The organism is Chitinivorax tropicus (genome assembly GCF_014202905.1).
GTDB lineage: Bacteria > Pseudomonadota > Gammaproteobacteria > Burkholderiales > SCOH01 > Chitinivorax > Chitinivorax tropicus.
Window position 1 is genome coordinate 1 of record NZ_JACHHY010000014.1, and the last position, 115,343, is coordinate 115,343.

General features: G+C 57.4%; 96 protein-coding genes and 1 pseudogene (1 of these 97 running past the window's edge). 54 read left to right on the top strand and 43 right to left on the bottom strand.

Translation table 11 applies throughout. The features are described 5' to 3' along the window. The 3 genes and pseudogenes from HNQ59_RS11685 to HNQ59_RS11695 all read left to right on the top strand — a co-directional run. A pseudogene (locus HNQ59_RS11685) lies at positions 1 to 435 on the top strand (type VI secretion system tip protein VgrG); the annotation flags it as partial. Beyond that, a complete protein-coding gene (locus HNQ59_RS11690; protein WP_184039396.1) occupies positions 432 to 1,958 on the top strand; it encodes a hypothetical protein in 1,527 nt (508 codons plus the stop codon). The pseudogene HNQ59_RS11685 and the gene HNQ59_RS11690, both read left to right, overlap by 4 nt. A 5-nt stretch (positions 1,959 to 1,963) precedes the next feature. Next, positions 1,964 to 3,151, top strand: coding sequence for an Imm72 family immunity protein (locus tag HNQ59_RS11695; protein WP_184039400.1), 1,188 nt, complete (start codon positions 1,964 to 1,966; stop codon positions 3,149 to 3,151). Positions 3,152 to 3,385: 234 nt separating this feature from the next. Here HNQ59_RS11695 and HNQ59_RS11700 read toward each other — a convergent pair whose 3' ends face one another. From HNQ59_RS11700 to HNQ59_RS11720, 5 genes are all read right to left on the bottom strand, one after another. Next, positions 3,386 to 4,024, bottom strand: a complete 639-nt coding sequence (locus HNQ59_RS11700; RefSeq protein ID WP_184039403.1) for a hypothetical protein — start codon at positions 4,022 to 4,024, stop codon at positions 3,386 to 3,388. Between the two features lie 600 nt (positions 4,025 to 4,624). Then, positions 4,625 to 6,391: a type IV pilus assembly ATPase TfpB gene (tfpB, locus tag HNQ59_RS11705; RefSeq protein WP_184039405.1), complete on the bottom strand. Its 1,767-nt coding sequence runs from the start codon at positions 6,389 to 6,391 to the stop codon at positions 4,625 to 4,627. Positions 6,392 to 6,453: 62 nt separating this feature from the next. After that, positions 6,454 to 7,353: an HDOD domain-containing protein gene (locus HNQ59_RS11710; RefSeq protein WP_184039408.1), complete on the bottom strand. Its 900-nt coding sequence runs from the start codon at positions 7,351 to 7,353 to the stop codon at positions 6,454 to 6,456. Positions 7,354 to 7,443: 90 nt separating this feature from the next. Then, positions 7,444 to 8,448, bottom strand: a complete 1,005-nt coding sequence (locus HNQ59_RS11715; protein WP_184039670.1) for an NAD(P)H-quinone oxidoreductase — start codon at positions 8,446 to 8,448, stop codon at positions 7,444 to 7,446. 211 nt (positions 8,449 to 8,659) lie between these two features. Further along, the gene (locus HNQ59_RS11720) at positions 8,660 to 9,439 is read right to left on the bottom strand and encodes a class I SAM-dependent methyltransferase (RefSeq protein WP_184039411.1); all 780 of its coding nucleotides are present in this window, start codon (positions 9,437 to 9,439) and stop codon (positions 8,660 to 8,662) included. Between the two features lie 681 nt (positions 9,440 to 10,120). Between HNQ59_RS11720 and HNQ59_RS11725 the strand changes: the two genes are divergently transcribed. Then, positions 10,121 to 11,266, top strand: a complete 1,146-nt coding sequence (locus HNQ59_RS11725; protein ID WP_184039413.1) for a lytic polysaccharide monooxygenase — start codon at positions 10,121 to 10,123, stop codon at positions 11,264 to 11,266. A 218-nt stretch (positions 11,267 to 11,484) separates the two neighbouring features. Here HNQ59_RS11725 and HNQ59_RS11730 read toward each other — a convergent pair whose 3' ends face one another. Both HNQ59_RS11730 and HNQ59_RS11735 read right to left on the bottom strand, forming a co-directional pair. Continuing rightward, on the bottom strand, positions 11,485 to 12,822 hold the full coding sequence (locus HNQ59_RS11730) for a lytic polysaccharide monooxygenase (RefSeq protein WP_281397214.1): 1,338 nt from the start codon (positions 12,820 to 12,822) through the stop codon (positions 11,485 to 11,487). A gap of 576 nt (positions 12,823 to 13,398) precedes the next feature. After that, entirely contained in the window at positions 13,399 to 15,348 is a 1,950-nt protein-coding gene (locus HNQ59_RS11735; protein ID WP_184039415.1) for a PhoX family protein, read from the bottom strand. A gap of 378 nt (positions 15,349 to 15,726) precedes the next feature. Here HNQ59_RS11735 and HNQ59_RS11740 point away from each other — a divergent pair, with 378 nt between their 5' ends. The 4 genes from HNQ59_RS11740 to HNQ59_RS11755 all read left to right on the top strand — a co-directional run bounded on the left by HNQ59_RS11740 (position 15,727) and on the right by HNQ59_RS11755 (position 20,201). Then, positions 15,727 to 17,175 carry an alkaline phosphatase gene (locus HNQ59_RS11740; protein ID WP_184039417.1) on the top strand — a complete coding sequence of 483 codons (1,449 nt, stop codon included), beginning with the start codon at positions 15,727 to 15,729 and terminating at the stop codon, positions 17,173 to 17,175. Between the two features lie 20 nt (positions 17,176 to 17,195). Continuing rightward, positions 17,196 to 18,599, top strand: a complete 1,404-nt coding sequence (locus tag HNQ59_RS11745; protein WP_184039419.1) for an alkaline phosphatase — start codon at positions 17,196 to 17,198, stop codon at positions 18,597 to 18,599. 123 nt (positions 18,600 to 18,722) lie between these two features. Next, positions 18,723 to 19,403 (top strand): hypothetical protein, encoded by a 681-nt coding sequence (locus HNQ59_RS11750; protein WP_184039421.1) that lies wholly within the window; start codon positions 18,723 to 18,725, stop codon positions 19,401 to 19,403. Positions 19,404 to 19,607: 204 nt separating this feature from the next. Further along, a complete protein-coding gene (locus tag HNQ59_RS11755; protein WP_184039424.1) occupies positions 19,608 to 20,201 on the top strand; it encodes a Shedu immune nuclease family protein in 594 nt (197 codons plus the stop codon). 153 nt (positions 20,202 to 20,354) lie between these two features. On the opposite strand, the gene HNQ59_RS11760 is transcribed toward HNQ59_RS11755, so the two are convergent. The 4 genes from HNQ59_RS11760 to coaBC form a co-directional block, all read right to left on the bottom strand. Further along, positions 20,355 to 20,957 (bottom strand): 2-hydroxychromene-2-carboxylate isomerase, encoded by a 603-nt coding sequence (locus tag HNQ59_RS11760; protein ID WP_184039427.1) that lies wholly within the window; start codon positions 20,955 to 20,957, stop codon positions 20,355 to 20,357. A gap of 334 nt (positions 20,958 to 21,291) precedes the next feature. After that, positions 21,292 to 22,755: a 4-hydroxy-3-polyprenylbenzoate decarboxylase gene (ubiD, locus tag HNQ59_RS11765; protein ID WP_184039430.1), complete on the bottom strand. Its 1,464-nt coding sequence runs from the start codon at positions 22,753 to 22,755 to the stop codon at positions 21,292 to 21,294. 7 nt (positions 22,756 to 22,762) lie between these two features. Further along, on the bottom strand, positions 22,763 to 23,212 hold the full coding sequence (gene dut, locus HNQ59_RS11770) for a dUTP diphosphatase (protein WP_184039433.1): 450 nt from the start codon (positions 23,210 to 23,212) through the stop codon (positions 22,763 to 22,765). Continuing rightward, a complete protein-coding gene (gene coaBC / locus HNQ59_RS11775) occupies positions 23,205 to 24,386 on the bottom strand; it encodes a bifunctional phosphopantothenoylcysteine decarboxylase/phosphopantothenate--cysteine ligase CoaBC (RefSeq protein ID WP_184039436.1) in 1,182 nt (393 codons plus the stop codon). The genes dut and coaBC overlap by 8 nt, the downstream gene beginning before the upstream one ends. 101 nt (positions 24,387 to 24,487) lie before the next feature. Between coaBC and radC the strand changes: the two genes are divergently transcribed. From radC to HNQ59_RS11800, 5 genes are all read left to right on the top strand, one after another. Beyond that, positions 24,488 to 25,162 carry a RadC family protein gene (radC, locus tag HNQ59_RS11780; protein WP_184039438.1) on the top strand — a complete coding sequence of 225 codons (675 nt, stop codon included), beginning with the start codon at positions 24,488 to 24,490 and terminating at the stop codon, positions 25,160 to 25,162. 190 nt (positions 25,163 to 25,352) lie between these two features. Then, the gene (rpmB, locus tag HNQ59_RS11785; RefSeq protein ID WP_184039441.1) at positions 25,353 to 25,586 is read left to right on the top strand and encodes a 50S ribosomal protein L28; all 234 of its coding nucleotides are present in this window, start codon (positions 25,353 to 25,355) and stop codon (positions 25,584 to 25,586) included. A gap of 34 nt (positions 25,587 to 25,620) precedes the next feature. Beyond that, the gene (gene rpmG / locus HNQ59_RS11790) at positions 25,621 to 25,776 is read left to right on the top strand and encodes a 50S ribosomal protein L33 (protein ID WP_072427662.1); all 156 of its coding nucleotides are present in this window, start codon (positions 25,621 to 25,623) and stop codon (positions 25,774 to 25,776) included. Between the two features lie 309 nt (positions 25,777 to 26,085). Then, positions 26,086 to 27,081: a carbon-nitrogen hydrolase family protein gene (locus HNQ59_RS11795; RefSeq protein ID WP_184039444.1), complete on the top strand. Its 996-nt coding sequence runs from the start codon at positions 26,086 to 26,088 to the stop codon at positions 27,079 to 27,081. A gap of 366 nt (positions 27,082 to 27,447) precedes the next feature. Further along, the gene (locus HNQ59_RS11800) at positions 27,448 to 28,878 is read left to right on the top strand and encodes a sigma 54-interacting transcriptional regulator (RefSeq protein ID WP_184039447.1); all 1,431 of its coding nucleotides are present in this window, start codon (positions 27,448 to 27,450) and stop codon (positions 28,876 to 28,878) included. Positions 28,879 to 28,954: 76 nt separating this feature from the next. On the opposite strand, the gene HNQ59_RS11805 is transcribed toward HNQ59_RS11800, so the two are convergent. Continuing rightward, on the bottom strand, positions 28,955 to 30,193 hold the full coding sequence (locus HNQ59_RS11805) for a putative Na+/H+ antiporter (RefSeq protein WP_184039672.1): 1,239 nt from the start codon (positions 30,191 to 30,193) through the stop codon (positions 28,955 to 28,957). Between the two features lie 574 nt (positions 30,194 to 30,767). Here HNQ59_RS11805 and HNQ59_RS11810 point away from each other — a divergent pair. The 24 genes from HNQ59_RS11810 to HNQ59_RS19660 all read left to right on the top strand — a co-directional run bounded on the left by HNQ59_RS11810 (position 30,768) and on the right by HNQ59_RS19660 (position 63,895). Continuing rightward, on the top strand, positions 30,768 to 31,037 hold the full coding sequence (locus HNQ59_RS11810; protein WP_184039450.1) for a DUF3467 domain-containing protein: 270 nt from the start codon (positions 30,768 to 30,770) through the stop codon (positions 31,035 to 31,037). Between the two features lie 15 nt (positions 31,038 to 31,052). Further along, positions 31,053 to 31,670 (top strand): Pvc16 family protein, encoded by a 618-nt coding sequence (locus HNQ59_RS11815; protein ID WP_184039453.1) that lies wholly within the window; start codon positions 31,053 to 31,055, stop codon positions 31,668 to 31,670. Continuing rightward, the gene (locus HNQ59_RS11820; RefSeq protein ID WP_184039456.1) at positions 31,667 to 32,545 is read left to right on the top strand and encodes a hypothetical protein; all 879 of its coding nucleotides are present in this window, start codon (positions 31,667 to 31,669) and stop codon (positions 32,543 to 32,545) included. The genes HNQ59_RS11815 and HNQ59_RS11820 overlap by 4 nt, the downstream gene beginning before the upstream one ends. Before the next feature lie 188 nt (positions 32,546 to 32,733). After that, on the top strand, positions 32,734 to 34,587 hold the full coding sequence (locus HNQ59_RS11825; RefSeq protein ID WP_184039457.1) for a phage tail sheath subtilisin-like domain-containing protein: 1,854 nt from the start codon (positions 32,734 to 32,736) through the stop codon (positions 34,585 to 34,587). A 58-nt stretch (positions 34,588 to 34,645) separates the two neighbouring features. Beyond that, positions 34,646 to 35,095, top strand: coding sequence for a phage tail protein (locus HNQ59_RS11830; protein ID WP_184039459.1), 450 nt, complete (start codon positions 34,646 to 34,648; stop codon positions 35,093 to 35,095). A 162-nt stretch (positions 35,096 to 35,257) separates the two neighbouring features. Further along, a complete protein-coding gene (locus HNQ59_RS11835; protein ID WP_184039461.1) occupies positions 35,258 to 36,166 on the top strand; it encodes a C1 family peptidase in 909 nt (302 codons plus the stop codon). A gap of 6 nt (positions 36,167 to 36,172) precedes the next feature. Beyond that, entirely contained in the window at positions 36,173 to 38,170 is a 1,998-nt protein-coding gene (locus tag HNQ59_RS11840; RefSeq protein WP_184039463.1) for a phage tail sheath C-terminal domain-containing protein, read from the top strand. Next, complete coding sequence (locus HNQ59_RS11845; RefSeq protein ID WP_184039465.1) at positions 38,170 to 38,715, top strand: phage tail protein; 546 nt, start codon at positions 38,170 to 38,172, stop codon at positions 38,713 to 38,715. The genes HNQ59_RS11840 and HNQ59_RS11845 overlap by 1 nt, the downstream gene beginning before the upstream one ends. 56 nt (positions 38,716 to 38,771) lie before the next feature. After that, positions 38,772 to 39,314 carry an N-acetylmuramoyl-L-alanine amidase gene (locus HNQ59_RS11850; protein ID WP_184039467.1) on the top strand — a complete coding sequence of 181 codons (543 nt, stop codon included), beginning with the start codon at positions 38,772 to 38,774 and terminating at the stop codon, positions 39,312 to 39,314. A gap of 19 nt (positions 39,315 to 39,333) precedes the next feature. Then, positions 39,334 to 40,623, top strand: coding sequence for a CIS tube protein (locus HNQ59_RS11855; protein WP_184039469.1), 1,290 nt, complete (start codon positions 39,334 to 39,336; stop codon positions 40,621 to 40,623). Positions 40,624 to 40,636: 13 nt separating this feature from the next. Next, entirely contained in the window at positions 40,637 to 41,281 is a 645-nt protein-coding gene (locus HNQ59_RS11860) for a hypothetical protein (RefSeq protein WP_184039472.1), read from the top strand. Positions 41,282 to 41,283: 2 nt separating this feature from the next. After that, positions 41,284 to 41,460 carry a hypothetical protein gene (locus HNQ59_RS11865; protein WP_184039475.1) on the top strand — a complete coding sequence of 59 codons (177 nt, stop codon included), beginning with the start codon at positions 41,284 to 41,286 and terminating at the stop codon, positions 41,458 to 41,460. Positions 41,461 to 41,465: 5 nt separating this feature from the next. Next, entirely contained in the window at positions 41,466 to 42,551 is a 1,086-nt protein-coding gene (locus HNQ59_RS11870; protein ID WP_184039478.1) for a phage late control D family protein, read from the top strand. Continuing rightward, the gene (locus tag HNQ59_RS11875) at positions 42,548 to 43,216 is read left to right on the top strand and encodes a phage baseplate assembly protein V (protein ID WP_184039481.1); all 669 of its coding nucleotides are present in this window, start codon (positions 42,548 to 42,550) and stop codon (positions 43,214 to 43,216) included. The genes HNQ59_RS11870 and HNQ59_RS11875 overlap by 4 nt, the downstream gene beginning before the upstream one ends. Before the next feature lie 31 nt (positions 43,217 to 43,247). After that, positions 43,248 to 45,062: a hypothetical protein gene (locus tag HNQ59_RS11880; protein WP_184039483.1), complete on the top strand. Its 1,815-nt coding sequence runs from the start codon at positions 43,248 to 43,250 to the stop codon at positions 45,060 to 45,062. Further along, on the top strand, positions 45,059 to 45,454 hold the full coding sequence (locus HNQ59_RS11885; protein ID WP_184039486.1) for a GPW/gp25 family protein: 396 nt from the start codon (positions 45,059 to 45,061) through the stop codon (positions 45,452 to 45,454). Before HNQ59_RS11880 ends, HNQ59_RS11885 begins: the two co-directional genes overlap by 4 nt. 42 nt (positions 45,455 to 45,496) lie before the next feature. Continuing rightward, positions 45,497 to 47,680: a putative baseplate assembly protein gene (locus tag HNQ59_RS11890; RefSeq protein ID WP_184039489.1), complete on the top strand. Its 2,184-nt coding sequence runs from the start codon at positions 45,497 to 45,499 to the stop codon at positions 47,678 to 47,680. Between the two features lies 1 nt (position 47,681). Next, positions 47,682 to 49,913, top strand: coding sequence for a phage tail protein (locus tag HNQ59_RS11895; protein ID WP_184039492.1), 2,232 nt, complete (start codon positions 47,682 to 47,684; stop codon positions 49,911 to 49,913). Further along, entirely contained in the window at positions 49,910 to 51,409 is a 1,500-nt protein-coding gene (locus HNQ59_RS11900; RefSeq protein WP_184039495.1) for a hypothetical protein, read from the top strand. The genes HNQ59_RS11895 and HNQ59_RS11900 overlap by 4 nt, the downstream gene beginning before the upstream one ends. After that, the gene (locus tag HNQ59_RS11905) at positions 51,402 to 53,345 is read left to right on the top strand and encodes an ATP-binding protein (RefSeq protein WP_184039498.1); all 1,944 of its coding nucleotides are present in this window, start codon (positions 51,402 to 51,404) and stop codon (positions 53,343 to 53,345) included. Before HNQ59_RS11900 ends, HNQ59_RS11905 begins: the two co-directional genes overlap by 8 nt. 88 nt (positions 53,346 to 53,433) lie before the next feature. Then, positions 53,434 to 54,828, top strand: a complete 1,395-nt coding sequence (locus tag HNQ59_RS11910) for a coiled-coil domain-containing protein (protein WP_184039501.1) — start codon at positions 53,434 to 53,436, stop codon at positions 54,826 to 54,828. 75 nt (positions 54,829 to 54,903) lie between these two features. Continuing rightward, positions 54,904 to 56,235, top strand: a complete 1,332-nt coding sequence (locus HNQ59_RS11915) for a hypothetical protein (protein ID WP_184039504.1) — start codon at positions 54,904 to 54,906, stop codon at positions 56,233 to 56,235. Positions 56,236 to 56,238: 3 nt separating this feature from the next. After that, positions 56,239 to 60,081 (top strand): hypothetical protein, encoded by a 3,843-nt coding sequence (locus HNQ59_RS11920; RefSeq protein WP_184039507.1) that lies wholly within the window; start codon positions 56,239 to 56,241, stop codon positions 60,079 to 60,081. 4 nt (positions 60,082 to 60,085) lie between these two features. Beyond that, positions 60,086 to 63,895, top strand: coding sequence for an eCIS core domain-containing protein (locus tag HNQ59_RS19660; protein ID WP_246490972.1), 3,810 nt, complete (start codon positions 60,086 to 60,088; stop codon positions 63,893 to 63,895). A 123-nt stretch (positions 63,896 to 64,018) separates the two neighbouring features. Here the strand turns inward: HNQ59_RS19660 and HNQ59_RS11930 are convergent, their stop codons facing one another. Next, positions 64,019 to 64,915: a 2OG-Fe(II) oxygenase gene (locus HNQ59_RS11930; protein WP_184039510.1), complete on the bottom strand. Its 897-nt coding sequence runs from the start codon at positions 64,913 to 64,915 to the stop codon at positions 64,019 to 64,021. Between the two features lie 449 nt (positions 64,916 to 65,364). Between HNQ59_RS11930 and HNQ59_RS11935 the strand changes: the two genes are divergently transcribed. Next, a complete protein-coding gene (locus HNQ59_RS11935) occupies positions 65,365 to 65,967 on the top strand; it encodes a trimeric intracellular cation channel family protein (RefSeq protein ID WP_184039513.1) in 603 nt (200 codons plus the stop codon). A gap of 163 nt (positions 65,968 to 66,130) precedes the next feature. On the opposite strand, the gene rimO is transcribed toward HNQ59_RS11935, so the two are convergent. After that, the gene (gene rimO, locus HNQ59_RS11940; RefSeq protein WP_184039516.1) at positions 66,131 to 67,447 is read right to left on the bottom strand and encodes a 30S ribosomal protein S12 methylthiotransferase RimO; all 1,317 of its coding nucleotides are present in this window, start codon (positions 67,445 to 67,447) and stop codon (positions 66,131 to 66,133) included. A gap of 254 nt (positions 67,448 to 67,701) precedes the next feature. Between rimO and HNQ59_RS11945 the strand changes: the two genes are divergently transcribed. Beyond that, a complete protein-coding gene (locus HNQ59_RS11945) occupies positions 67,702 to 68,196 on the top strand; it encodes a GNAT family N-acetyltransferase (RefSeq protein WP_184039519.1) in 495 nt (164 codons plus the stop codon). A 50-nt stretch (positions 68,197 to 68,246) separates the two neighbouring features. Here the strand turns inward: HNQ59_RS11945 and phaR are convergent, their stop codons facing one another. After that, a complete protein-coding gene (gene phaR / locus HNQ59_RS11950) occupies positions 68,247 to 68,834 on the bottom strand; it encodes a polyhydroxyalkanoate synthesis repressor PhaR (RefSeq protein WP_184039522.1) in 588 nt (195 codons plus the stop codon). A gap of 368 nt (positions 68,835 to 69,202) precedes the next feature. On the opposite strand from phaR, the gene HNQ59_RS11955 reads away from it, so the two are divergent. Both HNQ59_RS11955 and HNQ59_RS11960 read left to right on the top strand, forming a co-directional pair. After that, complete coding sequence (locus HNQ59_RS11955) at positions 69,203 to 69,757, top strand: phasin family protein (protein ID WP_184039525.1); 555 nt, start codon at positions 69,203 to 69,205, stop codon at positions 69,755 to 69,757. Between the two features lie 144 nt (positions 69,758 to 69,901). After that, positions 69,902 to 70,990, top strand: coding sequence for a PLP-dependent cysteine synthase family protein (locus tag HNQ59_RS11960; RefSeq protein WP_184039528.1), 1,089 nt, complete (start codon positions 69,902 to 69,904; stop codon positions 70,988 to 70,990). Between the two features lie 1,816 nt (positions 70,991 to 72,806). Here the strand turns inward: HNQ59_RS11960 and HNQ59_RS11965 are convergent. Both HNQ59_RS11965 and HNQ59_RS11970 read right to left on the bottom strand, forming a co-directional pair. Further along, a complete protein-coding gene (locus tag HNQ59_RS11965; protein ID WP_184039531.1) occupies positions 72,807 to 73,988 on the bottom strand; it encodes an acetyl-CoA C-acetyltransferase in 1,182 nt (393 codons plus the stop codon). 81 nt (positions 73,989 to 74,069) lie between these two features. Then, positions 74,070 to 75,821, bottom strand: a complete 1,752-nt coding sequence (locus HNQ59_RS11970; protein WP_343074252.1) for a PHA/PHB synthase family protein — start codon at positions 75,819 to 75,821, stop codon at positions 74,070 to 74,072. A gap of 689 nt (positions 75,822 to 76,510) precedes the next feature. Here HNQ59_RS11970 and HNQ59_RS11975 point away from each other — a divergent pair. The 4 genes from HNQ59_RS11975 to HNQ59_RS11990 all read left to right on the top strand — a co-directional run bounded on the left by HNQ59_RS11975 (position 76,511) and on the right by HNQ59_RS11990 (position 82,688). Beyond that, a complete protein-coding gene (locus HNQ59_RS11975; protein ID WP_184039537.1) occupies positions 76,511 to 77,788 on the top strand; it encodes an HAD family hydrolase in 1,278 nt (425 codons plus the stop codon). 502 nt (positions 77,789 to 78,290) lie between these two features. After that, positions 78,291 to 79,271, top strand: coding sequence for a phosphate/phosphite/phosphonate ABC transporter substrate-binding protein (phnD, locus tag HNQ59_RS11980; protein ID WP_184039540.1), 981 nt, complete (start codon positions 78,291 to 78,293; stop codon positions 79,269 to 79,271). A gap of 38 nt (positions 79,272 to 79,309) precedes the next feature. Then, positions 79,310 to 79,504 carry a hypothetical protein gene (locus tag HNQ59_RS11985; RefSeq protein ID WP_184039543.1) on the top strand — a complete coding sequence of 65 codons (195 nt, stop codon included), beginning with the start codon at positions 79,310 to 79,312 and terminating at the stop codon, positions 79,502 to 79,504. 370 nt (positions 79,505 to 79,874) lie between these two features. Continuing rightward, positions 79,875 to 82,688, top strand: a complete 2,814-nt coding sequence (locus HNQ59_RS11990; protein WP_184039546.1) for a TonB-dependent receptor domain-containing protein — start codon at positions 79,875 to 79,877, stop codon at positions 82,686 to 82,688. A 79-nt stretch (positions 82,689 to 82,767) separates the two neighbouring features. On the opposite strand, the gene pgeF is transcribed toward HNQ59_RS11990, so the two are convergent. Continuing rightward, positions 82,768 to 83,514 carry a peptidoglycan editing factor PgeF gene (gene pgeF, locus HNQ59_RS11995; protein WP_184039549.1) on the bottom strand — a complete coding sequence of 249 codons (747 nt, stop codon included), beginning with the start codon at positions 83,512 to 83,514 and terminating at the stop codon, positions 82,768 to 82,770. After that, the gene (gene rluD, locus HNQ59_RS12000) at positions 83,489 to 84,538 is read right to left on the bottom strand and encodes a 23S rRNA pseudouridine(1911/1915/1917) synthase RluD (protein WP_184039552.1); all 1,050 of its coding nucleotides are present in this window, start codon (positions 84,536 to 84,538) and stop codon (positions 83,489 to 83,491) included. Before rluD ends, pgeF begins: the two co-directional genes overlap by 26 nt. Here rluD and HNQ59_RS12005 point away from each other — a divergent pair. The 6 genes from HNQ59_RS12005 (at position 84,537) to HNQ59_RS12030 (ending at position 89,638) form a co-directional block, all read left to right on the top strand. Then, positions 84,537 to 85,334 carry an outer membrane protein assembly factor BamD gene (locus HNQ59_RS12005; RefSeq protein WP_184039555.1) on the top strand — a complete coding sequence of 266 codons (798 nt, stop codon included), beginning with the start codon at positions 84,537 to 84,539 and terminating at the stop codon, positions 85,332 to 85,334. The two genes, rluD and HNQ59_RS12005, sit on opposite strands and share 2 nt — an antisense overlap. A gap of 453 nt (positions 85,335 to 85,787) precedes the next feature. Next, positions 85,788 to 86,408, top strand: coding sequence for a DUF938 domain-containing protein (locus HNQ59_RS12010; protein WP_184039557.1), 621 nt, complete (start codon positions 85,788 to 85,790; stop codon positions 86,406 to 86,408). Positions 86,409 to 86,694: 286 nt separating this feature from the next. Further along, a complete protein-coding gene (gene minC / locus HNQ59_RS12015) occupies positions 86,695 to 87,417 on the top strand; it encodes a septum site-determining protein MinC (RefSeq protein ID WP_184039560.1) in 723 nt (240 codons plus the stop codon). Between the two features lie 46 nt (positions 87,418 to 87,463). Continuing rightward, positions 87,464 to 88,276 (top strand): septum site-determining protein MinD, encoded by an 813-nt coding sequence (gene minD, locus HNQ59_RS12020; protein ID WP_184039563.1) that lies wholly within the window; start codon positions 87,464 to 87,466, stop codon positions 88,274 to 88,276. Between the two features lie 2 nt (positions 88,277 to 88,278). Further along, complete coding sequence (gene minE / locus HNQ59_RS12025; protein WP_184039566.1) at positions 88,279 to 88,542, top strand: cell division topological specificity factor MinE; 264 nt, start codon at positions 88,279 to 88,281, stop codon at positions 88,540 to 88,542. Between the two features lie 622 nt (positions 88,543 to 89,164). After that, on the top strand, positions 89,165 to 89,638 hold the full coding sequence (locus tag HNQ59_RS12030; RefSeq protein WP_184039570.1) for an aminoacyl-tRNA deacylase: 474 nt from the start codon (positions 89,165 to 89,167) through the stop codon (positions 89,636 to 89,638). Between the two features lie 68 nt (positions 89,639 to 89,706). On the opposite strand, the gene HNQ59_RS12035 is transcribed toward HNQ59_RS12030, so the two are convergent. From HNQ59_RS12035 to HNQ59_RS12075, 9 genes are all read right to left on the bottom strand, one after another. After that, positions 89,707 to 90,111 carry a cytidine deaminase gene (locus tag HNQ59_RS12035; protein ID WP_184039573.1) on the bottom strand — a complete coding sequence of 135 codons (405 nt, stop codon included), beginning with the start codon at positions 90,109 to 90,111 and terminating at the stop codon, positions 89,707 to 89,709. A gap of 33 nt (positions 90,112 to 90,144) precedes the next feature. After that, positions 90,145 to 91,389 carry a phosphopentomutase gene (locus tag HNQ59_RS12040; protein WP_184039576.1) on the bottom strand — a complete coding sequence of 415 codons (1,245 nt, stop codon included), beginning with the start codon at positions 91,387 to 91,389 and terminating at the stop codon, positions 90,145 to 90,147. A 69-nt stretch (positions 91,390 to 91,458) separates the two neighbouring features. Next, entirely contained in the window at positions 91,459 to 92,778 is a 1,320-nt protein-coding gene (gene deoA / locus HNQ59_RS12045) for a thymidine phosphorylase (RefSeq protein WP_184039579.1), read from the bottom strand. A gap of 70 nt (positions 92,779 to 92,848) precedes the next feature. Continuing rightward, entirely contained in the window at positions 92,849 to 93,631 is a 783-nt protein-coding gene (gene deoC / locus HNQ59_RS12050) for a deoxyribose-phosphate aldolase (protein ID WP_184039582.1), read from the bottom strand. A gap of 14 nt (positions 93,632 to 93,645) precedes the next feature. After that, positions 93,646 to 94,920: a NupC/NupG family nucleoside CNT transporter gene (locus HNQ59_RS12055; protein WP_184039585.1), complete on the bottom strand. Its 1,275-nt coding sequence runs from the start codon at positions 94,918 to 94,920 to the stop codon at positions 93,646 to 93,648. 413 nt (positions 94,921 to 95,333) lie between these two features. After that, positions 95,334 to 96,470 carry a tryptophan 7-halogenase gene (locus HNQ59_RS12060; RefSeq protein ID WP_184039587.1) on the bottom strand — a complete coding sequence of 379 codons (1,137 nt, stop codon included), beginning with the start codon at positions 96,468 to 96,470 and terminating at the stop codon, positions 95,334 to 95,336. A 653-nt stretch (positions 96,471 to 97,123) separates the two neighbouring features. Next, complete coding sequence (locus tag HNQ59_RS12065; RefSeq protein ID WP_184039589.1) at positions 97,124 to 99,058, bottom strand: S8 family peptidase; 1,935 nt, start codon at positions 99,056 to 99,058, stop codon at positions 97,124 to 97,126. 448 nt (positions 99,059 to 99,506) lie between these two features. Next, a complete protein-coding gene (locus HNQ59_RS12070) occupies positions 99,507 to 100,325 on the bottom strand; it encodes a DUF6502 family protein (protein WP_184039591.1) in 819 nt (272 codons plus the stop codon). A 342-nt stretch (positions 100,326 to 100,667) separates the two neighbouring features. Further along, positions 100,668 to 101,672, bottom strand: a complete 1,005-nt coding sequence (locus HNQ59_RS12075) for a sodium-dependent bicarbonate transport family permease (RefSeq protein ID WP_184039593.1) — start codon at positions 101,670 to 101,672, stop codon at positions 100,668 to 100,670. A gap of 87 nt (positions 101,673 to 101,759) precedes the next feature. Between HNQ59_RS12075 and HNQ59_RS12080 the strand changes: the two genes are divergently transcribed. After that, positions 101,760 to 102,668 carry a LysR family transcriptional regulator gene (locus HNQ59_RS12080; protein ID WP_184039595.1) on the top strand — a complete coding sequence of 303 codons (909 nt, stop codon included), beginning with the start codon at positions 101,760 to 101,762 and terminating at the stop codon, positions 102,666 to 102,668. Between the two features lie 9 nt (positions 102,669 to 102,677). On the opposite strand, the gene nth is transcribed toward HNQ59_RS12080, so the two are convergent. The 15 genes from nth to fur all read right to left on the bottom strand — a co-directional run bounded on the left by nth (position 102,678) and on the right by fur (position 114,640). Then, entirely contained in the window at positions 102,678 to 103,310 is a 633-nt protein-coding gene (gene nth, locus HNQ59_RS12085; RefSeq protein WP_184039597.1) for an endonuclease III, read from the bottom strand. 5 nt (positions 103,311 to 103,315) lie between these two features. Continuing rightward, positions 103,316 to 104,011 (bottom strand): electron transport complex subunit RsxE, encoded by a 696-nt coding sequence (gene rsxE, locus HNQ59_RS12090; RefSeq protein WP_184039599.1) that lies wholly within the window; start codon positions 104,009 to 104,011, stop codon positions 103,316 to 103,318. Between the two features lie 77 nt (positions 104,012 to 104,088). Then, a complete protein-coding gene (locus HNQ59_RS12095; RefSeq protein ID WP_184039600.1) occupies positions 104,089 to 104,877 on the bottom strand; it encodes a transporter substrate-binding domain-containing protein in 789 nt (262 codons plus the stop codon). A gap of 195 nt (positions 104,878 to 105,072) precedes the next feature. Continuing rightward, on the bottom strand, positions 105,073 to 105,723 hold the full coding sequence (rsxG, locus tag HNQ59_RS12100) for an electron transport complex subunit RsxG (RefSeq protein ID WP_343074253.1): 651 nt from the start codon (positions 105,721 to 105,723) through the stop codon (positions 105,073 to 105,075). After that, complete coding sequence (locus HNQ59_RS12105) at positions 105,720 to 106,709, bottom strand: RnfABCDGE type electron transport complex subunit D (RefSeq protein WP_343074254.1); 990 nt, start codon at positions 106,707 to 106,709, stop codon at positions 105,720 to 105,722. Before HNQ59_RS12105 ends, rsxG begins: the two co-directional genes overlap by 4 nt. Positions 106,710 to 106,746: 37 nt before the next feature. Continuing rightward, positions 106,747 to 107,208, bottom strand: coding sequence for a hypothetical protein (locus tag HNQ59_RS12110; protein ID WP_184039602.1), 462 nt, complete (start codon positions 107,206 to 107,208; stop codon positions 106,747 to 106,749). A 27-nt stretch (positions 107,209 to 107,235) separates the two neighbouring features. Continuing rightward, complete coding sequence (rsxC, locus tag HNQ59_RS12115; protein ID WP_184039604.1) at positions 107,236 to 108,930, bottom strand: electron transport complex subunit RsxC; 1,695 nt, start codon at positions 108,928 to 108,930, stop codon at positions 107,236 to 107,238. Next, positions 108,927 to 109,502, bottom strand: coding sequence for an electron transport complex subunit RsxB (rsxB, locus tag HNQ59_RS12120; RefSeq protein WP_184039606.1), 576 nt, complete (start codon positions 109,500 to 109,502; stop codon positions 108,927 to 108,929). Before rsxB ends, rsxC begins: the two co-directional genes overlap by 4 nt. A gap of 1 nt (position 109,503) precedes the next feature. Continuing rightward, positions 109,504 to 110,091 carry an electron transport complex subunit RsxA gene (rsxA, locus tag HNQ59_RS12125; protein WP_184039608.1) on the bottom strand — a complete coding sequence of 196 codons (588 nt, stop codon included), beginning with the start codon at positions 110,089 to 110,091 and terminating at the stop codon, positions 109,504 to 109,506. Positions 110,092 to 110,187: 96 nt separating this feature from the next. Next, on the bottom strand, positions 110,188 to 110,763 hold the full coding sequence (locus HNQ59_RS12130) for a HutD/Ves family protein (RefSeq protein WP_184039610.1): 576 nt from the start codon (positions 110,761 to 110,763) through the stop codon (positions 110,188 to 110,190). Between the two features lie 62 nt (positions 110,764 to 110,825). Next, a complete protein-coding gene (locus HNQ59_RS12135; RefSeq protein WP_184039613.1) occupies positions 110,826 to 111,596 on the bottom strand; it encodes a class I SAM-dependent methyltransferase in 771 nt (256 codons plus the stop codon). Positions 111,597 to 111,621: 25 nt separating this feature from the next. Then, positions 111,622 to 112,644 (bottom strand): quinone-dependent dihydroorotate dehydrogenase, encoded by a 1,023-nt coding sequence (locus HNQ59_RS12140; protein WP_246490973.1) that lies wholly within the window; start codon positions 112,642 to 112,644, stop codon positions 111,622 to 111,624. A 99-nt stretch (positions 112,645 to 112,743) separates the two neighbouring features. After that, positions 112,744 to 113,472: an arginyltransferase gene (locus HNQ59_RS12145; RefSeq protein WP_184039616.1), complete on the bottom strand. Its 729-nt coding sequence runs from the start codon at positions 113,470 to 113,472 to the stop codon at positions 112,744 to 112,746. Between the two features lie 2 nt (positions 113,473 to 113,474). After that, positions 113,475 to 114,188 (bottom strand): leucyl/phenylalanyl-tRNA--protein transferase, encoded by a 714-nt coding sequence (gene aat, locus HNQ59_RS12150; protein ID WP_184039619.1) that lies wholly within the window; start codon positions 114,186 to 114,188, stop codon positions 113,475 to 113,477. A 14-nt stretch (positions 114,189 to 114,202) separates the two neighbouring features. Further along, entirely contained in the window at positions 114,203 to 114,640 is a 438-nt protein-coding gene (gene fur / locus HNQ59_RS12155) for a ferric iron uptake transcriptional regulator (protein ID WP_184039621.1), read from the bottom strand. 170 nt (positions 114,641 to 114,810) lie between these two features. Between fur and HNQ59_RS12160 the strand changes: the two genes are divergently transcribed. Both HNQ59_RS12160 and dapB read left to right on the top strand, forming a co-directional pair. Then, a complete protein-coding gene (locus HNQ59_RS12160) occupies positions 114,811 to 115,242 on the top strand; it encodes an outer membrane protein assembly factor BamE (RefSeq protein WP_184039623.1) in 432 nt (143 codons plus the stop codon). A 15-nt stretch (positions 115,243 to 115,257) separates the two neighbouring features. Continuing rightward, positions 115,258 to 115,343: the beginning of a 4-hydroxy-tetrahydrodipicolinate reductase gene (gene dapB / locus HNQ59_RS12165; protein ID WP_184039625.1), read on the top strand. The gene runs 718 nt beyond the window's last position; 86 of the gene's 804 nt are visible here — the first part of the coding sequence; the start codon lies at positions 115,258 to 115,260; its stop codon lies beyond the right edge, outside the window.

Sequence of the window (115,343 nt, forward strand, 5' to 3'; positions counted from 1 at the left end):
GAGATCGAGCTGAAAGGCGGCAACATCACCTTCAAGGCCCGAGGCAAATTCGAGGTCAAGGCCGCGTCGATCGAGTGGGATGGGCCGGGGCGGGAGCCAGCCGCCCCATTGAAGCTACCAGTGGGCCAAGCTCCCAAGACCGAGATGCGACTTGATCATCGCTACCATGATGATGCGCCGGTGTCGGGCGCTGAGTATGAAGTCGAGCTCGCGGATGGCTCCAAGCGCACTGGGACGTTGGATTCAAAGGGGCAGGCAATCCTGCGCGACGTGCCGATGGGCCCGGCCACTGTTCACTATGGTCCATCCAGTAAACCTTATGTGGTGAAAGATAAGCGCCCGATGCCCAAATACAATGCCAAGCCATCACCTGATGATCTGGATAAATTAACCGACCAATACTTGAAGCCAATAATAAAGGATGACAAGCAGTGATTGACAAGAAAGGGGCGCCCGGCGGGTTGAGTTGGGCTCGATTTGAAGCCATTGCAGCAGATTCTGCACAATGGTTGTGGGGAACTGCGCAGGGTGCATTCAACGAAAAAGCCTCCACCTCTCAAATCATCGTAGATGCGGTGATCGGCATGATTCCGTTGGTGGGGGATGGCACGGCAGTACGTGATCTGATTGCCGTCTCAATTGGCTTGGCGGACGACCCCAAGAAACGCGATGATGTGTGGCAGTGGGCCTTGCTGGTGATCCTCCTGTTTGCACTGATCCCTGTGCTGGGAGGGGTGATCAAAGGCGTGGGTCGGCTGTTGATCAGGCTGGGTGTGACCTTGGCGCATACCAAGGGCCTTGCCCGCTCCAGGCTGGTCATTGAGGCGGCCCAGGATATCGTGGCCTTGCTCAACCGGCTGGGGGAGGGGAATGCTGAGCGTTTCCTGAAGCGACTGAATTTCGAGCACTACCAAAGCCAGATCATGGGCAAGTTCCATGATTTCATCTACACCATCAATGGTGTACTAGTGTCGATCAACCGGAAGACAGCGAATACCCGGCTGCTGTCCTGGTTCGCCGAGGCCTCTGCAGCGCTCACCAAAAAGCTGAACTGGCTGCTGGAAAAGGGCCAGAGCATGATTCCCCAGGCGCTGAAAACGCTGAATGACACCTTGAAGGAAATCCAGGCGGTGGTCTACAGCGGTGGCCAGACCACCAGCAAGACGGTTGCCCACACGGCAGCATCCGGCGAAAAGGCGGCGGTGCACTATGCGGATGAGCTGAAGCTGCTGGAGGGCGAGGGGGCGCTCATCTCGGCGCGGGGCGGCTGGCAGCAGAATCCAGCTAGTTTAGACAAAGCCGAGAAGAAAGGTCTTTATAAACATGATCCTGGCTATCCTGACCTTGGGCTGAGGGCCAGCGACATCAGTACCTATTCCGGCAAAATCGTCAACCGTGCGCTAGAGCCGGGAGAAACCATCTACCGGGTGTTTGGGCCGGTGCGTGCGGAAGGGGTGCATGGGTACAAACAAGGTGGTGCGGCGCTGGCCGCCGGCAACCCTAAGTACACCAACAAATTCTGGGGGATTGGCCCCCCACCCAAGACCGCTGAAGAGTGGCGGCACCTGTCGGCGGTGCTGGACGAATGGAACCACGATGGCTTTATGCTGGTGGGCACCATCAAAGAGCCGAACCGGGTGAAAGGCTGCGTTGGCAAGATCTCCGAGCAGGCGGGGGACAAGATTAAAGGTCAGTACCTGACCGGTGGTGGTAAGCAGGTGATGCTGGAAATCCCCGGTGAGCTGGCTGGCAAACTCAATAGTATCGGCGACAAAGTGATCGCTGAAGGCAAACCACAGACGCTGCTGCTGGATGGGGTGGAGTGGGTCATCCGTCCTACCGGCTGGAAAGACGTCAACGGCATTCATGGCTATGGTCAGTTGGCCAAGCAGGCGGGGGTACAAACCGCTCGGTTGGGTACGCGTGAGCAGGCCAGTAAAGAACATCGAAACGAGTAAACCAAATGGCTTTTTATACTACCGCCCCCACCGAAGCCGAGCGCCCAGTGCTGTTCCGCATCCTCAAGCAACAAAGCTCGCTCACCATCTGGCAGCAGATCGTTCCCTATTACAGCGCCTGGGTGGACGAGATCGTCCGCTCGGCAGACCTGCGTGTCGAGCTACCTGATTGGTATGAAACCTACCTTGGTCCTGATCGGCCTAGAGACAAGGAAATGTTCAGTCAGCATGATATTGTTGAAGCCATGACATTGAAGGCTGCGTTGGTAGATGCAGTGGACAAGCTCCGACGCGGTGATCGCAGCGTGTTTCTGTGGCGTGGCTATTTCAGCGGTCAAGGTTATATCTGCGAGGCCCGACGGCTGCTCTCCAGCTGGGCGACCCAGATCCGGCGCTATGGTAGCGGCGAGGTGGATTTCACGGTGGAGTCTGACCACTGGCCACCGCTGGAGCGCCTGTATCTGCTGACGGAGATGGCTATGCTGAATGGCGTGTATGTTTTGCAGACCCGATGTATTGATGACCCAGCTCCGCTGGATACGTTTGACGTATTTAAAGGAGATGGTGACGCAGAAGCAGGCCGTGTGCCTACCCATCTGACGCGCCTCTACAGGCACCTGATGGCGATCAAGGAGCAACTGCCACCAGTACCAGTTCCCAAGGAGGAAGTCCTGGTCAAAACTGGGCACACCTTGCCATGCACCGGCATCTGGGAGCCGGTGAAGGTAGATCTCAGTGCGGGTTTCTTGGGGCTGTTCCAAAGGCCACAGATTCCGGCAGATGGCGTATTCGAGCCAGATGGCTGCATGAATTATCTGCATGGCGGGGCACGGGCGCCAACCGTTGAATTTGAAGAAGAAAAGTGGCCGATCGTTGGCAAACCCACCGTATGGCGGCTGCTGTGGAAAGATGAGCGCTATCTGGATGGCACCGTTCCTGATGAAGAGAAAGACTATGTGTTTGCCGTGCCGGGTGAGCCGTGGGTCAGGCGCTACGAGCCACAGCCAGGGCCACCGCCACCGGCAGAGCATGGCCTCAAGCTGATTACCGCCCGCACCGGTGAAGCTGCCATTGAAAGTGGCTACTGGGCCGCACAGGAGCATATCGAAGGCCGTACCCGTGTCAACAAAGGCGAACGATTGCCGGATTATCGGGGGAAGCCGGTGACCTGGGTGTATACCGGACTGAAGTGAGTGGCCTGACTGGCAGCAATTCTCTGCTTGATAAACAGGTTATCTACCTATGCATGTATTGCGCGTATACGCTAACAGGCCACAAATTGTGGTAGCTACTTCAATTCCCGCTTGGGTGGCGACGTGGTGGTGACTTTCCTTGTGATCAGCTTGGTCGGTGATCCTCAGCTAATTGATTTCAAGATGCAATACATTTCACCAAAATTTTAGACGATCAGCATTGTGTTGAAAGTGTTAGTAATCCGCACAACCCTCATAATCGAAGCACACCCGAAAGAACTTCGCTAACTCCAGAGTCATTATCAGAAGCTCACTCGTAGCCTCTTTACTGTAGCAGATGGGGATATCCACATAGCCCGACTTGAACGGTTTGGCTGTGCTCTCCTCTGTCGCGTACAGCGCAAGACCCAGCGCATATCCACCAGGCCCTCTTGCAGGCTCACATAGGGAGAAGCCAAGTGCAATCAGCGCATCTAGAGGAAAGCTGAATCCTTCATTGTCGAAGCGAAATCCTGCGGTCTTTTCATCCTTGGTGATGAAGGCAAAGACGAAATTCCTTAGATTAAAATCACGCTCTCGCGAATTGAGATGGTGAGTCCTTGAATATATCTCGGAATTGGGAAGGATATTGGAGCCGGTGTCCTCATCGATAGTAACTCCTGCCTCCACAAAAACATTGTATAAGCTTTGATAGAACGTCTCGGCAAACACAGAAAATTTACGAGAAAAAGGTAAGAAGAAAGGTTGGGACTTCAGCGTAGAGCGAATCATGCCTCGGTCGTATTTGATGTAGTTGTTCACCGGAGGGATAATTTGATGCAACAAGTAGTCACGACCATAAAATTCCCTTGGATTAAGATCTGAAAAAAGCATTGAAATATCCTAAAAGATAAAAAGGCCAAGACTTCACCCGACATTTTCTATAGGGAAAAAAAGGGCGCCAAGTGAATGTCAGCGTTCCACCTGAACCTTGATGCGATTCTGTGTCGGCGTCCAAAAAAAGGACAATTGATCGAATTGTATGAATGTCTGATTTAGTGGACAGACAAGTCATTGAATTATGGCATCAAGAAATAGTTGCCAACAAACTGTTTTTCCAATTCAGTAGGTACATAGTTGCCGATCTTTGCATGTCTGTATGCTGATAGCAGGCTTGAATAGGATGTGGTTTTCAACGGTAAATCCACCGTATGGTGGCTGTTGCAGAAAGAGGAGCATTATCTGGATAGTGCTATGCACGAGGGAGTAGAGCTATTTCTTCGTCATGCCGGATGAGTCATTGGTCAGGCATCTGCTCCAGTGACGTTGTCGTCGAAAGTAGTAAACTGACGTGCGGGAGCATATTGAAGGCCGTACCCGCGTCAACAAAGGCGAACGATTGCCGGATTATCGAGGGTAGTCGGTTACTTGGGTGTATACCGGGTTGAAGTGAGTGGCCATCCGGCAGCAAGGTGCAGCCGGGCGCACCTGCGATTAATCCTCTGGCAAGGCGGGTGGGGTGACGGTCAGGACTTCGTCTACTGTGGTCTGGCCTGCTGCTGCTTTCATGGCGGCGCTCAGTCGTAGTGGTTTCATGCCGTGTTTGATGGCGGCCTGGCGGAGGGTGACGATATCCATCTCCTGGCCGATCAGTTTGCGGAGTGTCGGCCCGACCGCCAGCATCTCATAGATGCCGGTGCGGCCATAGTAGCCGGTCATGCGGCATTCGAGGCAGCCGACGGGTTTGTAGATCTTGGCTGGTTTGGCTGATCGCCAGGGTTTGACCAGCTCTGACCATGTTTCGTCAGAGATGTCGTGCTCGGCTTTGCAGTGCGGGCAAAGGGTTCGAACCAGTCGTTGGGCGACTACGCCTAGCAGGGTGGCGTTCAGCAGATAGCCTGGGACGCCGATTTCCAGCAGGCGAGTGACGGCTGAGGGGGCGTCGTTGGTGTGCAGGGTGGACAGCACCAAGTGGCCAGTCAGGGCGGCTTGAATGGCCATTTCTGCAGTTTCGCGGTCACGGATTTCTCCGATCATGATGATGTCCGGGTCTTGCCGCAGCAGGGTGCGCACGCCGTCTGCAAAGTTGAGGCCGATCTGTGGCTGGACTTGCATCTGATTCAGCTGTGGCATTACGTTTTCGATGGGGTCTTCGATGGTGCAGACGTTCACCTCGGGCTGGGCAAGTTGCCGCATGGTGGTGTAGAGCGTGGTGGTCTTGCCGGAGCCGGTTGGGCCGGTCAACAGCACGATGCCGTTGGGCTGGGTGATCAGTCCGTTCCAGATGGTCATTTCCTCATCGGTAAACCCCAGCTCGCGATAGGATTTGCTCAATACATCCGGGTCGAAGATCCGCATCACCAGTTTTTCGCCAAACACGGTGGGCATGGTCGATAGGCGCAGTTCGACTTCCTGGCCGTCTGGTGTCTTGGTTTTGATGCGGCCATCCTGCGGGCGTCGCTTTTCGACAATGTCCATGCGCCCGAGCAGCTTGATCCGGCTGACCACGGCGCTCATGACGGATACTGGAATTTGATAGACCAGGTGCATCATGCCGTCGATGCGGAAGCGGATGTTGCCGCTGTCGCGGCGTGGCTCCAGGTGGATATCGCTGGCACGTTGTTCATAGGCGTATTGGAACAGCCAATCGACAATGTGCACGACGTGCTGGTCGTTGGCATCCAGTGAGCTGGTCTTGCCCAGCTCCACCAGCTGCTCAAAGCTGGCTACGCCAGCCCCTGAGCCGGATTGCGTCTTGGTGGCGCCTTTCAGTGAGCGTTGCAGGCTGTAGAACTCGGCCAGATAGCGGATGATGTCCTCCGGATTGGCGAGTACGCGTTTGATGCGCAGGCTGATGGCCTGTGACAGGGCGCGCTCCCAATCCAGGTCGTAGGGGTTGGCGGTGGCAATGGTGATTTCCGTGCGCGTGAGCGCTACCGGCAGGATTTTGTAGCGGGTTGCGTAGGCATGTGACACCACGGCGCATACGCTGGGGACATCGACTTTCAGCGGGTCGATATTGATGTATTCCAGATGATGCTTGTCAGCCAGCCACTGCATCAGCACATCGATGGTCAGCTGGCGGCTGGGTGTTTCCATGCTCTGCCAGCGCTGATTGGCAATCAAGGTCAGCGGATGGGCTTCTGCACGTTCCTTGGTTCGACTGCCGGTATACATGGAATCCGCATCTTTGCGGCTGACCAGACCATCCTCGACCAACAGGGCGAGCATGGTGGGAACATCGAGTTGAATGGCATCCATAATCTTTTAACTGAGCTGCAAGGCTTGACTATAGCGGGATTGAAAGCGGTCGCCAATATTTGCTAACCGGCTCGGGTGGGCTCCAGGGGTAACCAGGTCGCGGCGGGGGGATATCGATACCAGCCCTTGGCATGGGCGGCTTGTAAGGTGGTGCGCAGGACGATCTGTCTGGCCTCATCCAGGTTGATATGCAACAGATCTGCAATGCCAATGAAGTCGTCAGGCAGGGCTGCGTCATACCAGCCATTGGCGCTATGGCGGGCCAGATCGACAGCAAGCACGACGGTGCGGACTCTTGGGTGGGAGGCATGTCGGTCATCCATCAGCTCCATCAGCAAGGGGGGCAGGTGCCATGCTTTTGCCAGCGCGAGTTGCAGCTGCAACAGCGGGAAGCCCAATACGTCGGTCTGGGCCACGGCGCTCCGCAGGAGCGGGTTGCCCCGCAGACGGAAATGGATCTCCAGGGCCAGTTTGGGGGCGGTGATCCAGAGCAGGATCTCGGCAATGTCGTGCAATAAGGCTGCAGATGTCAGCTCTTCGACATCGGTATCATGGCGGAGCACGGCCCATTCATGTACGTATAAAGCGGCATGGAAGGCACGGCTCAAGACCCGCATGACACCCGCCAACGCAGCGGGCTCGTCGGCCAGGTGGCTTTCAATCGAGGTCAGCTCGGTAAAGGCCTCAAAGAATGCCCGGGTGCCGAACATCATGATGGCATGTTCGACAGTGGTGACATCGGTGACCTGGCTTTTACGGCGGTGATCTTGCAGATAGCGGATCACCTGTAAGGTCATCATCGGGTCGTGAAGTAACACCCGTGCTATGTCACGACCGGTGATGTTGTCTTCGTTGTTCCGGAGCGAGTCGATTTCATGGATGGTTCGCGCCATGACGGGTAGCCCACACTGGGACATGTAGCTGACCCAGGCTTCAAAGCTGGACAACGGTGTCGTGAGCATGGCCACTCCGTGGCATAGGCATGTGTACTGTTACTGTTATAGCAGAGCTGGCCACAGGCAAGGGCGGGATATCCTGGCCGCTTCGCGCGGCTACTGGGCTGTCGATGCCCTGCTTGGGTCGAGCGATAGCATGATTTTGCCGATATGTTGTCCGCTCTCCAGCGCCCGGTGGGCATCGATCACCTGCTCGAATGGGTAGGTGGCCCAGATGACGGGCTGGATGGTGCGATGAGTGAGTAGTGGCCAGACGCGCTCCTGTAGCTGTCTGGCGATCACCGATTTGAAGGCAACCGAGCGGGGCCGTAAGGTGGAGCCCGTCAAGGTCAGGCGGCGCTTGAGCATCTCTGCCAAGTTGATTTCGCTGCGTGTCCCACCCAGTAACGCAATCAGGCACAGCCTGCCATCGTCGGCCAGCAGGCCCAATTCTCGCGGAGTATAGGCGCCCGCCACCATGTCCAGAATCACATCCACACCGCGTCCCTGTGTGGCTTGTTGAATCTCTGCCACAAAGTCCTGATCCATGTAATTCACCGCAAGTTGTGCGCCCAGTTTGAGGCAGGCTTGGCACTTTTCGGCAGTGCGTGCCGTGGTGAAGACTGGGTGCCCGAATGCGTGGGCAAGCTGAATGGCCAGCGTACCGATGCCGCTGGTGCCGCCTTGTACCAACACGCTTTCACCGGGGGCGATGGCGGCCCGCATGAAGACATTGCTCCATACAGTGAACAAGGCTTCAGGAATCGACGCGGCTTCCAGCGGCGTCCAGCCTTTGGGTACGGGCAGGCAGAGATCGGCTGGCGCAGCACAGTACTCAGCGTAGCCACCACCTGTCAACAGCGCGCAGACGACATCCCCCACGGCAATGCCTTTGGCCTGCGGGGTGACGGCAACCACGGTGCCTGCCACCTCCAGCCCCAGGATATCACTGGCGCCTTCCGGGGGCGGGTAGCGCCCTTGGCGTTGGAAGATGTCCAGCCGATTGAGGCCGCTGGCCGCCACTTTGATCAGCACCTCGCCTGCCTGCAAGGCGGGGATGGGGCGCTCGACAATACACAATTGCTCTGCCGCCCCAGGCTGCGGGGTGACGATGGCGCGCATGGAAGAAGGAAGTGTCGGTGTCATGTGCGGGTTCCAAAATCAAACAGATGATGCAGGTGCGGCCTCGGGCGTGCTCAGCATGGGTGGGTTGAGGCGGTGCACGAGAGGGGCACGCCGCATACAGCCCGCATGGGCAGAACACATGTCTCGGCCCGCAGGCAAGCCACGTGCCAAGCCCGATGCCGTATCCAGGCTCTGCGTCGTATCTGGCTCAGGCTGTGCCTGCCGCTTGGGTATTCACATACACATCAAACCGGGTGCTTTGGCCGATGATCTGTGTGTTGGGCTTGGGGCCTGCAATGTTTTCCGCCAGGCGTGGACGCTTCACGATGACGCGTCGTTTGGCCGCTTGCAATGCTGCTTTCAGCAGGATTTCGGCATCCAGATCATCACCGATCAATGCCTGAAAGGCTTGCATCTCTTTCTTGGCCAGGGCGGCTTTGCCACGATCTGGAAACATGGGGTCAACCACCACGACATCCGGCTTCTGGTCGTCGGCCAGCCCGGCCAGCCACTGGCTGGCTTCAGTATGGACAAGTTGCATGCGGGCGGCAATCCCGGCCACCTCGGTTGTCTGGGTGGCGCGCTGCAGGCCGTCCCGCAGTAATGCAAACGCAATGGGCGAACGTTCAAGCAAGGTGACCTGGCAACCCAGTGTCGCCAGCACAAAAGCATCTCGGCCCAGGCCCGCCGTGGCATCCACCACCTGGGGCAGATAGTCCCCTTTCAAACCTGCTGCCTTGGGCAGTAGCTGGCCACGCCCCCCACCGAACTTGCGTCGATGGGCGTTGGCACCCTCTACAAAATCCACATAGATCGGGCCAGGGGCGCCCTTGCCCAAGGTCCGTAGTTCCAACCGGTCTGCGGTAAGTGTCAGCGCATACCGACATCCCTCTGGTGCTGTTGCAGCAAAAGGGAGTGCTAACTCTTCGGCCAACTGCTGGGCTGCATTGGGATCAACAGCCTCGGCCATGACAACAACGATGTTCATCTGCCATACACCATGACGATCAAGAACCGGATGATACCCGAGCTGGTGGACATTCGCCCGATGGAGCCGCAGGTGGACAGGTAAAGAGGTGATGGATTGGTATTTTCGATGGGCACAGCATGCAGAAGGTGTTTTTTTACTGAGTTTGAAAATAAGCTTTTGATGTTTATGAAAAATATTTCAAGCGTCAGATATTGCGTGATTACGTGGTTGATAAAGGATGTGTCAGATTCTGACTATTCATTTTTTGATATAAGTATTTGATTTTATGGATATGCATTATCAATCATCTACGGATTTGACATTGAAATGTCAAATTTGTGTTGATAAGATGAACTTGACTTAAATTGGTATTTTCGTGGCGCAGTAGAAAGTAGATCTGAGCTGGGCGCAGATGTATCACGCCTCCATCTGATGAGGCCATGCCACAGGCCAAGTGCACGATACGTGCTGTCCAGCCATCCAGCCCGCAACCGGGTTTGACCTATCTGAAGAATCAGGCCCATGCCACACCGCGCAGTGTTATGGGTAGCTGAGCCTGACTGGCGGTGCTTTCCGCCAAGGCATGTCGATCATGAGCGAAATCAGGTGAAGCGCCAGCACGCTTTCCGCCCTGTTTCAACCAGCTCGATGCGCTGTTGTGTCCGCGTTGTCCACTCATTTCGATCCAAAGGTGAACCCATGAAAAATCAATTGCAATGGTTGTCAGCGGCATCCATGTTGATGCTGCCTTGGTTCGTACAAGCCCATGGCTCCATGGAGGTTCCGATCAGTCGTGTGCTGAATTGCTATCGCGAGGGCGCTGAAAACCCGAGATCGGCTGCATGCCGCGCAGCCGTTGCACAAGGCGGTACACAGGCGCTCTACGACTGGAATGGTATCAACCAATTGCCCAATGGCAACCACAGGGCCTATGTGCCGGATGGCCAGCTATGTGGTGGTGGCAAGGAGCTGTTCCGTGGCCTGAATCTGCCGCGTAATGACTGGGTGGCGACGCCGGTCGCGCCCAGATCGGATGGCAGATTCGAGTTTGTCTTCAATGCCACCGCACCCCATTCAACACGCTATTTCGAGTTCTACATCACCCGCGATGGCTATGACCCGACCAAGCCGTTGAAATGGTCAGATCTGGAATCCACGCCATTTTGCACCATCAACAGAGTGACGCTGGAGAATGGCCGTTACCGTATGAGCTGTCCGTTGCCTAGAAACAAACAGGGCAGGCATGTCATCTATAACATCTGGCAGCGCGCGGACAGTGCCGAGGCGTTTTACACCTGTGTCGATGTGGTCATGAATCGTACCGTGTCGGATTGGCGTGAGGTAGGCCAAGCGCAGGCACATCAGGATCTGGCAGTCGGTAGCAAGGTGACCTTGCGGGTGTTCGATAAAGACGGCAAGGATGCTGAATCACACACCATCACACTCAACAACGGTATGAACAGTGCTGCCGCCTGGCCATATCACTTGGCGATGAAGGTGAATGCGGATTCCCGTGTGATCGGGGTTGGCAAGTTGAGTGCCAGTGGTGAATTGAAGCCAACGGTCAGTGCTACTGAAAACCGGCTCTATGTACACGGGCAAGCCAACTATAACATCAAGATCGACATTGCAGCTGCGCCGAACCAAGCTTCGGAAGCCGGGTGTAGTGATACCCAACCTTGGAGCAATTCACGCACCTATAACGGGGGAGAAACCGTGGCGACCAACGGCCAACTGTGGCAGGCACAATGGTGGAGCCAGGGAGAGGAGCCAGGTGGCCAGCAGGGTGCATGGAAAGCCATTGGCAAGTGCGTTGGTGCGACATCTGCACCGGGGCGTGATTGACCCGGCTTTTTTTGCTGTGACAGGCTGAATCGTGATGGGCCGATCCAAGGCAGCTGTTTGGTTGGCCATGGCAACGCAAGTGCCCGCAGCTTGGGTCGATAATCAATTTGGCAAAAAACACTTGGAGCCTGCCGTAGCAGACTCCAAGTGTCAGGTCAGATAAGGCTCATGCCAAGTATAGGGCGTCTGGGGAGCATCCACTCACCCGTGGCGCAGCCTTACTTGCATGCCCCTTGCAGCTCCCATACATCGGCTTGCCCTGGGGTATCGCCACGTGTCCACCACTTGTTGAGGTAGTTGTGACCCTGGTGGCTGACCTTGGTGTTGGCCGCAGTATAAGTGGCGCTGGCTGACCAGGGTTGCTCACATTTGTTGCTTGGCGCAGGTGTCGGGGTGGGTGTCGTACCACCGCCACCAGTGCACTTGCCGATGGCTTTCCAAGCGCCCCATTGCATGCTGCCCGGCTCTTCGCCACGAGTCCACCATTGTGCTTGCCACAGCTGGGACTTGAACGCGGTTTTTTCACCACCGTTGTAGGCCCGTGCATTGCTCCAAGCCTGAACACCATCACACCCGGCACCTGGGGTTGGATTGGGTTTCGGGTTAGGGTTCGGATTTGGATTGGGGTTAGGATTCGGGTTAGGATTCGGCGCCGCAACGATGTCGATCTTGGTATTGTAATTGGCTTGGCCGTGCACGTAGATACGGTTTTCCGTGTTGCTGACAACCGGCTTCAACACGCCCTTGGCATCCAGCTTGCCGATACCCACGATGCGAGACTCCGCGTTCACCTTTTGCCCCAAATGATAAGGCCAGGCTGCAGCGGTATTCATGCCGTTGTTGAGCGTGATGGTGTGTGATTCAGCATCCTTGCCGTCTTTATCGAACACCCGCAGTGTCACCTTGCTACCGACTGCCAGATCCTGCTGCGCACGCACTTGTCCGATCTCGCGCCAATCCGACACCACGGTGCCGTTCATTTCCACGTCGATACAAGAGTAGAATGCCTCGGCGCTGTCCGCACGTTGCCAGATGTTATAGATGACATGTTTGCCCGATTTGTTCTTGGGCAGCGGACAGCTCATGCGATAGGTGCCGTTTTCCAGCGTCACCTTGTTGATGGTGCAAAATGGCGTGGATTCGAGATCCGACCATTTCAGCGGCTTGGTCGCGTCATAGCCATCACGGGTGATGTAGAACTCGAAATAGCGTGTTGAATGTGGCGCAGAGGCGTTATAGACAAACTCGAACTTGCCATCAGGGCCAGCGGAAATCGGCGTTGGCACCCAGTCATTACGTGGCAGATCCATGCCCTTGAACAGCTCTTTACCACCGCTACACAGTTTGCCATCCGGAACAAAAGCCTTGTGGTTGCCATTGGGCAATTGGTTGATGCCATTCCAGTCGTAGAGCGCCTGAGCGCCACCTGCTTCAACAGCCGCCCGGCATGCTGCTGATTTGGGGCTTTCAGGGCCTTCTTTATAGCAATTCATCACCCGGCTGGCGGGGACGTCCATCGTGCCATGCGCCTGCGCAAGCCAGGGTAACATCAACATGGAGGCTGCTGATAACCATTGTATTTGACGTTTCACGAGTTCACCTTTTTATTTGTGGGATGTGGATTACATGGGCAAGGCATGACCTCGAACCAAGTTGGTGCTGCACCATCACTTCATTCGAAAAAACGCGATGTTCCATATGCTCCAGTGGAGGAACCGCCAATCAGGGCAGGCCATTTGCTCGTAGTAAGCAGGCTATGTCCCTGATTCATCAGATGGTATTGAAGTGATAAGCCCCGAAGCCTTGCGCACTGTGACCTGGAATGCCCGGTCAGTGTCAAGTGCTTTCAGCGGGGCGGTATGCATTTACAGTGGATTGGTCTGACCAATCACACAACACCACATCGATACCAGAGCATCCGTATGCTATCAATGACGTTGAAATAGTGCAATGTCATATTCACGTTTTTTCCTAAAATCAGCGACTTTGCCGCAAACGAGGTGGCACAGCATCGTGCGACAGGTGCGGCGGGGAATCGTTTGGCTGAGGGTGCTCTGTCAAGAAGAAATAAAAAAAGCCGGCGCGAGGCCGGCAAAACATGCGGATATCGAGAGAGAGTGATGCCGCAGAATCTAGGTGCCAATCACTCCGCCATCATCTTTGCTGATGACCAGGGTGGCTGAACGGGGCCGCCCGCCATCTGGCCAAGTGCTATAGCGGCTTGGTTGTTTGGGATCGTTGAATTCGGTTTTATCGTCCAATGGCTCGCCAGGGTGCTGGATGTTGACGAAGAGCGTCTTTCCATCGGGGGTGAAGGCCAAGCCAGTCAATTCGCAACCGACTGGGCCAGTCAGGAACCGCTTGGCCACACCATCGGCAGGGCTGACTGCCAGCAATTGGTTGTTGCCGAAATTTTTGAATTCAGTCTGCTTGGTGGCGTGCTGCGGGTGGTACATGGCGCTGGTTGACATATCGGTCTGAATCCACAGCAGGCCGCGTGAGTCGAAGGCCAAGCCATCTGGCGCGCTGTAGATATCGCCTTGCAAATTGCCTTGATTGCTGCCGATGGTGCTGGTGGGGTCGCCTGCCATGACGAAGATGTCCCAGCGGAAGCTGTCCGCAGCCGGGTCGGTTTCTTCCCAGCGGATGATATGGCCATGGGTGTTCTTGGCGCGTGGGTTGGCTGCGTCAGCCTGTTCGCGCTTGCTGTTGTTGGTCAGTGTGCAATACACCTGCTTGGTGGTCGGGTGGATGGCAATCCACTCCGGGCGATCCATTTTGGTGGCACCGACGACATCAGCAGCCGAGCGGGCCTTGATCAAGATCTCTGCCTGATCTTTGAAGGCAGCGAGCTTCGGGTTGTGTGTGGTCAGCGGCAGCCACTTGCCCGTGCCATCTTCCTTGAATTGCGCAACATAAAGTGTGCCCTTGTCGAGCAAGTCCATGTTCTTTTTACGGTCGCTACGGTCGAATTTGCCTTCCGAGACAAATTTGTAGATGTATTCGAAGCGCTCGTCATCACCCATATACACCACGACACGGTTGTCCGTCGCCAGGGTGACTGCGGCATTTTCGTGCTTGATCCGGCCCAGTGCGGTGCGCTTGACAGGTGTGGCGGTGGCGTCGAACGGATCGATCTCGACCACCCAGCCGAAACGGTTCGGCTCGTTCGGATGCAATCCGCAATCGAAGCGAGCGTGAATGCCACCAGCCTTGGCCCATTCATACCCGGCACCTTTCATGCTGATGCCGTAGCGTTTTTGATCTGGGGTGATTTCGTCAGAGTAATTGGTGAAATAACCGTTGAAATTCTCTTCACAGGTCAGGTAAGTGCCCCATGGCGTCATGCCATTGGCGCAGTTGTTGAGGGTGCCCAGGATTTCTTCGCCCTTGGGGTCGAACTGAGTGCGCATCAATTCATGGCCCTTGGCAGGGCCGCCGATACGACAGGGTGTGTCAGCGGTGATCCGACGCGCATATTTGGACGGGCGTTTGACGCTCCACTGCCGATTGGGTGCCTGGCTGACCTCGTAGACGGTGACGCCGTGAGCGTTGATTTCCTTCTGCACCTGGGCCGGTGTGTGGCTGAATCGAGGCTCTGCCGGATGCAGCAGGCCACGATCGATGTATTCATGGTTGACGGCAATCAAGGCACTGCTTGAGTTGCTGCTGCCCCAGGGCAGCGGGAAATAGCTCATGCCATCATGGTGCATGCCAAACTGGATCAACTGGTCTTCTGCCGTGTTGCCTGCATTGGCATAAAACGGCGCGTTGCCCAGGGTATCGCCAATCGAGTCACCCCAGCGGACAAAGACATGGGCTGAATAGCCCTCGGCCACGGTGACGCTGTCTGCAAATGAGACTGGTACTGCTTTGAAACCAGGTTTGACATCTGGCGCTGTCAGGCTGCCTGCTTGAGCCATGCTGGTCAGACCCATCGAGCCGACGAAACTCATCGCCAATGAGCCCAGGCCGCCTTGCAGCAGTTGGCGGCGGTTGAGGCGGGCATTCAAAATGGTTTCAAACAAAGGGTTGCCTGAAGGGTTGGACAGGCCTTCATCTTCAATGTCGTACTTGCTCATGACGCTCTCGTGGTGGCTGCAAATGAAATCGTTGCAGTGTAGGTGCCATATATTTCAGTGGCGTGACAAAAAATAAGCCCTCGGCTGCAGAGGGCTTTCAAGGGATAACAGAATGGTCAAGGCCCGCGACATGGTGATCGCAAGTTGACCCGCACAGCGTGCCAACCCTTTGTGACAACATAATGACATTAGCAAATGCAATATGGCGAAATTTGCATGTTTGTAATTGTGATAATTGAGCACCCTTTAAATATTGTTTGTTATTCAGTCTGTTAGGTGTGATTGGCAGTGTGTTGGTGATGACAGGGGTGAAACTGTTTAACAAAACAGCAAGATTGGATTTGTACCATCCGCTGGTTTTCAACATTGAGGTGGAACATGAAGCGGATGCTGATCGCAAGCCTGCTTGTCGCCAGTGCATTGCTGGTGGCCTGCAGATCGAGTGACTCGAACAACAAGCAGGCTGCCCAGCCTGTGCCAGCCGAGAAGACCCCCAAGAATGTCATTTTCTTTCTGGGTGATGGCATGGGTATCAATACCCTGACTGCCAGCCGTATCTACGCCGTAGGCGAAGAGGGTGAGCTGACCATCGATACCATGCCAGAGACAGGCTTCATCAAAACCTATTCCAATGACTCACAAGTGACGGATTCCGCACCCTCCATGTCGGCTTACATGACGGGGGTGAAGATGAACAACGAAGTGATTTCGATGTCGTCTGACACCAAGGCCATCGAGCCTGATATGAAAGCCTTTACCAGCAAGTGTGGGGCGGCCAATGGTACCCCGGCCCAGACCTTTCTGGAGCTGGCCAAGGCAGCTGGCTGGGGCACTGGCGTGGTGACCACGACACGTGTCACCCATGCTACACCGGCTGCCACCTATGCCCATGCCTGCCATCGAGATGCCGAGGCTGACATCGCCGCGCAACTGGTACCAGGCGGGCAGGGCTTCAACAGCAAATTGGGTGATGGGGTGGATATTGTCCTGGGGGGCGGCAAGCAATATTTCGTGCCAGCAGAGGCCGGTGGTAAGCGCCAGGACAAGCGTGATCTGACTGCTGAGCTGAAAGCCAAGGGCTACGCCGTGGCATTGAGCCGCAGTGAATTCGACGCCATCGACCCTGCCAAAGCGGGCAAGGTGCTGGGACTGTTTGCTAACAGCCATCTGAGCTATGACCTCGATCGGGACAGCAGCAAGGAGCCCAGCCTGGCCGAGATGACCGTCAAGGCGATCACTACCCTGAAAAAGAACAAGGCTGGTTTTTTCCTGATGGTAGAAGGGGGCCGTATCGACCATGCGCTGCATGAAACTGTCGCCAAGAAAGCCCTGCAGGACACAGTCGCCTTTGATAATGCCATCAAAGCTGCCATCGACGAGATGAAAAAGACTGACCCAGAGTTGAAAAACACCTTGATCGTGGTCACCGCAGACCATGACCACACGTTGGTGCTGAACGGTTACGGCAAGCGCACTGGCAAGACCACGGCCACCAATCCCGGCATCCTCGGCCTGATGCGTGACTATAGCGATGGCAGCGTCGCCAAAGACAGTGATGGCAAGCCTTTTACCGTCCTTGGTTTTGGCAATGGCCACAATCGCGTGCCAGGTAACCGCAACAGCGCAGGCGACCTGACCGATGACATCGTATCGGCCAACACCTATGCACAAGAAGCGGCGATCCGGATCGGTAAGGATCAGGGCAGTGAAACCCATGGTGGCACCGATGTGTTCATCGGTGCGATGGGCATGGGCGCTGATCAGTTCAGCGGGTTCATGGACAACACCCAGGTATTCGGCCTGCTGCGTAGCGCAGCCGGTCTGTAAGCGCAGACAAAGGATTCATCATGAAACATACACCCACTCTGATTGCCACGGCCCTGGTCGCACTGTCGCTGCCCTTGTCTGCGCAGGCTGCGGGCGAGGCCAAGAACGTGATCTTCTTCGTCGGTGATGGCATGGGCCCCACCACTGTCACCGCCGCTCGTATCTATAAATATGGCGAGGCAGGGCAGCTGAATATGGAAAAGCTGTCGCGCACTGCGCGCATCAAAACCTTTTCGAATGATGCCCAGACCACCGACTCGGCCCCCTCGATGGCTGCCTATATGACGGGCGTGAAGATGAACAATGAAGTCATCTCAATGACCGCCGACACCAAAGCCATCACCCCAACGACAGCTCTGACCGGCAACTGTGGTGCCAATAATGGCAAGGCTGTGGAAACCATTCTCGAATTGGCCAAGGGTAAAGGCAAAGCAGTCGGTGCCATCACCACCACCCGCATCACCCATGCCACCCCGGCAGCCACCTACTCACATGTGTGCCATCGCGATGCGGAAAACGATATCGCTGTGCAGGCCGTACCTGGTGGCGCGGGCTACAACCCAGCCCTGAAGGATGGCCTGGATGTCCTGCTGGGTGGCGGTAAACAGTTTTTCGTGCCCAAGGCTGATGGCGGTGCCCGCCCAGATGGTCGGCATCTGGTCAATGAAATGAAGGCTGCTGGCTACACCTATGTTGAAACAGGCAGCGCATTGACTGCTGTGGATGGCAAGGCGGTGAATAAGCTGTTCGGCTTGTTCAACAAGAACCACATGGACTATGAGCTGGACCGGGTCAAGAAAAGCCTGGATCAGCCCAGCCTGGCGGACATGACCATCAAAGCGATCGATGTGTTGAGCAAGAACCCCAATGGCTATTTCCTGATGGTCGAAGGAGGGCGCATCGATCACGCATTGCATGGCACCAATGCCAAACGGGTCTTGGAGGACACCATCGCATTCGATGATGCCATCAAAGCAGCGCTGGCCAAGGTTGACCTCAGCAACACATTGTTGGTGTTCACGGCTGACCATGACCACACCATGACCATCAACGGCTACTCCCGCCGGGGCAATCCTATCCTCGACATTTCACGCAGCTATCGGGAAGCCGATTGTACTGACCCGAAAAACCCCAAGACCTGCAAAGCCAATACTGACGCAGATGGCAACACCTATACCACCTTGGTCTTCGGTAACGGCCCTAACCGCAAGGACATCCGCACCACCCTCACCTCGGGTGATACCGACAAGAGCATGGTGCTGCACGACGACTATATGCAGGAAACGGGCATCCGCCTGGGTTCGGAAACCCACGGTGGTGGCGACGTCATGCTTGGTGCGGGCGGCGCGGGCGCCAAAGGCTTCAAGGGCACGCTCGACAACACCAAGGTATTCGGGCTGCTGAAAGCGGCCATGGGCCTGTAATGAACGGCCTGCTGCCGGATTTTGTCTGGCGGCAGGCCTACCCTCTGCGGGCTGGCTCGAAGGCGGCCCTTGGTAGGGCCATGAAACCTGTCAACAGCATTTGGTATTAGAGAACATCAACCCATGAAACAACTCTGGATAGGACTGGTGCTGGCTGCATCGGCCCAAACTGTCAGCGCCACCACCGACCTGGCCGCCACCCTGAGCCATGAAACACAAGAGCTGACCAGCGAAGGCATCAGCCGGATCACTCGCTTTCAAGAACGCTTTCTGCGCACCAGCGACCAGGTGTGGACAGAGCGACTGGTCCCCCTACAAGCCCGCTTTGTCACCAGCGGCCACGTCCACACCAGCCGCTGCGGCAAACTGCATATGCTGCCAATGTCTGGCAAACTGATCACTCGACAAGCCAACGGCCAGCTGAAACTGCAATTTGTGCAACCCTTGAGCCAGACCGTCATTGACACCGAGGCCCGCGATTACCCCGAGATCGGCTTCGATAACGCCTGGGATCGTGCCTACTATCTGATCGACAAACAGGCGCTGCAACGCATGCGTAAGACATCTCGTCCATCCACCGCAGCCCATGCCAGCTGGTACGAGCAGGAAACCACCGGCCAATTCACCCGCGTGCTCTGGTCAGACCAATACCAGATCCCCCTGGTGATCGAATCCGGCACCAAAACCGGCACCCACCTCAGCCGCACCACCATCAACCTGGAAACCATGCCCGGTAAACAGATGCTGCCATGGAGCCAATTGACCAATATGCAGCATCGGGACTATGTTGATTTGTTGGATTAGCGTGGCCTTGTTGCAAAGGAATACGATAGGCCCAGTCACCCAATTGGAAAGCCCTGCCATGTAGGGCTTGTGGGGTGAAGCCAACGTTGGTAACAGGGATGCGATAGGCGCCCACAAGGAGAAAGGGGCCGGTTAAGGTGTGTCTTCAAGTAATTGTCATTACTCAAGAGGGGGTGGAATGTGCCAATATCTGCGATCCGATCCTTGATTGCTGCTAGAGCTAAAGAGCGTGATATCCAAAACTTACTGAAAAGCAATTTGGATCTGATAGGCCAGTCAGTTGCATTCGCTCCAATAAAGGATGAGTACATTGTCTTTTCGGAGTTCCCACTAGGAAACGGAAGTGTCGATTTTGTAGTATTTACTGATCGCTCAAGAATGGACGTTGTGTTGATCGAAATAAAAGGAGCTGATTTTCCATTCGTCAATTCAGATGGAAGAGTTCATGCTGATATAAATGAGGCAGCTCAGAAAATTCGCGAGCGCTACGCTTACATTAGATCCAATTACGAGTATTTTCGTCGAGAAGTACACTCAATTCGCAAGGAAGTTGAAGCGGGTAAACAACGTTACAATTCGTTACTTGGGCCAAATGGCTATCTCCATGTTGATCCAGAGAAAGATATTGATATAAAAGGTATAGTTATCGGTGGTACTACCCGGGATGATATGACAGAGAGCAGGATTCGGCATCAGCTAGAGATAGATAGCCCTCGTATTAAGTTTGAATCTTGGGATAGCTGGCTGAGAAAAAATGGAGGCGTGGGTGGGGAATTGTGCGATGCTTACGCCCAATAACTGAATCGACCAAGTTAACTGTTTTCACTTCCTCATGTGGTTATATTTCTGTAGTGTTTAAATAATTTAGGTCACCAAGTTAGACTATTCCTTCAATATTTTAGTTTCAAAACTTAGTTGGAGGAAATTGCTTTGTATATATGTAAAATCGCTTCAGTACTTCCAGCCACCGATCTGCACCCAGCGTTCCATCTGGTCCAGACGGTCCTGTCCCCAGAATGGCTCGTCGCCGACGAATACCCATGGCACACCGAAGACGCCTCGCTGAAATGCGACTTCGGTGGTCTGACGTAGTTTGTCTTTGACGTTTTGGTCGTTGAGTCCTTCGTGCAGGTATTCCCGATCGATGCCGAAGCGCTCGCCCAAGTCCAGTACGTAATCGCCATCGCTGATATCGTGGTCGGTGACCCAGTAGGCTTTCAGCAGGGCCAGTGCAATTTGCACCGCGACATCGGGTTTGTCTTCATACAGCCAGTAGAAGGCGCGGCAGGCGGCCAAGGGGTTGATCGGGAAGTGGCTGGGCCAGTTGAGTGGCATGCGGTGGTAGGCGGCGCAGCGCTTGGCATCTTGCATCATATAGGCGAGCTTGGGTTCGTTTTGTGGCGGGTTGTTCAGCAGCTTGAAGATGGCGCCGGTCAAGATGGGGCGCCAGACCAGAGTTTTGCCATTGCGCGCATCAAATCCATCCAGTCGGTTGGCGGCAATGTAGGAGTAAGGTGAGCTGAAATCGAAGTAGAAATCGATTGCCAATGACATAGCCGCCTCGTATTCGGGGAGTATATAGTCCTTAAATTAGCCTATCGTATCGAGATCACAAGAAAATACTCTTGGTGTGGTTTGGGCGCTGGTGGGTGGGATGGGTGCCGCGTTGATCAGCCTGGGTGGCGGGATGCTGATGACTGAGCCGGTGATGCTTTTACCACCGAGTCGAGAGGCGGTAACCCTAGGATATTCGATGGCTGGCAGGGGGCTGCTGGTCCGCCGGCTGTTGCAATCATGCCGCCAAGCTGGTCAATCGTTATCGTCGGGTAAAAGACGACAGGCGCGGTGGCGTGGGCCTGCACCTGTCTCTGTCAGCACTCACCAGGGTTTAAAGCCCCAGCTGATTCCACATTGCATCCACACGCTGCTTGATGTCGTCGCTCATCACAATGGGGGTTCCCCACTCGCGGCTGGTTTCGCCTTGCCATTTGTTGGTCGCGTCGATGCCCATCTTGGAGCCAAGCCCAGAGACCGGGCTGGCGAAATCGAGGTAATCGATTGGGGTGTGATCGACCAAGGTGGTGTCTCTTGTCGGATCAACCCGGGTGGTCATGGCCCAGATTACTTCCTTCCAGTCCCGGATGTTCACATCGTCATCGGTGACGATGATGAATTTGGTATACATGAACTGCCGCAGAAACGACCAGATACCAAACATCACCCGCTTGGCGTGGCCGGGGTAGGCTTTTTTGATGCTAACCACGGCCAGCCGATAGCTGCAGCCCTCAGGGGGCAGGTAGAAGTCGGTGATTTCAGGGAACTGCTTTTGCAGGATCGGCACGAATACCTCATTCAAGGCGACGCCGAGAATGGCCGGCTCGTCAGGTGGTTTGCCGGTGTAGGTGCTGTGGTAGATCGGGTTGCGGCGCATGGTGATGCGCTCGATGGTGAATACGGGAAAGGAATCCTGCTCGTTGTAGTAGCCAGTGTGGTCGCCATAAGGGCCTTCCAGCGCTGTTTCGCCAGGGTGGATGACGCCTTCGAGTACGATCTCACTGGATGCGGGTACTTGTAGATCCGAGCCGATGCATTTGACCAGCTCAGTCTTGGCGCCGCGTAACAATCCGGCGAATTGGTATTCACTCAGGCTGTCCGGCACTGGGGTGACCGCACCCAGGATGGTAGCCGGATCGCAGCCGAGCACGACGGCAATCGGGAACGGTTGCCCAGGGTTGGCTTGGCTATGTTCACGGAAATCCAGCGCGCCACCACGGTGGGCCAGCCAGCGCATGATGACCTTGTTAGGCCCCAACACCTGTTGACGATAGATGCCGAGGTTTTGCCGCGACTTGTGTGGGCCGCGTGTTACCACCAGGCCCCAGGTGATCAGCGGCGCCACGTCTCCTGGCCAGCAATGCTGGATGGGGATACGCGAGAGATCGACATCCTTGCCTTCCCACACGACCTCTTGGCAGGGGGCGCTACGTACCTCTTTGGGAGCCATGTTCAGCACTTGCTTCAACACCGGCCATTTTTCCCAGGCATCGCGCAGGCCCTTTGGTGGTTCTGGCTCTTTCAGGTAGGACAACAGCTTGCCTATCTCGCGTAGCGCCAGCACATTGTCCGCACCCATGCCCATGGCCACTCGCTTGGGTGTGCCAAACAAGTTGGCAAGCACGGGCATGCTGTGCCCCTTGACCTGCTCGAACAGGATGGCCGGGCCCTCAGCCCGCAGCACCCGGTCACAGATCTCAGTCATTTCGAGGTGGGTGGAGACTGGAGCCTGCACCCGTTTCAGTTCGCCCAGTTTTTCCAGCTGGGCGATGAAGTCGCGTAGGTCGTCGTATCTCATGCGTCGATCAGTGTTTGCCGGTGCTGCCGAAACCGCCAGCGCCTCGTTCGCTGCTGGCAAAGTCTTCCACGATGTTGAAGCCCACCTGCACGACCGGCACGATCACCAGCTGCGCAATACGCTCCATCGGGTTGATGGTGAAGGGCTCTTTGCCACGATTCCAGCACGAGACAAAAATCTGGCCTTGATAGTCGGAGTCGATCAGGCCAACCAAATTACCCAGCACGATACCGTGCTTATGGCCCAGACCCGAACGCGGCAGAATCATGGCTGCCAGCCCTGGGTCGGCCAGGTGGATGGCAATGCCGGTCGGGATCAGTTGCGTGTCGCCGGGGTTCAGCACCAACGCGCTGTCCAAGCAGGCGCGCAGATCCAATCCTGCAGCGCCTGGGGTGGCATAGGCAGGCAGGTTGTCTTGTAGGCGAGCGTCGAGAATCTTGACATCAATATTAGGCATGGGGGGTGATCATTCTTGCGATATGTTGAATCAGCTCGCGGGCGAGCACTTGCTTACTGGCTTTGGGCAGCGGGTGGTGACCGGCATCATCCAACAGGGTGATTTCATTGTCGTCAGCACCAAACGCAGCCTGGGCCAGATTGGCGACCAAGAGCGGCACCTTCTTACGGCGACGCTTTTCGTCGGCATACTGCAAGACATGCTGGCTTTCGGCAGCAAAGCCCACGCAGAAAGGCGCGGCAGGCAGGCTTGCCACAGTGGCCAGGATGTCCGGGTTCGGGGTCAGCTCGATGCTCAAATTGGCATCGCTCTTCTTGATCTTGTGTTCACTACGGTTTTTGACGGCATAGTCAGCCACAGCCGCCACACCAATGAAAATATCCGCCTTGCCGACATGCGCCAGCACCGCATCCAGCATTTGTTGGGCCGTGTTGACATCGACTCGCAGGCAACCAAGCGGGGCGGCAAGTGCCGTTGGGCCGCTGATCAGCGTGACCCGCGCCCCGGCTTCGACCGCTGCGCGTGCCACGGCGTAGCCCATCTTGCCTGAGCTGATGTTAGTAATGCCACGCACTGCATCAATCGGCTCGAATGTCGGCCCGGCAGTGATCAACACCTGCTTACCCGCCAGCGACTTGGGCTGGAAAACCCCCTCGGTCAGCTCGAACAGCGCCTCAGGCTCCAGCATGCGGCCATCGCCCACCTCGCCACAGGCTTGGTCGCCGTTACCAGGGCCGAGAATCACGACCCCATCTTGTTGCAGCAGCGCAATATTGCGCTGATTGGCTGGGTTTTCCCACATCTGCCGGTTCATGGCTGGGGCAATCAACAACGGACAATCACGCGCCGCACACAACGTCGATAACAGGTCGTCACACAAACCATTGGCCAGTTTGGCGATGAAATCAGCGCTGGCAGGGGCAATCAGGATCGCATCCGCCGCTCGTGAGAGGTCGATATGCGGCATGTTATTGCTGATACGCGCATCCCATTGATCCACGAAAACCGGCCTGCCAGACAAGCCTTGAAAGGTCACCGGGCCGACAAAATGCGTGGCTGCCTCACTCATGGCCACCTGCACGGTGTAACCCGCTTTGTTGAACAGCCGCGTCAACTCGGCTGATTTGTAAGCAGCAATACCGCCGGTGATACCCAAAAGAAGATGTCGTGACATGAAATCCACCTCATTGATAGGGCGTGAGTGTAATGCAAGCCGCCTGTCGGCGCATGGGGAATCCTGCCAATTGAATCTAGAATGAAGCCAAGGAGGTCGCCATGCCCATCACCGACTGGCCCGCCGACGAGCGCCCACGTGAAAAACTACTGCAGAAAGGCCCGGCCAGCTTGTCGGATGCCGAACTGCTGGCGATTTTCCTGCGTACCGGCGTGGTCGGTAAAAGCGCGGTGGATCTGGCGCGGGAATGCCTGGGCCGGTTTGGCAGCCTGCGTGGCTTGTTCGCCGCCACTGAAACCCAGCTGTGTGCAATCCATGGCATGGGACAGGCCAAATATGTACAGCTGCAAGCCGTGCTGGAAATGGCGCGGCGGGCGCTGGCGGAAGAGCTGCGTGAGGCCCCGCTGTTGAATTCACCTGAGCGGGTACGACATTATTTGACCTTGCAGCTGTCTGGCTTGCCAGTCGAGGTGTTCTGGGGGCTGTTCTTGAACACCCAGAATCGCCTGATCTGCAGTGAAGAGCTGTTCCGTGGCACCCTGTCACAAACCAGCGTCTACCCGCGTGAAGTGGTGAAACGGGCCTTGGCATTGAATGCCTCCGCAGTGCTGTTCGCGCACAACCACCCATCGGGCGTGGCGGAACCCAGCCAGGAAGACCGCCAGCTGACCCTGGTTTTGAAACAGGCCTTGGCGCTGGTGGATGTACACGTATTGGATCATTTCATCGTGGCTGGCAATGTCGTCACCTCGTTTTCCGAGCATGGATTATTGTGACGCAATCCTGTTGTCATTCAGCGTTTTAGGCTGTCTCCATTTTTTACCATATCCCCCGAACCGCCCAGCACAGCAAGGGTTTGCGGGTCATGGGCCGGTGTGCAGGCTGATTTTTGTTTGAAATCAGTATTGAGCAATGCCAAAAAGGTATGGTATAAATCGGGTTTTTTCCGAGTCGGGAGTCAAAATCATGGCGCGAGTATGCCAAGTTACCGGGAAAGCCCCGATGGTCGGGAACAATGTTTCCCACGCCAATAACAAGACCAAGCGTCGTTTCCTGCCTAACCTGCAGTCGCGTCGCTTCTGGGTCGAGAGTGAAAACCGCTGGGTGCGTCTGCGTGTTAGCAACGCAGGCCTGCGCCTGATCGACAAGAAGGGCATCGAAGTCGTTCTGGCCGAGCTGCGCGAGAGCGGCGAAATCTAACCCGCCGCAACCACTGAAAAAAGGCTGAACCATCATGCGCGAAAAGATCAAACTGGAATCCACCGCTGGTACAGGTCATTTCTACACGACCACCAAGAACAAGCGTACCATGCCGGAAAAGATGGAAATCAAGAAGTTCGACCCGGTTGCACGTAAGCACGTTGCTTACAAGGAAACCAAACTGAAGTAATTCAGTTTCGAACTCAAGGTTCCCGAACAAACCCGTTGGCGTTGGCCGGCGGGTTTTGTTTTTTGGAAAATGCTTATGTTTCAACGCAATTAATTAATTATTTTCATATGCAAGTTTGCATGTAATTGGTGTGTCACTTAGAGCCTGATACTATCCATACAGGGGATCGTCCCCTTGTCATTTGATGCTGCCTTCTGGGGCTTGAATCGAGTGGCCTCCAAACGCCAGTCAATTTTGTGGCGTAGGTGATGCCGCTCAAAGGGCCACATCAACAATCTCAGTGTTGTACATCCTGCATGGGTGTCTTTGATGAAGCCGGAAACACTCGTTGTCGCGACCGTTCAAGTTGCCTGCAAGCTAGGTGACCGTGACGGCAATCTTGCGAATGCTGAACAATATATCCTGCAAGCGGTTGAACAAGGTGCCAGGCTGGTGCTGTTGCCTGAGATGATGCCCGGTGGTTATACGCTCAACGAATCAGTCTGGGAAACAGCGGAGCCGTTCGATGGTCCCTCCACGCGGTGGATGCGTGCGCTGTCCAAACGTTCTGGTATCTACCTGGGAACCAGCTTTCTTGAGGCCGATGGCGAGCATTTCTATAACACCTTTGTTTTGAGCGGCCCGGCTGGTGAGGTGGTTGCTCGCGTCAGGAAAGCACCTCCCGCTTCCTTTGAGGCATATTTCTTTACTGGTGGGGATGATTGTCATTGGTTTGATACCCCGATAGGCCGGATTGGAGTGGGCATCTGCTTTGAGAATGCGCTTTATGAGCGCTATGCGGAGCTTCATCACGCGAAAATCGATCTGTACTTGCGGCCATTTTCCGGGGCATCCTTTGAAGCCAAATTTCCGGTGCGGCAACGTGATGCGGATGTCCTCAACGCCGCTTTACGCGATGGCACCGCCGAGACGGCTCGGTTGATGGGTATACCTGTGCTCATGGCAAACAAGGTTGGCCGTCTGGTCAGTACGCTGCCCGCAGGTTTTCCTCCGCAAGATATTGAGTTTCCAGGGTTCAGCGCCATTGCAGACAGTGATGGAGCGTTGGTGGGGCAACTCTCGTCCGGGCAGCAAGGGGTGGTGGTTGGTACGGTTCATCTCCTGCCAGAACGAAAGCGCACCGCACTGGTGCCACGCGCATTTGGGCGATGGACAGCAAAAATGCCTTGGTGGGCATTCATTTGGACACTCACCCAGAAGATGGGCGAACGGGCCTACGCCAAGAGTGATTTACGGAAGGCGAAGGCACGTGCAGTGGCACAGGTAATTGATTCTGCGGTGGGCCAGGTTGCGGTGAGTGCGTAGACGTAGTCGTGTTTTTTGTCAGCCCATGTGGAGCCGGGCCTTGGAGCGCTTGCCGGTTTTGATGTGATAGTCAGTGTCTTGTAAGACGTCGTCAATAATAGTCACCCAATTCTTTGATTTGATTTGGGTTATGAATTTATAGCCGTATATGGCCAGCTGTGTGTGGTGTTGAGCGCGGCTGTCGATATGGCCTTTCCGGGTTTCGTTCACCCAATCGCCAGATCATATCTTTATCTTGTCTGTCGGCATCAGGGCGTGTAGCCAGTTGGCTGCGGGTCAGCCCTGTTTGAGCACAGTACCTTCAGTCGTTGGTGGGGTTCACCATGCCAAGCCATTTTTTCTGACTGCTCATTCATTGATTGTGCCGTGTATTTGCTCAGGCTGACCGAGCCTGAGGACGAATCAAACCTGAATGCGTTGGAAAACAAGGCAGACGGGGGAAAGGACAATAAGGTGGGTACGATTCTGATTGTAGGTAGGGGTAGCAGCGCTGCTGAGTTGATGCGACCGGAGATGTTGGGCCGTCAACCTGCAGTGACGCGTTTGCCTGGTCCAGTATCGGTAATCAAGTCCGCATTGCCCGGCGCATCGTTGGTTGTACTGTGCGCCAGGGCGGGTGATGAAGAGGAGGTGGCTCAATTGGGGCATTGGGTACGGGCCGCTTCCCCCATGGCCCGACTGATGCTGGTTGCCGATGTGTCTTGCGAAGCGCTGGCGGTGACAGCGTTGCGAGCGGGGTTTCAGGAATACTTGGTCTGGCCGGTTGATCGGTTGGTGTTGTGTCAGGCGGTGGCGGGTTTGCAGCGGCCTGGCCTGGATATGGAGCCCATCAAGCCGCGTGTGCCGGTGCTGCCCTCATTGATTGGGCAATCCACCTGTATGCAACAGCTTCGGGCACGTATCGAACGGCTGGCCAAAGTGGATGCCACGGTGCTGTTGGTGGGTGAGACCGGCACGGGCAAAGATCTGGTTGCGCGTCATTTGCATGAATCCAGCCACCGACAAGGGGGGCCGTTTGTGGCGCTCAACTGCGCGGCGCTGCCAGATGGCCTGCTGGAGAGTGAGCTGTTTGGACATGAGCGCGGTGCGTTCACCGGTGCGCATCAGCCCTACAAAGGCAAGGTGCGCTTGGCGGAGGGGGGCACACTGTTTCTGGATGAAATCGGAGACATGCCGCTGCCCGCGCAGGCCAAGTTGTTGCGCCTGCTTGAAAACCGCGAGGTGTTTGCGATTGGTGCCAGTGCGGTGTGTCAGGTCAATATCCGCTTGGTTGCCGCTACCAACCACCAACTGGAGCACCGGGTCGCGGACGGGCTGTTCAGGCAGGATCTGTATTACCGGCTCAATGTGGCGCGGCTGCTCTTGCCCACCTTGCGTCAGCGGCGGGAGGACATCGAGGCACTGGCCCATGGTTTTCTGCAGGATTTGGCAAACCATCACCACCAACCTCCTTGTCGATTGACCGTGGCGGCCAGGCAGGCACTGATGCGCTACAGTTGGCCTGGCAATGTCAGGGAGTTGCGGAACGTGTTGGAGTCGGCGGTGTTGATGGCCGAGCGCGATGTGATCGATGTGGGGGATTTGGGGTATTTGGCGGCCAACCAAGTCGCGGTGCAAGATGAGCACGCCACGCATCTTGAAGAGCGGACGCTGTTGCTACGTACACTGAACCAGACCCGCTGGAACAAGTCTGAAGCGGCGCTGAGGTTGAATTGGTCACGTATGACCTTGTATCGCAAATTGGCCAAGTACGAGCTGAGCCCGCCAGATGATGGTATGCCAGGGGTGAGCGTGTAACCGCAAGTCGGCCACCGCATCGGACAATGGAAAAAGCCCGGCATGGCAGCCAGGGCTTTTTCTTTGTTGCAGATGCTTACAGCAGGCGGAAGGCCAGGATGGCGATCACCGTGGGGGGCAAAGCTGCGATCAGCAGGCCCAGCGGGTGAACCGCGCCATCTTCGAAGTGCCCACGCAAAATGGCGATGCCCGCAGGATTGGGCGCATTGGCGATGATGGTCAACCCGCCACCGGTCACCGCGCCGGTGACCAAAGCATATTTGAACTCGTCGGACAAGCCCTCGACCAATGAGCCCAGGTAGGTCAGCGCCGCGTTGTCTGTGACAGCGGTGAGCAACGTGGCACCAAAATACACGGCATCGGCATTCATCTTCATCAACAGCGGCTGCAACCACCACTGCTGCTGTCCTCCCAATACCACCAAGCCCGCCAGAAAGAATGCCACCAGCAGCCCTTCGCGCAGGATCAGCCGATCCTGATGACGTTCATAGGCGTGCGCCACCCCCAGAAAGAACAGGAACAGGCTCAGAAACACCGCAGGGTGATGGGCGAATGCCACGACCCCGACCATGAACAGCAGATGTACCACCACCAATGCGACGGGGACAGGCGGCTGGTCTGTTTGGCCCGATTGGTCTGACAGACCGGCCAGCTCTTTGCGGAACAACACCGCAGCGGAAAAGGCATTGAACAGGACAGCGATGGCCGCTTTCCAGCCGATCTGCGTGGCCATGAACAGTAGATCCCAGTTCCAGGTGCTGGCCACCATCAGCACCGGGGGCGCGGCAAAGGGCGTCAAGGTGCCGCCGATCGAGATGTTCACGAACAGCACGCCCAGCGTCACATACATGAATTGCGTCGATGGCTTCTGGCTGAAGTAGCGATCTCGCAGCACCAATGCAGCCAAGGTCATGGCGGCGGGCTCGGTGATGAATGAGCCGAGAATCGGCACCATCGACAACACGACAAAGTAGTGCGCCATATTGCGCGGCAGCGGAACAAAAGCGGCCACAGTCCGCACGCAGACCATGGCCAGCTGCAGGATCGGGCGTGTGCCAGCGATGACCATGATGGCAAATACGAACATTGGTTCAGTGAAGTTGCGGCTGTCGATATAAGCGGTGGCGGTGGCTTTGTCATGCACTGCGAACATGAACAGCATCAGAACCATGGCCCAAAAGCCGAAGACGACCTCTACCTCGCCCAGCAGGTGGAACAGACCGGCATGCTCTGGGCGCCGGTGTGCCAAGCGTTCAAAGAATTTGGTCGAGAAGGTGTGGATGAGGGCAATGGCAAACAATGCTGCGCCAATCATCTGGATGGTTGTTGGATTCACTGCTCATTACCTGTCTGGGGCGCGACTGCGCCTGATGGCCAAAAAAGGGGCTGACCCCGCATATCAATGAAAGACCGGCTACCGCGAATATGGTTTCATGCATGCGTGCGGCCATGGCTGGCGCCTGTCTGGGTACCGCAATGGCGTGCTGTTTATACAGGGTGACGAGCCTTGCGGGCGGCGCCGCAGCATGGCTTGCCATTGAGTTGGGCGTGCCATCTGGGGTTGAACCCGTCGCCTGGTTGACGACTGTATCAGCCATTGTAACGGGGTAGCTCATCGTAGCGGGGGTGGGGGAATCATCGATTGTCAACGGCAGGTATCGGGGGGCGGATGTGACAGATCTGTCACATGCTGATGCAGGGATATGGCTGATGGCACGTATCCAATCCTGCCCGGTGTCACATCCGATGTGACAAGGGCACTGTCACATCAGCATTCGATAAAATGCTGATCGTTTTTATGGTGTTGAAAATAAACATAAATTTTGATTTATTTGTGTGGGCATGACCCTTGCTTGGGTAGATTTCATCCCCAGGATAAGGAGCTGACGGTGGAACCCAAGTCCAAATCCAATCCAGCAGGGACATTCGAAACCGATCGGCGGGAACGGCGTTATGCCAACCATCTGCAGGTGGGTTACAACCATGCGGAATTCCTGCTGGACTTCGGCCAGCTGTATGAGGACTCCACCGGCCCCTTGATCCACACCCGCCTTGTCACCGGCCCAGAGCAATTGAAGGCCATGACCCAGTTGATGCAGCGGTGCGTTGAGGAATACGAGGACAAATATGGGTTGATCGACAGCCCATTGGAGCACTGAACAAGGAGAGCATCCGTGGCAGGTTTCACCAGCGTATCGGCGGCAGGGCGGAGCATCCAGCGCCTGCTGCAGATCCGGTTTGCGGAAGAGCACCCACTGGCTACGCCTATGCAGCCTGCTCCCAATCCGATCACGGTGGCAATCGTCCGGACAGAGGACTTGGTGCCCGCCACCTTTGCCCAGCAGACCCAGCGGCCTGCGCTGACAATCTTTCTGTATCGCGTCGATTTCAACAAAACCATGCGTGCCGCCTGGTCGGCGGTGGGCAGCTATGACGGGCGCTCCCATCTCGCGCTCGACCTGCATTTTCTGCTGACCGCCTGGGCGGACGTGGCTGAGAACGAGCACCGTATTCTAGGCCGGGCCATGCAGGCCATCGAGGACACACCGATCGTTTCCGGCCCGCTACTGGCGGGGGCGGCAGACTGGGCGGCAAATGAGAGCCTGCAGCTGGTGCTGGAGGAAATCGACACCGAGTCACTGATGCGTATTTTTGACTCGCTGCCCATCGATTATCACCTCAGCGTGCCTTACATCGCCCGTGTGGTGCGGGTGGACGGCAGAGTGCAGCCACGCGAGCCTGCAGTGGTCACGGCTGTATCAGGCAGCCGCCCGACAACGGAGGCGCTGTGAATCAGTTTGTGCGCCATGAATATAGCGAGTCCACCCACCGGCTGGCCCTGGGTGTGGAAACCTGGGATGCCGCCCGCCAACAGCCGGTGCTGACTCCGTTGTGGGTGGGGTTTGACGATGTTTTGCTGGGGCATGTCAGGCCGCTGTTCGATCTGCACCCCTCCAACCGGTATGCCTTGCGCTATGACAGCTGGCTGGCCAGCCAGGCGCGGCAGATCGATATCCGGCTGATGGATGCAATGGACGAGCGGGTGTCGATCGAGCGGTCTGGGCGGCGCTATGTGCCAAGACGGTTGCGCATCACCGTGCCCACCCTGGCGGCGGCAGAGAGCAACCCGCCGTCAGGCCGAGGCTGCCAGCCCTGGCTGTATCCGGGGGCTACATATCCGCTCTCTCAGACTGCTACCGGGCTGCGTGCGCGGGTGATGCGTGCAGCGGCGGGGCCTTTGCCCAGGCGGCCTGCCCGCTGGGTGCGGGTGGTGGCCACCCTCCCGGCAGGCAGCGCGATTGCCGACGTTGCTGAATTGAATGCCCTGCCATCGGCCCGAGTGGTCGGGCGGGCCATGGGTGATGATCGTGGTGAATTTCTGCTGCTGGTTCCGCCTGCTGCGGCACAGGCCGGCACAGCAGCCAGCATGCCAGTCAGATTGATCGTGCTGGCCCGCGTTGAGCAAGCGGTACCGGCAGATCGCCCCGATCTGCCGACGATAGACCCCTGTTGGGATCTGCCGGTTGAAACGCCCGCCTCGTTGGCGGTAACAGACGCGGTACTGCGGGGTGAAACGACAACAGCGGGTTTTGCCATTGTGGCGCAGCGTGAAATCAGCCTGCCTTTGGGGCGGTTGTTGAGAGGCGTGGCGGATATCGAGATCTGATCGGGGCTACCCGTCGGAAAATGGCTTGGCCACCTGTTTGGTTGGCCGGGCGTGATGTGAAGACAGACCGGGGCATCAAACGCCATCTCGGTCATGGCTGGGCGGCCACCTCGTCAGAGCGCGCAGCCAGCCATCGATGGCAACTGGGCTCCACCAAGACTGATCGTTCAATTGGAAAGGAGACGTCGATGCCCGAATATCTCTCACCCGGGGTCTATGTCGAGGAAGTCAGCTTCCGCGCCAAATCGCTGGAAGGCGTGCCGACCAGCACCACTGGCTTTGCCGGTATGACCCAGTATGGCCCGGTCTATTACCCTGGCGGCCCAAGAAACTGTGAACCACGTCTGATCACCAGCTTCACCGAATTCGAGCGGGTCTACGGCGGGCTGGAGCGATTCTCTCCTGGCGGCGATCTGCGCGAGAGCTATCTGGCGCATGCAGCCCGTGCGTTCTTCCTCAACGGGGGGCAGCGTCTTTATGTCTCGCGGGTGTATGTGCAGAGCAACCCTGGTATCGATGGTGGGGGCAACCCGACCTATGACGGCTGTGCCAGCCGCACAGTGGCGGTGGGGGCGGCCAACGCCATCTGGCGGGCACGCTGGCCAGGGGCGCTGGGGAATGTGCATGTGGCAGTACGGCTGGTGCGCAGCAAGCTGGTTCCGGTGACGGTCAATGGCGCTGTACAGCTCAAGGGCATCGCCCATGGCGCCACCATCGAGGTCTTTGCTGCTGGCACCGCTGCTGCCAATCTGCCGGGTGGGGCGGCCTATGCGGTGCAAGAGGCGCGGTTCGCAGTGACGACCATCACGGCGGGCGTGCAATCGTTCGCCGGCAGCGGTGGCGCAGTGGTGTTGAATCTCACTGACATAGTGTTCCTGGTCGAGATGCAGGTGGTGGTGACGGTGACCGACGAGCGTCAGGATGTCTATGACGAGCTGTCTGGCCACCCCAGCCAGAAACGCTACATCGGCAAGATCCTGCAACTGGATGATCCAGAAGACGAAAATGCCACAGTCTGGCTCAGCTGGGCGCCCAGCGCCGATGCGTTCGACGCGGTGCGGCTGATGCTGGCCTTGGCCGCCAATGCCAGTCCGCGCCTGCAGAATGGTGGTGATGGCGATCTGGCTGGCCCGGATGAGCTGAATGGCGAGCCTGCCGACCCGGACAATGCCAGTGTCAAAGCCACCGGGCTGGAGGCCCTGGGTGAAATCGACGACATTGCCATCGTCGCCCTGCCGGATGCAGGCGATCTGGTCGATTCCGACACATCGGCTGCGGCAGCGCAACTGCTGATCGCCCATGCCGAGAACCTGCGTTATCGCATTGCCGTGCTGGATGCGCCACCTCAGTCCTCGCTCAACGAGATCCGTGCGTTCCGGGGCCGTTTCGACAGCAAATATGCGGCGCTCTACCACCCCTGGATCGAAATACTCGACCCCACCGAGCGCGCCAGCCAAGGTGCACCACAGCGTCGCTTGATGCTGCCGCCATCGGGCTTTGTGTGTGGCATCTATGCCCGTAGTGATATCGAACGCGGCGTGCACAAAGCACCCGCCAACGAGGTGGTGCGAGGGTTGACGCGCTTCGAGGCCAACATCAACAAGGGGCGTCAGGACGTGCTGAACCCAGAAGGGGTGAACTGCCTGCGCTTCTTCGAAGGCCGTGGCAGCCGGGTATGGGGCGCTCGCACCATCAGCTCTGACCCGGAATGGAAATATGTGAACGTGCGGCGGCTGTTCATCTACATCGAGCATACCCTCGACAAAGGCTCGCAATGGGCGGTGTTCGAGCCGAACAACGAACGGCTGTGGGCCAACATCCGGCGCATGGTCGAGGACTTCCTGTTGGTGTTGTGGCGAGATGGCGCGTTACTGGGCGAAAAGCCAGAGCAAGCCTATTTCGTGCGCTGTGATCGCACCACCATGACCCAGAACGATCTCGACAATGGCCGCATGATCTGCCTGGTGGGCATCGCCCCGGTCAAGCCCGCCGAATTCGTGATCTTCCGGGTTGGGCAGTGGACGGCAGACGCCAAGCGCTGAGTAGATCAATGGGGTCGGTCACAGGCCGGCACGACGGAGTTCTAGCGGGAGATGCAAGATGGCAACCATGCGCGACAACCCTTACGGCGCGTTCAACTATACCGTGTCGCTCGGTGAGGGCGACGAGGCCAGTGTGGTGGCGGGTTTTTCCGATGTCAGTGGGCTGGGGAACGAGCAGAACTATTCCGAATACCGCAATGGCAACGAAAAATTCAACACCGTACGCAAGATTCCCAACACCTTCAAAAACGACGATGTGACGCTGAAACGTGGATTGATCGGCTCAACAGACCTGTTTGAATGGATCAAGCGGGTGCGCGAAGGCGTCTATGAGCCCAGGCAGGTCACCGTCACCTTGCTGGATGAGGCCCGCCAGCCGGTGGCTACTTTCCGGCTGCGCAATGCCCAGCCCAAGAAGTGGACAGGCCCGACCCTGGCCGCCAAAGGTGGTGGCGAGGTGGCGATGGAAGAGCTGCAATTGGTGCATGAGGGGATTGATTTTCAATGAGGAGCATCATCAACGGAAGAATCGGTGGTGTGGGGTGTCCCGGTCTGCCGCTTAGCTGGTCGCGACAACGCCGATGTGGAGTGCATGCGCTTGCGTTCAACCATGGTGGCAGGCGGGTGCGTTCCGCTGTGCCCCACAAGAAACGGAAATTGGAGGGACATCATGTATCAAGCGTATTGCAAAGTGGCGACCGGTAACGGTTGCGAACAGGTCGGCACCGGCTGGCTTCCACCCATGCCGGACCTGCGGGACTACACGGATCAGCATGCCGAGATCGCGGGCATGGCCAAGAAACTCAAGGTCACTGCGGCGGCCCCGGCATTGCCGGCAACGGTGGATCTGAGCAGCTTCTGCTCACCGATCGAAAACCAGATGGGTTTGGGCTCCTGCACTGCTCATGCGGCCATGGGTGTGGTGGAGTATTTCGAGCGGCGTGCCTTTGGCAAACACATCGATGGCTCGCGCCTGTTCGTCTACAAGACCACGCGTAATCTGATGAAGGTGACTGGTGATACTGGCGCTTGGCTGCGTTTCACCATGGGGGCGCTGGCCCTGTGTGGTGTGCCGGAAGAGCAATACTGGCCCTATACCGATGGCCCGGCTTTTGATAATGAGCCTGGTGGTTTCGTGTATGCGGTGGCGGATAATTTCGAAGCCTTGAAATACTTCTGCCACGATCCAATCGGTGCCGGGGTCGCAAAGCCAGCCTTGTTGGCCAGCATCAAGAAATACCTGGCGGCTGGTGTGCCGTCGATGTTCGGCTTCTTCGGTTTTCCATCCAGTAAAGATACCAATGTCATTGGCGCTTTCCCGTTTCCCTGTCCTGGGGAAAGGGCTATCTGGGGGCATGCAGTGGTAGCCATTGGCTATGACGATGCGCTCAAGATCACCAACACCCGCTGTAACAAGACCACCACTGGTGCGTTCAAGATCCGTAACTCATGGGGCGCCACCTGGGGTAATGCTGGTTATGGTTGGCTGCCTTATGAATACGTGCTGCAGGGTTGTGCGATCGACTTCTGGTCGCTGCTCAAAATGGAATGGGTGGACACCAAACAATTCGGGTTATGAGTGATCATGCTACGCGAACTGCCCATTGAGCTGGGGGCACCTGGGCTGTATAGCCTTCCCCCCGAGCCGATCCGTCGCCTGACCGGTCAGCGCATGGATGTCTGCGCCTTTGTTGGCGTGGCACCGCGCGGGCCGTGTCGGGTGCCTTGTGTGGATCAGACGGCGGCCTTGGCCAATGATTGGTCGATGTGCGACCCGGCCCGCCCTCGTCAGCGCAGTGTGGCGCAGGCCGTGGAAAGCTTTGATGAATATCGGCGTGCATATGGTGGGTTTGAAGGCCCTGGTCTCCTGCCATATGCTGTGGCGAGCTTTTTCGAGCAGGGTGGACGCCGAGCGTACATCGTGCGCATCGTGCATGATGATGGTGCACTGGCTGATCCCTACACCGCCACGGCGCATGGTCGCTTGGCCGGGGTGATGGGTGTCAGGCATCTGCATGCGCGTAGTGAGGGGCAGTGGGGTAACCTGCTGCAGGCACAGCTGAGCTTTCAGACTCGACCCGTGCAGGGCAGCGTGCTATCGACCAGCGAGCTGCGACTGAACCCCGCAGAGCAGATCGAGCCCGGTAGCCTGCTCCGGTTACGGCTGGCTAATGGCCAACGCGAATTGCGCTTTGTAGCGGACATGGTGTGGCGTGGTGACCCGACTCGACCTCGGCGCCACCGGGTGGTCAGGCTGGAGCTACCTGCCAGCGATACGATCATGCGGGCGGAATTGGTCGAGGCCAGTCTGGCTGTGCAGGATGGGGTCGGTGGCAGCGAGCTGTTCCAGCAGTTGGGGCTGCATGTTGATCACCCGCGCTGGCTGGCGACTGTGCTCTGTCAACGGTCCACCTTGCTATGGCCGGACATTGCCTGGGCCGGGGCGCGGCTCACTCCGCAAGATGCCTGGCTGCGCACCATCGAGCCAGTCATGCCACAGTTTTCCGGTGGGCAGGATCGTTTCCCCGATATCGTCCATGCCGACTTTTTTGACACTCATTGGTCACCCACCGCTGAGGGGTGGTTCAGCGGCGTGCACTGCGTAGCCACCTGGCCAGATATCACCCAACTGGTGGTGCCCGACCTGTACCAGCCCCAGCCTTTGCCGCCGGTCACCAGTCTGTTCGAGCCCTCGCTGGCCGGGCCGGTATTTGCTGATTGTGTGGCCCCACCCCCCTTGCCGGTCAGTGAGACCAACACCATCGGCCTGCCCGGGCTGGCCCTGTCGCCCACGCTGTCTGGCAATCTCGACCGGATCATCGCGCTACAGACCGAGCTGCTCGATTTTGTCACGCAGACACAAGATCACATCGTGCTGCTGGATGTGCCCCCCGGCCTGACTACCCATGCCTTGCTGGCATGGCGTAGCCACTTTGACACGCCTTATGCCGCAGCCTATCACCCCTGGCTGACCGTGGCGCGCAGCGACGACGCCCGTGACGGATTGGTAGCCATTCCACCCAGCGCAGTGGCCGCTGGGGTGATTGCCGACCGAGAGACCAGGCTGGGTGTGCCGGCAGGGCCGGCCAACGAGATCGCCGCCGAGGTGGTGCAGGTGGCGGTGACAGTTGCCCCGCGTGAACACGACCGGCTGCACCCGCTGGGTATCAACATCTATCAACAAGAACGCGATGGCGTCAGGCTGACCGCAGCGCGCACCCTGTCGCTCGATCTGCAATGGCGACAATTGTCGGTGCGGCGGCTGGTGTTGATGCTCCGGCGCACCTTGTACCGTGAAATGCAATGGGCGGTATTCGAGCCCAATACACCGGCGCTGCGCCGCCAGCTCCGGTGGATGATCGAGAGCTATCTGGGGCGGCTGTTTCGATTAGGCGCTTTCAAAGGCGCGACCGAGCAGGAGGCGTTTTTTGTGCGCTGTGATGACAGCCTGAACCCACCCTATCGTATCGACAACGGACAGCTGGTCTGCGAGGTGGGCGTGGCCCCGGCAGAGCCGATTGAATTCATCGTGCTTCGCATTCTGCGTGAGGGCGATGGCACCTTGCTGCTGGAGGAACGCTGATGGCCGATCTGTTCATGCGGTCATTCCGCTTTCAGGTCACTTTGCGCAAAAGCCCAGAGGCAGTGGCTGGCGAGGCGGGCACGGCCAGCGACCCCAATCAAGGCAGCGAGCCGCCAGCCGGTGGTGCGGCGCTCGGCAATGGCGCATTTCAAGAGGTCAGCGGCTTGGAAGTGACCATGGACGTGGCGGATTACCTGGAAGGTGGCCGCAACGATGGCTTGATCAGGCGGGCGGGCCGTGCCCGCTATGTGCCGATCGTGCTCAAGCGTGGCATGTTTTATGCGGCTGACGACGATGGTAATGCCAGCCAGCTGAACAAGGATTTATGGCAATGGCTACAGAGCGTGGTCAGCGGGCAGCGCCCGATCCCACGCTATGACGGGCTGATCGAGGTGATGGGCAAGCATAACGATGACATCGTCGCCACTTGGGCTTTCACCCGTGGCCTGCCCACCCGCATCAAAGGCCCGGAGCTGAATGGCAAGACAGGCGAGATTGCGATCGAAGAATTGCAGATCGCGCATGAGGGCTTGCGGTTGTTGTAGGTGCGGCGCGGTTGACCTGTTACCGGATCACTGGTGCTTTGAAAGGAGCGGACATCATGAAAATCGCGATTGATCCAGGGCATGGCATGAGTAACAAGCAGCCTGGGGTATACGACCCAGGGGCGATGCATCGTGAGAATGGTTTCAGCTATCAGGAGGCGGACATCGCGCTGCGTTATGGCTTGAGTCTGCGTGATGTCATCCGGGCGCGGGGGCATCAGGTGTTCATGACGCGGGATGATGCCACCGACCACATGCCGGTGGGCAAGCGTGCGGCGGCGGCCAAGGCGGCAGGCTGCCAGACCTTGGTGTCGTTGCATCTCAACGATGCGGAGGTGGATACCGCACATGGGCTGGAAGTGCTCTACCGCGATGACAAGGTGCTGGCAGAGAAACTACAGGCCAGATTGGTGCAAGTGACGGGACTACGTGATCGCGGCGCCAAACCACGTCCCGATCTGGCAGTGTTGAAATTTGCTGGATTGGCGGTATTGGTGGAATTGGGCTTCATCGCCAATGACGGCGATCGGAACACACTGCTCGACCCGGCCATGCGGGAGAAAATCTGTGAAGCCATCGCAGATATCGTGCTGTCCTGACCAGCTGGGTTGACCCACGATGGAACTGAAAAAAGCCACCTTGGTTGAAATCGGCACCGGGCAGAATGCCCAGCCGGTGGGCACACCGATTGCTGTGCAGTTCAACCCGACTTCGCTCAGGCTGCAGATGAGCAATCGCAGCGAAGGCGGTGAGCAGCCTGGGCGCCAGGCGCGGCAGTATGTCGGTTCGGGTTCGACCACCTTGTCGTTGGAGCTGGTGTTCGACACGGCGGATGAAGGGCAGACCGAGCTGCCGCGCTCGGTGCTGGAACGCACCGTCGAGATCGAGCGTTTCATCAAGCCACAAGGGGCGGCAGGACAGACCCAGGCGCCACCTCGGGTTCGATTCCACTGGGGATCGCTGACATTGGATGGTGTCATCGACAGCCTGAATGTCGATCTCGACCACTTCGCGGCGGATGGTACCCCGTTGCGCGCCAAGGTGTCGTTGTCGATCAAAGGCCAAGATCCGGCCTATGAATTCAACCAGGTCGGCCCTGGCGCCACCGACACCAGCGGCGCCCCGGTGGCGGGTGGTAGCGCCAGCGGCCTGCCAGGTGGCATGGGTAATGCCCTGTCCGGGGCGCTGGGCGCATTGGGGGCGGTCAATTCGGCCTTGAGCAGCCTCAGCCAAGTGGGGCAGGCGGTGACCCAGGCGCTGAGTGGTGAAAGCCTGGCCCAGCTGGCCCAGCGGGCTGGTTTGGATACCGCTGCCTGGCGTGCGTTGGCCAATGGCATCAGCAACCCGTTGGGCTTGTCCGCTGGGCAGGAAGTCACCTTACCGAAGGCCAATGCAACAGGTGGCCCTGGTGTCACTCAGGCGGCGACCAGCCAAGCAGTGCCACCCTTGTTGGCTGCCCCGGCAGCAGGCAGCCAGGCCCAGCGTGATCAGGGTTATGCGCTGGCCCGTGCCGGTGGCGTGGGGGGCGCACTGACGGCGCAGAAGCAGAGCCAAGCCCTACAGGCTGTCAGCACTGCGAAACAGACCTTTCCTGGCGCGGGGGGGAGTGCCCTGGCGGCGGCGGTGGGCGGCGCACCGGCCCCAGTCAATCAAAGCCAACGTAGCGACCCCCGAGCCGACAGCTTTGGCGCCGGGGTGCCTTTGCGCTCCACTGTGGGCGGGGCGGTAGAGGCACGAGCCAATCTGCTGACAGGCCAGGCGGATCGACGGCGTAGCAGCAACCTGCCGCCCCAGACCACCGACCCGACCATACCGGGCTGGCAGGCATTGCCGATCGGTGAAACCGGTGCCCTGCCAACCAGTAAGCCACGCCCATGTGATTGTGGCTGCCAACCCCATGCATCATGAAAGGAGAACCATCATGGCCATGGAATATCGTTCCTATTCATCAATCCGTGACACGGTGCAGCCAGGCGACATCATGGCTTTTGGTGGTAAGGGTGAGTTTTCCGACATCATCAAATGGGCGACCCGCTCAGTGGTGTCACATGTGGGGATCGTGCTGCAGAGCACCGTGGGCGGTATCGAGCTGGCCATGAATCAGTTGATCGAGTCCACCAGCCTCAATGGTTTTTCAGGGGTCACCATCAACCGGCTGAGTGATCGTGTCGATCAATACGACGGTGAAATATGGTGGCTGCCGCTGGGCAAGAAGACCCGAGCCAAGCTGGATCTGACGGCTTTCCTGAAATGGTGCCTGATGCAGGATCGCAAACCCTACGACATGCCGCAGGCGGTGAAATCAGCGCTGGATCAGCTGGACAAAGTCCCCATCCTTGGTCATGCCACGCACAACGTCGAAGATTTTGCGCGCTTTTTCTGCTCTGAGCTGGCCGCCGCCGCGCTGGAGGCGGGCGGGGCGGTGCCTGAGCTGAATGCATCTGAGGTCACCCCTGTCGATCTGTGCTCTTTCAATATCTACGACGATTTGTATGTGCAGGTGAAAGGCGCGAGGAAGGAAATCCGCACCTATAACCGGTTCGACCCGGCAGGTTGGGGGACATAGCCATGCCTTTGTTGATCGATGAAATCATCACTGATGTGACGGTCGAGCCTGCGGGTAACAGCACGCAACAAGCCCAGCGCCCGGCACAGCCCTGGCGTTCGCAGGCCAATCTGCAAGCCATGCAGGCCGTGCTGCAGCAAGATGAGTGCCGCACCAGTGCCTGGGGCAATGAGGACTGACCATCATGCCAGACGACCTACTGTTCACCGCCACGCCCACCTTCACACTCGATGGCCAGCGTCAACCTTCGTTGGCGCGGGATCTGGTCCGGTTGGAGGTGGATGAAGACATCTGGGGCATGAAACGGCTGATGGCGCGCTTCAGTGCCTGGGGGCAGCAGCCCGGTGGCGGTGGGAAAGAGGTGGAGCTGTACTGGGATGGTCAGACGGTGGATTTCGGCAAGTCGATGGCAGTCTCCATCGGCTCGCCCAGCCAAGCCCGGACGATCTTCAAGGGGCTGATCACTGCGCTGCAGGCTGATTATCGTGAAGGCAGCGAGCCGCAGATCGTGGTGTTCGCGGAAGATGCGCTGCTGAAGCTGCGCCTGAAACACCGCTTCAAAACCTGGGAAAACGTCAGCGATGCCGACATGGCACGGCAGATCGCCAGCGAACATGGTCTGAGTGCCGCTGCGGATGCCGCTGGGCCGACCTACCAGGTCGTGCAGCAGTGGAATCAGAGCGACCTGGCCTTTCTGCGGGAACGTGCGCGCCTGATCGGCGCTGAGCTGTGGCTGGAGGACGATACCCTGCATTTCGCACAACGTGATCAGCGTGCAGGCACCGAGCTGACGCTGGTGAATGGCAATCACTTGATCAAACTGGAGATCCGTGCCGATCTGGCGAATCAGCGCGGCGAAACCCATGTGGCCGGATACGACCTACAGGCGCGGGATCAGATCGATGAATCGGCCAGCGACAACGCGCTGGCTGGCGAAACCCAGGGTGGACGAAGCGGCCCGGCCCTGTTGAAGCAGGCCATCGGCAGCTTTGACAGCTTCCGTAATCGCGAGCTGCCCTTGACCAGCAGCGAAGCAGCTGATTGGGCCAAGGCTGCATGCAAGCGACGGGCGCGGCAGTTTGTGGTAGCGCGGGGCCTGACCCGTGGCTCGCCGGATCTGGCGGTGGGCAGTCGCCTGACGCTCGATCGGATCGCCAAGCCTTTTGCCGGGGCGGGTTATATCGCCACCCGAGTGCTGCACAGCTATGACCTGATCGATGGACACCGCACGGTTTTCGAGGCGGAGCGCCCAATGGTGAACAGCCCATGACACGACCGGACGACTTTGATGGTGGCATGGCCAGCAAACGGCTGTTTGGGCTGTATCCGGCCATTGTGAAAGACATCGTGGACCCGGACAGCCTGGGCCGCATCCAGGTGAGCTTCCCATGGCTGGGCGACGAAGGCGCATCGGTCACGGCCTGGGCGCGGTTGGTGACATTGTATGCCGACGATGATCAGGGCTGGGAGATCCTGCCTGCGGTCGATACCGAGGTCATTGTTGCTTTTGAAGCGGGTGCGCTGGAACGGCCCTACATCGTCGGGGCGGTGTGGAATGGCCGGGAGTCTTTGCCGGAGCCCCCGGCGGCCCCGAACAACAAACGGCTGTTGAAGACCCGTGCCGGCAGCCTGCTGGAATTCGATGATACCGATGGTGCGGCCAAGGTCACCATATCGATGCAGAGCGGCCACAAGCTGGTGCTGGATGACGCCCAGCAGCAGGTGACCTTGCATCACAGCAACGGCGCCGAGATTGTCATCAATGCCGCTGGACAGGTGAAGATCACCGCCAATTCGACCGTGGAGGTGAACGCCAGCGCGGTCAATATCCATGCCCCGATGACCAAGTGCGATGGCGTGGTGAAATGCGAAACGCTGATCACCCAAGCGGTGATCTCGCCAAGCTATACACCGGGCGCGGGGAATATCTGGTGAAACGGCAACGCGCGCAGACAAAGGATCGCTCATGACCACCACCCCTCATCACCCCTGGGCCATCACCGCCCCTTGGTACCGCTGGCCATTGGCTGGCGTGCCTCGCAGTGGGCGGGGGATGGCGCCGGTGCTCCAGAAATTTGCCAGTGACGATTTCGTGAATGAATTCATCAAGGATTTGCAGCATTCCGTGCGGTTCAACCAGGACGACCAAGTGTTCGCGATCAATCTGGCTGCTGCCAGCCCGGGTCAGTTTGTCGGCAAGCTGGCTGCATTGTTTCCGATGAAATCGGATGGCAAGCCCTGGCAGCCAGGCGATGCGGTGACCGACCTGCGCCGCTCTCAGCTGGTGGGCACCGGCATCCGCAAGCTGTTTTTGCCCTCGCATGGCCGCCATTATCTGGTGGTGTGCGAGCTGCATTGCGATGTGCCCGGCTTCCCGGCGGTGCCCGTCAGCGAGGTGTGCCAGGCGGGCTTTGTGGTGCGGCGCAAACGGTTGGATTACCCAGCCGAATCGCGCCCGCAGGCAGTGGCCTTGCTGAGAGAGCTGGTGACTGCCCAGGCCAAACTGGGCGAGTGGGAGCAGACCATTCCGGTGCGCCCTGCCGCGGCGCGCAGGCGTGCCGAGAAAATCGCCAAGCTGAAGCAGGCCGGGCAGTTCGATGCGTTGCTACAGGCCGCTCGTGAGGCTGTGCAGCAGAAGCGGCAGGCGCTGGATGCCTGGCGGCAGGCCAACGGCGTGCGGGTATTCGAAGAGGGGTGGGTGTCGGGCGGCCATACTGGCATCGGGCAATGGCAGGAGGTCGAAACGATGCCGGAAACCCTGCAGGAGACGTGGCTCCCACTGTACCGCGTCTTCCCCGACCCGGCCAACCCAGCGCACGATGCGCGTGGGCGGGCGCTGTTCTTTGGCGTGGTGCCGACCAGCGCATTCGATACCACGGCGCAGGGCGAGGCCCGATTTGATGACCGATCCAGTTATGAGATCCGCACCTTCTTCCGCCGTCATGCCTGCTGCTGCCCACAGCAGGGCTTGAATGTGCAGGCACCGGATTGCGACGGCGAGCTGGTGTGGAGCGCACCGACCGAAACCTATCGCCTGGCCTCGCAATTTGACCTGCAAGGCACCGCCAATCGCCCAGTGACGGTACAGATGCCGAATCTGGCTGAGCTGGCAGCACAAGTGCTGGCGCGACCGGTCGGCAAGTTCTCGCCTGTGAAGTTCGTACAACCGCAGACCCTACAACCCAAGATCAGCGGCAACGCGCTGTCCGGCGGCAGCATGGGCGGGGATGCCTTCTGTTTCTTCGCGATTCCGCTGATCACGCTGGTGGCGCTGTTCGTGCTGAATCTGTTCCTGCCCATCGTGGTGTTCATCTTCAACCTGTGGTTTTTGCTGGCGCTGAAATTCTGCATCCTGCCCAGCTTCAAACTCGACCCGATTCTGCAGGCTGAGCTGGCGGCCATCCCTGGCGGGGCAGATGTGGATGCGGCGGGGTTCCAGTTCGCCTTTCAAGGGGGAATCAAGACGGGTGTGGCCCTGCGCGGTGATCTGACCGAATCGCTGTCGCACATGATGGCCGAGGTGGCAGGTGAGCCGTTGCTGCTGCCCGGTGGCATAGTCAACCCCAAACACGCGCCTCGCGCATTGGCGATCAAGCCCAGCCTCGATCAATACAGCGCCAGACCGTTGACCGACCTGGCGCAGGTGATGACCGAGCAGGCGGCCCGTACTGCTGGCGATGGTTCACAACTCGACTTGCTGGCCGGGTTGGACTATGAGCCGCGCCGGATGTGCCAATGGCGCGATGAGCCACACCTGCCGACAACGGGAGAATACGCATGACACGCAGTGCGACATTGGGGCAAGGCATTGGACTGCCCTGGCAACCCGATGGCAATGGCCGCCTGCCCGTGGTGGCGGGCCCGGAAAAGGTAAGGCAGTCGATGGCGATCATTCTGGACACCGAGCCGGGCGAGCGGGTGATGTTGCCCACGTTTGGTTGTGGGTTGCGGCGGTTCCTGATGCAACCCAACACCACCTCGACCCGTGCGCTGATGCAACGCGAGATCGAGTTGGCATTGCGCACCTGGGAGCCCCGGATCGCGGTGGATCGTGTGGAAGTGTTGCCTGGCGATGAGCCTGCGCTGGTGATGATCCGTATCGCCTACACCCATCTGCGGGATGGCCGACCGGACAATCTGGTCTACCCGTTTTATCTGGAGGGTACGCAGTAGCCACCGCCCATGGTGGCCACCGAACGTGCCAGGAGAGAAGACATGCCCCTACCCAGCCCGATACTCGACGACCGCAGCTATGCGCAGCTCGCTGCTGAGCTGAAAGCCCGCATCCCTGTCTATAACCCGGCCTGGACGGATCACAACGAGAGCGACCCTGGCATCACGTTGCTGGAGCTGTTCGCCTTCCAGTCGGAAAACCTGCTGTTCCGTTTCAACCAGATCCCTGAAGCCAGCTACCTCGAATACCTGAAACTGCTGCAGATCCCCCTGTTGCCCGCGCAGCCTGGCCGTGCGCTGTTGAGCTTCACTGCCGACAAGGCGGCAGGTGTCAGCATCCCGCGCAAGACCATTACCCGAGCTGGCAAGGTCGAGTTCCAGACGTTGACGGAAACCCACGCCTGGCCACTTTCCTGTATTGCGGTGTCGCGGGCGCGTACCGATGCCCCCACTGCCGATGACGAAAGTGAAGTGCATGCCTTTGTGCTGCGCACCATCGACGCCTTGCCGGATGAGCTGGCCGAACAGCCAAGGGTGTATTACAGCCCGCTGCTGCTCGACCCCGCCAAGCTGGCGGAGCCGGTCGATTTCAGCAGTGCGGTGGATGGCATGATCTGGATCGCCTTGCTGGCCGAAGATGGTTTTGACCTGACAGCATGGCAGAAGGCCGATGCGCAACCATTGTTGAACCTGGGTTTCGAGCCCAGCCTGCCGGTCGGTGGCATTCAGACCATCGACCCCTGCCTGGGGATCACCGGCCTGCCCAGCCCACCACAGTTGAGTTGGCAGATCTCGACAGCCAAGCCCCTGAAAAACAGTCAACCGCAATACGTCAATCTGAAGGTGGAAGGCGATAGCACCCGTGGTCTGACCCAAGGTGGCACCGTCCGGTTGGCGCTGCCCACCGACAAGGACGCCATCGGCCTGCCCATAGTCGATCTGGATCTGGCTGGCGCGGGTGATTTTCCGCCGCTGTTGGATGATGAACAGCAAGCCAAGGTGATTGCCTGGGTTCGGGTGTTCCGTCGTGATGGCAGCCGCTTTGGCCGGTATCGGCTGATCACAGTCAATGCCAGCGAGGCCGAACAGGCACGGGTGGCCGATGCGCAATACCTGGGGGATGGCAATGGGCAGCCAGGGCAGCAGTATCCGCTCTCACATCGGCCCGTGTTGCCCGATGATGCCTATGACCAGCTGGTGGTCGAGGTGGAAGAAGGTGGCCGGGTTGGCGGGCAATGGATTCGCTACAGCCGGGTGGATGATTTCTTCGGCAGCTATCGGGAATCACGCCATGTGATGCTCGACCCGGAAGCGGGGCTGCTGCGTTTCGGGGATGGCCTGCGGGGCCGCATCCCGCAATGGGGTGAGCGTATCCGCGTGCGGGGTTACCGTTATGGCGGCGGTGTGCAGGGTAATGTGGCAGCCGGTGCCATCAGTAAGGTCGATCTGCCGGGTGTCAAGGTCGGCAATCTGCTGCCTGCCGCCGGTGGCGCCGATGCGGAGGGGGTGGAAGCGGCATTGGCGCGTATCCCCGGCGAGTTACGGCGGCGAGATCGGGCCGTGACCGCTGATGATTTCAAGGAGTTGGCCCGCCAGACACCTGGTGCTCAGCTGGGCCGCGCCGAGTGCTTGCCGCGCTTCCACCCACAAGCGCCGGAGGCAGAGGCCGCTGGCGTGGTCAGCGTGGTGGTGTGGCCGCAGCATGACCCCGATCACCCCAATGCCCCGATGCCGGATGCCGCGCTGTTGCGGGCGGTGTGCCAGTGGCTGGATCAGCGGCGGTTGGTGACGACTGAGTTATATGTATTGCCTCCTACCTATCGCAAAGTGGCGGTGTCCGTGGCGGTGAAGGTGAAGGCCGGTTATGGCATCGAGGCGGTGCGCAAATGGGTGGAATTGGTGTTGCGTCAATACCTGGCGCCATTGCCACCCTATGGCCCTACCGGTGAGGGCTGGCCGCTGGGGCGGCGGGTGTATGGCCCTGAGCTGGAGGCCGCTGCTTTGCAGGTCGAGGGGGTGGAGTTCCTGGAAGGGCTCAGCGTGGCTGGGTGGGACGGCAGTGGTTGGATCAATGGCACGGTGACGCTTACCAAGTGGGAAGTCCCCGAGCTGGCTGCCATCACTGTGGTGGATGGTTTGCCGCTACCCGCGCCTGGTGAGGGGATCAATCCAGTGCCGCCAGCAGGTGTGGTGCTGCCGATCCCCGTTCTGCGTGAGGAGTGCTGACATGGCTGCGCGCACCTACCCCGAAGCTGACTTTGCCATGATCACTGGTGCCGCCACTTGGTTGCGCTGCAGCTTTCAGCAGGCTGCGCTGATTGATGGCATTGTGCAATTGGGGTGGTCTGGCGACGCCACCCCTGGCGAGCCAGGGGCCATCAGCGATCCCCAAGGCGCGGGGCTGGCATTTGATCGCCATTGTCGGCTGTTTCATAGCCTACCTGCCGCGCAACGTGTCGAGCGGGTGCTATGGGGTGCATTCGACCCCTTGCATCCGCAACGGGTGCTGCCCACGGCTGAGGTGCTGGGCAGTGTGTCACCCCATCAGCATGGCGATTTCGCACCCCGGACCCCGCTGCTGCCTGGTTTCACGCCACGTGCATTGGCCTGCGATGAGCGCGATCATCTGTTCGTGCTCGACACCGCCGGGCAGCGGGTGGTGGTGTTCGATCTGATCCAGCAACGGGTGGTGTTGAGCCTGCCGGTGCCAGGCGGCGCGGTGGATCTCGCCTACCATCAGGGCTGGGTCTATGGTCTGTCACCACAGCCGCCGCAGCTGTGGAAACTGTCCGCCAACCGCGGAATGCGGCTCCTGCCGGTGAGTCTGGTCGGGGTGGATGCCCCCGCCCGGCTGGCCTTTTCTCACGATGGTCGCTTGTTCGTGCTGGGGCGTGCGCACACCGTGGATGCATCGCTCCACGAGCTGGGCAGGCCACGGCAGTGGCGGGCCAGCCCGTTGGCCATCACGCTGGGTAGTGGCAAGCCGCTGGCATGGGCATCCGATATCGTGGCGATCGGTCATGACGACCGGACGCGTTTGGTGATTGCACGGCGCCCCAATGAAGACTTGCTGCAGCTGGACATCGGCGGGGTACCCTATGGCCTGGTCGAGCCGCTGCAGGCACGCGGCTACGATGGCATGGGCATTGTCGCCGCGCCCGATGGCCGTATCGCCTATTGGACAGACAAAGGTGTGCGCCACGCGGTGGCGGCGCGGGTGAAGTATCAAAGCCCTGGTCGGGTGATCAGCTTCCGACTCGACAGCGGCAGCTATCAGACCGTCTGGGGGCGGGTGCTGCTGGATGCCTGTCTGCCGCCCAATACCGAGATCCGGGTGCAGGGGATCGTTGGTGATGACGATGAAGATGTCGAAGACCGTATCGGTCGAGATCCGCCGGTGTCCAGCATGCCGGTGGTGCCGCTAGAGGCGGAGGCCACGCCGATGCCACAGCAGATCGATGTGCCCGACCCAGCCAGCCTGGGTGGGCCGGTGATCCGCCGCAGCGATGGCAGCGAGCAGCCCTGGCTGCAGGCGGATGACCAATTCGCCACCTATGAGGCTGCCGTGCCAGCCAAGGCGGGGCGCTATCTGTGGTTGGTGATCGACCTGATCGGCACATCGCGTGCGACACCGAAGATCCGTACCATCCGCGCCGAGCACCCCGGCCATGACTGGCTGCGCCGCCTGCCCAAGCTGTACGCCCGCCACGAAGCCATGCGGGGATTCCTGCAGCGATTCCTGACAGCACCGGCGGGGCTTCACCATGATCTGGCCAGCCAGCACGAACACCGGCACGCGCTGCTGAAGCCCTTCAGCACCCCAGCCAGCATCCTGCCGTGGCTGGCGGGCTGGTTGGGGCTGAGCCTGGATGAACGGTGGTCAGACACCGCGCGCCGCACCTTCATTGCCGAGGCCATGCTGCTGTGGCGCCTACGGGGCACGGTGTGGGGCATCCGCCGCATGCTGCAGATTGTCACCGATCGTCAGATCGTGATCATGGAGCAGTTTCGCACCCGTGGACTAGGGGTGGTGGCTGGTGATGGCCTGGGGGGGCAGCGCGCAGCCGTGCTGGGCCATGGTCTGCGGGTGGGTGGGCCGGTGGGCGAGGCCGCCCGGTCAGGTGACGCGAGCGTGGCGGTGGACAGTTTCCGTCAGCACGCCCATCGATTCAGCGTGTTGATTCTGGGCGAGCTGAGCCCAGAGCAGGAGGCCATGGTGCGCCATCTTCTGGAACAACACCGGCCAGCCCATACCCTGTACGAGTTATGCACCATCGGCGCGGGCATGCGCATCGGGCGTAACCTGCGAGTGGCCATGACCTCGGTGATCGGCCACAGTGGCGGCTTCCAGCCTATGCAGCTTGGGCACTCGGCCTTGGGCAAGGACAACCTGCTGGGCCGCCCTGGCAGCGGGCTCAGCCTGGGTAATCAAACCCTGGGCCAGGGGAGGCTGACATGAGCCAACCCGTTGCCATTGGCCGCTTCTACAGCCATTTCCATACCACGTCAGACGATTTGCCCCGTGCCCAGGCGATTCAGCAGTCGCTGGTGGATGAATTGCTGGCGATGCGCCTGCAGGCATTGGCGCCAGATGATGAATTGTTGTTGATCAAGCGTATTGCCTTACCGCTGACTTTGTCGGCGCAGCACACCGATTGGGAATCTGCACAGCGTTGGTGCGAGGCCATCGCCAGGGCGGTCGAGCAGGCCATGCAGGCAGGCCATGTCGATCAACTGGTGTGCTTTGCCCACCCTGGCGCGGCTCTGGTGGCCTTTGCCGATGCGGTATTCAACCAGCACGACACCTTGGATTGGGCTTGGCAGCGACTGGGTTGGCTGACGCAGGGTGCGGTGAGCGCATCAAAGCGGCGGGCGGCGTTGTTCGACCTGCTGTGGGGCCAACCTGCTTGGGTGGTGCCGCTGCTCAAGCACTGGCTATGCCAGCTGACCTTGCAGTCGCGTCTGCAGGCGCTGACGGCGGACGAGCGCGCCCGATTGTGGCAGCACCTGCTGTCGGCATATGGCCTGACGGAGATCCCGGATTGGCCTCAGTTGGTCTGCGCTTTGCGGCAAGCGGTGGCAGCCGCTGGCACCGAGCCGCCCATATGGTTGGCCATGACAGATAGGCCGGAGGAGGTCGCCTCATCCACTCGATCCACCGGGTTGCTTTCCCTCGCCAGCACTTGGCTGGCCCAATTGCGCACGGTACCTGCCGACGAGGCCATGCAATGGCTGGCTTGGTATGCGGTCCTGGCGCAGCCGGAGTGGGTGCGCAGGCAAGGTCACGACCTGCCTGGGCTATTGCAGGCTTCGTTGATCCATGGACAGGCAACGATGTCGGCACAGGCAGCGCCAACGATGACGCAACGCGACATGCCAGCTGCCGTGGCGGATCAGCGAGAGCCCTTGCCAACATCGGGCGAGTTCGCCACGCCGTTGGTCGAGTCCGCCATCGAGCCGATCCAGCCCACCCTGGCCCACACCGAATTCGGTGGTTTGCTGCTGATTGCCCCACATCTGGCCGAGGCTGGGGTGATGGCTGGGCTGGCCGCACTGCCGGACATACCATTGCCCACCTTGCTGACACAATTGGCCAGACAAATGTTGCCGATGATGCCGCGCAATGATCCGGCTGAGCGGGTCTTCGCTGGCTTGCCGCTGTTGACGGATGACAGCTGCAACCCGATCGAATTGCCCGCCTCCGCACAAGCTGTGTTGCACACCAGCCTGCAATGGTTGCACGGCTGGTTGGAAGCTCGCCTGCCCGATTGGGCCGGGGCGGGCCTGATCGAGCGGATTGCCCGGCGCCCGGCCAGCCTGCGGCTCGACCCAGGGTGGGTGGACGTCTGCTTCAGCCTGGACGATGTCTCGACCGACATCCGCAAGGCGGGGTTGGATCTTGACCCTGGCTTCGTCCCCTGGCTGGGCGCTGTGTTGAGGTATCGCTATGCGTGACGGTTATGCAGCCTGGTCGGGCCAGACCATCCAGCCCAGCGCACTGGGTAGCCCCAGTGTTCCACTGTGGTACGAAACGGCAGCGGTAGGGCAGCGGCTGGCCTCGGTACTGGACCAGGCTGCATTGCAGGACGAACAGACGCAACAAACGCTGGCCTTCCTGCATGGACACTGGCAACAGGCCATGGCCTGGCACCCCACCGCTGGTGAGGTGGGCGGGACTGGCAGCTTGCTGGATCGACTGTGCCGACAGCTCAAGCTGAGCGCCGATGAACGGCTGTTGCTGATATTGGCGGGCATGGCGGAAGAACACGAGGGATTTGTCGCCAGTTTTGTGGGCCTGCACCCACGCGGCGAGCCGTTCCCGACCGTGGGCCTGTTTGCGCGGCTGGCATGTCAGGGCCTGGACCGCGGTGAAGCCTGGCGATTGCTGACGCAAAGCGCACTGCTGCGGCTGGGTCTGGTGCGCGTCGTGGGCGAGGGGGCGTGGCCGGAGCGCTCTCTGCGCCTGGCTGATGGGGTGTGGGCGGCATTGCAGGGGCTGATCAATTGGCCTGTGCCGCCGTTGCAGGTGCTGACCCGGCTGGATGACGGCTGGCTGCGTCAAAGCGATGTGTGCTACCTGACAGATCGGCTGCAAAGTCGACAAGCCTTGATGGTGGCCTTGCAGGGCGAGCCGTTGGCGAGCCACATCCGCCTGGCGCAGTGGCTGGCCGGTCTGGGGCCGCGTGCGGTCTGCTTTGAAGTAGCGGGCCAGCCTGAGGGCGTGGTTGATCAACTGCTGCAGCTGTGCCTCATCCACGACCGGATTCCGGTGTGGGTCGGCAACCCGGGCCCAAGCCGCCTGTTGGGGCATTTTCCCTGGCCGATGTTATGTGCCGAGGCAGATCCAGCCTGGCTGGCCAGCCTGCCCATGCCAGTGTTGCCGGTGGCGGCACCACGCCCATCACGCGCCCTGCTGGCGGCGCTGTGGCAAGAGTCATTGCCCGAGCTGGCTGAACAAGCACCCGAGCTGGCCGCACGTTTTCCATTGGAGCCCCGGCGGCTGTGGCGGGTACAAGGTGACGCCCGTGCGCTGGCCGGTTTGACGCCGCTTGACGCCGGAACCGCCTACACCGCGCTGAAGACCCGGCTGGCACGCGGGGGCGATAGCCAGATGCGCCGCGTCACCCCGCGCGCAGGGTGGGATGACCTGATCTTGCCCGAGCCCGCCACCCAGGCTCTGCACAATGCGGTGGCCCGCCTGCGGTTGCAGTCACAGGTGTTGGATGACTGGGGTTTCGATCGTGGGGATACCAGTCGGCGTGGCTTACGGCTGCTGTTCTGTGGCTTGCCCGGCACCGGCAAGACCCTGGCCGCCGAGGTGATGGCGCTGGCGTTGCACGCCGAATTGTTGGTGATCGATCTGTCGCGCACTGTATCGAAATGGATCGGTGAAACTGAGAAAAACCTGGCGGCGATCTTCGACGAAGCCGAGGCCACCCGTGGCGTGCTGTTTTTCGATGAGGCCGATGCCCTGTTTGCCAAGCGCACCGATGTGCACGACGCCAATGACCGCTTTGCCAATATCGAAACCGCCTATCTGCTGACCCGGCTGGAGCGCTTCGACGGCATTGCCATCCTGGCTACCAATCTTCGGCAGCACATCGATAAAGCCTTCCTGCGGCGTTTCGAATTCGTCATCGATTTCCCAGAGCCAGGAGCGGACGAACGGGCGGCGATCTGGCGACGGCATGTGCCCGCCCAGGCCCCGCTGGCCGACGGGGTGGATTTCGAGCTGCTGGCACTGCGCTATCCGATGTCTGGCGCGATGATCCGTAACGCCTTGCTGGGTGCGGCTTATGAGGCTGCCGCCACCGATGGGCCGATCAGCCAGAGTGGGCTGGAGCGGGCCATTGCATTGGAATTCGAGAAAACCGGGCGTCTGTGCCCATGACTGCATCAACAGCACACAGGTCAACCGCGCCTGGACGACAGGATATGAACAGGTAGGTATTCATTCATTGCCAGATGGGGAGATCGCCATGGCAGATCCGAAAACCCTTGTTGAATTCGCCACCCAATGGCGAGACGAGCAGAAAACGCAATCCACCCAGGCTGCCAGTGCCGTCAGTGCGGCCCAGTCCCAGGTGACCGCCGCCCAGGCCAGCCTGAGCATGGCTCGGGGCGAGCTGTCGGCTTCGACCGACCAACTGGTGGCGATCCGCACTCAGCTAGGCAAGATCCCGATGCCAGCCGATGGTGAGCCATTGCTGGTTGCGCTACGGGAAGCAATCGCCACCCAGCGTGCCAAAGCGGCGGCGGTTACCTCAGCGGAATTGGCGGCTGGCTTGGCGCAAGCCACACTGACCAGCGCCCAGCTCCGGCTGGAGCGGCTGACCAAGGCGCTGGCATCGGCTGAATCGGAGCTGGCGGCAGCCACTGCCGCCAAGAACAAGCGGCAGGCCGCATTGGATGCGCTGGCTGCGTCACCGGTGGCCGATGTCAAACAGGCCGCCACCGATGCCCTGGCCAGTGCCGATTACACCGCAGCCAAACAGCGGATCAAGGATTCGCTGCCTGCCACCTTGCTGGCGCGTGTCACCGAGCGGGCTGGGCTGGCGACTGGTTTGGCGGATCGACAGGCCGCGCTGGCTGACGCGGTGCTGGCCTTGGCCGACACCGAAAGCGAAGTGACCACCCTGGCTGGCGACAAGTTGACCCGCCTGACACGTGCACTGGATCAGGCCGAGCGCAATTTGATGCTGTACACCAGCCGTGCGACTGCTGATCTGGCCTCTGCCGTGGCCAATCTGAGCTATCTGGCCAATACCGGGAACAATGTGCTGACACCACAGCAGAAAGCCCACCTGAACGATGCTGCTTTGAGTGCCGATCGCAACAGTGCCGCTCAGGCGGAATCTGAACGGGATGTGGCTGCGGTGGCTTTGGCGGATGCCCTCAAGGTGCTGCAAGGCGAGCGAGCCAAGGTGCTGGCCGCTGACCCGGCAGCCGATCTGACGGCGCTGGAGGCAGATGGCACCAGTGATCTGGGCAAGGCCAAGACCGCATGGCAGGTGGCCAAAGATACCCTGGACAAAGCCGGCACCGGTAAAGAGGTGCTCTACACCAGCGCCATGCGCGCCACCATGACGGAATGGCAAGCCAGTGTGCCGGATGCATTGTGGGCTGATCTCAGCCGCTGGTTGGATGCCGATGCGGCGCTGGCCCGGCTCAAAGGTGCGACCACCGCATTGACGAGTGCGGTCAAGAACACGGAGAAGGAGCTGGTGCTGGCTTTGATCGACGATGCCAAGCGACGGCGGCGTCAAGCCTGGCTGGTCGATGCCTTGGCGGCTCGGCAGGGGGCGGTGGCCGAGGGCACCAAACGACAAAGCGAGCTGCGCGGGCATGCCCTGCGCGGCATCTTGACTGTGTGACGACGGTGGGTGGGCCGTCACACCACGGCCTGAACCTGGCAATACAGAATCCAGAAGACACCATAGGAGGCCCCAATGGCCGACGATCAAGCACTGCAATGGGTGAGTCACGACGAGGACGAGCAGTGGCTGCCCAATCGCCCCTATCTCGCCGTCAACTACCACTATGGGATGTTGCTCGGCGTCGATGACTTTGTGACCGATCAAGCCTACCACCGTGGCAAGTCGCGGCTGCACAATGCCTGGCTGCATGGCTGGGGTACGGTGTGGGGGCTGGCGGTGTCCGCCGACCTGCCCAGTGACGAGATCCGTGTCGAGGCTGGGCTGGCACTGGACGGCTTTGGGCGGGAGCTGCATGTCGATACCCGGCAATGCCTGAACCTGCCAGCGTGGTTCAGTGCACATCGCGAAGACCCTGGCCTGATCGTCTCCGAGCAGGTGGATGGCTTCCACCTGGATCTGCATGTGGTGATCCGCCACCGGGCGTGCCTGATGCGGCCCATCCCAGCCTTGCTGGATACTTGTGTCGGCGCACAAGGCGACACGGCCTATTCACGGGTGTTCGAGACCAGCGAGCTGGTCGTGAAACCGGGCAAGGCGCCAGCCAGCAAGCCACGTCATCACCTGCTGCGGCTGTTGCTGGGGTTGGATGCACCCATTGAGGAGAACGGTGCCGTGATCCCGGCGGATCAAGCGGTGCTGGATGCCCGTGCCGCACTGGCCAATGCACCGGCGGATGAGCGACTGACACTGCTGAAACGCACCGTACATGATGTCGCCGTGGCGGCTGCACTGGCTGATCAGGCGGGTACAGACCCAAGCGCCGACGATCTGGAAGCGACCTTGTTCCCTGCCCACGCGGTGCTGGACGTGCCGCTGGCCAACCTGGATGGCGTCATCCTGGCACCCGCAGGCAGCAGCACCAAGCTGAAAGCGGTCACGGTCGATAACCGAGTCCGCGAGGTGGTGCTTGCCACCACCACCTTGCAAGGGCTGCTACCTGCCTTGCTCGGCAGCCCTGGCGGCAGCCAGCCCACTGGGCCACGAGTGGTGCCAGCCAGTGTCAACCGGGCGGGCGCAGTGGTGACCTTGCAACTCGATAGCCCGCTGGATAAAGACACTGTCTCCAATGCTGGCGTGCAGGCCGCGCAGCTGGTGGGCGGTACCGGGTGGCAGGTGATGGCTGTCAATCAGGTCGAGCTGTCGGCTGATCAACGGACACTGACGATCACCCTCGCCAGCGACCCCGGGACGCAGTTGATGCGGCTGGTGCTGATCGGCACCGGCAGCCAGCCCATTCTGGGCCAGAACGGCCTGCCGCTGTTTGGCGCACAGACTGCCCAGCCGACCGATGCCGGTGACGTGGTGAGCGGTCGTGATTTTGTCTGGATGAACAAGGGGAACTGAGCCATGCCCACTACTCAAGACACACTGGTGCTGTTGAATGCCAGCAACGGCATCACCCTGATTCCGGGCGATACCCCTCTCACCCGGCTCAATTATTTCGATGGTAAATTTCTGAAGGCAGAGGATCTCCAGGCCGAGCAGACCTACCTGCGGCAATTGGTGCAGCTGTCCAATCAAGCGGGCGGGGCTGGGGTGGTCAATGGGTTTGACCTGCAGGCCACGGCGGGCCAACGTCTGACATTGAGCCCTGGCTTGGCCATCGACCCGGATGGCCGGGTGCTGTTGCTGCCAGATGCCGTGACGTTCGAGATCGCGACCTTGATCGAGCGCTCGCGCCCAACAGTGAATGCCGACACCGCAGCGGCGCCAAACGATACCGCAGGGTTTGTCGAATGCGAGCTGAACAAGGTCCATGGCACCGCCACGCCCGTGCCCGGCGTTGGTTTGTACCTGATCGGCATTGTGCATGCCGAGGCGCTGTGTGGACACGAAGACATGGTGGCCGGGCTGTGTGCCAATGCCTGCGCCACGCAGACCCAGCGCCCATGGCGACGAGAGGGTGTCGTGCTGCAGGCGCTGCCTTTGCAGCTGCGCACGCCGCTATCCACCTCGACAGCAGTGTTGTTCGAGCAATGGCACCTGCGCTCACGGGTGGCATCCAGTTATTTTGCCGATGAAGCCCTATCGGTGGCACAGCTGATTTCACGGGCGGGCCTGCAATCGTCGGTCTGGTGCCGTGGCGCGTTGGCTGCTGTCGGCAGCTTTGTGCCCTTGGGCGTGCTGGCGATGGGCAGCCAACAGATCTTGTTCCTGGATCAATGGATCGCCCGCCGCGAGCGCATCGATGGCGACCCGCGCCGCTATTGGCAATGGCGCATGATGATGCGGCCTTGGGATGCCTTCCTGGCACAGATCCTGCAGTTCCAATGTCAATTGCGTGATGTCTGGCAGGTTGAAGCCGAAGCCGATGGCGATGACCCATGCCAGCAACTACGCAAATTGGTGGTGGATGCCAGCAGCGTGGTCAACCAGCTTGAACGCTACTACCGCGCCACCAGCGAGCACCTGGCCAAATTGGATCTGGGTGCGGATCGGGCTGAATCCTACCTGCTGAGTGGTGGGACCAGTGAGCTGGGCCATTTGGTCAACCGGCTGCAAAGCGCCAAGGACATGATCAAGCTGATGCCGACCGATCGATTGCTGATCCGGCGCGGCATAGTCGAGCTGCCCAGCGCTGGGTATCTGCCGGTGGTGCCATCGGCCAATTTCACGGTCAATCAACAAATCCGGCAGATGATGGGTGAAGGTGTCGATCTGCGGTTCTGCATCGTCCGCCCCGATTATGTGGCAGAGGCATTGCAGGAGGCCCAGCACATGGAGCGGATCTCGCTGACGCGTGGTCTGGACAACCCTCAACAGAAAGAGGAAGTCGATATCCTGGTGCCTGATGGCGAGATTCTGGGCGTCAATGCCAAACTCGGGCAGGGGTGGGCGGGCCGTCTGGCATTCCTGTTCTCTGATCCATCTTCACAGGCTCATGTGACCTCAGATCACAATACTTTCGAGCGTGGGGTGTTGGCTGGCGCGGCGCGTAGCGAAAAGCAACCCGACGGCAGCTTGCGTTTCTGTTTCGGGGCCATGGCTGAAACCGACAGCCTCGACTCATTTTCGAAGGATCTGCGTGAGTGGGCTGCTGCGCGTAAGAATTCGCTGGCCGAGACCACTTGGCATGCGGCAGACATCCTGCGCACCCGCCAAGAAGGGGTGTCCGCACACGCAGCGGCAGAAGCCACCGCTCGCACCGACGCAATGGCCATGCGTTATGCCCGCCTGAAAAGTGAGGCAGAGGCTTACCGTGCCAAGCGACTGGCCTATGTCGCCAAGTCGGGCGACACCAAAGGGTTGAGTCATTTTGCTGGCTTGACAGAAGATGATGTTGATCACGTAGCACTGTGGATCGGTACCCGGATCGGCACCAACCCGCTGGCATCCAGCGAAGGGGCGAGCATCCCTTGTCTGTTGGATTTGACCATACTGGTGCCACGTAGTGCCAACAGTACCTTCGTTGATTTGGCGGGTAGTGGTCGGTTACGGATCGACCACATCCAAACTGTCGCGACAGGGACAGTGATCCAGGCCAATTTCACGGGCAGTGTCGTTTTGCAAGGGTTGTTCGGCGGGCAGAGTGGTACACGTAAAGTGGTGCCGATCAATGCGCCGGTAGTGATCGGGGCACGGGATGCCGAGACCGATAGCTTGGTCGTCAATATTGATCTGCGTAATTCGGCTGGCAATGGCGAGAGCCTGCTGGACATTGATACATTGCAGCTGTTTGTGGCGCTACGTCCCAATCCACTACAGGCCCGAGCATTGATGGTATTGACGGGTGGCCAAAAGAACAAGAAAGGATCGATCCGCTTCAACCTGAGCCTGGATGCGAATGGTGAGGTGCTGAAAACCGGCAATCCGCTACGTGCGGCTTCCGAGGCCGCTATCCAAGTGCTGGCTACCCGGGAGAACACACCCAATTTTGCTGCCGATGCACTGGCAGACCTGTTTGGCACACGTCCCGCCGGTAGTGATGTGCTGACCATCCTGGCACGTAAGGATTGGGTCTTGTTCCACCGTCGGCGCACCCGGCAATGTGGGTTGGATCGCGCACCCACACCGGTGGATCAACGGCGTTACCAACTCTTCCACCTTAAGATCGATACGGAAGCCAATCTGCAAGCTGCGCGCGCAGCGGTGCTGACTGCCGATGCCGCAGCCATCACCAGCTTGGGCTTTGCACAGATCAGCATCGTAACCTTCGACGGTGGGCGTTCCACCATCGCCACTCCCGCAGCCGATCTCTTGCGCGATTGGCAGCAAGCCAATCCGGGCCCTGCGTTACGATTTGGCGCAATCGGCTCGCAAGGTGCGGCGTTGTCAGAAGGTGAAGCCTTGGCCCGGGCACGGTTGGTGGCGCTGGAGCTGCAATTGGCCGGTACTCAGAAAACGGCTGTTGACAATGTGTTGCTGCCCATCCTGCCACCATTGGGGCTGTCAGGGCTGGACGGCGGGGTGTTCCTGGTGACGCTGGCTGCGTCGGTGATCTGCCATGAAGTCTATCGTCTCCCATCTGTTGAGGTCTTGCAACGCTTCAATGAAACCGTGAAAACGGCAGGGCTGGCCAAGGCGCTCAGTCAAATCCCGCTCAGCTCGATTGCACATGCTGAATTCCAGCCGGATGGCAAATCGCTGACTCCAACAGCAGAAGTGGCGCTTAAAAAGGCTTGGGGCGGTAGCCCGGCGGTGTTCGATGCGCAGGTCTTTACTGTCGGTGAGGATGCGGAAGTCAAGGTGCAAGCAGGTAATATCAGTCGTCTGCTGGGTGGCAATCCATCAGATGTGCGGGCCAATCTGAGTGGTGATGTTGCCTCTTTGACGTCCTGCCGGGCATTGACCATTCTCACGCCTCGTTCCGAGGTGCGGCCTGGTTTGATGGTGCTCGCTCCATGGGACGATCGCTTCGATCTCAACGTCAATACCCCGTTCTGGCAGCATGAGTGGCGGGGTGCGCAGCCAGTGGATATGTTGCGGCTGGAGGAGAGCATCCGTGAGGCTGTGCCCAACGATGTACTCTCACTGGCAGTTGCAGCGGTGGGTGGCAGCCCAGCCGCATTGGCAGATCACGTGCTGGATACGGTCAAGGCAGCATTGGCCCGGCTGGGCTTTGCACGGCAGGTGCAATTCATGCGTACCTACTCATTGCAAACAAAAGAGGTCGATAGGCTGAAGGATCTGGGTCGTGATCCGGCCCAATATCAGTCCATCATCTTCTTCACCGCCAACCCATTGAATTGACGTGATGGCACGCGCTGCTACCACCGCCAAAGCTCAGGCGCCAGCCTCCAAGCCGGCGCCACGGGTGCAGCGTGCCTGCCAGCCTTGCAACAACAAGGAGGGAGGGATTTCTCCCAATCAAACCTGGCGCGCATTTGCCATGCCAAGCCAGGTGCAGAGAGCGGTGGTGGATGCACCGGACACCGTTTATGAAAAGGAAGCCGACCAAGTGGCGGAGCATGTGGTCGCCCGCCTGGGCGGGCAGGCCACTGGTGCCCGGCCAAGCATCACGCCGGTGGATGACACGACCGTGCAGCGGAAGTGTGCCGCTTGCGAGGCGGAGGACAAAGTCGCGCAGCGCAAAGGCAAGGCCGGCCCAGTGACGACCCAGGCCGTTGACCTGGCACCGGCTGGTGGCGAGCCGCTTCCAGCCAATACCCGGCAGCAGATGGAAGGCGCTTTTGGTGAATCGTTCCAAGACGTGCGCATCCATCAAGATGCCAGTGCGGACCAGCGTGCCAGCCAGCTCGACGCCCGAGCCTACACAGTCGGCAACCACATTCACTTCGCTGCCGGGCAATATCAACCGGGTACGCAGCAAGGCCAGCACCTGCTGGCGCACGAGCTGACCCATGTGGTGCAACAAGGTGGGGTGGCGCGTCGTGCCCAGGCCAAGTGTGCAGCATGTGAAGCCGAAGAGCGTGACGCGGCGGCAGGTGTCAGGGTGCAGCGTGATGTCTGGGACTACGTGCCGTCCCCCCCCAGCTTTGATGAGATTGTCGAGGCCGGTTCGCAGGCCATCGATGCTGGGGTCGGGTTGGCTCAGGATGTAGGCGAGGGCTTGGCGGAAGGCGCACAAGCTGTCGGTGAGGGCCTGGTGGCCGGGGCGGAAGCCGTTGGCGAGGGCTTGGCCGCCGGGGCGGATGCAGTCGCTGAAGGGGTGGAGGCTGGCGTGGAATTCATTGGTGGCATTGCCAAGGAATTCTGGGATATCGCCAATGCCTATGTTGCTGCACTGGGCGGGGGCAGCATCAGTATCGTTGGCACTACCCTGGTGGTATCGATCCCTGGCCCGGTGCCAGTTTGCCCCACCTTTGCCGTGCAGTTTTCCCTGCCGGGCATGTCAGCCAGCCTCCCGATTGCCTTTGGTGCGGTGCCGATCGCAGGGCCGGTTTCGGCATATGGATTGGTCGAAGCCTTTGCCAGTTTGACGCCGGAGTTGTCCGGCCAGCTGGGGCCATGCTCGGTCAGCGGGGTGAGTATCACGATCGATCCGTTTGGGCCCAGTTTCTCTGCCAGTGGCTCGTTTGCAGCGACAGCTGCGCTGGGGTTGGGCGCCGCGTTGGATGTCGGTCTGCATGGTGAGGTCGGCCTGCTGATTGTCTGGCCAGACCCGCCCTTTGCTTTGCTGATTCCAATTGTTGGGCTGGAAGGGGGCTTGGAAGGCTTCGCACGAGGCATCATCGCCAGTCGCATCCGGGCGAGTGGCGGCATGAGCTATGCGGGTGGCACCTTCAGTCTGGCGGTTTCTGAGCGTCAGACGTTGGGCCTGGCTGCAGATCTCGGTGTGGCGGGGTTTGGTGAGCTACAGTTCCTGGGGCAGAACCTGTGCCGCTTGTACTGGCCGTTACTGGCCTGGCACGACGATACCGCCATCGACAGTGGTTTTGATCTGGCGCTCAGCATCAGTCGGCGCGGTGCCTCTGCATCGCTGGCACTGCTGCCCCCGACCCTCAACCCGATCGGCTTTGACGATCTGGGCATCATGATCCCCCGCGACTTGTTCACAGATGATTGTCCGCTCTGTGGTTTGCTCTATCGAGCCGGGCTCATGCCATCGCAACTGGGCGGCAGCTGGCACTCAGGTAGCCCTGGGCGACCTCACTCTGGCCCTTTACTGGTGTATCCGAATGATCCGGCCATCCGTAGTGGTGCCAAGTGTAGAGGGGCCTGCGGGCCCGACTGCAAGACCTGCGATCCACCGGATGACCCGACCGATCACGCACGCACCGCCTGTGTCGAAACCGAGGGAGAACGAGGCCCAAGCCATTACTTCTGGGTCTATCCCAACTTCCATCATTGCAATACCCACGAAGGGTGTCGTCAGCACGATGCCTGCTATGACTGGAGCGCACGCTTTGGTGAAACCGGGCCTTTTGGCATCCTGGGGCCAGTGCATCGATTGTGCGATCTGGAAGCGATCTGCAACTATGGTGTGCCACAGGCGGTCGGGTGGATCTTCGGCAAGCCTCCCTACGATGGCGGCATGGATTTCTCTGATGAGCCTTACCAGACGGGTGAATGTCCTGGACACTGCCCGGAAGAGCAGAGTGCAGAATCGGAAGTCGAACCAGTTCTGTGCCTGGACGATATGGTGATTTTCGAGGCTTATCCATTGATCGAAGAGGAGTTCAGAGAAGCGACTGACTATGTGAAATTGTTTGAAGTCCCGGTCGAAGTCCCCTATATCCCTGTACCGGTTCTGGTTAGCCTTTGGGCAAATGCTGGTTTGATTGCCCAAATCAGTGCAGAGCTGGGCCCATTGACACTGAAGAACATGTGCCTGAACGTTGACCCGGTGACCGGTGCGCACACGGGTACAGCATCGCTGGAGCTGGCCAATCGGCTGGAAGCCAGCCTGGAAATATTTGGGGACCTTGAATTGCAAGCAGGCTGGGGTTGCCTGTTGGGTTATATCGATACCACAGTGGTATCCGGCAACCTGGATCTATCCGTCTTTGGCGCTGCAGTGGCGGAGGCGCCCTTGGTGGCGAATGCGCAGGTGGAGTGCCAGCAGGGCAAGATCGTCTTGACGACTGATGTAACGCTGGAGCCTTGTTTGGCATTACGTCTGTCGATATTTGCCGCGATCCGCGCCATGCTGTTCCATCGCTTTGAGTTGTTCTCCCGGCGCTGGGAGCTGGGGCGTTGGGACTGGGGTGACTGCTGGTCTTGGGAGTTGTTCTCGTCCAGCAACGAGCTGGGTGACTGGGATTTTGATTTGTCACCGTTTGATATCGATATGGTGGAGTTGTTGCAAAGCATGCTGAGTGACGACAATTCCACCACCCCCCACCGAGGCCGCACGCCGACCATGCCTGCCGACCCGGCCAGGCGCGCTGGCATTGCCAACCCTTGTCGTGGTGGTAATGGCGGCGGTGGCGATTTGCCCCCGGCACCGCCAACAGGCTCAGTGCCGACGGGGCTGACCTCCAGCGATCCTATCGAAATGACGTGGTTCAAGCCGAAATCCGAGTATCCGCAGACATGCGCCCTTGCAGTGCAGGAGGGCGGCAATTGCAGCAGTGATAGCGACTGCACCGCACCGACCCCACGCTGCACGACCCTGCGGATCGGCAGCTCGGACCGGCAGCGGTGTACACAGCTTTCCAATTACCCGCTGGATGTACCGACCAATCTGCCCGCGCTGACAGGGCGAAATCAGCCGATCAATATCGGTGTCAGTTACTATCCAGGTATGAATGATGTGATCGAGCTTGACCCGACCCCTCGGAGCGGGAGCGCCCAGGCCGGTTTCAACCGCCGGTTTGCCAGGCACGGCTATAACCTCAGAACGCATGATGAAGAGCCGGATCATGTGTTGGATCTCGACTGGCATGGCAATGACAATCACACCAATCTATGGCCGCTCGACAGCACCTTGAATCAAGCTGCGGGTAGGCAGCAGAACCTGAACCAGCGGATCACCTTCAGCGAAGGGCCAAGTGGGCCGGTGCATACCAATATGACTTTGCGTACCTTCAAACAGCAGGGGTTTCACCAGCGCAACCCGCCACACAAGTTTTTCCGTATCACACAGATAACCCGGCCTTGAATGCCAAGCATTCGGCCAGACAGCGGCAGAGATACAGCCAACGCTGCATTTGCCTCTGTAGGTCAATTGTCAACCTACAGAGTACATGTATCAACCCGCTCAGCTGCCTGATTGAGGCATTGATCAGCCATAGCGATGCTGCCGCATCCATTTGGTCATGATCCATTTTTCACCTGCCAGCACGGGTGCGCCGCCATGCAGGGTCATCGGATCGACTTGGCCTCGATCATTGAAATACCGGAAGTAGGCAGCACTTCCTTTTTGTGGTGCGACAGACATGCCCGCATCCGGGAAGATAGTTTCACCGCCGGCCTCTACATCATTCAGATACATCACCAGCGTGCTGACCCGTTGCCCACCATTTGCCAGGTGTGGTGCGCTGCCCGACTCATTGGGCGGGAAATAGTCGAAATGAGGGCGGTACTCGCCACCGATGCCATAGCGTAAAATTTGAAAGCCTTCACCGTTTTCCATGGGCCAGTTCATCAGCCGGGCAATGCGGCGATCCAGCTTGGCGATGAAATCATCTTCACAGCGATTGAAGAAGGTTCCCTCACTGGTTCGTCGTTCGATGATGTCTTCCTTGCCAGTCAGCGGGTTGACTGTCGTCGAGCGTTTCAATTTATGGGTGGAACGCCGAATGATTTCATCGCATTCCTCATGCGATAACACATCACCAAATACCACCACCTGCGGGCGCTCACAGCGCATCAGCACCTTGACTTCACGGTCACCGACATCGATGCGGTTGCCGGGGGCGATCGGCATCGTGTCATAGTGGTAATTACCCTTGGCTACAGCCTTGGGTTGCTCGACGACCGCTGGTGCCTGTTGAATAACCACGGGCGCTTGGACAACTGGGCCAACCTGCTTGGGCTGCAACAATTGAAGCACCACGGTGCTGGCGCTGGCTTGGTCGAAACCCGCACCCATCATGGCTTGGATCATCGATTCCGGTGAGCAGCCTCGATTGATGTTTTCATTCAGCCAGGCTTGCCAGGCGGTATCCAGTTGCGGCATGGAATGCTCCTTGTCAGATTGGGGTAGAGTGGACAAATGCCAAATGAATATCATAACCCAGATCAGATCACTCTGGAGGTGATTGTCTGGGTATAGGTCATGAAACTGTGCCAACAGCGTCTGAGTATGCAGGATTTCCAGGGTTGAAGGCAGCCGGTATCAAAATCCATGATGGATGGTGCGCTGGTATCTGGGTACCGAGATTGCATCAGTGCTCAGGCACCTGCCTCGCCAACACGATTTCCCCCCTGTTTCCAATTATGGTGTAATTGGGGGCTGTTCCATATCGTCAAGACCTCGATTCAATAAGCCTGAAAGCACAGTTTGTATAAGCCCAAGCCGTGCCAACAGGGTCAAGCCGCATCGCTATCCGTCACGCCAATATGCTATCTCTCAACCCGCAACCAGATGACCGCCCTGGGCTGGACAAACGATCCCCAGCTCGAACCATGCTGTATTTGTTTGACCTGCTCGGCTGCGCCATTTTCGCGTTCAGTGGTGCGCTGGCGGCGGGCCGGGCAAAGCTTGACTGGCTGGGGGTGATGATCATTGCGACCATTACTGCCATTGGGGGTGGCACGGTCCGCGATCTGCTGATGAATCGCCATCCGATATTCTGGATGCAAGACCCGTGCTATCTATATCTGACCTGCCTGACTGGCTTGGCCACCATTGCGTATGTCCAGTATCTGCCTATTCCCTACCATGTCTTGTTGGTGGCGGATGCCCTGGGCCTTGCACTGTTTGCGATCTATGGCGCACAGCTTGCTGCCGCAGCAGGGCATAGAGGCATTATTGTGATCGTGATGGGGACAATGACCGGTACGGCAGGCGGCGTGATCCGCGACATTCTCAGCAATCAAATCCCATTGATTCTGCGTAAAGATATCTATGCCTCAGCCGCCATTGTCGGCATCGGTATCTACCTGTTGTTGAAAAAACTGAAATGGCGTGAATCCTGGGCGTTTGTGGCAGGATTCATCGCGGTGGTCAGCTTACGGCTGCTGGCATTGACACTGAACTGGCAGCTACCGGTTTTCAACTTGCGCTGAGTGCAATGGCTCCCCGCCACTCAATCAGATGATCTGAAAATGACAAACCCGGATGCCGTCAAAGCGGTCATCCGGGTTTTGAACCATCGACGAGAAGGCGATCTTGCGAACAGGCAACCGTTCAGCCCATGCCCTCAGCGTGGAGAATGGTCGCCTGGATCGATCAAGCCAGCTCACCCCACAGATCATGTTCATCAGCATGGGTGATGGTGACCTGCACAATGTCACCGACTTTGACCTGAATGTCGGGATCGTTCAAATAGACCAAGCCATCGATCTCTGGGGCATCTGCCTGGCTGCGGCCAATCGCGCCTTCCTCATCCACCTCGTCGATCAACACTGGCAGGGTACGCCCGATCTTGCGTGCCAAGCGCTCCGCCGAGATGCGCGCCTGTACTTCCATGAAGCGTGCCTTACGATCTTCCGCCACATCTTCAGGCACATGATCGGGCAAAGCATTTGCTGTCGCGCCTTCAACCGGCGAGTAGGTGAAACAGCCGACACGGTCGAGTTGTGCTTCTTCGATAAAGGTCAGCAACTCCTGAAAATCTTCTTCTGTCTCACCAGGGAAGCCGACGATGAACGTGCTGCGGATGGTGAGGTCTGGGCAGATCTCCCGCCATTTCTTGATGCGTGCCAAGACGTTATCTGCATTGGCCGGGCGCTTCATGGCTTTGAGCACCTTCTGGCTGGCATGCTGGAAAGGAATATCCAGATACGGCAGGATCTTGCCCTCTGCCATCAATGGGATGACCTCATCCACGTGCGGGTAGGGGTACACATAATGTAAACGAACCCAGATGCCCATCTCCCCCAGTGCCTGGCACAACTCGGTCATCCGCGTCTTGACCGGGCGGCCATTGTGGAAGCCCGTCTTGTATTTGACATCGACACCATAGGCCGATGTGTCTTGCGAAATGACCAGCAATTCCTTCACGCCCGCTTTGGCCAGATTCTCCGCCTCACGCAGCACTTCGTGGATCGGTCGGCTGACCAGATCTCCCCGCATGGACGGGATGATGCAGAAGGTACAGCGATGATTGCAACCTTCAGAAATCTTGAGGTAGGCATAGTGGGTCGGGGTCAGCTTGACGCCTTGTGGTGGAACCAGATCCACAAATGGATCGTGTGGCTTCGGCAGATGCGTGTGCACATGCTGCAATACTTCATTGGTGGCATGGGGGCCGGTGATTGCCAGCACCTTGGGGTGTGTCTGTTGGACAATGTCACCTTTGGCTCCCAGACAGCCAGTGACAATCACCTTGCCATTTTCGGCCAGCGCCTCGCCAATGGCGTCGAGCGACTCCTGAACTGCCGAGTCGATGAACCCGCAGGTGTTCACCACAACCAGATCTGCATCCTGGTAACTCCCTGAAATTTCATATCCTTCAGCACGTAGCTGGGTCAGGATCTGTTCGGAATCCACCAATGCTTTTGGACAACCCAGCGATACGAATCCGATACTATGTGGCTTATTCATACTAGAAATTCTGTTTAGCAAAAACCTTCATTATACAGCTACTTACACGTCCGCCTCAAACAGGAAATCATTGCAGGCAAACATCTGAAAAGCATCGGTTTGCATAGGTGGTGGTGCTGGCCGATCCATTATCGGGCTTGAGAAAAGCCTGGCCTGAGAGGCAGATTGTGGATAATGTGAGGTTTCCGCTTGTTCCCATCACAATGTCGCATTGTTTCAACAAAACCCAGCCCCTTGGCCTTGTAGCCTGATTTATGAAAATCGACCTGATCCGCACCGAACTCTCCGCATTACCGATCATCCGTAACCTGTATCAATTCTATGCCTATGATTCATCAGACTGGGAAGGGTCTGATGTCGAAGAAAATGGCCAGTTTTATCTCGATGGTGACTATCTGCGCCGCTATTGGGATGAGCCGGGCTGGAGCGCCAATCTGATCAAGGTGAATGATGAAATTGCCGGTTTCTTGTTGATTGAGCATGATTCACTGCCCGATCTGCCATTTCCGGAGTTTGCCGACCTGTTCCTGCTGAAGCGCTTTCGACGCATGGGAATCGGCCAGCAGATTGTCGAGGGCGTGATGCTGGCCACTGCACACCCCTGGATTGTGATGAGTTATGAGGCAGATGAGACATCGCAAGCGTTCTGGCAAAGCATATTCGAGCGCCTGCCTTTTCACTCCGTGCGCACCTATCTCGACCCGATTCAGCCAGATCTGCGGATCTTTATCATCAACGAGCCCCAATGAGGCATGGCTGGCATTGAAACAGCCCTGACACATCGCCAGGGCTGGTCAAATCAACCGTTTTTCTTTGTGCTATCCGGCGCTGGCTGAGGCGCTTCCTCACTGGTCGGGTAGCCAGGGAAGCCAAATCCGCTGAACAGATTTCGCGCACGATCCTGCAATTGCTGTTGCATATCGACAAACATATTGGTGGACTGCTCAAGATATGTGGTCAACATACCTTGCATGGCCGGTGCCTGGAACTTCAGGAAATCGCTCCAGACATTGTTGTTGAGCATCGGGTTGTCGCCATAGACGGCCTTCGTCTGCTCCTGTAGTCGCTCCTGCATCTGGGTGAAGATCTGCAGGTTCTTTTCCAGATAATTCCCCATCAACCCCTGCATGGCGTGCCCATAGAAGCGGATGATCTGTGTCAGTACATCGTAGGTGAACATCGGCACACCGCCGGATTCCTCCTCCAAGATGATCTGTAGCAAGACACTGCGGGTGATGTCATCGTGGGTTTTGGCATCGACGATCTGGATCTTGATGTTTTCAAGAACCAATTTCTTTACATCCTCAAGGGTGATGTAACAGCTGGTGGCCGTGTCGTACAGACGTCGATTTGGATATTTCTTGATCACCCTTTTCTCTTCGCTCATTACCTTCTCCATCATCTTGTCGTTGTGTTGGCGGCGCACGCCAGAAAGTCAAAAGAGCAAATGCCGGACACCATCTGTGATATGGGCTCGATACCGTCCGATCAAGTCTATTGTATCAGCTCATCTGCATCGCACCAGAGGCGCCGCGTGGTGTTTGATGCGTTGCAACAAATTCATTTGACAGCAGAAAAACCGACTAGTACTATGACTCTAAATTTGTGCAAGGCACAAAATATAACAAAAGGGCACGTCGCTGACGATAAAGTTTTGGTGCCGGACGATATCAGCCCAACCGACCAGCATGAACAGAGTAGTTCCGTATTGGACGTTTTTGTTTATGAACCCGAATATTGTCGAAGGAGTTGAACATGTTTAAGACCCCAGATCACTTCAGTGAATTTGCCAGCGGCCAGATTGAAACTTTCCTGCGGTTGGCTCAACTTTCCCTGGAAAGCAATGAGCGTATCAGCAAGCTCAATCTGGACACCACCAAGCAATCCCTTGAGCAGTTTGCCAGCAATGCCAAGTCTTTGACATCTGTCAAAGACCTGCAAGAGGCCGTCACGCTGCGCAACAAGCTGATTGAAGCCGCATCTGAGCAGGTGCTGAGCTATAACCGCAGTGTATATGAAATCAATTCACAGGCCCTGAGCGAGCTGTCCAAGCTGATGGAAGAGCGCCTGACAGCCTTCAACAAGGACCTGGTTTCGGCCATCGACAAGACAGCCAAGTCTGCCCCTGCTGGCGCAGATGTTGCAGTCGCAGCATTGAAATCAACCGTAGCAGCGACTGCCGCTGCTGTGGACAGCATGACCAAAGCCGCCAAGCAAGTGGCCGATTTTGCGGATGCATCGGTCAAAGCAGCGACGACTGCAACAGTCGATGCGGTCAAGACCGCAACCAAAAAGGCTTCAGCTGCCTGATTCGGCAGGGCTGTCGTTTCAACAAAACACCCGGCCTCGCGCCGGGTATTTTGTTTTGGCCTTATTGGCAGTATTGGCAATAGGGTAGTGGGCCTGACTCTCCTAGAATGTGCGGTATTGACGATCACATCATAGAGACACATCATGCCAACACGCGACTGGGTCACCCGCGCCATCGCTTATATTGAAGCTGATTTCCACCGCTCCGCCGATACTCACCTGATCCCGGTCCGTTTGCCAGGTTTTCCTGGCATCGACTTCTACCTCAAGGATGAATCCAGCCACCCGACTGGCTCTTTGAAGCATCGCCTGGCCCGCTCACTCTTCTTATACGCTTTATGTAACGGTCGCCTGAATGAAAAGAGTACGGTCATCGAGGCATCGAGTGGCTCCACCGCTGTTTCAGAAGCCTATTTCGCAAGGCTATTGGGCCTGCCATTCATTGCGGTCATGCCAGCTACCACCTCTCCTGAAAAAATCGCAGCTATCGAATTTTATGGTGGCCGCTGCCATCTGGTGGATGATCCGACCCGGATCTATGCAGAATCGGATCGATTGGCGCTGGAAACAGGTGGCCACTTCATGGATCAATTCACCTATGCAGAGCGGGCTACCGACTGGCGCTCGAACAACAATATAGCCGAGTCGATTTTTCACCAAATGCAGCGCGAGCCACATCCAGTCCCAGCCTGGATCGTCACCAGCCCCGGCACGGGTGGGACTACAGCGACCATTGGTCGTTATGTACGTTACCAGCGCCACGCCACCCGCATACTGTGTGTCGATCCACAGCATTCAGTGTTCTTCGATTATTATGAAAGCCGCAATCCTGATGTCACATTGGATTGTGGCTCTGGCATTGAAGGGATTGGGCGGCCACGGGTCGAGGCCTCATTCATTCCCGATGTCATTGATGAGATGTTGAAGGTGCCAGATGCATTGTCACTGGCGGCGATGCATTACTTGGCTGCCTTGCTTGGCAGGCGGGTGGGCGGGTCAACCGGGACCAACCTGATTGGTGCACTGCATATTGCCCATCGTATGAAGCAAAGAGGCGAGGCGGGGTCGATCATCGGCATCCTGTGCGATGGCGGTGAGCGTTACGCCCACAGCTACTACAACGACAACTGGCTGGCCGCCCGAGGGCTCAATCTGTCACCCTTGATCGACCAGATCAAAGCCTGTGCGGAGCAAGGGCATGCATTGCCGACGCTGGCGGTTGCGAGCCGGTAACAAAATACCCCGGGATTTGAAGAGAATGTTTCGTTAATGAGACTGAGCCAACTCGCCGGTTTGAGCGCTGATAATAGATAGACTGGATCGGGGCCTCGATGGCTGTATGGTTGGCACCTCCAATTCTCTGAGGATACACCCTGAGTCAACAATCAACAGAGAGATCACCGCCAGCTTGGTATCAGAGATCCATGCACCGTGGTGGTGCGCGCGCGGTGGCTGAGGTTGAGACGAAATGGCGTTTGAGAAAGTAATCAAAAATAGAGCACCAATCAATCAGCTTGATCTGGTAGTCTGGGTAGCATCTTTTTCTGAATCCTAATTTGTTGTTTTTTTTAATTTCTTTCCTGATAAATTACACCATACTCTCTAATATGTTGATTTGATTTTCTAGAATTGACAGGGTTGGAACGTTGACATGATGAAAAGCACTATGCAAAAATTCTCTTTGCAAATCATTCCTGCAATTTTCTAAATCTGTAAATGCTCTCCTGCTATGAGGATAGATTGAATGAGAGGCTTAAGTCTCACGGATCTGGAGGTTGTGGGTTGGGTATCGGATGATACAGTCCATGCTACCGTTGTCGGTGTGGGCTTTGGACTGCTGGTATGGTGCTCATCGCTCTGGTATGGCACCCTTGCATAGGTTGCGAATCTATTCGAATTGGTTATTGAGAAATTAATACAGGCTGGACCAATGGAAAAGGTGCTTCCTGGGTAATGTTTTGGAATCTGTTTTTCAGATGCGCTTGCTTGAAAAACAAATTATTGCTCGTGGATTTAATTTATTCCAATCCACATTTTTAAAATGAATTGACGATTAAGGTGGGATGATGAGTAGTAAGCTTAGAGAGTTTGCCATGTTGTTTTCAATTTCCGGTTTGGCTTCAGTGTTTTGTCACCAAGTTGGGTTGGTAGAGCGTGGTGATATAGTTTGGCTGCTTGCTACATATTTTATATGTGGCTTGATCCATCCTTTTGCACGACGAGCAGCCCGACGAGCAGCCCGACAAGCAACCCTCCGTCAGTTGGCCAGCACCCAGAGGCGGGATCAGGCCTGCGAATAGAGTGGGGCTAGATCAGCAATCTATATCCTCAGGTAGTTCATCATATAATCTGGTCAGCTATGGCTGACTCTGTTGCTCAAATCCACCGACACCATGGCTTGGTAAGATAACACCCTGACTGAGCCCTCCTCAAAACGAATTCGAACCATCAGTTGGAAAGCCCACCGCCAATCCCTTATTCAGCACCGCTCAATGTCCATCTGGGCGGGCATAAGCTTGTCATGGCTGTATTTATAGCGATGTATTGACTCAGTAAAAATATATAGTAACCCACTAAAATTACACGGATCATAATTTATATAGAAGACCATGATGGGTATGGTATTTGAAAAAAATAATTGATAGATAGGTTATCCGTGCGTGGTGGTTGTGGTGTAAATCCGTTTGGAGAAAGTGAAAATTCGCCCCGCTCAGGGTTTATGCAAGAGGGACTTGGTGTGGTGAGAATAGCATCAGTCAGGTTTTGATGAGAAATGGCTACAAATTGTCAGATTTGAATTGAAGGGAATGTGTCGGTGATGAAGTATGTGTATGGTTTGCTATACCTTTTGATAGTTTTTGTTTCTGGAGAGATTACCCAGCAGATTGGTGTGTACTTCAATTCGAAATACGATCTTTTTCTGATGGGGGTGGTAATTTCGGCCAGCACTGTCAGTGCTTTATGGAAAAGAAGAAACAGAAACCTGATGCCAGCGTCACAAAAAAGCCTCTCAGATTGAGAGGCTTTTTTGTTGTGAAGGGTGGTGAGATCAGCGACGTTCAATCGCCAGTGCCACGCCCATGCCACCGCCGATGCACAGTGTTGCCAGACCTTTCTTGGCGTCACGGCGGATCATTTCGTGAATCAAGGTCACCAGAACACGGTTGCCAGATGCGCCTATCGGGTGGCCCAGTGCAATGGCGCCACCGTTGACATTGACACGGCTCATGTCCCACTTCAGCTCTTTTGATACGCCCAATGCTTGGGCAGCGAAGGCTTCGTTGGCTTCGATGAGGTCGATTTGGTCAAGGCTCCAGCCTGCGCGTGCCAGGGTGCGCTGGGTGGCGGGGACTGGCCCCATGCCCATGATGGAAGGCTCGACGCCTGCGGAAGCGTAGGCTTTGACATAGGCCAATGGCTTGAGGCCTAGCTCGGCGGCTTTCTTGGCGGACATCATGATTACAGCAGATGCGCCATCATTGATGCCTGATGCATTGCCTGCTGTGACGGTGCCTTCTTTGTTGAAAGCGGGTTTGAGCTTGGTTAGGCCCTCCATGGTGCTGCCGATTTTGATGTATTCGTCTTGATTGAATACGATCGGATCGCCTTTGCGCTGTGGAATCTCAATACCGATGATTTCATCTGCGAATTTGCCCGCTTTTTGCGCTGCCTCGGCTTTCTGCTGCGAGCCCAGGGCAAATTCGTCCTGCTCGGTGCGTGAGATGCCGTATTTGCTGGCGATGTTCTCAGCGGTGACGCCCATGTGGTATTGGTTGTATACGTCGGTCAGGCCGTCGTAGACCATGCTGTCCACCAGTGTGCCATTGCCCATGCGGATGCCGTTGCGGCTGTTGTTCAGCAGGTGCGGCGAGGCGGACATGTTCTCTTGACCGCCAGCGATGATGATATCGCTGTCACCCTGTGCAATGGCCTGGGCTGCAAGGTGGGTGGTCTTCAGGCCTGAGCCGCATACCTGGTTGATGGTGAGCCCTGGGATGTGAACCGGCAGCCCGGCTTTGATCAAGGCTTGACGGGCAGGGTTTTGGCCCAGTCCGGCTGTCAGCACATTGCCCATGATGACTTCGCAGACTTGATCGGGCGTGATGCCAGTTTTGTCGAGCAACGCCTTGATAACTTTTGCGCCCAGGTCGGGTGCGCTGATGCCCGCCAACGCACCACCAAACGAGCCAATCGCTGTACGGCCCGCTGCAACAATCACGACTTCATTCATGTCAGTCTCTCCAGATTGAGGTGACGTGCCCGCCAGAGGGCGGACACGCTTGGTTTTTGATAGGCAGGATGATACCGTGCCTCAAACTTTGACAGCACGTTCCTTCACATATCGACCAGGTGCTGGCTCGATGGGTTTGTACTGACGGTTGCCCAATGTCTTGGGTGAGGCCACCAATTTGCCGGACTGGGGGGCCAGCCATGCATCCCAATCGGCCCACCAGCTTCCTGGGCGAGACTCGGCACCTTCCAGCCAGGCATCGGCTGATTGATTCAGGTTGTCGTTGACCCAGTAGTTCCGCTTGCCCAGCTTGACTGGGTTGATCGACCCTGCGATATGACCAGACGCACCTAGCACATAGCGTACTGGCCCACCTAGCAGGGCATTGGTCAGATAGGCGGTTTTCCACGGCGCAATGTGATCTTCGCGAGCGGCGAAGTTGTAGACGGGGAGGGTCACCTGCTTCATGTCGATCTTGACGCCGCATAGCTCTGTCGTGCCGGGGGTTGCCAAGGCATTGTCGAGATACATGGTTCGCAAGAAGAAGGTGTGCATCGGCAATGGTAAGTTGGCCGAGTCATTGTTCCAATACAACAGATCAAAAGGCGGGGGCGTTTTGCCTTTCAGATAGTTATTGACGACGTAGTTCCAGACCAGATCGTTGGCGCGGAGAGATGAGAAGGTTCTGGCGATCTCCTTGCCACTGATTACGCCACCGTCAGCCAAGCGAGTCTCTCGGCTCCGAACCAATGCTTGGTCGATGAAATTGCTGATTTCACCTGGGTCGGTGTGATCGACCATCACAGTCATCAAGGTGGCAGACTCATACCAGTCGTGCCCACGTGCCTTTGCGATCGGTAGCGCAGTGGACAGCAACACGCCACCGATGCAGAAGCCCAGGACATTGATCTTTTCTGCCTTGCCGATTGACTGCACCACCTGCGTGGCCTGGAAAATACCTTTTTCCAGATAGTCTTCCCATGTCAGGTGTCCTTCGGCTGGGGTGATATTCTTCCAAGAGATCAGGAAGGTGTTGTACCCCTGTTCCACCATATAGCGGACAAACGAATTGTCAGGCTGTAGATCCATCAGGTAATACTTGTTGACGCACGGCGGGATGACGAGCAACGGGCGCTCATAGACCTTTGCCTGCGTCGGTGTGTATTGGATCAGCTGCAGCAGTTCGTTTTCGAACACCACTTCGCCCGGTGTGACGGCCAGATTTCTGCCCACCTCGAAGAGCGACTCATCCGTCATCGAGATGTGGCCCTTCTGGATGTCCTCGGCCAAGTTCTTCAGTCCATCCGCCAAGCTCTGGCCCTTGGTTTCAACTGCCAGCTTTAATACCTCTGGATTGGTTAGCGGAAAATTGGTCGGGCTCATGGCATCAATGTACTGCTTGGTGAAGAACAGTGCCTTGTCCTTCGCTTCCTCGTCCAACTCAGCGCCTTGCACCAGTTCGGTCAACCACTGGCCGGTCAGCAGATAATATTGTTTGATGTAATCGAAGAGTGGGTACTGTTCCCACTCGGGGGCATTGAAGCGTCGATCCTGATTGGCAGGCCTGATGATCGTCCGGCGTTCTTCGCCGCGATGGGCACCTAGCATGCCCATCCATAGATCCATCTGCTTCTGGTAAAACTCGCCTTGCTTTTCAACCAGATGCGAGGTGTTTTGCATCAGCCCTTGGATCAGATTGGGCATCAATTGCTCAGTTGATTCAGGCTGGGTTGCAGCAAGCGGTTTGAGGAGCTGCTCAAACCACTGCTTATTGGTTTCGGTAATGGTCTCGAACAGTTTGTCGAGCACCGCACCTTGATTTTCGACTGCCACGCGACGTCCCCTTCCAGATGATTGCTGCATTGCAACTTCAAACCTGCTGTATCCAGCCTGGGGTCATGGCAGTAGAAACCAATACCTGCACCGACACGACGCCAGCTGGTGGACCGCTACCTGTTGAATAGGTCAGATGACGATCTGACCGTATCCTGACATGGCAGTTTTACAAGAATCTTTTCGCACCTGCAACATCAGATTTCTACTGACAGGGGAAATCCGCACCCTACGACGTTCGGTTGGGTCTGAGGTGGAATGATCCGTTTTCGATAGGGTGATGATATCCAGATATATTCAAATTTTTCCTTATCGCGCCAGTGCTTGAGAATATGGAAAACTCATATGTCATATCATTGATTTATGTATTTGCTTGGTGTCAGTTGTATTGATGTTTTGAAATAATGCTTAACGAATATTTGAAATAAGAGATGTTGAATGCAATCGTTACCAAAACATTTCAAATTGATTATTCTAAACCTGCAAAAAAGACACTATGATCGTCCTTCTGAGCGTGTTGAGGGTGTGGCTCAATGTGCTCTCGATCCGATTGATCCATGCTGTCCATTGGCTGGCTCAATCTGGGGTATGACGGACAAGGCTTGATAAGACATATAAAAAATGTGTTGTATTTCAAGTGGCTACATTGATTGTCGCTGGGGTGCAATACCAAATGATGAGGAAAAAATATGCAACGTCGTGGATTCATGACCTCCCTGGCAGCAGGTGGCGCATTGGCATTGTTAGGGAAGGAAGCGGCAGCTGGGCAATACAAGCACCCAGGAAAAGCCACTCCGGATGCGGGCAAGTGGGCGCCCAATGCACTTCGTCGGGTCAATGAGATCATTGCAGAATTTGGCAGAGGTGGCAGGCGCCACCGTGCCAGCAAGCGACCCTATGTCGTGTTCGACTGGGACAACACCTCCATCATGCACGACACTGAAGAGGCGTTGCTGATGTATCAGATCAACAACCTCGCATTCAAGCTGACGCCCGACGAATTTGCAACAATCGTCAAGCAAGGGGTGCCACCAGGCCCATTTGCCGCTGATTATAAAAATGCCGATGGCCAAGTGGTCACATTGGAAGCCATCACCAGCGACCTGGTCGATGATTACAAAGAAATTCACCAACAGTATAAAGGCATGGCCGGACAGCAGAGCCTGGAAGCGGTGCAGGCCAGCGATGTATTCGTGGATTTCCGCGCCAAGCTCTACTTTCTGTACGAGGCCATCAACGATACCCATGGCCCGAATATTGGCTACCCCTGGGTGATTTATTTCTTTGCCAATCTGTCGGTGAAGGAAGTTTCTGCCATGGCAGAGGCCTCGAACGACCTTGGCCTGGGCGATGGTATTCGTAAGGTCAAGTACGTCAGCCCCAGCTCGCGTGCTGGGCAAGCTGGCGTCATCAGCACCGCCCACAGCCACGGCTTGCGCCTGACACCGGAGATCTCCAACCTGATGCATGTTTTGGAAGCCAATGACATTGACGTCTATGTCAGCACTGCATCATTGGAGGATGTCGTCCGGGTGTTTGCGACCCTTCCTAAATATGGCTATGCGCTGAAACCAGAACAGGTGTTGGGCTTACGTCTGGAAACCACTGCTGACGGGGTATTCAAAAACGCCTACAAAGCTGGTTGGCCACTGAACTGGGGGCCGGGCAAATCAGAAGTCATCAAGCGGGAGCTGGTTGCAAAAAAAGGTTATGGCCCGCTGATGGTCTTGGGCGACAGCGATGGTGACTATGACATGTTGCGCGATTTCCCCGATACGCAGCTGAGCGTGATCGTCAACCGCCTCAAGAAGGGCAAAATCGGTACCCTCTGCGCGCAGGCTGCTGAAACACTGGGCAGGCCTGGTGCACGCTTTGTGCTGCAAGGGCGAGATGAGCGTACTGGGCAGTGGATTCCAGAGGAGATGACGCTGAAGCTCGGTAAAACCGAGAAAAAACTACTTGCCTGATCAGGCTACCCCATAGCGATCATTGCGAGGTTCTGTTGACATCATTTCATGGCCTGTGCCGAATCGAGTTGGCGGCAATCCACCGGCAGCTCACCGGCATTGCCCGTCACTCAGCACGCGCCGAGGGGCCATGGCAACAGAACCTACGCTTTATGTCGTATGGTTTGGTTTTGCGGCATGAGCATCTCTCTCGGCTTCTTTTTGCAATGCAATAAGCATTGCGGCGTCTCCTGGATGTCGATATTCCTGCGCTCAAATACATTTTTCCATGCCAACATGCTAGTGTTTTGGCAGAATACGGCATTCCATACCTTTGAAATTCGGGTATAGCCGAATTGGCTTGGTCGTGTATAAAAATTCATCATATGAAGACGACAAGGGAATCGGCGTCCAACCATATCTGTCATTCTGAATGGTTGTGACATCGCAAAAGATGGCGCCAATATCGACTCAATGTTGGCGAAGGTGCCTCCAACAATTGCAGAAGTAGGGAGATGATTTCATGAAGTTATACCAAAAGACGTTGGCAACACTGATTGCGGGCTTGATGGCCAGTGGCTTGGCACAAGCAGAAGAGCTGACACTGGGATTGATCGCGCCCACAACCGTTCAGGAAACGACAGATAACTGGAAGCCCCTGGCGGTGGAGCTGGAAAAAGCACTTGGGATGAAGGTCAATCTGGTCGCCTCCACCAATTACAGCGATATTGTGCAGGGCATGAAGGACAACAAGATCCAGATCGCCTGGCTATCCAGCAAGGTAGCCATCGATGCTGTCAGCGTCGGTAATGCAACTGTCTTTGCACAAGTGGTCAAGGCTGACGGCTCGCTTGGCTATCGTTCGCTGATCATTACCCAGCAGAACAGCCCGATCAAGTCGCTGGAGGATCTGCTCGCCAACGGGAAAAAATATGCTTTTGGACATGGCGACCCCAAGTCCACCTCTGGTTATCTGATCCCCAGCTATTACGTGTTCTCACGTAACAACATCGATGCCAGCAAGCACTTCAAATCCATTGTCTACCAGAATCACCAAAAGAACTTCCTGGCCGTGGCCGAGGGCAAGCTCGATGCTTCGACCAACAACACCGAGGACATGGATACGTTCAAAACCGAGTTTGCGGACAAGTACAAAAACATCCGTATCCTGTGGGAATCTGATTTGATCCCCAATGATCCCATGCTTTTTCGAAATGATCTGCAATCCTCAACCAAAGCCAAAATCAAGCAATTCTTCTTCAGCTATGGCAAAGGTGGTGCAGAACAGCGCAAGGTACTGTTGAACATCCGTGACCTATCGGGTTTCAAATCATCCTCCAACTCACAACTGATGCGCATTGCAGACCTGCAGATGTTCCAGGAACATCAAAAGCTGATGCTAGACGAAAGTGTTCCGGCTACCGAAAAGACCGCCCGCTACGAAGAAATTTCGAAGAAATTCGGGCGGATCACCCGGATGTTGGAAGTCAAGGAAAAGAACTGATCTCAATACGCCGCGCAATCTAGCGCGGCTTTTTATCCATGCGCTATATCCTGATAATCGGCTGGCTCTATGTCGCCCTCATGTTTTCCATCGCCAGCAACAGCTGGGTGGATGGACTCCTCAAATTTCTCTTTCTGGGGGTCTTTATCACCGCTGTTTTGTTGTGGCTCGCCAACAGTTGGGCACGTCAAAAAAAGCGGGAGATGAAAGAAAATATCAATATGGATGAATAGGTTATTCCGTATTGATTGATGCGCGGCCAAGGGGCGATAAAAATAATTCTCATCGCATGGATGGGCGCATTTTTACATTCTGAAACACTTATGCTAGTCTGCTTGACAGCAGGGATCGAGAGCGAATCAACAGCAGTACCCGAAGTAGGTATTGCGGGCTGGCCAATGCACCCGCTGTATGCAGGGTGTAATGACATAATGAAGAACATATAGCCCACACTCACCTATCAAGTTACTGAGGTTGCTGACAAATCAATAATATTTATATCGCTGCATGCATGTGTAGAACGATATAGAACGGCGCGCACTCGGTCTCTCTCAAAAATTGCCGCAAGGCTGATCAGACACAGAATTCAGAGAGAGTGTGAGTATGCGACTGAAGCCCATCACCATGGCGCTCGCAACGGCAGGCGTTGTGAGCATCCTATCCCCAGTACATGCTGAAGAGCAGCCCAAAAAGACTGAGCGAATCGAAGTCACGGGTAGTCACATCAAGCGTATTTCCGCAGAAAGTGCTACCCCAATTCAAGTAGTCAAACGTGAGGAAATCGCCAAGACAGGCGCTACCAACGTCAAAGAGCTGCTTGATACCTTGTCCATGTCTACCAGTTCTAGCGATATGGCGGATATCGGTCGAAGTAATTCGTTCGCAACGGGTTCGTCTTCTGTTTCCTTCCGCAATATGGGCCAGCAATCGACATTGGTCTTGTTGAATTTCCGCCGCGTTGCGCCATATGCGCTGGCTGACTATGCGGATGTATTCACTAACCTGGATGCATTGCCTTTGGATGCCATTGAACGGGTGGAAGTCCTGAAGAGTGGCGCATCAGCCATTTATGGCTCTGACGCGGTGGCGGGCGTGATCAACATCATCACCCGTAAGGACTATCGCGGCCTTCAGATCAAAGCCGACCATAGTTGGTCGCATACCAGTGGCACCTTCAAATCCAACAATGCGAGCATTACTGGTGGCATGGGTGACTTGGCGGCAGATCGTTATAACGTTCTAGTCAACGCTGATTTCTACAAGCGCGATCCCGTGATGTGGAATGATGTGATGAAATATTCCAATAGAGAAGTGACCAAGAAATTCAGGAATTTTGGCTCGCCTTCATCCTATTCGTATCCTGGTAACGTTAATCTCAAAGCCCTGCCGGGGTGTGCAGAAAAGAATTCCGGCGGGCTGTGTATCTACAACCGCTATGAGCGCTTCCAGGCCGTGCCGGAATCTAAGCGTGCGAATTTCTTCGCGGCTGGTAAGCTGCAGCTGACTGACTCCTTGTTGAGCTTTACCGAACTGACCTACTCCAAAATCAAGACGGAGTATCTTAATGCATTCCAGGCTTACGGCCCAGCACTTCCACCTACTGACTGGGGTGATCCTGTCACCAGCAAGCCCAAGACATTTACCTATCGCGGGCTGCCTGTAGGGCATCCTCTCAATTCAACTAACAAGGAAGTTGGTTTCCACTATCGCTTTAAAGATGGCCCTGCGAATAGCAAGGTTGACAGTGATTCCTACCGCTTGGTGACTGGCCTCAAAGGTTCCTTCGGAGAGCAGGACTGGGAAACGGCGGTTGGTATCATGGGGGCGAAAACCGTCAATCGCGAGTACGGTAGTTTCAGCGAAAGTGGGTTCAAGAAAGTCATTGGTGACTATACACAGACAGTCCTGCCTGCAGATTTTTTCAACAAGCCCAATGGCTACCGAATGGCCCAGGAAAACTCCGCTGAAGTGTTAAGCGTGTTGTTCCCTGAGTATGGCTATAAGGGGGAAAACAAGCAAAGCTTCATCGATGGTAAGATTTCCGGGCCGATCGCAGAGCTCCCCACGGGTACGCTTGGTTACGCTGCGGGTTTCGATCTGCGTAAGGAAACCTTCACCATCACGCCGACAGAAAATACCAAAAATGGTGACGTTGTCGGTTTAGGGCAAACTGAAACCAATGCTTCACGCTCGCTTGGCGCGGTATTTGGTGAGCTGAGCATTCCGGTGATGAAAAATCTGGAGGCTCAGGTAGCGGGTCGTTTGGATAAAGCCAAAGGGTTCGATGCGCATTTCTCGCCGAAGGTCGGCTTCCGTTTTGAGCCCAGCAAGTCCATGCTGTTCCGAGGTACGTTTGAAACGGGCTTCAGAGCACCTAATCTGACTGAAAGCGCTCCATCAACCAAGATTGCATTTAACAACGGCCAGAGCGATCCGAAGCGTTGTCCGCAAGCGGAAAGGCTGTCGGAAGATTTGCAGGCACAAGCGAGTGCCTTGCCGACAAATGATCCTCGGATAGCATTTCTGCAGGCTCGTGCTGACACCGTCCGCCAAAATGAATGCTCGGCGGGTGTGGTCAGTATCGTGAAGAACAACCCTAATCTGAAGCCGGAAATCAGCAAGAGCTTCTCGCTGGGCATGGTTCTGGAGCCGATTGCGGGTATCAGCACTTCGGTTGATTACTGGAATATCCAGCGCAAGGATGAAATTGGTCTCCGCACGATAGCTGACTTGCTTGCCAATGAGGATACCTTAGAGCCTGGCATCATCAACCGGAATTCGTTGGCAAACGAAACCAATTTCACCCCGGCAGAGCTGGCTCAATATGGTGTAACAGTTGGTTCGCTGGCGAGCAGAAACCAAGCGTTTGAAAACCGAAACAAGACCAAGACCGATGGTATTGATTTCAACCTGAGAGGTAGTTTCTCCGCAGGGGCCGCCGGGAAAATCCAGCTGGATTGGAACACCACCTATCTCCATTCTTACTATGAGTGGAGCGCCAATAAGGGTGGATATGGTGACAACCTGTCTGGTCGCTATGGTTATTCGAAGTACAGCAGCGATCTGACCACTTCACTGGTTTCCAAAGGTGCCACCAATGGCTTGCGCTTCAATTTCAATAGTGGCACAACGCTCAAACGTGATTACAACGATACGCAATATACCGACGAAGCATGCGCTACACGTGGTTGGAATACCAGCGAATGCCGGATTGCCAGCTATATGACTGTGGATTACTTCCTTAACTACAGCGCCATCAAGAATCTGACCATCAACTTCAACGTCAGGAATGTGTTCAACCGCAAGCCGGAGCCTAACTTGCGCTGGATGGATGAAAAAGGTGGCATCATTCCGCAGGATATCAATGACGCCAGAGGCCGTATGTTGAAACTGGGTTTTGAATACAAGTTCCTGTAATTGGTCTGTTCTCCCATCCTTCGGGATGGGAACAAAAAACGGTACGCATATCAGCGTACCGTTTTTTTTTAAGCTATTTTCAGGCCAACCACACCAGACTGGCCATCCGACCTGTCTGGCCGTTTCGTCGATATGAGAAGAATCGGTCACGCTCCACTACGGTACAAAAATCACCACCGTAGACATGCTGAACCCCCAGACGATTGAGCCTGATCTTGGCGAGCTGATAGATGTCGGCCAGGTATTTGTCATCTGGGATGGCTGCAAAGGCCACAGCGGCATTGGGGTCGCTCTGGACAAAGGCTGCCTGAACTTCTGACCCCACCTCGAATGCATCAGGGCCGATGGCAGGACCGAGCCACGCCATCAGTGTTTCAGGATGTGCCTGCATCGCTGTGACGGTGGCTTCGATGACGCCATTGAGCAAGCCGCGCCAGCCCGCGTGTGCCGCGCCGACCACGGTACCGGCTTGGTCGCAGAGTAAGACTGGCAGGCAATCCGCCGTCATGACCACGCATACACTTCCTGCCTGTCTGGCCACGCTTGCATCAGCCGTGGGGGGCTGTGTGTGTTCCATATCGGCATGGGCCACGGTGGTGCCATGTACTTGCTGTAACCAACAAGGGTCACTTGGTAGTAGGGTGCGCAGCCGGAGCCGATTTTCCAGGACGGTATTGGGCAGGTCACCCACATGATCGCCTAGATTCATGCTCTGAAAAGGTGGGTTGCTTACCCCGCCGTGGCGGGTGGTTACCAGTGCTTTGACACGATCTGGTGCGGGCCAGTCTGGGATCAGGCAATCAGCCTTGGTAAATGGTTTCGACATCGTAATCGTCTTCATCCCAATCATCTTCAAACTCGCCGGCGATATCCTCCCGCAGGAAGTCGATCAATGCCTGTATATCAACCGGTACGGGCGAACGCCAGAGCATAGGTTTATTGGTTTCGGGGTGGATCAGCCCAAGCTTTCGTGCGTGCAGGGCTTGGCGGCCCAGGTGTTGGCAGGCTTCATAGATTTCAGGGGTCGAGCCGTGAGGGCGGGTGCCATAGATCGGATCAGCCGCCAGCGAATGCCCAATATGGGCCATATGCACACGGATCTGATGGGTACGGCCTGTTTCCAGGCGGCATTTCACCAAGCTATGCGCACGGTACCGCTCCAGTACGAAGTAGTGAGTAATGGCAGCTTTGCCCATACTGGTGACCGCCATCCGCGTACGGTCCTTGTTGTGGCGGCCAATGGGGGCATCCACTGTACCATCCTGCTTGATCAAGCCTTGCGCAACGGCAATGTACTCCCGCTTGACCGAGCGGCCTTGCAGTTGTTGCACAAGATTGAGCTGAGCCTGAATGGTCTTCGCGACCACCATCAGGCCGCTGGTCTCTTTGTCGAGACGATGCACAATACCTGCCCTCGGCACGGTCTTGAGGGTTGGGTAATGGTACAGCAAGCCATTCAGCAGGGTGCCTTCCCAGTTACCACTGCCAGGGTGCACTACCAGCCCGGCTGGTTTGTCGATGATCAGCAGGGCATCATCTTCATACAAAATGTCCAGCGGTATGTCTTCTGCGACAAACGCCAGTTCTTCGGGTAGCATCTGCGGCGCCATGCTGACCTGTTCGCCACCCCAGACCTTGGTCTTGGCGTCAGCAGATTGGCCGTCGAGCAGAATATGACCGGCTTTCAGCCAGTTTTGCAGTCGGCTGCGTGAATATTGCGGGAACATCTGTGCCAAAGCCTTATCGAAGCGGCTGCCGGCACAGTCCTCCGGTACCGTTGCGCTGACAGTGTCCGCGTCATCGGTATCGTTTCGGTTATAATCGTCGGGATTAATTTGGGAAGTCATCATGAAGCGTATTGTAGCTGCAAGCCGTATCGCACTGTTGAGTTTGACTTTGATTGCCGGTTGCGGTCTGCTGCCGGAACAGCAGGACGAGACGGCCAAATGGGGGCCTGACAAGATTTACAGCGAAGCGAAGGAAGCGCTGGATGGCGGCAATACACAACGCGCCATCACACTGTTCGAAAAGCTGGAAGCGCGTTACCCCTATGGCCGCTATGCCCAACAGGCGCAACTGGAAATCGCCTACGCCCATTATAAGGAAGGCGAGCCTGCTCTGGCCATTGCCGCATGTGATCGATTCATCAAAATGCATCCAACACACCCGAATGTGGACTACGCCTTCTACCTGAAAGGTGTCGTGAATTTCCTGCAGGATGATGGCTTGCTTTCCCGCATCAACCGTCAAGATATGACCGAACGCGACCCCAAATCCACACGCGAATCGTTTGATGCCTTCAAAGAGCTGGTTCAGCGCTTCCCAAGCAGCAAATACGCACCAGATGCGGTGGAGCGTATGGATAAGCTGGTCAATGCCCTGGCGCAACATGAGATTCATGTGGCGCGCTACTATTTGAATCGTAATGCACCATTGGCTGCAGTCAACCGGGCCAGTGATGTGCTGAAGAGCTTTCCCCAGACATCAGCGGTAGAGGATGCACTGGCCATCATGATGCAAGGTTATGAGGCGCTGGGGCAAGCCAAATTGCGAGACGACACCCGCCGCGTGCTTGAGAAGAATTACCCACAAAGTAAGTACCTGAGTGGTGGGGACGAGAAAAAATCTTTCTGGAAAATCTTTTGACGCATGGTTGTTGGAAGCCGGGCAGTGGTGCTTGGTTTGAAAAAGCCAATGTCATGAAGGGTTGGGCTTGAATCGATCATGCTGCCTTCCTTGAAGGTGCATGCAGTGATGTAGGCCCTTCAATGAAAAGGTTTTGGTGTCATACGCTGGTCATCTGATTGTCATTTTTCACTGAATGTTCTTGACTTATCCACGGCATGATCTAGAACCTATCAGACCGTGGTCATGTGCCTGAAGTCGATATTTGAATTTGATTAACTCACTGATTTTAAATTGATTAACGGGTCACGCGCTATCGGTGCAGTTGAGGTTTTTTAAAATTCCTATTGGTCAGCAGCAAAGTGATCGCTGGCTATTCACAAAGTTATCCACATCTTTGTGATTTTCACGAATAACATACATGTTGCTGAAGTATCGCCTGAGTCCCATCAGACCAAAGGGAGGGATGAACCCATGGCCGCAGAGCCAAAGACAGGCAGCAAACCGTATTCCGATGCTTGCGAGCGTAATCAAGGGCCTATTCTTGAGGTGTTGCAACGATTTCTCATCCAGCAGAGCGCGGTGTTGGAGATTGGCAGTGGAACGGGGCAGCACGCAATCCACATGGCTCGACACCTGCCATGGTTGACCTGGCAAACCAGTGATCTGTTTGATAGGCATGCGGGAATCCATTGCTGGATAGCCGAGAGTGGATTGCACAATGTCAAACCACCGTTATTGCTGGATGTTACCCAGCCGTGGCCCGCACTGGATATCGATCACATGTATACAGCCAATACCTTCCACATCATGCCCTGGTCAGCGGTTTGCGCAACCCTGGCGGGCATGGGCCGCCTGCTTTCTGCCGGTGGATACGGTTTCATCTACGGCCCATTCAACTATCAGGGGCGTTTCACCGCTGCCAGCAATGCGGAATTCGATGCTTGGCTCAAGGCCGAACGAGGTGCGCATTGTGGTATCCGTGACGCTGAGGCGGTCATTGAGCAGGCCAGCGTGGCTGGTCTTTCATTGGTTGAGGACAATGCCATGCCCGCAAACAACCATATGTTGGTATTCAAGCGGCTTTCACCTTGAACAGCTTGTGGTTAATCGTTACACTTGATTGCTGATCCTGGGCGATCTGCTTTGTCCCAAATCCATTGATATATGAGGGGGCGTTTAACCGGTTTGCCGCAGCTGCATCAATATCACGTACCCACCGCCAGATTTGCCAAGACTGGCCCATGCCGATGCATATGGCGTGTGAAGGGTGTGCACCAGATGTCTGTGCCGTGCGCCTGGTAGCGCTTCCCCACAATAACGAATACAACGCTCAATGACTGCAACTGTCCGCCCAAGCCAAAATAGGGCTTCCAAACCAATGGGTTTTGAATTCAAAAGCGAGCCATTCAGCTTGATCGTACTGCGTATCAAACAAGCCGACTGGGCAGTCTTACGTGATGAGCTGGATGCCAAGCTGGCAAAAACGCCCGGTTTTTTCGACCATGATCCGGTCGTCACTGATCTTGCAGCCATCAGCGAACAGACAGATTCGATTGATTTCAATGCGCTCCGGCTGTTGCTGGCCAGACACGGGGCGTGCACCGTGGCTGTGCGCAATGGCTCCATCACCCAGCAGGAAGCCGCACTCAAGGCTGGATTCGGCATATTGAGAAGCGGGCAGATCAGCGGTGAAGCCAAGGAAAGTGGCACCAACCCGCCCGAGCAGGTAGCTGCCGTCACCGCTGCGGTAGAGCCCGACCCACCGGCCCCGGCAGGCCATCGCATCATCAATAAACCAATTCGAACCGGGCAGCAATCCTATGCTCGCCAAGGTGATTTGATTGCAATGGATATGGTCAGTGCCGGCGGCGAGGTTTTGGCCGATGGCAATATCCATGTCTATGGGCCGTTACGAGGGCGTGCGCTGGCAGGGATCAAAGGCGACCGGACCGCACGCATCTTCACCCGCAGCCTGGAGGCCGAGCTGGTCTCGATTGCGGGCATCTATCGTACATTTGAACACGATTGGGCAAAGGAATATCACGGCAAGCCCGTCCAGATTTTTCTCGACGGCGACAAACTGATGATCTCGCCGTTATGAACCATTTTAAATTTTAAGCTTTGATTCAACTATTTAAGGAATGAACGTGGCCAAGATTGTTGTTGTCACTTCTGGCAAAGGCGGCGTCGGCAAAACTACTTCGAGTGCAAGCCTATCCTCTGGGCTCGCCTTGCAAGGTAAGAAGACAGCCGTCATCGATTTCGATGTTGGCCTGCGCAACCTGGATCTGATCATGGGCTGCGAGCGTCGTGTGGTATACGACCTGATCAACGTCATCAACAAAGAAGCGACCTTGAATCAAGCGCTGATCAAGGATAAACATTGTGACAATCTGTATGTTCTGCCGGCTTCGCAGACGCGTGACAAGGATGCATTGACGCGCGAAGGGGTGGAGGAGGTGTTGAACAACCTGATCAAAGACGGTTTTGAATACATCATCTGTGACTCGCCGGCAGGGATCGAAACAGGTGCTTTGATGGCACTGTATTTTGCAGATGAAGCGTTTATTGTGACCAACCCCGAGGTCAGCTCGGTGCGTGACTCTGACCGCATTCTTGGCATTCTGGATGCCAAGAGCCGCCGGGCGGAGAAGGGTGAGGCGCCGGTCAAGACCCATCTGTTGGTGACGCGCTACTCGCCCAAACGGGTTACCGAGGGCGAAATGTTATCGGTGGAGGATGTACAGGAGATTCTGCGGATACCCCTGATCGGTGTGATTCCGGAATCCGAGATTGTGTTGCAGGCATCCAATTCCGGTACCCCCGCCATCCATATGAATGGATCAGACGTGGCGGAGGCTTACAAAGACGTGGTGGCCCGTTTTCTGGGCGATGACCGTCCGATGCGGTTTGTGGATTACCAGAAGCCCGGCTTCCTCAAGCGCCTGTTCGGAGGGTGACTATGTCGTTTCTCAGTTATCTGTTGGGCCGCAAGCAGCCGTCTGCGCAAGTCGCCAAGGAACGGTTGCAGATCATCCTGGCTCACGAGCGCAGTGGCCGCACCGGTGCTGCTCCAGACTACCTGCCAGCCCTGAAGGAAGAGCTGATCGCGGTGATTTCCAAGTACATCAGCGTGGATAAGGATGACATCAAGGTGTCTCTTGAGAAGCAGGACAACTATGAAGTGTTGGAGCTGAATATCCTGCTGCCGGAAAACCGCCGCTAAGCCAGCCACTGTGCTACCCATCAAAGCCCCTGGCCTGTCCAGGGGCTTTTTTGTCAACCGCGCCGTCATCTGCCAAAGCGTGACCGGTAGAGAGCCAATAAATTTTTGCATCTTGGACTTGAATAGTTCAGATTTGCTGTCTATACCAATCTTTGTGGCTGCCGACCGTGTCGTGTCCGGTGATATTTATCAGCAGACAAACCTCTGATTTGCTTGGTTTGTTTTCTACCAGACAGCTGCATTCCCTTGATGACATCTACTTGACTTATCCACTGTTTGGTGAATTGTTGCCATCTGGCGTAACAAGCACGAAGCGGGCCAGTTCGTGTATTTTAAAATATTGATTTAAATAAGAATTTTATGATTCACGTATGATGGGCATAAAGCGCTTGACAAGTGCAACGGGGCTTACTCGGCCTGCATCTGCCAAGCTGTTCACAAAGTTATCCACAGCTTTCCTATGAAATTCACAGCATGCATGGTGGGGTTGCAACAACGTGGTGAAGATCGCAACATATTACTCATTCCGTATATAAAACATTGATTTTAAATGTTTTTCCTTGTTGGCGGGCCGTGATTGATCTATATCTAAACTACCCTTCCTGTTACCGGAGTCGCTCCCATGTCGCTTGCGCCTTCCTTGCAACAATACCTGAATCAGCACCGGGTCAATTTCAAGATCATTGAGCACCCGCGTGCCTGTACGGCGCGTGCTGCCGCGTGCATGGCGAGTGTCGAGCCACGGCGGCTGGCAAAGTGTGTGCTGCTATCAGATGGTGACCGGTATCTGGTCGCGGTGTTGCCCGCCGATCGGAAGGTAGCTATCAAACAGCTGTCAGAGCATTTGCAGCACGCTTACCGCATGGCGACTGAAGACGAAGTTGCCTACCTGTTCTACGACTGTGAGCCTGGCGCCATTCCGCCGTTTGGTCAGGCCTATGGCTTGCCCACCGTGGTGGACCCCAGCCTGCTGGAGGAGCCAGATGTCTATTTCGAATCTGGAGACCATTCTTCCTTGGTGCAGGTGGCGGGTGATCAATTCGCTCATCTGCTCGGCCCCGTGCCCCGCGCTGAGATCAGCATCAACCGTTATTGATCTGGCCGGTGCAGACAAAACAATGGCTGCCAAGGCAGCCATTGTTGTTTTGGGACGGCGCGCTGGGTTTAGCGTTCGTTTGGGTCCAGATAGAATGCGCCGGGCAGCAACGCGCCTGCCGTGGTGATCTCGACATCCTGCTTCAAATTGGTCAATACCACTTCCATGGCGGGGGTGCCCATTTCGATCATCACCTGACGGCATGCGCCGCAGGGTGCAATCGGGCCGTCAGTATCACCAATCACCGCGATGGTTTTGAAATCGCCAGGGCGGCAGCCTGCGGCAATAGCGCTGAACAGGGCAGTGCGCTCAGCACAGTTGCACAGGCCATAGGATGCATTCTCAACGTTGCAGCCGTGGAAGACCCGGCCATCATGTGTCAGCACAGCAGCCCCGACCAGGAAGCGTGAATACGGGGCGTAGGCTTTCTGGCGGGCTTGGGTGGCTTCTTGGATCAGTTGTTGTTGGTTCATGATGTTCTCAAAGTGGGTTGGCGGACAGATCGATCAGGCGATTTGAAAATGTCCGGTTTGGCTGCGCATCAGCATGGCATGGCCATCGGTGAACGGTGCAAGATCAAACCATTGGGCAATGCTTTGCCCGACATCGGCAAAGGTGTTGCGGATGCCCAGGCTGCCAGTGGGGATCTGCTTGCCATGAATCAAGACCGGCACATGTTCCCGAGTATGATCAGAGCCCGGCCAGGTTGGGTCGCAGCCATGGTCGGCAGACAGGATCAGCACATCGTCTTCGCGCAGGCTGGTTAGGCATGCGGGCAGGCGGCTGTCGAAATACTCCAGGCCGTTGGCATAGCCTGCCACATCCCGGCGGTGGCCATAGTTTTGGTCGAAATCGACGAAGTTGGTCATGATGATGCTGTGATCCGGTGTTTGTTGCATGGCGGCCAATGTGGCGTCCCACAGCGCGTCGAGACCAGTTGCTTTGATGGTTTGTGTGATGCCGACCTGGGCAAAGATGTCAGCGATCTTGCCAATGGAAACCACTTGGCCACCGGCCTCGGCCAGCTTCTGCAGCACTGTTGGCGCGGGTGGTGGCACGGCCAGATCGTGTCGGTTGCCTGTGCGCTTGAAGTGCTTGGCATCTTGCCCTACAAAGGGGCGGGCGATCACACGGCAGATGTTGTAGCGATCGACTTCTTCGCGGGCGATTTCACATAAGGCATAGAGGCGATCCAGGCCGAAGGTATCCTCATGGCAGGCGATCTGGAACACTGAATCCGCCGAGGTGTAGAAGATCGGCTTGCCGGTGGCCATGTGGGCCTCGCCCAGCTCCTCCAGAATAGTGGTGCCGGATGCGTGGCAGTTACCCAGATAACCGGGCAGACCCGCCCGCTTTACCAGGGCATCGAGCAGGGCGGGTGGAAAGGTGTCGGTGGGTTTGTCGAAATAACCCCAGTCCGACAGCACCGGCACCCCGGCCAGCTCCCAGTGCCCGGATGGGGTGTCTTTGCCGGATGACTGCTCGCGGGCTGCCGCATAGGCACCGATCAAGGCGGGGCTGGCAGACAGGCCAGCAGGTAACGCCCCGCTGGCTGCTTGGCAGGCCAAGCCGATTCCCAGCTGCTCCAGATGGGGAATCCGCAATGGGCCTTGGCGACCGACATCGGCTTTGCCTTCCGCACACCAGGCCGCGATGTGGCCCAAGGTATTGGCCCCCTGATCGCCAAAGCGATGGGCATCTGGCGTGGCGCCGATGCCTAGCGAATCCATGATCAGGAAAATGACGCGCATGGTGGGTTCCTAAAAAGTAAACGGGTGCCCGGCGATCAGGCTGCCGGGCGGTTTGGGCTGGTGGCCTGTTCAGCTGATTTCACGATACACCGGGGCGGGTAGGGCCGGTGCCGTTTCCGCAACTTGGTATGCAGCCAGCACTTCGTCCACGGCCAGTGCGGCGGACTGCGCGTCGCGGGCATGCACCAAGGCAATCGTCTGCCCGGCTTCGACTGCTTGCCCCAGCTCTGCCAGATCCGTCAAACCAACCGAATAGTCGATGCCATCTTCCGCGCGGTGTCGGCCACCACCCAGCCCGACGACCGCCAAACCCAACCCTCGGCAGTTGACACGATGGATGAAGCCTGTGGCAGGCGCTTTGACCGGTACGGTCACGGCGGCCTGTGCCAGGTGCCGATCCGGCGCTTCCAACAGGTCGCTCGGGCCGCCCAGATTGGCCACCATGCGTGCAAAACGTTCTGCTGCCTCTCCTGAATCCAACGCTTGTTGCAGCTTGGCATGCGCTTCGACGTTGTCTGTTGCCAGGCCGGTCATCACCAGCATCTTGGCGGACAGCGCCATGGTCACCTCATGCAGGCGGGCTGGGCGGTGCTTGCCGGTCAGGTAATCGATGGTGCAGCGGATTTCGATGGCGTTGCCCGCACATGGGGCCAGGGATTGGTTCATGTCGGTGAGCAGGGCGGCGGTCTTCATGCCAGCGCCGTTGCCCACGTTGACAATGCTTTCTGCCAGCTCGACAGATTTTTCGAAAGTAGGCATGAAGGCGCCCGAGCCTGCCTTGACATCCATCACCAGCGCATCCAGCCCGGCGGAGAGCTTCTTGGAGAGGATCGAGGCAGTGATCATGGCGACGGATTCGACGGTGGCGGTCACATCCCGCACTGCATAGACGCGCTTGTCCGCTGGCGCCAGTTGTGCGGTCTGGCCGATGATGACACAACCGATCTCCTTCACCAGCCGGCGGAAAGTGTCGGTGTCAGGTGCGGTGTTATAGCCTGGGATGGCGTCCAGCTTGTCGAGGGTGCCGCCGGTATGCCCCAGCCCGCGCCCGGAGATCATGGGCACAAAGCCACCGCATGCCGCCACCATTGGGCCTAGTAACAAGGAGGTCAGATCACCGACGCCACCGGTGGAGTGTTTGTCCACCACTGGGCCGGGGAGATTCAACGAACGCCATTCCAGCACTTGGCCGGAATCACGCATGGCTCGGGTCAGCGCTACGCGTTCCGGCACGGTCATATCGTTGAAAAACACCGCCATGGCCAATGCGGCGATCTGACTGTCGGTGACTTGCCCTGCCGTGATGCCCTGGACAAATGCCTGGATATCGGCATCGCTGAGAGCAAGACCATCACGCTTTTTACGAATGACTTCCTGTGGCAGAAACATACTGGCTCCTTGATTGAAACACCGATCGTGGGCGATTCAAACAAAAAACCTGCCACGACCGGGAAGTTGATTAATATTGGCCACCACCACTGGCCGCTGGCTGATGCCCCAGCGTATTCAGCAGGCTTCCAAGCAAGCTGGATGCGCCAAAACGGAAGGTGGCGGGGCTGACCCAGCCCAACCCCATGATGCGGTCGGCCAGGGCAAGGTAGGCCGCAGCATCCGCAGCGGAGCGCACGCCCCCTGCGGCTTTGAAGCCGACCGGCCTGCCACTGTCACGAATCACTTGCAGCATGATTTCTGCGGCGTCCAGCGTGGCGTTGACAGGTACCTTGCCGGTTGAGGTCTTGATGAAATGCGCCCCGGCCCCGATGGCAATCTCGCTGGCTTGACGAATCAATGCAGGTGCTTGCAGCTCACCGCTTTCGATGATCACCTTCAGCACCTTGTCGGCCATCACCGCCCGACATTGCTCAACCAGCTGACGACCGATCTCGGCATCGCCCGCCATCAGCGCACGGTATGGGAAGACCACATCGATTTCATCGGCACCAGCTGCAATCGCCGCCTGGGTTTCCGCAACTGCCTGTGCGATGTCGGTGCCCCCTGCTGGAAAGTTGGTCACCACGGCAACCGGTAGGTTCAATCCCTGCTCGGCCAAGCTGGCCTTGGTGGTGCCCAGAAAGCGCGGAAACACGCACAGGGCGGCTGGCGTGCCGACGGGTGTTTGGGCCGTGGCTACAAACCGACGGATGGATTCATCGGTGTCGCTGTCGTTCAGCGACGTCAGATCCATCAGATGCAGCGCCCGTAGCGCTGCTTCTGTCAATTGATTGGAGGTGAGTTCACTCATGATGGCCTCATTCGTCAGTGCATGGACAGGAACAGACCAGCAATGGTGGCGCTCATCAGGTTCGACAGGGTGCCAGCGGCAACGACACGCAGGCCATAACGGGCAACCTCAGAACGACGCTCAGGCGCGACCACGCTGAAACCACCGGTCAGAATGGCAATGGATGAGAAATTAGCAAAACCACACAGGGCAAACGACAGAATGCCCAATGTGCGAGGGTCCAGTGCCGTCAGACCGGCAGCGGTGACCTCTGCCGCATCTTTCAGATACGGCGACAAGCTCACATAGGCAACGAATTCGTTCAGAATCATCTTCTGGCCGATGAAGTTGCCGGCAATGGTGGCTTGCTCCCATGGCACTCCGATCAACCAGGCCAAGGGCGAGAACGCATAGCCCATCAGGCTTTCCAGATTGATGCCGGTAAAGCCGAGATACCCGGCAATGCCCCCTACGATGCCATTCAGCACGGCGATGAGGCCAATGAAGGCAATCAGCATGGCGCCGACATTGACAGCGATCTTCAAGCCGACGACCGCGCCTGAAGCGGCGGCTTCGATGGCGTTGGCAGGGCGGGTTTCGTCAAAGCTGACCTGATCGATCACCACTTGGCTGGGCTCGACCGAGGGGCAGATGATCTTGGCAAACAACAAGCCGCCCGGCACGGCCATGAACGACGCTGCAATCAGGTATTCCATCTTGACACCCAGCCCGGCGTAACCTGCCAGCACCGACCCGGCAACAGCCGCCATCCCGCTGGACATGACGGCAAACAGCTCCGGGCCATTCATCTGACGGACAAAAGGCTTCACCACGGCGGGCATTTCACTTTGCCCCAGGAAGATGGTGGTCACGGCGGAGAATGATTCGATCCGGCTGACGCCCAGCAATTTTTGGAACAGAACGCCCAGGCCGGTCACGATCCAGCGCATCACGCCCATGTAGTACAACACAGAGATGAAGGCGGTGACGAAGATGATCATCGGCAGCACGCGGAGCCCAAAGACAAAACCGTTGTTGCCAAAGACTTCAAACATCTTCTTATCCACCAGGCCGGCGAACAGGAAGGAAATACCGTGGTTACCGTATTCCAGCACGTGATTTACCGCGTTGGCGGCAGTTGCCAGCGCATCCTTGCCCATCGGCACGAACAGCACCAGGGCGCCAATGGCAAATTGCACAGCCAGGGCGGCAAAGACTACACGGGCGCGGATGGCCTTGCGGTTGTTTGAAATGGCGAAAGCGAGCAGCAACAAGACTGCAACGCCCACCAGACTACGGGCGATATCCATAATGAGAACGTCTCCTGGGGAATGTCAGTGGAGCATTGCCAATCGTCGATACCATACCACGTCCATGTGATTGGCGGCTTTGATCTCTGCCAATTTGCATGATGTCTGCATGGCATCGAAATGATGGATGTTATCGATCACAATGCTCTGTTTTCAAGGCGATCTGGGACAACAAGAATCTAACAATCGCTTGCTTTTGGCGGGGCGAAGTATACGCCTCATCGGCGCATTTGGGTGAATCGAGACGCAAACGTTTGCGCAAATGGGCAATCGGACACTGTTGCCCGTCCGCGCTGAGGAACAGCACGCTCGGATCTGCTTGATTCCATAAGCCAATACTGGCATGCCGCGCACACAATGCACCTGATGCGGGCGGTGTGATCACCCTCGCATCAGGTCATCGATGCGCGCTTTCAATGGGCCAGCAGGCTGCGATCCCAGTCGGGCTGGACCAGTGCATGTGTATAGCGCGTCTGGCGGCGCTGCCAGAACAGCGAGCCCGCCCAGCGTTGTTCTTCGCCATACCAGAAATCCAGATGCCGTTGGTATCGATTGGCGATATTGGTCAGCTCACGTTGATAGTCAGCCAGTGCAGTCGGGTCGCCTTGCAACATGCGATGGGTGGCGTTGGCGGCGGCCAGCCCGGTGTATAAAGCGTTGAACAGCCCCTGTGATGAGAGGGGGTTGAAACTGAGCGCCGCGTCACCCACTGCAAACCAACGTGGCCCGGCACCCGGGGTGAGGATGGCGGAATGTGCTGCTGTCAGTTTGATCTCATCTTGACTGGTGAAGCCGCTGCTTTTGAGAAGCGAGCCCACGGTCTCCAGGCGCATGGCCTGCTGCTTCAGCCAGCTGCTGGTGCGCATGGCCCGTGCAGCGGGCAGGTCGCTGTCTGTATGAAACGCCAATACCCGCTGTTGATCAGGCAGTGATGCGGTGTACCACCAGCCTGCGGCGGTGGATTCGATAAGGGACCGGGTGTCGGCTGTTGGGTGGGGGTCTCGCCCATACAGCCATCCACAGACCAGCTTGTCCTGTTTCTGCTGGCGAGCCCCCAGCTTACGCGCCAAGTTTGCAGAGCGGCCACTGGCATCGATCAAGATACGAGCCTGTGCCCGGCATGCCCCCGCTGCAGTATTGAGCTGGACTGTCCACCCATCCGGGTGGGCTGTGACACCTGTCATGATGCTGGTTGTCAACAATGCAGCCCCACGATCGAGCGCATGCTGTCGCAACCAGCGCTCGAATTTCGCGCGTTCCAGGTGCCAACCATGGCCGTTCGGTGTATGCAGGAAGCCTTGCTCAGTAGCGATGCCATTCCAGGCCGACCGGTTGCCATCACTCGGTGCATAGCCCTGGCACTGAAAATCCTCCCACAGACCCATATTGGCCAACAGGCGGGATGCTGCCGATGGCAGCGATTCGCCAATGCGTGGGGTGGGGGTGGCCAGACGCTCCACCATCAGCACATCACACGTGCCTGCCAGATTCAAAGCGGCAGTCGCCCCCGCTGGGCCGGCGCCCAGTATCAGAACATCGGTCCTCAGCATGATCTACCCCCAGTTCACACTTAAAGGACGTGCGTTGTTGGATTGGTTCCGATCGATGATCTCAAGTCGTGTTGCTGTCAACGGTGGCGTAATGAACATCGCCTGACTGGCGAAAAGCAGAGCGGGTGCTGTCCAGCACATGGCCGGTTGGCGAGATGCGTCAGGATGATCTGCTCTGGACTGGGGAGCACTGGGCCAAGCCTGGATGTAGTTGGCGAGGGTGATGTGTGGGAGGCTGCACCGGCGGCTTACAGCGCCGATCCGCCTGGCTAAGGTCATCTGCTGGGGGGTTCCGGCGGCGGAACGCAGACCAGTTTTGACAATCTGGGTATCACTGGGCAGGACGTGAGCAGTAGACATGACAACTCCTCCTTCCACAACGGTTGATTTTGGATTGCCTGGATTGCACTATCGACCATAGATGCATATTTATCCAGATTTAATTACCTGTTACGCCGATATAGGTAGGTATCCAGATCCATCCAATTCTCAGATGATGATGCCTACAAAGCCCAATCTGATCAGGTGTGGTGATGGCACCCAATGCGCAAAAAAACATAGCCCATTGCTGGGCTATGTCAATTCACATAAGTCTCAGCCGTCGCCCAAAACCTTGCAATACTGATCATGCAAGGTCTGGGACATGCGTTGCCTTAGCGATAGTAGCGCAGAGCGCCGCGGACGGCCTTTTCAGCATCCAGGAAGCCCCAGCCAGATTTGTTATCAAAGCTGTAGTCAAACCAAGGTGTCTGAGGATCATCCATATCGATGGTGGGCCCGAAACTCAGCGTAGTCTTGACCATATAGGCTGGCAGATTCATCCGGGACGCACTTTGCATCAATGCAACGATACCTGCTGCATGAGGAGCCGCAGCAGAGGTACCTTGGAAGTTGGGCTTCCCATCGCCATCACGATCAACACCGAAGAAGCTGGTGTTGGCGCGATGTGGAGACATGAAGTCTGGCTTACCAGTCTGATAAGGCCGCACTGGGTTGCCGTTGGCATCGCGGGTAAAGGCAAAGCCACCTACAGCTGACAGCTCCCAAGGACGTGGGCCTGTTGGCAGATTGATCTGATCATAGTTCACCGCGCCCACGGCCAGGATGTGTGGTGAGTTGGCATGGCCTAGGATGGTAGATTTGTTGAAGTGCCGACGATCCAGCTCGGCAGGTGTATTGCCTTGATCGTATACGAAAATCTTGAATTTGCCGGGCATGCCACCTTTGCCGTCAGCCCAGCGACCAAAGCCAAGGTAGAATGTCTGTGGCTTCCTTTCAGTCTCCGGCCATGATGGGAACAGGTTTTCCAGTGGATCGCCATTGATGTTGTTGCTGGTGCTTTGGTACACGACATTGCGGCCTTCCGGATCGGCGAACCAGAACATGTCCAGATCAGATGCGGAACCCTGGCGATTCAGGCTGGCAGAGGCAAAAGGCTCATCCCATTGCAGCATGATGGCAATCGACGAATCAGGGCGCAGTGTGACGGGAATGGTTGCAGCACCATTGCCCCAGTCATGCAGCTCCCATTTTCCCACCGACACCGGTGTGCCGTCGTCGCCCATTCTGAAGAGTTCAGACGCTTTGAGGGGGGTGTATACGCCTTCTGCGGAATTGTTGCTCTCGTTACCTGCAGAGGTGAGGGTGACGGCGTTGTACTGGCGCATGACATCACTGGCAGCACGGGAGATTGCGCCTTCTTGGAACCAGGGTGCGCCAAACCAGGTGACGTCATCAACAATCACAGTCGCGCCGGCTTTGGCCAGCTGGCGGATACCTTCGGCATGATCAGCTTCGTTGTCTGCAGAATAGAAGGCCAGGTTGGCACCGGGAGCGATGTCGTGCACGATTTCCAACATGGCGCGGCCTTCGTCGCTTTTGAATTTTGAGCTGCTTTCCTTGAGTACCTTCACCGGGGTCAAGTGACCATAAGGGTTGCCGACGCCAGGCAGTTCACCATTGGCAATGCCTTTTTCGGCGCCTTTTCTGATATCAAAAGAGTCACTGATCACGCCGACCGTGGCACCTTTTCCATCCACTTTGTAACGTAGGCGAGCTTGATCGCTACGCTGCCCTGCATCACCTTGCGATACTACGCCGGTGGTGCTGGATTGAGCGGCTGCATTGACTCGACCACCGAGGGCCTGGCGTACGAAACGGGCATTTGTCAGTTTGTTCAGGTTGCCCAATGCACTGGGGGCGATCGTGCCGGTGATGATATTGCCGCTTTGGCGGAGCTGTGTAGCACCAGCGCTTGTCAGCTCTTGCATCAGCGCGGCATCTTTGTCTTTGGAGGGCGCCATGGCTTCAATCCGAACCAGGCCGTTTTCCAATGCTGGCAGGTTAAGGCGGGCGGTGGCTGCCTGCGGTGCATCCATTGCTGCTTTGGCGCCCATGCGAGTCGGTGCCGGATTGGCTTGTTTAGCCAACAATTGGAGATTGGGGTCAACGAACCCGATCGCTTGCTTGGGAGGCAAGACCGCCGCCTGCGGCGTGATTTGGATCTGATCAGCAGCGTTTGCACCACTGGTCATGATTGTCAACAAGGATAATGCGACAGCAATCGGTTTGGGATTGATGGTCATCATACGAACAGGTCCTCTTAATAAAAGCGCGGTGTCGTGGAATGGATTGCCCACAACGGTTGTCAAATTGGCCTGTGAGTATGTTCTGCCTGGTGAGTCCATCCGCTTACGGGACGGAGAACTGGAAGAACCACCAACCTCAAGGCCTATCTAGCATTGCCATGTGTTTCACTTCAAATTTGCACGCTTTCCTGAATATGGGAAGCGACTACTTCATCAGTGCGTCAGATGCATATGACATATGTTGACATGGTTTGAATGAATTTGGAATATTTTGTGAGATAAATTTCGCACAAAATTTTTGAAGAAGTTACAAATTGATGATGGATGTCAAGCCAGGACTTTAGTTCCGGAGAGGGCTGGCGGGAGGGTGTGGTGGCAGAGGGGGAGGTGGGTGCCGGTGCTGGTCAGCACCGGTTGTGAGACTGGATCATTGGGAGCTGGCGATGCGTCATGAGTTGGCTTCGTCTAACATCAGCATCGGCTCGCCGTCCATTGTGATGTAGCGCAAAGCTGTGCCCAGAAACACACGATGAATGGCGTCATCTTTTCCTGCGTCGAGGGTTTCAAATTCGACAATCGTCCGATTCAGCTCATCCAGAATCGGCATGATCTGGCGTGATGCAGCCAAAAAGACTTGTTGGGCAGATTCGCGTGTCATGTTGTGCCCATAGTCGCAAGACAGCAGGCCACTCACAGGGGCTTGGTGTTGAAACTGTGCTGGGCGTTGGGCGATGCTCATGGCCTCATAGACCATTTGTGCGGCGATACGCAGGGTTGCGATGTGATTCCCTTGGCGTTTGACATGGCTGCAATCATCGGTGCTGACCACGCGATCCTGCTCATCCAGTACCGCAAGTTGCAGCCGCAGCCATTCATCCAGTACGGTTCTTGGGCGGACTTCCTGGCAGAGCGACTCGACCAGTGCCTCCCACGAAACCTCGCCGCCCATATGACGCGTTCTGGGCAGGGGTTTTTTCTTGCCATGTTCATCCAGAAACTGGGGCAGCGAAGACCATTGTCGGCTGATGAGCCAGTTCAGATTAGGTTTCGGTGGCTCCGCTGGGCCTTCTTCACGCAGCTGGCGTACATCGCGCCGTGACAGCCCGGTCAACATGGCAATCCGGCTATCTGAGTTGGGCTTGCCTTTGATCGGCGCATAATGCTTGGCTTCGTTGAAGAATGCCTGCTTGTTCATGCTGTTGAGCGTCTGATGTGGAATGCCATAACTGATGGCAACCCTTGCCAGGGCGCGTAGTGCCGTTTGCATGATATGCAAGACTTCTGCGTTGCTGGACGGGTCGTCTATGCTGGCAGTGGCTAAATTCGTTTGGCTCATGATGGCGTGGGGCAGTGCCGGATGACTGCGCGATGAGTTGGTTGCGATGGGCGGCAGTCTAAGCGATCAAGTGCTGATGGGCAAACTTCTGCGAATGGGTAAGTGACTGTCAGCGGTCGGGTATTGACTGATGATCACGTCGCTGTGCAGCCATGGAGCAAGATCTGCGTGGCCATGATGTATGCAATGGTGCTTTGAAAATATACTGCCAGTTAAGACATTGGCATCCGGTTGGCCATGAATTGCCAGTTGGGTGATCTGCCCAGGCCAAGATCATAGGCACTGGTTTGCCAGCTGGTGATACATAGGGATGCCGACCAGCACGTTGAATGGAAATGTGATGCCCAGGGCCATGCCCAAGTACAAGGAGGGGTTGGCCTCGGGAATGGCCAGCCGCAGGGCGGCGGGTACGGCGATGTAGGATGCGCTGGCGGCCAGTGTCATCAGCAAGATGGCGTTGCCGACCGTGATGTCCAACATATTGCACAAACCCAGTGCGACTGCCGCGTGGAGGAGAGGGGCCGCCAAGGCATAACCGACAATCGGCAGGGCTTGTCGCCGTAGCCTGGGAAACTGCCGTGCGGCCAAGAGGCCCATGTCGAGCATGAAAAAGGCCAGCATGCCTTTGAACAGCTCGCCTGAAAAGGGCTGCATGGCAGCTTTGCCAGTATCGCCGGTGATGAAGGCGATCAGCATGGCTCCCAACAGTAGCAGCTGTGCACCGTCCGTGACGGATTCATGCAAGATTTTACCCAGCGGCAGGCCGACTTGGGCAGGGTTGCCCATCAGCACTGCCGTGCCTTGATCGTTGATCTGGATCGCCGCAGCTTGCTGCGCGCGCAGACGGTTGGCGAGCAGTACGCCTATGAAAATGGCGGGTGATTCCATCAATGCCATGGCGGCGACCATATAGCCCCCAAAGTCGATGCCATGATTGTCGAGATATTGCGTTGCGGTGATGAAGGTCACTGCGCTGACCGAGCCATAGGCTGCTGCCAGCGCAGCTGCGTCAAAGCCACCTACCAAACGGCGTAGCAGGGGATAGCTGAGCAGGGGTATGGCTATCGCCATGCTGACGGCGATAGCCAGATGGGTGGCGACATCAGGCACCAGGCCGGAATGGGCCAACGCAAAGCCACCTTTCAGACCCAGCGCCATCAGCAGATAAAGCGATAGGAAACGGGAAATGGCGGGGGGGATTTCCAGATTGGATTTCACCACGCCGGCGAAAAGGCCAAATGCGAAAAACAGGATGGTGGGGTCAAGCAGGCTGGACATGGGCGGGCTCCGATTTCCGCGCATTGTAAGCTTGGTTATCGATCAGTAAAATTAGATTATTCATATAAAAGATATAGATAAAAATCTATGAATGCGACTTTTCGACAATTGCAGCTGTTCACTGCATTGGCTGAGCACGGCAGCATCAGTGCGGCGGCGCGTGCTTGTCATGTCACGCAGCCGACGGTATCCATGCAATTGCGGGAGCTGAGTGACAGCATTGGTTTGCCGCTGTATGAGGTGATCGGGAAGCGGATTTTCCTGACCGAGGCGGGCGAGCATTTGCTGGCCTCGGCGCGGGTCATGTTTGATGAGTGGTCGGCCCTGGCGCAGCGGATTGATGCTTTACGTGGGTTGCAGCGTGGCACGTTACGTGTGGCATTCGTCAGCACGGCCAAATACTTTGTTCCCAACCTGCTTGGTGCCTTCTGCCGCCAGTATCCAGAGGTGGATGTGCGGCTGTCGGTATTGAATCGGGAAGGTGTGCTGCAACGGTTGCGAGCCAATGCTGACGATCTTTACGTGATGTCGCAGCCGCCGGATGACATCGATGTGAAGCGGGAGGCGTTTCTGGCCAATCCGATGGTGGTGATCGCCAGCCGGGATCACCCTTTGGCAAATCAGAGCAGTATTCTGCCCACGGTGTTGCTGAAAGAGCGTTTCATCTTACGCGAAGTAGGCTCGGCCACCCGCCATGCTTGTGATCGGCATTTCCGTGCATTGGGCCTGGCGCCCTCTGTCAGGCTGGAGCTGGGCAGCAATGAGGCCATCAAGCATTCTGTCTCGGCTGGGCTGGGCATCTCGGTGCTGTCCCGTTACGCGATTCACACGGATCCCGCAGTGGATGGGGTGGCGATCATCGATGTCGTCGGCTTCCCGATCCACGCCAATTGGTACATCGTGCAGCCCAGCGGTAAGTTGCTACCGCCGATTGCGGCGGAATTCCTGGGGCACTTGCGACAATATGTCGAGGCGGAGTTGCCGGTCTGGCGGTGAAGTCAGGGCCTAGATCGCCTTGCTCTTGAATTCGCACAGGTCGAGGATGACGCATTGCTCGCATGCTGGCTTGCGCGCCTTGCAGACATAACGCCCATGCAGGATCAGCCAGTGATGGGCGTCTTGCTTGAAGTCGGTCGGGACGACTTTCAGCAGCTTTTGCTCGACTTCCTCGACATTTTTGCCGGGTGCCAGGCCGATCCGGTTCGAGATGCGGAAGATGTGGGTATCGACTGCGATGGTCGGCTCACCGAAAGCCGTATTCAGCACCACATTGGCTGTCTTGCGACCCACGCCGGGTAAGGCCTCCAGCGCCTCGCGGGTGCGGGGGACTTCGCCACCGTGTTGTGCAAGCAGGATCTGGCAGGTGGCCAACAGGTTTTTCGCTTTGCTGCGATACAGGCCGATGCTGTTGATGTAGCTTTCCAGCTGCGCCTGCCCGAGAGCCAGTATCGCAGCAGGTGTGTTGGCGACTGGGAACAGCCTGCGGGTGGCTTTGTTGACGCCGACATCGGTGGCCTGCGCGGACAACAGGACAGCAGTCAACAACTCGAATGGTGTGGTGTATTCCAGCTCGGTGGTGGGATGTGGGTTCTGCTCACGCAGGCGTTCAAAGATCTCGCGGCGTTTGGCTGCATTCATGTCGGTCAGGCTTGGGTGGATGGTGAGGTGGCCGGTACTTGGCTGTCTGGCTGGTGGGTGGATCTGGCCATCCACGCATTGCGGGCCGCGATGATCAGACCTAAGCCCATGAAGGCGCCTGGTGGTAGCATGGCCAGCAGAAAGCCCGGATAGGCATCTGGCAGCACCCGCCACATCCAGCGTTGGCCCAGCTCGGTGCCTACGATCAGGTCCATGCCAGCAAACAGCGTGCCTTGCCCCAACAGCTCGCGTAGCCCACCCAGCACCATCAGTACCCCCGTCAGTCCCAGGCCCATCATCAACCCATCCACCATCGACGGCAGTACACGGTGCTTGGCGGCAAAAGCCTCGGCGCGGGCCAGGACGATGCAGTTGGTGGTGATCAGCGCAACAAACAGGCCCAGTATGGAATACAAGGCGGGGAGATAGGCTTGCATCAACAATTGGATGACAGTGACCAGGGCGGCAATGATCAGCACGAACACCGGGATACGGATCTCATGAGGAACCCAGTGCCGGATCAGGCTGACTGCGGCGCTCGATGTGGCCATGGCCAATGCGGTGGCCAAGCCCAGGCTGGCACCATTGACAACGGTGGTGCTGACGGCCAGCAGCGGGCACAGCCCCAGGAGTTGCACCAGGCCTGGGTTCTGCCGCCACAGCCCATCCTGGCAGATGTCGGAAAGGGATTTGTCGCTCATCGCGCTATTTTAGCGCAGACCTGCCCGGTGCGGTCGTTGCATGCTGGCGCACCGCCCCCAAGCGGTGCGCACCTGCGTCAAGGGTGGATTTTGAAATTGCGATAGATGGGCAGGGTGTTGAACCAGCGGTCAAAGATCTTAGTGGCTTCGCCGCTTTGCTCCATCTCGACCAGGCCGTCATTGATTGCTTTCAACAAGCGTTTTTCGCCTTTCCGGACGGCCATGCCGTAGGCTTCGAACGAAATGGCCAGTTGCGGGATTTCGAATTGCGCCTTATTGGGCATGCGGGCCAGCATGACGGCCAGATTGGGTTCGTCATTGGTGACGGCATCCACCTTGCCCTCGCTGAGCAGCTTGAACATCTCGGGCTCGGTGCTGACCGCAACGACTTGGGCTTTGGGCAGCTCTTTACGTAACTGGGTCTCGCTGGTGGTGCCCTTGACCAGGGCGATGTTTGCGTTGGCCAGCTGATTGATATTGCTGACGAGCCCTTTTTTCACCACAAATTTCTGGCCGGTGATGAAGTAACCAAAACTGAAATCCACGACTCGTTCACGTTCGACATTCTTGGTAAAGGTCGCGGCGACCATATCGACCTGTCGATTTTGCAGCACGGTCAGGCGGTCAGCCAGCGGGATCGGCTTGACGACCAGCTTGACACCCAGCTTTCTGGCGATGCCGTCTGCAAAGTCGATGTCATAGCCGGAAACGGTCTGTTTTTTGGGGTCCAGCTGGCCAAAAGGGGGGGATTCGTAGGACACGCCCACCAGCAAGGTGCCTTTCTGCTTGATGTCATCCAATGCATCCGCATGGGCGGTAGCGGTGATCAGCAGCAATGTGGAGAGTATGCACAATTGGTTTTTCATGGGATATCCTTTTTATCGACTGTACTTGCTGTGGTGCCGATGGGAAGCCTTACTTAATTGGTATAGAAGGTGATGCCTGAAATGGGCAATACATTATCCCAATGAAATGTGTGCTGACAGTGGTGAAATCCTTATCTTATGCGGAATAGGTAATGTATTGTCGAATAGGGCTGAATGGTAAAAAACAGCCGCTTGTCATTCCGCCCGAAACAGGGCTGCCCGATGGGTGATGGCGTATTGCTGTGCGGCGCCGACTGCTTTCAGAACGGCACGGGGGCTGATGGTGGCGCCTGCCATATAGTCAAACTTGCCGCCCGCTTTGCGGACTGCCCAGGTGGCGACCGGTTGGGGGGGCTGGCTGTCGAGCTGCCGTACCCAATCGGTTTGACGGCGGCCTTGGCTGATGTAGGCCTTGCCGAGTTGAATGTAATCACCCAGGCCGGGTGTTTCCTTGTGCCTCAATACCCGGACCCCGCTGACGGTGCCATCCGCCAGGATGCCGATCAACAAGGAGATACGCCCTGCATAGCCATCGGGCGCGGTTGCCTCCATCACCACTGCGCTGGGTTTACCCTGCCAGGTGGCAAGATAGCGATGGGTGGGGTGGTCATTGTTCAGCGCGGTGTTTTCAGCCGCCGACAGCGGCCTGGCAGCGCTGAGCAGGTCGTTGTCGTATATGCCTTTGGGGAGCACTTGGCTGATCTGGGCGAGCAGTGCCTCGCGTTCACCGGCCTCGATGATGGGCCGGGTGACCAGGTGTGTGGTGGCCAGCAAACCACCGGCCAGCAAAGAAAACAGCAGCAATACCAAGCCTGCGCGCTGCATCGAGCGCTGGGTGATGTTCACGTCTGGCCTCGTGATCTGTGGCCGAATACAGCGGGCTGTGTGTAATGATCCAACAAGGGGGCGCACAGATTCATCAATAGGACAGCAAAGGCCACGCCATCCGGGTAGCCGCCGAATACGCGGATCAAGTAGCTCAATAGCCCGATCAGCCCGGCAAAGATCAGCTTACCTTTGCGGGTGCTCGGGGCGCTGACCGGGTCGGTGGCAATGAAAAAGGCGCCCAGCACAACGGCACCGAATTGCAGGTGGAACCAAGGTGGGGCGAATCGGCTGCTATCACCCAGCCACAACAGGCTGGCCAGCGTGCAAAAGCCGCCCAGCACGGCAACCGGGATATGCCAGCTGATGACACGTTGGTGTATCAGCCATGCCCCGCCCACCAGATAACCCAGGCTGATCCAGGGCCAGCCTTGTTGCAGCGTGGCCGCTGGCAATGCCTTGGCCATCTCCAGCCCGCCATGCAGGCTGGTTTTCATATGATCCAATGGGGTGGCGCTGGTCATGCCATCCAGGCCGGCAGGATGCCATAGCATATGCAGCAGGGTGACATCGCCGCTGGCATGGGTCTGTAACGCCAGTGGGGAGAGCCATTGTGACATCTGTGCAGGAAACGACACCATGCACACCGCGAAGCCCACCATGGCCGGGTTGAACAGATTGTTCCCCAGCCCACCATAGAGCTGTTTGGTGACCACGATGGCGAAAAAGAGGCCAACCATCGAAAGCCACCAGGGTGCATTGGGTGGCAGGCTCAATGCGAACAGCCAAGCGGTCAGCAGGGCCGAGCCATCAGTGAGGAAGGGTTTCAGAGGCATGTTGCGCCATGCCAGCATGATGGCCTCTAAGCCAATCGCCACCAGGCTGCACCAGGTCAGTTGCAGCAAGATGGCGGGGCCGAATGCAAAGGCATGAGCGGCGATGCCGGGCACGAGCGCCAGCATCACCTTGAACATGATGCGTTGTAAGGGCGTGAAAGTGTTGAGCACGATGGATGTCAGCGTGAAGATGCAGTAACAGATGAGGTCAGATACCGAACCCGACGGCCAGCCCAAACATCGGGTCTGCGCCGCGTCGGCGGGCTGACCGATCTGGGAACATCAACGATGCTTTGAAGATCAGGAACTGAGCCTCCAGGCCCCGGTAAATGGCTTGTTTCTTCAGCCCCCAGGCTTGGTCATTGGCATGCCATTGGGCATAGCGCAATGCGCCCCATACCGCATCATGGCCTTTGGCGATGAAGCGCATGCCCACCATGTATTTGTGGCCGCCGGTACCCAGCTCGCCGCCAGCGATCAGGCTGGTGTCCGGGTCGGTCAACGGCAGCGCGGCACCTGCCTCCAGGCTGGCGCCCAGCGGGGCACCCAGCCAGACCCCCGCCGTGGCGTATTGAGTTGGGTCATTAGCCTGCGCAGCTGACATGAGCCCCATGAGCGCCAGCCCCCATAGCCCGGCTGTGCTTGATGTCATTTGGTGTCGGTTCGTCATGACTTTACTTCCTGCTGCTGCCCCACATCAATCAACTTGGGGCGGGTTGTCCGGGGTGGCCTGTGCGGCACGTTTGGCGGCGGCCCTGGCCATGGCGGCCTGAATCAGTGCCTGCTTGCCATCGACTGCGGGTGCCGGGGTATCGGCAGGCGTCGGGTTGGCAGGCGTGTCGGCGGCTTGGCGTTGGGCTTGTGCCCTGGCCAATGCAGCCTGAATGATAGCCTGTTTGTCTGCCAGTGCCTGTGCGGCTTCCGGATTGGTGGCCGCCTCAGCCTTGGCTGCGGTGGCCGCTTTCTGAGCTTCGATGGCTTTGGATGCCAGCTTGGCGGCTCGCTCGGCTTTGTCACGCGCCAGCCGCTCGGCCCGGAACTCATGCCGCAGGCGTGCCTGATCAGCAGCCCGCTTTTTGCGTTCGGCGTCCCAGATGTCGGCCTTGGCGGCCTGGTAAAACTGCACCAGCGGAATCTGGCTGGGGCAGACGTAACTGCAGGCCCCGCACTCGATGCAGTCGAACAGGTGCCATTCCTGCGCCTTCCCAAGCTGCTGGGCTTTGGCGAACCAGTACAGATCTTGTGGCTGCAATTCCGCCGGGCAGACCTGAGCGCACTCACCACACCGGATACAAGGCATGGCTGGACCTGGCTTGGGCAGCAGTCGGGGCGAGCCTGCCAACAGGCAATTGGTGGCTTTCACCACCGGCACGAAGGGGGAGGGTAGCTCGATGCCCATCAATGGGCCGCCCATCAGAATCCGATCCGTATCAGGGCGTTGCCCCGCCCATTGCATCAGCCAGTCCACCGAGGTGCCAAGCAGGGCTTCGACATTCTGCGGACGCTGGACATTACCAGCCAGCGTCACGATCCGCGAGATCAGAGGCTCACCCTGCCACACTGCTCGGGCGATGGCATAGGCCGTGCCCACATTGAAGCACTGTACGCCCAGCTCGGTGGCGCGCGTGCCGCCTGGGACTTCAATGCCGGTCAACAGGCGGATCAGTTGCTTGGCCCCACCGCTGGGGTAGAGCGTGGGGAGCGGGACGATCTCGATCTCACGACCCCCAGCGGCAGCGACCATCGCCGCAATCGCGTCGGGTTTGTTGTCCTCGATGCCGACTTTGACCGACCGCGCCTGCATCAGATGGCGCATGATCTCGATCCCCCCGATGATGTCCGCTGCCCGTTCACGCATCAGTCGATCATCGCAGGTGATGTATGGCTCGCACTCCGCGCCGTTGATGATCAGTGTCTCGATCCCCGCCTCACTGGGCGTACCCAGCTTGATATGACTAGGAAACACCGCGCCACCCAGGCCGACGACGCCCATCTCGCAGAGATGGTCGCGCGTGGCGCGGGGGCCAGCGGCCTGCCAATCAAAAGGTTGGCGTGTCTGCCAGGCATCCCGCCCGTCTGGCTCGATGACAATGCAGGGCTCAGCCAGTTGGGATGGGTGGGGTAAGGGCTTTGCTGCAATGGCCGTCACCGTTCCCGAGGTCGGCGCGTGCAGCGCTGCGGATACAACGCCATCGGCGCGCGCGATGATCTGGCCTTTCAGCACCATCTGGTCCACATGGACGCACGCCTCGGCGGCATTGCCCAGGTGCTGGCGCAAAGGTAGCACCAATTGAGGCGGCAGCGGTAAGGTGGCGATGGGGGGGCCATTCGATTCCGTCTTGTGCTCGGGTGGGTGGATGCCGCCATGAAAGCGGTGCAGGCGTGGGCTCATGTCCGGGTCGGCTCCTTCACCAGTTTCAGCGAGAAGACCGGGTAGCTGGGCTTCCAGGTGTCGATGCTGGCACCTTCCGCCACCATGCTGATGCAATCAACCGGGCAGGGGGCGATGCACAACTCGCAACCGGTGCATTCGCTGGCAATCACGGTATGCATCATTTTGGCACTGCCGACAATGGCATCCACCGGGCACGCCTGGATGCATAAGGTACAGCCGATACAGGTCTGTTCGTCGATCAGGGCAACGGCTTTGGGCTTGGTCTCGCCGTGCTCGCCATTCAGCGGCTTGTAGTCCAGCCCCGTCAATTCCGCCAGTTTGTGAATGCCCTCGTCCCCGCCCGGCGGGCATTGATTGATGTCGGCTTCACCGTCGGCAATGGCCTGGGCGTAGGGTTTACAGCCTGGGAAGCCGCACTGGCCGCATTGTGTCTGCGGCAGCACAGCGTCGATCTGCTCGACCAAAGGGTCTTCCTGCACTTTGAAGCGCACAGCGGCATAGCCCAACACAATCCCCAGCGCCAGGCCGATGCCACCCAATACCAGCAATGCTGTCAATAACGAGCCCATATCAATGCTTGACCAATCCGGCAAACCCCATGAATGCCAGGCTCATCAGCCCAGCGGTGAAGAGTGCGATGGGCACACCTTTGAATGCCTGGGGCACATCTGCGCCCTCCAGCCGCTCTCGCATCGCGGCAAATGCCGCCATGGTAAAGGTAAAGCCGATGGCGCCGCCGGCTCCCGCCAGCAATGACTCGACGAAATTGTATTGCTGCTGGACGTTCAACAACGGTATGCCCAGCACCGCGCAGTTGGTGGTGATCAACGGCAGGTAGATCCCCAGCGCTTGATACAAGGTGGGGCTGGTGGCATGAATGACCATTTCCACAAATTGCACGATACCTGCGATCACCACGATGAAGCTGAGGGTCTGGAGATAGGTCAGCCCAAATGGCAGCAGCACATATTGATGCAACACATAACAAGCGCCAGAGGCCAGGGTCAGGACAAAGGTGGTGGCCAGCCCCATGCTAACGGCGGTATCCAGCTTTTTGGAAACGCCCATGAATGGACACAGGCCCAGAATATTGACCATGACGATATTGTTGACGAATACCGTGCCGACGATCAGGAGAAGGTAGTGAGTAAGCGTCATGACAAGTGATTTGCAATCATGCTGGTGGCCGTTTCGACTCAGGCTGGCTCGCCCTGGTCATTATCGGCTTTGATGGGTTTGGCTGCAACATGCTGATTATTTGAGAAAATAAGTGATTGAAACCAGGGCGGCATCAGCGTGGTGTCCGGTTACGGTGAGCTGGGCCGGATCCGCTTCAGTCAACAATAGCGCGTCATGCAGGCCCAACGATAGCCCGCTGTCGGCAATGTCCAAACGCCCCGCCACAACGAACACCAGCAGTGCCTCACCCGTGCGGCACAGGGTCTGGGTCTGGTGCAGGGTGCGGCGTTGCAGCTGGTGCTGGCAGCGGTTGCGGCGGCTCATCACGTTGAAATCCAGCACGGGGCCGTCCGGAATGGTGGCATCGAATACCGTTTCGCCCGTGAAATCAATGGATGGCGCATGGGGTGTCAATGTGTAGCAGTGATCCTGTTCGTGCAGGTTGAGCCGTTCACCGGCAAGCAGTGTCAGCGACCGATCCAGGCCAGGAAAGGCCGAAAAAGGGCCGGGCTGCTCGATCTGCGCCATGCTTGCCCGCCAGTCGAGTTTGTCGAAATCAGCCCCAGGCGGCGATACGATAATGTCGCGCGTCTGCCCCCCGCCATTTTTCCAGGGGCGAACAGCATATTGATGGGCAAGCAGGATCTGCATGAATGACAACTCCGAGGAACAGGCGTATCAGCCCGCTGGCTGGGGGTAAAGATCATCGTTGGTTATTCGGCAACGAGAAACAAGTAATCCGGTTGATCAGCTGGCAATGACTCGATCTGCGCCATCAGGCTGCCATCATCGAGATCCTTGCACAACGCGGCCAGCCCTTGGCTCAGTTCGAGCGCGGTGATGTCATTGACAAAGGTGCCAATGGCCTCGCGGAAGTCGTCCTCCAGATAACGGGCGGGCTGGAACTTGGCGCTATATAGAAACCCACTGATCGGCGTGGCGATTTGTGCTGGGCGCGGGACAAACCAGGGGTGAATGTCCAAGCGGCTGAAACCCGCCTGGCGTAAGGTATCCCGGATCTGTGCCAAAGTCGGAAAGCGCTCCACCGTGCGTTGCATTGCCTGTGGGAAATAGCGACCCAGCCAGAACTGTCCGACGTATTCACGGCAGCTGGTGAACTCGACCAGGCGCTCGCGCGTGACACGCCGTAACTCGCGATACGCGACTGGGTGCTGCCGCCAATAATGGCTGGACAGGGTGCTGACGGTCACATCCACCGATTGGTCATCCAAGGGCAGGGCATGCACATCAGCCCGTAGCCAAGGTAGCTTGGGCGAGTGGCGGTAAGCCGCATGGAGCATCGCCGCAGAGTGATCCACGCCGATGACGGGAAAGCCACGTTTGGCCAAGGCCGTGGTGTAGCGGCCAGTTCCGCAGCCGATATCCAACACGCTGATCTGGCCATCCCGGTGCCTGGGCAGGTGGCTGATCAGCGGTAGCAGGATGCTGGGCGGAGCGGGTTGTGGGTCGATCGATGGAGCCATCTTGCATACAGCCGGTGGGTAGGTATCAACCGATGGCGCGGATGCATTCGCCAACCAGCTCCGGGCCACGATAGATCAGCCCGCTGTAGACCTGGACCAGACTCGCGCCCGCTTGCATTTTTTCGACGGCGTGGGCTCCCTCCAAAATGCCACCGACGCCGATGATCGGCAGGGCGCCATCCAGGCGGTTGGACAATTCACGGATGACGGTCGTTGACTTGGTGCGCACGGGCGTGCCGGATAGCCCGCCCTGTTCATTGCCATGAGGCAGTTGCTCGACACCGGCCCGTGACAATGTGGTATTGGTGGCGATCACACCATCGATCTGGTGCTGGATCAACAGGTCAGCAATCACGCCGATCTGCGGGGAATCAAGATCGGGCGCGATCTTCACGGTCAGCGGCACATATTTGCCCTGCTCATCGGCCAACCTGGTCTGCTCCGCCTTCAGCTTGCCCAATAGGCCAGACAGCTCATCGCTCTGCTGCAGCTGACGCAGATTCTTGGTGTTGGGGCTGGAGATGTTGACAGTGACATAGCTCGCCAATCCATACACTTTGCGCAGGCAGATCAGATAATCATCCGCAGCATTCTCGATGGGCGTGTCGAAATTTTTACCGATATTGATGCCCAGTACACCCTTATATTTGGCACGCTTGACGTTGTCGATCAGCACATCGACCCCCGCATTGTTGAACCCCATACGGTTGATGATGCCTTCCGCCTGCGGCAGCCGGAACAACCTGGGCTTCGGATTGCCGGGCTGTGGGCGTGGCGTGATGGTGCCGATTTCGATGAAACCAAAGCCCAGATCGCCCAGTGCGTCGATATGGTCGCCATTCTTATCCAGGCCAGCTGCCAGCCCCACCGCATTGGGGAAATCAATGCCCATGACCTTTCGGGTTTGCGCCTTGTCATGGTCGGCAAAGGTACGGGCCAAGCCCAGGGTGTGGAGCATTTCCAGCGCCCCGAGCGTCATGTGGTGAGCTTTCTCGCCATCCAACATGAACAGAAAAGGGCGGGCAAGGGCGTAAGCAGTGGTCATCATGGGCGTAAGTGATCTGACGGGCAAAACCGCCGAATTATAACGGAAGCACCACGTTGCGGCGCACAAAGTTGTGTTCCGGGGCCCCCATGTGGAGCGGGGTTACAGCACCAAAGGCCCCCAACTGCCCGACTGCAAGCCTTCGATGGGGCGGAAATTGACCTTGTATGCCATCTTACGGCAATCGCGAATCCAGTAGCCCAGGTAGAGATAGTGCCGCCCCAGCTTACGGGACAGGCGGATCTGCCACATGATATTGAACGTGCCCAGGCTGGCCTGCTGCAGATCGGGGTCAAAAAAGGTGTAGACCGAAGACAGACCGTCTTCCAGCTCGTCGATCAGGCTGACCATGACCAGCGTCCCGCGTTCATCGCGGAATTCGACCAGAAAGCTGGCGACATGGGTTTTCAGGATGAAGCTGCGGTATTGCTCGCGGCTGTCTTCATCCATGCCGCCGCCGGAATGACGGCTTTCCTGATAGCGACGATAAAGCTGGTAATGTTCTTCGCTATAGCCCAATTTCAGGATCTCGGCGCTCAGCCCTTGATTGCGTTTCCAGACGCGGCGCTGCGTGCGGTTGGGGGTGAATGCCTTGGAGGGGATGCGCACCGGCACACAAGCGCGGCAACGATCGCACTGGGGGCGGTAGGTGAACAGGCCGCTGCGGCGGAAACCCGCTCTGACCAACTGGCTATAGATCTGAGCGTCGATCAGGTCGCCCGGAATGGCCACCTGCGATCGTGCCATTTCATCGGGCAGGTAGCTGCAGGGGTAGGGGGCGGTCACATAGAATTGAATCAGCGATTGTCCGTGTTCTGACAGCTTGCTCATGCCTATTCTGCTCCCTGAATCAACACATTGTGTGGTTCAAATTGCCAAGGGCCGGGGCGATGCGAGCCCTCGACCAATACCTTGAGTCTAGCAGCGAATTCACTTCTCGCTATTTCCCGCCCGCCCAGGCTCGCCAAGTGGTCGGTACGCATCTGACAGTCGATCATGCTGAACTCCCAGCGTGCCAGTTGTCTGACCAGGTGGACAAAGGCAATTTTTGATGCATCCGTGCGTTTTGCAAACATCGATTCACCATAGAACATTTTGCCAATTGCCATGCCATACAATCCGCCTGCCAGCTCCCCGTCCATCCAGCATTCGATGGAGTGGGCAAAGCCCATGCTGTGCAACATGCAATAGGCATCGATCATGTTAGTGGTGATCCATGTGCCGCCCTCCGGGCCGCGCGGGGCGGCGCAGGCTGTCATGACTTCGCGAAAGCAGGTATCGACGGTCACGGCATAGGGCTTATTGCGTAGTGTCTTCGACAGCGAGCGGGTGATGCGCAGCTCGTCTGGGAACAAGACCATGCGTGGATCGGGGCTCCACCATAAAATGGGTTCGCCCTCGTTGAACCAGGGGAAGATGCCGTTCCGGTAAGCAGACAGAATACGAGATGCAGAGAGATCGCCCCCCATGGCCAGCAGGCCATTGGGCTTGATCAACGCCGCTTCCAGCGGTGGAAAATCAAGCGTAGGGCCTAACCAGCGGAGCATGGGAGTGCATCATCTCAAAAACTGGATTTACTACCCTTGGCCGGCTGGCAATCCTTGCACAGGCCATAGAGGTACATGGAGTGGGATTCGATGGCGAAGCCGTGTTTCTTGGCGATGGCGTCCTGACGTTTTTCGATTTCAGCATCGAAGAATTCCTCGACCTTGCCACATTTCACGCAGACCAGGTGATCATGATGGCTGCCCTGGTTCAGCTCGAACACGGCCTTGCCGGATTCGAAATGGTGGCGGACCAGCAAGCCGGCCTGCTCGAATTGAGTCAGTACGCGGTAGACGGTGGCCAGACCGATGTCCAGATCTTCGGCGATCAGCAGCCGATAGACGTCTTCTGCCGTCATGTGTCGTTGATCGGAAGTCTCGAACAGGTTGAGGATTTTCAGACGTGGGGCGGTGGCCTTCAGGCCGATATCCTTGAGATCGCTGGCTTTGCTCATTGGCTGATAGAGAGGTGAAGAATTTGGGTTATAGTATAGCGTTTTACATGGGTTTAGACGAACGGACACCTTGAAAATGCTTTTTATCGTGTCGGAGAGTGCCGATAGAGAGTCTTTTCCAGGTACCCGTCAGGGTGTTGTCAACGTTTTCACACTGCCTACGCTCAATAATGCAAAAACTGCTTTCCGTTTTGACCGCGAGCCTGCTGCTGTCTGCCTGTAGCTGGCTGACACCGTATAAGTTGGATATCCAGCAAGGTAATTACATCACCGAGGACATGGTCGCCAAGCTCAAGCCGGGCATGACACGCAATCAGGTGCGTTATGTGCTGGGCACGCCCATGCTTGTCGATCCCTTTCACGCCAACCGCTGGGATTATGTCTATCGCGAGGTTAGGGATGGCAAAGTCGTGGTCGAAAAACGCTATGTCGTGAATTTCGAGGGTGACAAGGCCACCAGCTTCGAGGGCGAAGTATTCCCGACGCAAAAGGGCTTCATTGCCGCACCTGCTCCACAAAGTGCACGTGAGCAGACATTGGAGCAAGCGGGCACTGCTGAGGCCGTCAACGCCCAGAATGACGCCAAGCGCGCGAATCAATAATTTCGGGAGTCTCAAATGAGTTTGAAGATCGCCATTGCCGGCGCCGGCGGCCGCATGGGCCGCACCTTGATCGAAACCGTGATGCAGGCGGAGGGCTGTGA

Bases quoted from the DNA above. Each gene is read 5' to 3' on its own strand.
- rimO (WP_184039516.1), bottom strand. From the start codon at position 67,447: ATGAATAAGCCACATAGTATCGGATTCGTATCGCTGGGTTGTCCAAAA.
- HNQ59_RS12110 (WP_184039602.1), bottom strand. From the start codon at position 107,208: ATGACGAACCGACACCAAATGACATCAAGCACAGCCGGGCTATGGGGG.
- HNQ59_RS11720 (WP_184039411.1), bottom strand. From the start codon at position 9,439: ATGAACATCGTTGTTGTCATGGCCGAGGCTGTTGATCCCAATGCAGCC.
- rsxB (WP_184039606.1), bottom strand. From the start codon at position 109,502: ATGGGCTCGTTATTGACAGCATTGCTGGTATTGGGTGGCATCGGCCTG.
- HNQ59_RS11745 (WP_184039419.1), top strand. From the start codon at position 17,196: ATGAAACATACACCCACTCTGATTGCCACGGCCCTGGTCGCACTGTCG.
- deoC (WP_184039582.1), bottom strand. From the start codon at position 93,631: ATGAGTGAACTCACCTCCAATCAATTGACAGAAGCAGCGCTACGGGCG.
- minE (WP_184039566.1), top strand. From the start codon at position 88,279: ATGTCGTTTCTCAGTTATCTGTTGGGCCGCAAGCAGCCGTCTGCGCAA.
- pgeF (WP_184039549.1), bottom strand. From the start codon at position 83,514: ATGTCGAAACCATTTACCAAGGCTGATTGCCTGATCCCAGACTGGCCC.
- HNQ59_RS11710 (WP_184039408.1), bottom strand. From the start codon at position 7,353: ATGCTCACGACACCGTTGTCCAGCTTTGAAGCCTGGGTCAGCTACATG.
- HNQ59_RS11740 (WP_184039417.1), top strand. From the start codon at position 15,727: ATGAAGCGGATGCTGATCGCAAGCCTGCTTGTCGCCAGTGCATTGCTG.
- HNQ59_RS12130 (WP_184039610.1), bottom strand. From the start codon at position 110,763: ATGCAGATCCTGCTTGCCCATCAATATGCTGTTCGCCCCTGGAAAAAT.
- dut (WP_184039433.1), bottom strand. From the start codon at position 23,212: ATGCCTAATATTGATGTCAAGATTCTCGACGCTCGCCTACAAGACAAC.
- HNQ59_RS12035 (WP_184039573.1), bottom strand. From the start codon at position 90,111: ATGAACCAACAACAACTGATCCAAGAAGCCACCCAAGCCCGCCAGAAA.
- phnD (WP_184039540.1), top strand. From the start codon at position 78,291: ATGAAGTTATACCAAAAGACGTTGGCAACACTGATTGCGGGCTTGATG.
- HNQ59_RS11945 (WP_184039519.1), top strand. From the start codon at position 67,702: ATGAAAATCGACCTGATCCGCACCGAACTCTCCGCATTACCGATCATC.
- HNQ59_RS11860 (WP_184039472.1), top strand. From the start codon at position 40,637: ATGGCCATGGAATATCGTTCCTATTCATCAATCCGTGACACGGTGCAG.
- HNQ59_RS11835 (WP_184039461.1), top strand. From the start codon at position 35,258: ATGTATCAAGCGTATTGCAAAGTGGCGACCGGTAACGGTTGCGAACAG.
- HNQ59_RS12040 (WP_184039576.1), bottom strand. From the start codon at position 91,389: ATGCGCGTCATTTTCCTGATCATGGATTCGCTAGGCATCGGCGCCACG.
- HNQ59_RS11930 (WP_184039510.1), bottom strand. From the start codon at position 64,915: ATGCCGCAACTGGATACCGCCTGGCAAGCCTGGCTGAATGAAAACATC.
- HNQ59_RS11955 (WP_184039525.1), top strand. From the start codon at position 69,203: ATGTTTAAGACCCCAGATCACTTCAGTGAATTTGCCAGCGGCCAGATT.
- HNQ59_RS12070 (WP_184039591.1), bottom strand. From the start codon at position 100,325: ATGCAAACGGCACTACGCGCCCTGGCAAGGGTTGCCATCAGTTATGGC.
- coaBC (WP_184039436.1), bottom strand. From the start codon at position 24,386: ATGTCACGACATCTTCTTTTGGGTATCACCGGCGGTATTGCTGCTTAC.
- rsxC (WP_184039604.1), bottom strand. From the start codon at position 108,930: ATGAGCCCACGCCTGCACCGCTTTCATGGCGGCATCCACCCACCCGAG.
- HNQ59_RS11695 (WP_184039400.1), top strand. From the start codon at position 1,964: ATGGCTTTTTATACTACCGCCCCCACCGAAGCCGAGCGCCCAGTGCTG.
- HNQ59_RS11735 (WP_184039415.1), bottom strand. From the start codon at position 15,348: ATGAGCAAGTACGACATTGAAGATGAAGGCCTGTCCAACCCTTCAGGC.
- minC (WP_184039560.1), top strand. From the start codon at position 86,695: ATGGGTTTTGAATTCAAAAGCGAGCCATTCAGCTTGATCGTACTGCGT.
- HNQ59_RS11750 (WP_184039421.1), top strand. From the start codon at position 18,723: ATGAAACAACTCTGGATAGGACTGGTGCTGGCTGCATCGGCCCAAACT.
- aat (WP_184039619.1), bottom strand. From the start codon at position 114,188: ATGCTCCGCTGGTTAGGCCCTACGCTTGATTTTCCACCGCTGGAAGCG.
- HNQ59_RS12030 (WP_184039570.1), top strand. From the start codon at position 89,165: ATGTCGCTTGCGCCTTCCTTGCAACAATACCTGAATCAGCACCGGGTC.
- rsxE (WP_184039599.1), bottom strand. From the start codon at position 104,011: ATGAGCGACAAATCCCTTTCCGACATCTGCCAGGATGGGCTGTGGCGG.
- HNQ59_RS11905 (WP_184039498.1), top strand. From the start codon at position 51,402: ATGCGTGACGGTTATGCAGCCTGGTCGGGCCAGACCATCCAGCCCAGC.
- HNQ59_RS12135 (WP_184039613.1), bottom strand. From the start codon at position 111,596: ATGGCTCCATCGATCGACCCACAACCCGCTCCGCCCAGCATCCTGCTA.
- tfpB (WP_184039405.1), bottom strand. From the start codon at position 6,391: ATGGATGCCATTCAACTCGATGTTCCCACCATGCTCGCCCTGTTGGTC.
- HNQ59_RS11725 (WP_184039413.1), top strand. From the start codon at position 10,121: ATGAAAAATCAATTGCAATGGTTGTCAGCGGCATCCATGTTGATGCTG.
- HNQ59_RS11875 (WP_184039481.1), top strand. From the start codon at position 42,548: ATGACACGACCGGACGACTTTGATGGTGGCATGGCCAGCAAACGGCTG.
- HNQ59_RS12080 (WP_184039595.1), top strand. From the start codon at position 101,760: ATGAATGCGACTTTTCGACAATTGCAGCTGTTCACTGCATTGGCTGAG.
- radC (WP_184039438.1), top strand. From the start codon at position 24,488: ATGCCCATCACCGACTGGCCCGCCGACGAGCGCCCACGTGAAAAACTA.
- HNQ59_RS11825 (WP_184039457.1), top strand. From the start codon at position 32,734: ATGCCCGAATATCTCTCACCCGGGGTCTATGTCGAGGAAGTCAGCTTC.
- HNQ59_RS11845 (WP_184039465.1), top strand. From the start codon at position 38,170: ATGGCCGATCTGTTCATGCGGTCATTCCGCTTTCAGGTCACTTTGCGC.
- HNQ59_RS11870 (WP_184039478.1), top strand. From the start codon at position 41,466: ATGCCAGACGACCTACTGTTCACCGCCACGCCCACCTTCACACTCGAT.
- HNQ59_RS11985 (WP_184039543.1), top strand. From the start codon at position 79,310: ATGCGCTATATCCTGATAATCGGCTGGCTCTATGTCGCCCTCATGTTT.
- HNQ59_RS11990 (WP_184039546.1), top strand. From the start codon at position 79,875: ATGCGACTGAAGCCCATCACCATGGCGCTCGCAACGGCAGGCGTTGTG.
- ubiD (WP_184039430.1), bottom strand. From the start codon at position 22,755: ATGAGATACGACGACCTACGCGACTTCATCGCCCAGCTGGAAAAACTG.
- HNQ59_RS11965 (WP_184039531.1), bottom strand. From the start codon at position 73,988: ATGAATGAAGTCGTGATTGTTGCAGCGGGCCGTACAGCGATTGGCTCG.
- HNQ59_RS11865 (WP_184039475.1), top strand. From the start codon at position 41,284: ATGCCTTTGTTGATCGATGAAATCATCACTGATGTGACGGTCGAGCCT.
- HNQ59_RS11795 (WP_184039444.1), top strand. From the start codon at position 26,086: ATGAAGCCGGAAACACTCGTTGTCGCGACCGTTCAAGTTGCCTGCAAG.
- HNQ59_RS11910 (WP_184039501.1), top strand. From the start codon at position 53,434: ATGGCAGATCCGAAAACCCTTGTTGAATTCGCCACCCAATGGCGAGAC.
- HNQ59_RS11900 (WP_184039495.1), top strand. From the start codon at position 49,910: ATGAGCCAACCCGTTGCCATTGGCCGCTTCTACAGCCATTTCCATACC.
- HNQ59_RS11935 (WP_184039513.1), top strand. From the start codon at position 65,365: ATGCTGTATTTGTTTGACCTGCTCGGCTGCGCCATTTTCGCGTTCAGT.
- HNQ59_RS11880 (WP_184039483.1), top strand. From the start codon at position 43,248: ATGACCACCACCCCTCATCACCCCTGGGCCATCACCGCCCCTTGGTAC.
- HNQ59_RS12005 (WP_184039555.1), top strand. From the start codon at position 84,537: ATGAAGCGTATTGTAGCTGCAAGCCGTATCGCACTGTTGAGTTTGACT.
- nth (WP_184039597.1), bottom strand. From the start codon at position 103,310: ATGAATGCAGCCAAACGCCGCGAGATCTTTGAACGCCTGCGTGAGCAG.
- HNQ59_RS12075 (WP_184039593.1), bottom strand. From the start codon at position 101,672: ATGTCCAGCCTGCTTGACCCCACCATCCTGTTTTTCGCATTTGGCCTT.
- rpmB (WP_184039441.1), top strand. From the start codon at position 25,353: ATGGCGCGAGTATGCCAAGTTACCGGGAAAGCCCCGATGGTCGGGAAC.
- HNQ59_RS12145 (WP_184039616.1), bottom strand. From the start codon at position 113,472: ATGAGCAAGCTGTCAGAACACGGACAATCGCTGATTCAATTCTATGTG.
- phaR (WP_184039522.1), bottom strand. From the start codon at position 68,834: ATGAGCGAAGAGAAAAGGGTGATCAAGAAATATCCAAATCGACGTCTG.
- HNQ59_RS11760 (WP_184039427.1), bottom strand. From the start codon at position 20,957: ATGTCATTGGCAATCGATTTCTACTTCGATTTCAGCTCACCTTACTCC.
- HNQ59_RS11975 (WP_184039537.1), top strand. From the start codon at position 76,511: ATGCAACGTCGTGGATTCATGACCTCCCTGGCAGCAGGTGGCGCATTG.
- HNQ59_RS12095 (WP_184039600.1), bottom strand. From the start codon at position 104,877: ATGAAAAACCAATTGTGCATACTCTCCACATTGCTGCTGATCACCGCT.
- HNQ59_RS11805 (WP_184039672.1), bottom strand. From the start codon at position 30,193: ATGATTGGCGCAGCATTGTTTGCCATTGCCCTCATCCACACCTTCTCG.
- rpmG (WP_072427662.1), top strand. From the start codon at position 25,621: ATGCGCGAAAAGATCAAACTGGAATCCACCGCTGGTACAGGTCATTTC.
- HNQ59_RS11715 (WP_184039670.1), bottom strand. From the start codon at position 8,448: ATGCGCGCCATCGTCACCCCGCAGCCTGGGGCGGCAGAGCAATTGTGT.
- HNQ59_RS12055 (WP_184039585.1), bottom strand. From the start codon at position 94,920: ATGGATATCGCCCGTAGTCTGGTGGGCGTTGCAGTCTTGTTGCTGCTC.
- fur (WP_184039621.1), bottom strand. From the start codon at position 114,640: ATGAGCAAAGCCAGCGATCTCAAGGATATCGGCCTGAAGGCCACCGCC.
- HNQ59_RS12010 (WP_184039557.1), top strand. From the start codon at position 85,788: ATGGCCGCAGAGCCAAAGACAGGCAGCAAACCGTATTCCGATGCTTGC.
- HNQ59_RS12060 (WP_184039587.1), bottom strand. From the start codon at position 96,470: ATGCTGAGGACCGATGTTCTGATACTGGGCGCCGGCCCAGCGGGGGCG.
- HNQ59_RS12065 (WP_184039589.1), bottom strand. From the start codon at position 99,058: ATGATGACCATCAATCCCAAACCGATTGCTGTCGCATTATCCTTGTTG.
- HNQ59_RS11840 (WP_184039463.1), top strand. From the start codon at position 36,173: ATGCTACGCGAACTGCCCATTGAGCTGGGGGCACCTGGGCTGTATAGC.
- HNQ59_RS11960 (WP_184039528.1), top strand. From the start codon at position 69,902: ATGCCAACACGCGACTGGGTCACCCGCGCCATCGCTTATATTGAAGCT.
- HNQ59_RS11700 (WP_184039403.1), bottom strand. From the start codon at position 4,024: ATGCTTTTTTCAGATCTTAATCCAAGGGAATTTTATGGTCGTGACTAC.
- HNQ59_RS11920 (WP_184039507.1), top strand. From the start codon at position 56,239: ATGCCCACTACTCAAGACACACTGGTGCTGTTGAATGCCAGCAACGGC.
- HNQ59_RS11730 (WP_281397214.1), bottom strand. From the start codon at position 12,822: ATGTTGATGTTACCCTGGCTTGCGCAGGCGCATGGCACGATGGACGTC.
- HNQ59_RS11855 (WP_184039469.1), top strand. From the start codon at position 39,334: ATGGAACTGAAAAAAGCCACCTTGGTTGAAATCGGCACCGGGCAGAAT.
- deoA (WP_184039579.1), bottom strand. From the start codon at position 92,778: ATGTTTCTGCCACAGGAAGTCATTCGTAAAAAGCGTGATGGTCTTGCT.
- HNQ59_RS11915 (WP_184039504.1), top strand. From the start codon at position 54,904: ATGGCCGACGATCAAGCACTGCAATGGGTGAGTCACGACGAGGACGAG.
- HNQ59_RS11895 (WP_184039492.1), top strand. From the start codon at position 47,682: ATGGCTGCGCGCACCTACCCCGAAGCTGACTTTGCCATGATCACTGGT.
- HNQ59_RS11850 (WP_184039467.1), top strand. From the start codon at position 38,772: ATGAAAATCGCGATTGATCCAGGGCATGGCATGAGTAACAAGCAGCCT.
- HNQ59_RS12160 (WP_184039623.1), top strand. From the start codon at position 114,811: ATGCAAAAACTGCTTTCCGTTTTGACCGCGAGCCTGCTGCTGTCTGCC.
- HNQ59_RS11885 (WP_184039486.1), top strand. From the start codon at position 45,059: ATGACACGCAGTGCGACATTGGGGCAAGGCATTGGACTGCCCTGGCAA.
- rsxA (WP_184039608.1), bottom strand. From the start codon at position 110,091: ATGACGCTTACTCACTACCTTCTCCTGATCGTCGGCACGGTATTCGTC.
- HNQ59_RS12140 (WP_246490973.1), bottom strand. From the start codon at position 112,644: ATGATGACCACTGCTTACGCCCTTGCCCGCCCTTTTCTGTTCATGTTG.
- HNQ59_RS19660 (WP_246490972.1), top strand. From the start codon at position 60,086: ATGGCACGCGCTGCTACCACCGCCAAAGCTCAGGCGCCAGCCTCCAAG.
- HNQ59_RS11890 (WP_184039489.1), top strand. From the start codon at position 45,497: ATGCCCCTACCCAGCCCGATACTCGACGACCGCAGCTATGCGCAGCTC.
- HNQ59_RS11830 (WP_184039459.1), top strand. From the start codon at position 34,646: ATGGCAACCATGCGCGACAACCCTTACGGCGCGTTCAACTATACCGTG.
- rluD (WP_184039552.1), bottom strand. From the start codon at position 84,538: ATGATGACTTCCCAAATTAATCCCGACGATTATAACCGAAACGATACC.